At 39.1% G+C, this 115343-nt stretch carries 108 protein-coding genes and 3 tRNA genes (2 of these 111 cut by a window edge); 47 read left to right on the top strand and 64 right to left on the bottom strand.

The features are described 5' to 3' along the window. Positions 1-134 carry the 5' end (the start) of a M23 family metallopeptidase gene (locus ACFFIP_RS00780; RefSeq protein ID WP_382385650.1) on the bottom strand. 844 nt of this gene lie to the left of the window's left edge, so 134 of the gene's 978 nt are visible here — the first part of the coding sequence; the start codon lies at positions 132-134; its stop codon lies beyond the left edge, outside the window. Positions 135-252: 118 nt separating this feature from the next. Here ACFFIP_RS00780 and alaS point away from each other — a divergent pair, with 118 nt between their 5' ends. The 7 genes from alaS (at position 253) to ACFFIP_RS00745 (ending at position 10159) form a co-directional block, all read left to right on the top strand. Next, positions 253-2886, top strand: coding sequence for an alanine--tRNA ligase (gene alaS / locus ACFFIP_RS00775; RefSeq protein ID WP_382385649.1), 2634 nt, complete (start codon positions 253-255; stop codon positions 2884-2886). A 76-nt stretch (positions 2887-2962) separates the two neighbouring features. After that, positions 2963-4423, top strand: coding sequence for an Asp-tRNA(Asn)/Glu-tRNA(Gln) amidotransferase subunit GatB (gene gatB / locus ACFFIP_RS00770; RefSeq protein WP_382385648.1), 1461 nt, complete (start codon positions 2963-2965; stop codon positions 4421-4423). 1 nt (position 4424) lies between these two features. Continuing rightward, complete coding sequence (locus ACFFIP_RS00765) at positions 4425-5543, top strand: peroxiredoxin family protein (RefSeq protein ID WP_382385647.1); 1119 nt, start codon at positions 4425-4427, stop codon at positions 5541-5543. Between the two features lie 269 nt (positions 5544-5812). Next, complete coding sequence (locus ACFFIP_RS00760) at positions 5813-6283, top strand: nucleoid-structuring protein H-NS (protein WP_382385646.1); 471 nt, start codon at positions 5813-5815, stop codon at positions 6281-6283. Positions 6284-6304: 21 nt separating this feature from the next. Further along, positions 6305-6883, top strand: a complete 579-nt coding sequence (locus ACFFIP_RS00755; RefSeq protein WP_382385645.1) for a hypothetical protein — start codon at positions 6305-6307, stop codon at positions 6881-6883. Beyond that, positions 6880-7719, top strand: a complete 840-nt coding sequence (locus ACFFIP_RS00750; protein ID WP_382385644.1) for a hypothetical protein — start codon at positions 6880-6882, stop codon at positions 7717-7719. Before ACFFIP_RS00755 ends, ACFFIP_RS00750 begins: the two co-directional genes overlap by 4 nt. Next, positions 7706-10159, top strand: coding sequence for a leucine-rich repeat domain-containing protein (locus ACFFIP_RS00745; protein ID WP_382385643.1), 2454 nt, complete (start codon positions 7706-7708; stop codon positions 10157-10159). The genes ACFFIP_RS00750 and ACFFIP_RS00745 overlap by 14 nt, the downstream gene beginning before the upstream one ends. Before the next feature lie 51 nt (positions 10160-10210). On the opposite strand, the gene ACFFIP_RS00740 is transcribed toward ACFFIP_RS00745, so the two are convergent. The 5 genes from ACFFIP_RS00740 to ACFFIP_RS00720 all read right to left on the bottom strand — a co-directional run bounded on the left by ACFFIP_RS00740 (position 10211) and on the right by ACFFIP_RS00720 (position 13708). Then, positions 10211-11245, bottom strand: a complete 1035-nt coding sequence (locus ACFFIP_RS00740; protein ID WP_382385642.1) for a hypothetical protein — start codon at positions 11243-11245, stop codon at positions 10211-10213. Between the two features lie 13 nt (positions 11246-11258). Continuing rightward, a complete protein-coding gene (locus tag ACFFIP_RS00735) occupies positions 11259-11579 on the bottom strand; it encodes a DUF3817 domain-containing protein (RefSeq protein WP_382385641.1) in 321 nt (106 codons plus the stop codon). 2 nt (positions 11580-11581) lie between these two features. Further along, the gene (locus tag ACFFIP_RS00730) at positions 11582-12115 is read right to left on the bottom strand and encodes a hypothetical protein (protein ID WP_382385640.1); all 534 of its coding nucleotides are present in this window, start codon (positions 12113-12115) and stop codon (positions 11582-11584) included. A gap of 321 nt (positions 12116-12436) precedes the next feature. After that, the gene (locus ACFFIP_RS00725; RefSeq protein ID WP_382385639.1) at positions 12437-12970 is read right to left on the bottom strand and encodes an acyl-CoA thioesterase; all 534 of its coding nucleotides are present in this window, start codon (positions 12968-12970) and stop codon (positions 12437-12439) included. Between the two features lie 81 nt (positions 12971-13051). After that, on the bottom strand, positions 13052-13708 hold the full coding sequence (locus ACFFIP_RS00720) for a protein-L-isoaspartate(D-aspartate) O-methyltransferase (protein WP_382385638.1): 657 nt from the start codon (positions 13706-13708) through the stop codon (positions 13052-13054). Between the two features lie 115 nt (positions 13709-13823). On the opposite strand from ACFFIP_RS00720, the gene ACFFIP_RS00715 reads away from it, so the two are divergent. Next, positions 13824-14417 (top strand): riboflavin synthase, encoded by a 594-nt coding sequence (locus tag ACFFIP_RS00715; RefSeq protein WP_382385637.1) that lies wholly within the window; start codon positions 13824-13826, stop codon positions 14415-14417. 75 nt (positions 14418-14492) lie between these two features. Here the strand turns inward: ACFFIP_RS00715 and ACFFIP_RS00710 are convergent, their stop codons facing one another. From ACFFIP_RS00710 to trpF, 3 genes are read right to left on the bottom strand one after another with little or no spacing between them, the layout of a single operon-like run. After that, complete coding sequence (locus ACFFIP_RS00710; protein WP_382385636.1) at positions 14493-15056, bottom strand: phosphatase PAP2 family protein; 564 nt, start codon at positions 15054-15056, stop codon at positions 14493-14495. Between the two features lie 16 nt (positions 15057-15072). After that, entirely contained in the window at positions 15073-15972 is a 900-nt protein-coding gene (hemF, locus tag ACFFIP_RS00705) for an oxygen-dependent coproporphyrinogen oxidase (protein ID WP_382385635.1), read from the bottom strand. Positions 15973-16006: 34 nt separating this feature from the next. Further along, positions 16007-16633, bottom strand: coding sequence for a phosphoribosylanthranilate isomerase (gene trpF, locus ACFFIP_RS00700; protein WP_382385634.1), 627 nt, complete (start codon positions 16631-16633; stop codon positions 16007-16009). An 85-nt stretch (positions 16634-16718) separates the two neighbouring features. Here trpF and ACFFIP_RS00695 point away from each other — a divergent pair, with 85 nt between their 5' ends. From ACFFIP_RS00695 to ACFFIP_RS00655, 9 genes are all read left to right on the top strand, one after another. Further along, entirely contained in the window at positions 16719-17405 is a 687-nt protein-coding gene (locus ACFFIP_RS00695) for a hypothetical protein (protein ID WP_382385633.1), read from the top strand. After that, positions 17392-19044: a S8 family serine peptidase gene (locus tag ACFFIP_RS00690; protein ID WP_382385632.1), complete on the top strand. Its 1653-nt coding sequence runs from the start codon at positions 17392-17394 to the stop codon at positions 19042-19044. The genes ACFFIP_RS00695 and ACFFIP_RS00690 overlap by 14 nt, the downstream gene beginning before the upstream one ends. 52 nt (positions 19045-19096) lie before the next feature. Further along, positions 19097-19750, top strand: a complete 654-nt coding sequence (gene rpe, locus ACFFIP_RS00685) for a ribulose-phosphate 3-epimerase (RefSeq protein WP_382385631.1) — start codon at positions 19097-19099, stop codon at positions 19748-19750. A 157-nt stretch (positions 19751-19907) separates the two neighbouring features. Further along, on the top strand, positions 19908-20402 hold the full coding sequence (locus ACFFIP_RS00680) for a hypothetical protein (RefSeq protein WP_382385630.1): 495 nt from the start codon (positions 19908-19910) through the stop codon (positions 20400-20402). A 101-nt stretch (positions 20403-20503) separates the two neighbouring features. Further along, a complete protein-coding gene (locus tag ACFFIP_RS00675; protein WP_382385629.1) occupies positions 20504-21484 on the top strand; it encodes a hypothetical protein in 981 nt (326 codons plus the stop codon). Positions 21485-21575: 91 nt separating this feature from the next. Continuing rightward, positions 21576-24062, top strand: coding sequence for a DNA gyrase subunit A (gene gyrA, locus ACFFIP_RS00670; RefSeq protein WP_382385628.1), 2487 nt, complete (start codon positions 21576-21578; stop codon positions 24060-24062). A 43-nt stretch (positions 24063-24105) separates the two neighbouring features. Then, positions 24106-25317, top strand: coding sequence for a tetratricopeptide repeat protein (locus tag ACFFIP_RS00665; RefSeq protein ID WP_382385627.1), 1212 nt, complete (start codon positions 24106-24108; stop codon positions 25315-25317). 137 nt (positions 25318-25454) lie between these two features. Beyond that, the gene (locus ACFFIP_RS00660) at positions 25455-27917 is read left to right on the top strand and encodes a PIG-L family deacetylase (RefSeq protein WP_382385626.1); all 2463 of its coding nucleotides are present in this window, start codon (positions 25455-25457) and stop codon (positions 27915-27917) included. Positions 27918-28004: 87 nt separating this feature from the next. Next, positions 28005-29714: a sodium:solute symporter family protein gene (locus ACFFIP_RS00655; RefSeq protein ID WP_382385625.1), complete on the top strand. Its 1710-nt coding sequence runs from the start codon at positions 28005-28007 to the stop codon at positions 29712-29714. Between the two features lie 329 nt (positions 29715-30043). On the opposite strand, the gene ACFFIP_RS00650 is transcribed toward ACFFIP_RS00655, so the two are convergent. Next, on the bottom strand, positions 30044-31393 hold the full coding sequence (locus ACFFIP_RS00650) for a M28 family metallopeptidase (protein WP_382385624.1): 1350 nt from the start codon (positions 31391-31393) through the stop codon (positions 30044-30046). 68 nt (positions 31394-31461) lie between these two features. Between ACFFIP_RS00650 and ACFFIP_RS00645 the strand changes: the two genes are divergently transcribed. The 5 genes from ACFFIP_RS00645 to ACFFIP_RS00625 all read left to right on the top strand — a co-directional run bounded on the left by ACFFIP_RS00645 (position 31462) and on the right by ACFFIP_RS00625 (position 36369). Then, positions 31462-31980 carry a DinB family protein gene (locus tag ACFFIP_RS00645; protein ID WP_382385623.1) on the top strand — a complete coding sequence of 173 codons (519 nt, stop codon included), beginning with the start codon at positions 31462-31464 and terminating at the stop codon, positions 31978-31980. A gap of 102 nt (positions 31981-32082) precedes the next feature. Next, positions 32083-33759 (top strand): DUF6909 family protein, encoded by a 1677-nt coding sequence (locus tag ACFFIP_RS00640; protein WP_382385622.1) that lies wholly within the window; start codon positions 32083-32085, stop codon positions 33757-33759. Positions 33760-33950: 191 nt separating this feature from the next. Beyond that, on the top strand, positions 33951-34526 hold the full coding sequence (locus ACFFIP_RS00635) for a YceI family protein (protein WP_382385621.1): 576 nt from the start codon (positions 33951-33953) through the stop codon (positions 34524-34526). 12 nt (positions 34527-34538) lie between these two features. Then, a complete protein-coding gene (locus tag ACFFIP_RS00630; protein ID WP_382385620.1) occupies positions 34539-35834 on the top strand; it encodes a hypothetical protein in 1296 nt (431 codons plus the stop codon). A gap of 13 nt (positions 35835-35847) precedes the next feature. After that, complete coding sequence (locus ACFFIP_RS00625) at positions 35848-36369, top strand: hypothetical protein (RefSeq protein ID WP_382385619.1); 522 nt, start codon at positions 35848-35850, stop codon at positions 36367-36369. A 1-nt stretch (position 36370) separates the two neighbouring features. Here ACFFIP_RS00625 and argH read toward each other — a convergent pair whose 3' ends face one another. The 9 genes from argH to ACFFIP_RS00580 all read right to left on the bottom strand — a co-directional run bounded on the left by argH (position 36371) and on the right by ACFFIP_RS00580 (position 46441). Beyond that, positions 36371-37708, bottom strand: coding sequence for an argininosuccinate lyase (gene argH / locus ACFFIP_RS00620; RefSeq protein ID WP_382385618.1), 1338 nt, complete (start codon positions 37706-37708; stop codon positions 36371-36373). 10 nt (positions 37709-37718) lie between these two features. Beyond that, the gene (locus tag ACFFIP_RS00615; protein ID WP_382385617.1) at positions 37719-38801 is read right to left on the bottom strand and encodes a M20 family metallo-hydrolase; all 1083 of its coding nucleotides are present in this window, start codon (positions 38799-38801) and stop codon (positions 37719-37721) included. A 7-nt stretch (positions 38802-38808) separates the two neighbouring features. After that, complete coding sequence (argB, locus tag ACFFIP_RS00610) at positions 38809-39609, bottom strand: acetylglutamate kinase (RefSeq protein WP_382385616.1); 801 nt, start codon at positions 39607-39609, stop codon at positions 38809-38811. Between the two features lie 38 nt (positions 39610-39647). Next, positions 39648-40592 (bottom strand): Rossmann-fold NAD(P)-binding domain-containing protein, encoded by a 945-nt coding sequence (locus ACFFIP_RS00605; RefSeq protein ID WP_382385615.1) that lies wholly within the window; start codon positions 40590-40592, stop codon positions 39648-39650. 32 nt (positions 40593-40624) lie between these two features. Beyond that, positions 40625-41755 carry an aspartate aminotransferase family protein gene (locus ACFFIP_RS00600; protein ID WP_382385614.1) on the bottom strand — a complete coding sequence of 377 codons (1131 nt, stop codon included), beginning with the start codon at positions 41753-41755 and terminating at the stop codon, positions 40625-40627. A 10-nt stretch (positions 41756-41765) separates the two neighbouring features. Then, complete coding sequence (gene argC / locus ACFFIP_RS00595) at positions 41766-42734, bottom strand: N-acetyl-gamma-glutamyl-phosphate reductase (protein WP_382385613.1); 969 nt, start codon at positions 42732-42734, stop codon at positions 41766-41768. Continuing rightward, positions 42721-43917, bottom strand: a complete 1197-nt coding sequence (locus ACFFIP_RS00590; RefSeq protein WP_382385612.1) for an argininosuccinate synthase — start codon at positions 43915-43917, stop codon at positions 42721-42723. Before ACFFIP_RS00590 ends, argC begins: the two co-directional genes overlap by 14 nt. Before the next feature lie 37 nt (positions 43918-43954). After that, entirely contained in the window at positions 43955-44632 is a 678-nt protein-coding gene (locus ACFFIP_RS00585; RefSeq protein ID WP_382385611.1) for a GNAT family N-acetyltransferase, read from the bottom strand. A 543-nt stretch (positions 44633-45175) separates the two neighbouring features. Beyond that, on the bottom strand, positions 45176-46441 hold the full coding sequence (locus tag ACFFIP_RS00580; RefSeq protein ID WP_382385610.1) for an aminotransferase class V-fold PLP-dependent enzyme: 1266 nt from the start codon (positions 46439-46441) through the stop codon (positions 45176-45178). 112 nt (positions 46442-46553) lie between these two features. Between ACFFIP_RS00580 and ACFFIP_RS00575 the strand changes: the two genes are divergently transcribed. Together ACFFIP_RS00575 and ACFFIP_RS00570 are read left to right on the top strand one after the other, a co-directional pair. Then, on the top strand, positions 46554-47624 hold the full coding sequence (locus ACFFIP_RS00575) for a Fic family protein (RefSeq protein WP_382385609.1): 1071 nt from the start codon (positions 46554-46556) through the stop codon (positions 47622-47624). 302 nt (positions 47625-47926) lie between these two features. Beyond that, on the top strand, positions 47927-48637 hold the full coding sequence (locus tag ACFFIP_RS00570; protein ID WP_382385608.1) for a DsbA family oxidoreductase: 711 nt from the start codon (positions 47927-47929) through the stop codon (positions 48635-48637). 72 nt (positions 48638-48709) lie between these two features. On the opposite strand, the gene ACFFIP_RS00565 is transcribed toward ACFFIP_RS00570, so the two are convergent. After that, entirely contained in the window at positions 48710-49621 is a 912-nt protein-coding gene (locus tag ACFFIP_RS00565) for an SMP-30/gluconolactonase/LRE family protein (RefSeq protein ID WP_382385607.1), read from the bottom strand. A gap of 169 nt (positions 49622-49790) precedes the next feature. Here ACFFIP_RS00565 and ACFFIP_RS00560 point away from each other — a divergent pair, with 169 nt between their 5' ends. Beyond that, positions 49791-51347: an AbgT family transporter gene (locus ACFFIP_RS00560; RefSeq protein WP_382385606.1), complete on the top strand. Its 1557-nt coding sequence runs from the start codon at positions 49791-49793 to the stop codon at positions 51345-51347. On the opposite strand, the gene ACFFIP_RS00555 is transcribed toward ACFFIP_RS00560, so the two are convergent. Then, on the bottom strand, positions 51344-52240 hold the full coding sequence (locus ACFFIP_RS00555) for a TolB-like translocation protein (protein WP_382385605.1): 897 nt from the start codon (positions 52238-52240) through the stop codon (positions 51344-51346). The two genes, ACFFIP_RS00560 and ACFFIP_RS00555, sit on opposite strands and share 4 nt — an antisense overlap. A gap of 47 nt (positions 52241-52287) precedes the next feature. Between ACFFIP_RS00555 and ACFFIP_RS00550 the strand changes: the two genes are divergently transcribed. From ACFFIP_RS00550 to ACFFIP_RS00535, 4 genes are all read left to right on the top strand, one after another. Then, positions 52288-53373, top strand: a complete 1086-nt coding sequence (locus ACFFIP_RS00550) for an oxygenase MpaB family protein (RefSeq protein ID WP_382385604.1) — start codon at positions 52288-52290, stop codon at positions 53371-53373. A 109-nt stretch (positions 53374-53482) separates the two neighbouring features. Beyond that, on the top strand, positions 53483-53788 hold the full coding sequence (locus tag ACFFIP_RS00545) for a DUF2752 domain-containing protein (RefSeq protein ID WP_382385603.1): 306 nt from the start codon (positions 53483-53485) through the stop codon (positions 53786-53788). Next, positions 53781-54167: a TM2 domain-containing protein gene (locus tag ACFFIP_RS00540; protein WP_382385602.1), complete on the top strand. Its 387-nt coding sequence runs from the start codon at positions 53781-53783 to the stop codon at positions 54165-54167. The genes ACFFIP_RS00545 and ACFFIP_RS00540 overlap by 8 nt, the downstream gene beginning before the upstream one ends. Further along, positions 54151-55104, top strand: a complete 954-nt coding sequence (locus ACFFIP_RS00535; protein ID WP_382385601.1) for a DUF4097 family beta strand repeat-containing protein — start codon at positions 54151-54153, stop codon at positions 55102-55104. The genes ACFFIP_RS00540 and ACFFIP_RS00535 overlap by 17 nt, the downstream gene beginning before the upstream one ends. Before the next feature lie 82 nt (positions 55105-55186). On the opposite strand, the gene msrB is transcribed toward ACFFIP_RS00535, so the two are convergent. The 4 genes from msrB to ACFFIP_RS00515 form a co-directional block, all read right to left on the bottom strand. Beyond that, positions 55187-55603 (bottom strand): peptide-methionine (R)-S-oxide reductase MsrB, encoded by a 417-nt coding sequence (gene msrB / locus ACFFIP_RS00530; protein ID WP_382385600.1) that lies wholly within the window; start codon positions 55601-55603, stop codon positions 55187-55189. Positions 55604-55712: 109 nt separating this feature from the next. Continuing rightward, a complete protein-coding gene (locus ACFFIP_RS00525) occupies positions 55713-58109 on the bottom strand; it encodes a penicillin acylase family protein (protein ID WP_382385599.1) in 2397 nt (798 codons plus the stop codon). Between the two features lie 298 nt (positions 58110-58407). Further along, positions 58408-59586, bottom strand: coding sequence for an aspartate aminotransferase family protein (locus ACFFIP_RS00520; RefSeq protein ID WP_382385598.1), 1179 nt, complete (start codon positions 59584-59586; stop codon positions 58408-58410). 85 nt (positions 59587-59671) lie between these two features. After that, positions 59672-60568 (bottom strand): class I SAM-dependent methyltransferase, encoded by an 897-nt coding sequence (locus tag ACFFIP_RS00515; RefSeq protein ID WP_382385597.1) that lies wholly within the window; start codon positions 60566-60568, stop codon positions 59672-59674. An 88-nt stretch (positions 60569-60656) separates the two neighbouring features. On the opposite strand from ACFFIP_RS00515, the gene ACFFIP_RS00510 reads away from it, so the two are divergent. Beyond that, positions 60657-61334 carry a hypothetical protein gene (locus tag ACFFIP_RS00510; protein WP_382385596.1) on the top strand — a complete coding sequence of 226 codons (678 nt, stop codon included), beginning with the start codon at positions 60657-60659 and terminating at the stop codon, positions 61332-61334. A 2-nt stretch (positions 61335-61336) separates the two neighbouring features. Here the strand turns inward: ACFFIP_RS00510 and ACFFIP_RS00505 are convergent, their stop codons facing one another. Beyond that, positions 61337-62170, bottom strand: coding sequence for an SDR family NAD(P)-dependent oxidoreductase (locus ACFFIP_RS00505; RefSeq protein WP_382385595.1), 834 nt, complete (start codon positions 62168-62170; stop codon positions 61337-61339). Positions 62171-62416: 246 nt separating this feature from the next. Here ACFFIP_RS00505 and glsA point away from each other — a divergent pair, with 246 nt between their 5' ends. The 3 genes from glsA to ACFFIP_RS00490 are packed head-to-tail and all read left to right on the top strand — an operon-like array spanning position 62417 to position 64571. Beyond that, on the top strand, positions 62417-63232 hold the full coding sequence (gene glsA, locus ACFFIP_RS00500; RefSeq protein WP_382385594.1) for a lyso-glycine lipid O-acyltransferase GlsA: 816 nt from the start codon (positions 62417-62419) through the stop codon (positions 63230-63232). A gap of 11 nt (positions 63233-63243) precedes the next feature. Beyond that, positions 63244-64197, top strand: coding sequence for a glycine N(alpha)-acyltransferase GlsB (gene glsB, locus ACFFIP_RS00495; protein ID WP_382385593.1), 954 nt, complete (start codon positions 63244-63246; stop codon positions 64195-64197). After that, on the top strand, positions 64194-64571 hold the full coding sequence (locus ACFFIP_RS00490; protein ID WP_382385592.1) for a CoA-binding protein: 378 nt from the start codon (positions 64194-64196) through the stop codon (positions 64569-64571). The genes glsB and ACFFIP_RS00490 overlap by 4 nt, the downstream gene beginning before the upstream one ends. Here ACFFIP_RS00490 and ACFFIP_RS00485 read toward each other — a convergent pair. The 4 genes from ACFFIP_RS00485 to ACFFIP_RS00470 all read right to left on the bottom strand — a co-directional run bounded on the left by ACFFIP_RS00485 (position 64568) and on the right by ACFFIP_RS00470 (position 67430). Next, entirely contained in the window at positions 64568-65440 is an 873-nt protein-coding gene (locus ACFFIP_RS00485) for a Brp/Blh family beta-carotene 15,15'-dioxygenase (RefSeq protein ID WP_382385591.1), read from the bottom strand. The two genes, ACFFIP_RS00490 and ACFFIP_RS00485, sit on opposite strands and share 4 nt — an antisense overlap. Further along, a complete protein-coding gene (locus tag ACFFIP_RS00480) occupies positions 65427-66224 on the bottom strand; it encodes a lycopene cyclase family protein (protein ID WP_382385590.1) in 798 nt (265 codons plus the stop codon). The genes ACFFIP_RS00485 and ACFFIP_RS00480 overlap by 14 nt, the downstream gene beginning before the upstream one ends. A gap of 25 nt (positions 66225-66249) precedes the next feature. After that, positions 66250-66594: a hypothetical protein gene (locus ACFFIP_RS00475; protein ID WP_382385589.1), complete on the bottom strand. Its 345-nt coding sequence runs from the start codon at positions 66592-66594 to the stop codon at positions 66250-66252. An 83-nt stretch (positions 66595-66677) separates the two neighbouring features. Continuing rightward, positions 66678-67430 carry a bacteriorhodopsin gene (locus tag ACFFIP_RS00470; protein ID WP_382385588.1) on the bottom strand — a complete coding sequence of 251 codons (753 nt, stop codon included), beginning with the start codon at positions 67428-67430 and terminating at the stop codon, positions 66678-66680. A 378-nt stretch (positions 67431-67808) separates the two neighbouring features. On the opposite strand from ACFFIP_RS00470, the gene gyrB reads away from it, so the two are divergent. Together gyrB and ppk1 are read left to right on the top strand one after the other, a co-directional pair. Further along, positions 67809-69764 (top strand): DNA topoisomerase (ATP-hydrolyzing) subunit B, encoded by a 1956-nt coding sequence (gene gyrB / locus ACFFIP_RS00465; RefSeq protein WP_382385587.1) that lies wholly within the window; start codon positions 67809-67811, stop codon positions 69762-69764. Positions 69765-69883: 119 nt separating this feature from the next. Further along, on the top strand, positions 69884-72004 hold the full coding sequence (ppk1, locus tag ACFFIP_RS00460) for a polyphosphate kinase 1 (protein WP_382385586.1): 2121 nt from the start codon (positions 69884-69886) through the stop codon (positions 72002-72004). A 16-nt stretch (positions 72005-72020) separates the two neighbouring features. On the opposite strand, the gene ACFFIP_RS00455 is transcribed toward ppk1, so the two are convergent. The 4 genes from ACFFIP_RS00455 to ACFFIP_RS00440 all read right to left on the bottom strand — a co-directional run bounded on the left by ACFFIP_RS00455 (position 72021) and on the right by ACFFIP_RS00440 (position 74548). Continuing rightward, complete coding sequence (locus ACFFIP_RS00455) at positions 72021-72908, bottom strand: Ppx/GppA phosphatase family protein (RefSeq protein WP_382385585.1); 888 nt, start codon at positions 72906-72908, stop codon at positions 72021-72023. A 61-nt stretch (positions 72909-72969) separates the two neighbouring features. Then, positions 72970-73179, bottom strand: coding sequence for a hypothetical protein (locus ACFFIP_RS00450; protein ID WP_382385584.1), 210 nt, complete (start codon positions 73177-73179; stop codon positions 72970-72972). 45 nt (positions 73180-73224) lie between these two features. Next, a complete protein-coding gene (locus ACFFIP_RS00445; RefSeq protein ID WP_382385583.1) occupies positions 73225-74208 on the bottom strand; it encodes a TerC family protein in 984 nt (327 codons plus the stop codon). A gap of 58 nt (positions 74209-74266) precedes the next feature. Then, positions 74267-74548 (bottom strand): DUF202 domain-containing protein, encoded by a 282-nt coding sequence (locus ACFFIP_RS00440; RefSeq protein WP_382385582.1) that lies wholly within the window; start codon positions 74546-74548, stop codon positions 74267-74269. A 156-nt stretch (positions 74549-74704) separates the two neighbouring features. On the opposite strand from ACFFIP_RS00440, the gene ACFFIP_RS00435 reads away from it, so the two are divergent. Then, positions 74705-75187, top strand: a complete 483-nt coding sequence (locus ACFFIP_RS00435) for a deoxycytidylate deaminase (RefSeq protein WP_382385581.1) — start codon at positions 74705-74707, stop codon at positions 75185-75187. Here ACFFIP_RS00435 and murB read toward each other — a convergent pair. Next, complete coding sequence (murB, locus tag ACFFIP_RS00430; RefSeq protein ID WP_382385580.1) at positions 75184-76197, bottom strand: UDP-N-acetylmuramate dehydrogenase; 1014 nt, start codon at positions 76195-76197, stop codon at positions 75184-75186. The genes ACFFIP_RS00435 and murB overlap by 4 nt on opposite strands. An 88-nt stretch (positions 76198-76285) precedes the next feature. Here murB and ACFFIP_RS00425 point away from each other — a divergent pair, with 88 nt between their 5' ends. Then, positions 76286-77230 carry a succinylglutamate desuccinylase/aspartoacylase family protein gene (locus ACFFIP_RS00425; protein ID WP_382385579.1) on the top strand — a complete coding sequence of 315 codons (945 nt, stop codon included), beginning with the start codon at positions 76286-76288 and terminating at the stop codon, positions 77228-77230. 75 nt (positions 77231-77305) lie between these two features. Here the strand turns inward: ACFFIP_RS00425 and ACFFIP_RS00420 are convergent, their stop codons facing one another. From ACFFIP_RS00420 to ACFFIP_RS00355, 14 genes are all read right to left on the bottom strand, one after another. Further along, complete coding sequence (locus ACFFIP_RS00420) at positions 77306-77869, bottom strand: hypothetical protein (protein WP_382385578.1); 564 nt, start codon at positions 77867-77869, stop codon at positions 77306-77308. A 183-nt stretch (positions 77870-78052) separates the two neighbouring features. Further along, positions 78053-79786, bottom strand: a complete 1734-nt coding sequence (locus ACFFIP_RS00415) for a phospho-sugar mutase (protein WP_382385577.1) — start codon at positions 79784-79786, stop codon at positions 78053-78055. A gap of 158 nt (positions 79787-79944) precedes the next feature. Beyond that, a complete protein-coding gene (locus ACFFIP_RS00410) occupies positions 79945-81069 on the bottom strand; it encodes a DUF4221 family protein (protein WP_382385576.1) in 1125 nt (374 codons plus the stop codon). Between the two features lie 356 nt (positions 81070-81425). Beyond that, on the bottom strand, positions 81426-82520 hold the full coding sequence (hppD, locus tag ACFFIP_RS00405; RefSeq protein ID WP_382385575.1) for a 4-hydroxyphenylpyruvate dioxygenase: 1095 nt from the start codon (positions 82518-82520) through the stop codon (positions 81426-81428). A 97-nt stretch (positions 82521-82617) separates the two neighbouring features. Beyond that, entirely contained in the window at positions 82618-83625 is a 1008-nt protein-coding gene (locus ACFFIP_RS00400; protein WP_382385574.1) for a lysophospholipid acyltransferase family protein, read from the bottom strand. Between the two features lie 16 nt (positions 83626-83641). After that, positions 83642-84568, bottom strand: a complete 927-nt coding sequence (locus ACFFIP_RS00395; protein WP_382385573.1) for a bile acid:sodium symporter family protein — start codon at positions 84566-84568, stop codon at positions 83642-83644. Positions 84569-84624: 56 nt separating this feature from the next. Continuing rightward, complete coding sequence (locus tag ACFFIP_RS00390) at positions 84625-85431, bottom strand: queuosine precursor transporter (RefSeq protein WP_382385572.1); 807 nt, start codon at positions 85429-85431, stop codon at positions 84625-84627. Positions 85432-85456: 25 nt separating this feature from the next. Then, positions 85457-86374, bottom strand: coding sequence for a ribonuclease Z (locus ACFFIP_RS00385; protein ID WP_382385571.1), 918 nt, complete (start codon positions 86372-86374; stop codon positions 85457-85459). Between the two features lie 2 nt (positions 86375-86376). Next, positions 86377-86757 carry an STAS domain-containing protein gene (locus ACFFIP_RS00380; RefSeq protein ID WP_382385570.1) on the bottom strand — a complete coding sequence of 127 codons (381 nt, stop codon included), beginning with the start codon at positions 86755-86757 and terminating at the stop codon, positions 86377-86379. A 16-nt stretch (positions 86758-86773) separates the two neighbouring features. Continuing rightward, positions 86774-87709 carry a phosphoribosylaminoimidazolesuccinocarboxamide synthase gene (locus tag ACFFIP_RS00375; protein ID WP_382385569.1) on the bottom strand — a complete coding sequence of 312 codons (936 nt, stop codon included), beginning with the start codon at positions 87707-87709 and terminating at the stop codon, positions 86774-86776. Positions 87710-87788: 79 nt separating this feature from the next. Continuing rightward, entirely contained in the window at positions 87789-88883 is a 1095-nt protein-coding gene (locus ACFFIP_RS00370) for a toxin-antitoxin system YwqK family antitoxin (RefSeq protein WP_382385568.1), read from the bottom strand. A gap of 46 nt (positions 88884-88929) precedes the next feature. Continuing rightward, positions 88930-90108: an acetyl-CoA C-acyltransferase gene (locus tag ACFFIP_RS00365; RefSeq protein ID WP_382385567.1), complete on the bottom strand. Its 1179-nt coding sequence runs from the start codon at positions 90106-90108 to the stop codon at positions 88930-88932. A gap of 114 nt (positions 90109-90222) precedes the next feature. Continuing rightward, the gene (locus ACFFIP_RS00360; protein ID WP_382385566.1) at positions 90223-91059 is read right to left on the bottom strand and encodes a tetratricopeptide repeat protein; all 837 of its coding nucleotides are present in this window, start codon (positions 91057-91059) and stop codon (positions 90223-90225) included. Between the two features lie 19 nt (positions 91060-91078). Next, entirely contained in the window at positions 91079-92044 is a 966-nt protein-coding gene (locus ACFFIP_RS00355) for a vWA domain-containing protein (RefSeq protein WP_382385565.1), read from the bottom strand. 111 nt (positions 92045-92155) lie between these two features. On the opposite strand from ACFFIP_RS00355, the gene ACFFIP_RS00350 reads away from it, so the two are divergent. Genes ACFFIP_RS00350 through ACFFIP_RS00340 form a run of 3 tightly spaced genes read left to right on the top strand, consistent with a single transcriptional unit; the run spans position 92156 to position 96590 of the window. Further along, positions 92156-94546 carry a TonB-dependent receptor gene (locus ACFFIP_RS00350; RefSeq protein WP_382385564.1) on the top strand — a complete coding sequence of 797 codons (2391 nt, stop codon included), beginning with the start codon at positions 92156-92158 and terminating at the stop codon, positions 94544-94546. Between the two features lies 1 nt (position 94547). Then, positions 94548-95378: a DUF4249 family protein gene (locus ACFFIP_RS00345; protein WP_382385563.1), complete on the top strand. Its 831-nt coding sequence runs from the start codon at positions 94548-94550 to the stop codon at positions 95376-95378. Positions 95379-95429: 51 nt separating this feature from the next. Continuing rightward, the gene (locus ACFFIP_RS00340; RefSeq protein WP_382385562.1) at positions 95430-96590 is read left to right on the top strand and encodes a THUMP domain-containing class I SAM-dependent RNA methyltransferase; all 1161 of its coding nucleotides are present in this window, start codon (positions 95430-95432) and stop codon (positions 96588-96590) included. Positions 96591-96682: 92 nt separating this feature from the next. Here ACFFIP_RS00340 and ACFFIP_RS00335 read toward each other — a convergent pair whose 3' ends face one another. Further along, positions 96683-98785 (bottom strand): M28 family peptidase, encoded by a 2103-nt coding sequence (locus ACFFIP_RS00335; protein WP_382385561.1) that lies wholly within the window; start codon positions 98783-98785, stop codon positions 96683-96685. A gap of 223 nt (positions 98786-99008) precedes the next feature. Then, entirely contained in the window at positions 99009-99254 is a 246-nt protein-coding gene (locus ACFFIP_RS00330; protein ID WP_382385560.1) for a hypothetical protein, read from the bottom strand. A gap of 434 nt (positions 99255-99688) precedes the next feature. On the opposite strand from ACFFIP_RS00330, the gene ACFFIP_RS00325 reads away from it, so the two are divergent. Together ACFFIP_RS00325 and ACFFIP_RS00320 are read left to right on the top strand one after the other, a co-directional pair. Beyond that, on the top strand, positions 99689-100447 hold the full coding sequence (locus ACFFIP_RS00325) for an NUDIX hydrolase (RefSeq protein WP_382385559.1): 759 nt from the start codon (positions 99689-99691) through the stop codon (positions 100445-100447). 43 nt (positions 100448-100490) lie between these two features. Continuing rightward, positions 100491-101582, top strand: a complete 1092-nt coding sequence (locus tag ACFFIP_RS00320; RefSeq protein WP_382385558.1) for an AI-2E family transporter — start codon at positions 100491-100493, stop codon at positions 101580-101582. Between the two features lie 50 nt (positions 101583-101632). On the opposite strand, the gene ACFFIP_RS00315 is transcribed toward ACFFIP_RS00320, so the two are convergent. The 4 genes from ACFFIP_RS00315 to ACFFIP_RS00300 form a co-directional block, all read right to left on the bottom strand. Next, on the bottom strand, positions 101633-102325 hold the full coding sequence (locus tag ACFFIP_RS00315; protein WP_382385557.1) for a LytR/AlgR family response regulator transcription factor: 693 nt from the start codon (positions 102323-102325) through the stop codon (positions 101633-101635). Between the two features lie 151 nt (positions 102326-102476). Further along, the gene (locus tag ACFFIP_RS00310) at positions 102477-103883 is read right to left on the bottom strand and encodes a sensor histidine kinase (protein WP_382385556.1); all 1407 of its coding nucleotides are present in this window, start codon (positions 103881-103883) and stop codon (positions 102477-102479) included. 322 nt (positions 103884-104205) lie between these two features. Further along, positions 104206-104922, bottom strand: a complete 717-nt coding sequence (locus tag ACFFIP_RS00305; protein WP_382385555.1) for a DUF3307 domain-containing protein — start codon at positions 104920-104922, stop codon at positions 104206-104208. Beyond that, positions 104919-105563 carry a hypothetical protein gene (locus ACFFIP_RS00300; protein WP_382385554.1) on the bottom strand — a complete coding sequence of 215 codons (645 nt, stop codon included), beginning with the start codon at positions 105561-105563 and terminating at the stop codon, positions 104919-104921. The genes ACFFIP_RS00305 and ACFFIP_RS00300 overlap by 4 nt, the downstream gene beginning before the upstream one ends. A 290-nt stretch (positions 105564-105853) precedes the next feature. On the opposite strand from ACFFIP_RS00300, the gene ACFFIP_RS00295 reads away from it, so the two are divergent. Then, positions 105854-106894 (top strand): formylglycine-generating enzyme family protein, encoded by a 1041-nt coding sequence (locus ACFFIP_RS00295; protein ID WP_382385553.1) that lies wholly within the window; start codon positions 105854-105856, stop codon positions 106892-106894. A 167-nt stretch (positions 106895-107061) separates the two neighbouring features. Here ACFFIP_RS00295 and ACFFIP_RS00290 read toward each other — a convergent pair whose 3' ends face one another. From ACFFIP_RS00290 to ACFFIP_RS00275, 4 genes are all read right to left on the bottom strand, one after another. Then, complete coding sequence (locus tag ACFFIP_RS00290) at positions 107062-107373, bottom strand: sulfatase/phosphatase domain-containing protein (protein ID WP_382385666.1); 312 nt, start codon at positions 107371-107373, stop codon at positions 107062-107064. Positions 107374-107416: 43 nt separating this feature from the next. Beyond that, a tRNA-Leu gene (locus ACFFIP_RS00285) sits at positions 107417-107498 on the bottom strand. A 60-nt stretch (positions 107499-107558) separates the two neighbouring features. After that, positions 107559-107632, bottom strand: a tRNA-Pro gene (locus ACFFIP_RS00280). A 30-nt stretch (positions 107633-107662) separates the two neighbouring features. Continuing rightward, positions 107663-107751, bottom strand: a tRNA-Ser gene (locus ACFFIP_RS00275). Positions 107752-108209: 458 nt separating this feature from the next. Here ACFFIP_RS00275 and ACFFIP_RS00270 point away from each other — a divergent pair. The 3 genes from ACFFIP_RS00270 to ACFFIP_RS00260 all read left to right on the top strand — a co-directional run bounded on the left by ACFFIP_RS00270 (position 108210) and on the right by ACFFIP_RS00260 (position 110737). Next, on the top strand, positions 108210-108488 hold the full coding sequence (locus ACFFIP_RS00270) for a hypothetical protein (RefSeq protein ID WP_382385552.1): 279 nt from the start codon (positions 108210-108212) through the stop codon (positions 108486-108488). A gap of 279 nt (positions 108489-108767) precedes the next feature. Next, complete coding sequence (locus tag ACFFIP_RS00265; RefSeq protein WP_382385551.1) at positions 108768-110084, top strand: PAS domain S-box protein; 1317 nt, start codon at positions 108768-108770, stop codon at positions 110082-110084. Between the two features lie 245 nt (positions 110085-110329). Continuing rightward, on the top strand, positions 110330-110737 hold the full coding sequence (locus tag ACFFIP_RS00260) for a LytR/AlgR family response regulator transcription factor (RefSeq protein ID WP_382385550.1): 408 nt from the start codon (positions 110330-110332) through the stop codon (positions 110735-110737). 1 nt (position 110738) lies between these two features. Here ACFFIP_RS00260 and ACFFIP_RS00255 read toward each other — a convergent pair whose 3' ends face one another. Beyond that, a complete protein-coding gene (locus tag ACFFIP_RS00255) occupies positions 110739-111965 on the bottom strand; it encodes an S-adenosylmethionine:tRNA ribosyltransferase-isomerase (protein ID WP_382385549.1) in 1227 nt (408 codons plus the stop codon). 39 nt (positions 111966-112004) lie between these two features. On the opposite strand from ACFFIP_RS00255, the gene ACFFIP_RS00250 reads away from it, so the two are divergent. Continuing rightward, entirely contained in the window at positions 112005-113120 is a 1116-nt protein-coding gene (locus ACFFIP_RS00250; RefSeq protein ID WP_382385548.1) for an o-succinylbenzoate synthase, read from the top strand. A 69-nt stretch (positions 113121-113189) separates the two neighbouring features. Here ACFFIP_RS00250 and ACFFIP_RS00245 read toward each other — a convergent pair whose 3' ends face one another. The 4 genes from ACFFIP_RS00245 to ACFFIP_RS00230 all read right to left on the bottom strand — a co-directional run. Further along, positions 113190-113381, bottom strand: a complete 192-nt coding sequence (locus ACFFIP_RS00245) for a cold-shock protein (RefSeq protein WP_106565313.1) — start codon at positions 113379-113381, stop codon at positions 113190-113192. A gap of 379 nt (positions 113382-113760) precedes the next feature. Beyond that, positions 113761-114906 carry a lactonase family protein gene (locus ACFFIP_RS00240; RefSeq protein WP_382385547.1) on the bottom strand — a complete coding sequence of 382 codons (1146 nt, stop codon included), beginning with the start codon at positions 114904-114906 and terminating at the stop codon, positions 113761-113763. Then, positions 114903-115283 (bottom strand): monovalent cation/H(+) antiporter subunit G, encoded by a 381-nt coding sequence (gene mnhG / locus ACFFIP_RS00235; protein WP_382385546.1) that lies wholly within the window; start codon positions 115281-115283, stop codon positions 114903-114905. Before mnhG ends, ACFFIP_RS00240 begins: the two co-directional genes overlap by 4 nt. A 10-nt stretch (positions 115284-115293) precedes the next feature. Beyond that, a protein-coding gene (locus tag ACFFIP_RS00230; protein ID WP_382385545.1) for a cation:proton antiporter crosses the window boundary here: on the bottom strand, positions 115294-115343 show its final stretch. 229 nt of this gene lie beyond the right edge of the window; the window shows 50 of its 279 coding nt (coding positions 230-279); its start codon lies off the right edge, out of view; it ends in the stop codon at positions 115294-115296.

Raw genomic sequence — 115343 nt, 5'->3', positions numbered from 1 at the left:
ATGATGAAAACAACAGCTAAAATTGATGCAAGCGATAAAAAACCTAAGGCATTAAGCGCTATGTCCCACCTGCTTCTCGTGTATCTCTCGTATTTACAGGTTTTTGGGTCGTAGTAATATTTTATTCTACTCATTACGTTTTGAAGGGTAATTCTTCTAATTTTGTAGCCTTTGAGGGCAATGGGTGATTTACTTCAAGGCCCACAAATATAAATAAAAATCTATACAATCCGAACATTCTCAAAAGCTTACATGGAAGCCAAATTAATCAGAAGTACTTTTATTGAGTTTTTCAAGTCCAAACAGCACCAATTTGTTCCTTCATCACCTATAGTGGTTAAAAATGACCCTACATTGATGTTTACCAATGCCGGTATGAATCAATTCAAGGATTATTTTCTGGGAAACGATGTACCTAAAGCGACCAGAGTGGCCAATAGCCAGAAATGTCTCAGGGTTTCCGGAAAACATAATGATCTGGAGGAAGTGGGTGTCGACACCTATCACCATACCATGTTTGAAATGTTGGGGAACTGGTCTTTTGGGGATTATTTTAAGAAAGAGGCGATTGAATGGGCATGGGAACTTTTGACTGAAGTGTACAAACTTCCAAAAGACAGGCTGTATGTTTCTGTCTTTGGAGGCGATGCAGGTGATAATTTGGATAAGGATATGGAAGCTTTCCAAATTTGGAGCGGCATAGTACCTGAGGACAGGATTCTTTTTGGCAATAAGAAAGACAACTTTTGGGAAATGGGAGATACGGGACCTTGTGGACCCTGCTCTGAAATCCACATAGACCTTCGTACTGACGAAGAAAGAAAAGCGGTCAGTGGCTATGATTTGGTCAATAATGACCATCCTCAAGTGATAGAAATCTGGAACCTGGTATTCATGCAATTCAATAGGCTTTCGGATGGAAGTTTGAAGGAATTGCCGGCCAAGCACGTGGATACCGGCATGGGATTCGAAAGATTGGTAAGGGCAATACAGAACAAATCATCCAATTATGACACGGATGTTTTCATGCCATTTATCAGGGCCATTGAATCCAAATCAGGATTACAGTATGGCCAGGATGAGAAGATAGATATCGCCATGAGGGTTATTGTGGACCATATCCGTGCGATTTCATTTACGATAGCAGATGGTCAGCTGCCTTCCAATAATAAAGCTGGTTATGTGATCAGAAGGATTTTGAGAAGGGCGGTGAGATATGGTTATACTTTCCTTGGTTTCCAGAAACCGTTTTTATATGAATTGTTGCCTTTGCTGGCAGAAAACTTCGGAGATATTTTTCCGGAAGTTGCCGCTCAGCAGGACTTTATAGCCAAAGTAATCAAGGAGGAAGAGGCTTCTTTCCTGAGAACTCTGGACAATGGCCTGAAAAAACTGGATCAATTGAAGGATGAACTGAATAAGAACGGTGGAAAGATCATTGATGGGAAAATTGCCTTTGAACTTTACGATACTTATGGATTCCCATTGGATCTTACCTCTCTGATTGCCAGGGAAAATGGGTTGTCTGTGGATGAAAAGGGATTTGTTTCTGAAATGGAAATCCAAAAGAACAGGTCCCGAGCTGCTGCTGAACAGGAAACCGGTGATTGGGTAATGGTCAGTCAGGAAGAGGGCGTAGAGTTTGTCGGATATGATTACCTGCAAGCACAAAGCCAAATTGTCAAATACCGACAAATCAAAGACAAAAAAGGGGACAGGTTTCAGATCGTCTTGGACAGGACTCCGTTTTATGCAGAGAGTGGTGGTCAAGTAGGAGATCAGGGATGGCTAATTACAGGGGAGGAACGCATACAAGTTTTGGATACTAAAAAGGAAAACGATCTGATTGTCCATTTTGTAAACAAGCTTCCTACAAACCCATCGGCTGTTTTTGAAGCAGAAGTAAATGCTGAAAACAGAAAACTGAGCATGAACAATCACAGTGCGACGCACTTGCTTCATGCAGCATTGAAGGAAGTGCTGGGAGACCATGTGCAGCAAAAAGGTTCATTGGTCAATGAATCTTTGTTGAGGTTTGACTTTTCTCATTTTGCAAAAATGACAGATGAAGAAATTGCTCAAGTGGAAAAGATCGTCAACACCAAAATCCGTGAAAATATTCCACTTAGTGAACAAAGGAATGTACCGATAGAAGAGGCCAAGAAGCAAGGTGCAACGGCCTTGTTTGGTGAAAAATACGGGGACTTTGTGAGAGTTATCACATTTGATAAAGCTTTTTCCGTTGAACTTTGTGGAGGAACCCATGTGCCTGCTACCGGAGTAATTGGTTTGTTCAAGATAGTATCAGAAGGATCCATTTCAGCGGGTGTAAGGAGAATTGAAGCGATTACGGCACAGGCAGCTGAGGATTTTGTCAATCAGCAGATCAACCTGGTTAAGGAGATTCAGGAAATGCTCAAAAGCCCTAAGGATATAAAGAAATCCCTAGAGGCCTTGCTGCAGGAAAGAAATGAGCTGAGAAAAGAGATTGAATCACTTCATCTTCAGCAGGCAGGTGCTTTGAAGGAGGAATTGATCAAGAAAGCAGAAAGTTTTCATGGTGTCAATCTCATTCTTGCAGAGATAAAGTTGCCTTCTGCTGATGCTTTGAAGAAATTGGCATTTGAGTTAAAAAATGAAGTTGATGATGTTTTAGCAGTTTTGGCTGCGGAAATTGACGGAAAACCACAGATTGCCGTGGTCATCAATGAGGACTTGGTATCTTCAAAAGGTCTGAATGCAGGAAATGCAGTGAGGGAACTGGCAAAAGAGATTCAGGGAGGAGGAGGAGGCCAACCTTTCTTCGCCACAGCAGGAGGTAAAAATCTTGCAGGTCTTCCCAATGTCTTGGCCAAGGCAAAAGGCTTGTTTGCAGACCAATTATAGAATAAAGTGATCCAAATTTGGTTTTGCTTGATTTAGCATCCATTTTTGGAAAATTGTAAGAAATCAGCGATAAATTATGCTTTCAGCAGACATTAAAAATAAATATGAATTGGTAGTAGGCTTGGAGGTGCATGCGCAATTGCTCACCCAAAGCAAAATGTACACCTCAGACTCTACAGAATTTGGAAATCTCCCCAATACCCATATTTCAGTAATTACCTTAGGCCACCCAGGTACTTTGCCAAAGGTGAACAGAAAGGCTGTTGAATATGCCATTAAAATGGGGTTGGCTTGTAATTCTGAAATTACCAGGACCAATATTTTTGCGAGAAAAAATTATTTCTATCCTGATCTTCCAAAAGGATATCAGATCACCCAGGACAAAGGGCCCATTTGTGTAGGAGGAGAAGTGCCGGTAACCTTATCTGACGGTACTAAAAAATCCATCACCCTGACCCGTATCCACATGGAGGAAGATGCAGGTAAGTCTATGCACTTGGCAGGTGAGGTAGATACCTTAGTGGATTTCAACAGGGCAGGTGTTCCTTTGATTGAAATCGTGTCAGAGCCGGATATCCGCTCTTCTGAAGAAGCTTATGCTTATTTGGTAGAGATTAAAAAACTGGTCAGGTATTTGGATATCTGTGATGGGAATATGGAAGAAGGCTCTCTGAGATGTGATGCCAATATTTCTGTCCGCATCAGAGGTGCGAAAGAATATGGTAAGAAGGTTGAGGTGAAAAACATGAACTCTTTCCGTAATGTGGCAAGGGCGATTGAGCATGAGTTTGAGCGTCAGATTGAATTGGCAGAAGCAGGTATTGAGATTGTTTCTGAAACCAGAACCTTTGATGCTACCACTGGTACCACTGCCAGTATGAGGACAAAGGAGGATTTGAACGATTACAGGTATTTTCCAGAGCCTGATTTAAGTCCTGTTATTGTCTCTGAGGAATGGCTGGAAAGTGTGAAAGTTTCGATGCCATCTCTTCCAAGGGAGCTGCACCGTAAATTTGTCGATTCTTTCGGATTGCCTGAATATGATGCAGGGGTCTTGACAGATAGTAAGGAGATCGCATTGTATTTTGAAGAATTATGTGGGTTGACCACTAACTATAAGGCAGCATCCAACTGGATGATGGGGCCTGTAAAGTCTTATCTCAACGAATTGACTTTGCATATTTCTGATTTTCCTATTCAGCCAAAAAGATTAGCTGATCTGATTGCCTTAATTGATGAGGGAAAAGTGAGTTTCTCAGTAGCTTCCCAAAAAATTTACCCGGTCATGTTAGAGGACAGCAGCAGGTCTCCTTTGGAGATTGCGCAAAGTCTGAATCTGATTCAGGAAAGTGATGAAGAGAGCATCAGGCCTATAGTGGAAAGTGTGCTGGCTGAAAATGAGGCTAAAGTTGCGGAATACAGATCGGGCAAAAAAGGTTTAATGGGGATGTTTATGGGGCAGGTGATGAAGAAATCCCAGGGCAAAGCTGATCCAAAAGTGGCTACAAAAATATTGACAGAACTATTAGAAAACTGATATGATACAAGTAACAAAAAACTTATTGGTCCTCTTACTGTTCATTTCTCTTGTCTCTTGCAGTCAGGATGCGAAGAGGGAATTTGACGGTAAGGTTGAAATCTCAGGAAAGCTGAGCAATGCGCCTGAAGGTAAAATTGTTCTGGCCATGATCAACGATGAACAGGCGGAAACCATTTCTGAAATCAATGTAGGATCAGGTGGGACTTATGAATATAATCTAGTCTTAGATGGCCCTGGTTTTTATGTCCTGAATCTGATGGATAAGAAAGAAGTGAGGCTGGCACTTTACGATCAAGATGTAGAGGTTAACTATGATTTCTCCAATGAGCAGAGCCTTGAGGTTAATGGTTCCACAGATTCACAACATATGCAGGCTATTGAAGCTCTGATGGCGGAATACCAGGAAAGCATCAACGAACTGAATACGGCCTATTTTGAAGCTATGGGCAAAAAAGATCAGGAAGAAATCAGGAATATCCAATTCAAAGCCATGAACCTGGAGTCTGATCATTCGGATAAAGTAAAGGCTTTATTGGGTACGATGGATGGTAGTTTTGCAGCCTTGGCTGGTTTGCCTATGATCAATCCCAAAAAAGATTTCCAATTCCTGGACGAGTTGGTGAGTAAAATGAATGAAAAATACCCTGGCTTCAAGACAGTTCAGAATTTGATGGCCCAGTTGGATGACATGCGGGCACTTTCAGTTGGGCAGGTGGCACCGGAAATTTCCTTACCAAATCCAGATGGTGAAATGGTTAATCTTTCTGATTTGAGGGGTAAATACGTATTGATAGACTTTTGGGCGGCATGGTGCAGACCATGTAGAGAAGAGAACCCAAATGTGGTCAGGTTGTACAATCAATACAAAGATCAGGGTTTTGAAGTTTTTGGAGTTTCCTTGGATAGGACTAAGGAGGCTTGGGTTAAAGCGATTGCAGATGATCAATTGACCTGGACGCATGTTTCTGATTTGAAATATTTCAATTCCGAAGCTGCCGCCACTTATCAGATCAATGCGATTCCGGCCACTTACATGATTGATCCTGAGGGGAGAATAATTGCAAAAGATCTTCGTGGGCCGACCTTGGAAAATAAACTCAAGGAATTATTTAACTGAGAAGTTGCCGTTTATAGAAAAAGGTCATGCCCATTTCAGGCATGACCTTTTTTATGTTAAAAATATATTTTAATTTCCTTCGTGTTCTTATGTGCAAAATAATGCGATTTTCATATACATTTGCGCAGGAAATCACCACAGAGTCCAATCAAAAAGAATCCTGGCCGGAACAAAAATCGTAAAAGATTTAATCAATCCAGGTCTATGGAATGCTTTTTGCAGGATTCCGTCAAGGTTAGAAAAAACAAACAATAATTATTAAACCAAAAATGAAAAAAAGAACCATTCAATCACCTGTAAGCAGGTTGCTTACCCTTGCTTTGTTTGGCTTGTTGGCCATGGGAGCATGTAAGAGTAAAAAGAAAGTTGTTGCCGCACCAGAACCAGCACCGGTTGAACAACCAGCCCCAACTCCTCCACCAGCTGCCCCACAACCTTCTGCTGAAGAAGTGGCTGTAGGTAAATTGGAAAATTATTTCAACAGTATTGCCCAGTCAAGCAATGTTGATGCTGCCAACAGGACCATCAATGAGGCTTTGGGTATGTTTTCTAACCAGGAAACTCCAGTGTTGATCGTGATTCACGAAGAAAGTGGCATCAAAGATTATGATGAGCCTACCACGATCAACAAATATTTGAACTACCTAAAAGACACCAAAAAGAACCTGAACTTCATTTCTGATATCAGATTGGATGCTAATGGTAGGGTGTCTGAACTGGAACTCCGTCGTAAAAAGTAATCTGTAGAAATTAATAAAATTATGAAAAGATATATTCCATTATTCCTGTTGTTGTTTTTCGCTACAGCAACAGTTTCTGTAGCCCAGTCTGACAATATCAGTCCTGCAAGAAAGCAGGCTATTGACTCCCTTGCTTTGGAAAAAGTAAAGGACTTGAGTAAATATATCAGCATCATCGGAAGTAAAGAAACACAATTCTCAGAAGCTAACCGTGTAATGGACAGGGCTGAGGAATTGTTTGCTCCAGGTGCCGAAATGGGAGTTTCTTCCATCAACAGAAAAGAAGTAGCTTATTACAAAGTAAGAAGATACTTTGAAAGATTGATGGCACTTAACTATGACAGGGTAAACATCACTTGGTATGATATTCATTACATTTCCGATTTGGAAAGACAGCCTGATGGCCGTTATGTTGGTGTTGTTACCGTTTACCAAAGATTTGAAGGTACTTCTTTGGAATCGGGACTTAACTACAGGGATACTACCAAGAAGGATATTACAATCTACGTAGAGAAAAAACAAACTCAGATTGCAGGTAGAACCATCGAGTTCTGGGATGTGATGTTGGGTGATATCCGTGTGACTGAAACCTCCGCATGAGAAAAATAATATTATCAGTTTTATTATTGATTTTATCTTTAGAGTTGGCACCGGGGCAAGGTTTATACAGCCCCGGTTCCCCTAAAGATGATGGTAGATTTGCCGCCTCTACCAAACAAGTAAATCAATTTTTTAGGAGATTCAATGCAGAGGAAAGTGTTGAAGGCAATCAGCGCTATTATCCAGGAGATGCATTGTACAGAGATAGGGAATTGAGGGGGAAATTCATTAGCATACTTTTTGATAACGAGACATCAGGTATCTCGAATGATTTGAAAAGGACATTTATGGGTGAGGTTCTTTCTGAAAATATGCCTCAGTATATCAATTTTCATAGAGAAGGTTGGTTTGCGGAAGTGAGTGCCATCTTTCAATACAGAGGTAAAAGAGAGAACGTAACTTTGTTTTTGAAAATTCAGCCAGAAGGCTTGGGCTACGAATGGGTAATTGATAAAGTAGTATTCGATCCCTTTAAAGACATTTTCAAGAAACCGGAAGGTGATGCCAAAGGTTTCTTGCATCCATTGAGTCACGAGTTGGGTTTTATGAATCTAAGAAAAGCATTTCAGGACTCTGATACTCCGGAAGCTTTTACTCCAAAAGAATATCAGCCTGATTACCTGACTTTGTTTTTGTATGAAATGAAAAGAGGAAATATCAAGTTTGAAACGATCATGGATGTGAAGTTTCACTTCTTCCAGATCAATAACTGGTATTTTGAACTAAACCAATTTAACAGACCTGGTTTCAATACAGGCTGGTTGATCAGTAACCTTGTCCAGCTTAAACCAGGGGATAAGGAGACATTATTGAAGTATATCTATGATCAGAAATAAGAAACATCTTATTTTATCGCTGTTTTTTCTGGGACTATTTTCAAATCTGTATTCCCAGGATATTGCCGGTTATTCCAAGCAGGAGATAAAAGACCTCACTTCAAAAGTGGAGGATCAGATCCACTTTTTGGAGTATTTCTTCAATACTGTGGGTAGTCATGAGACACCAGCCAGGGATAAAGACGTTATTATCCGTGAAAGCTATCAGAAGATCTTCAGAGATGGAAAAGTACAGGTAGAGGATGATTTACTTTTGGATAGAAAAGTCATTACCAATAAAGATATAACTGCATATTTGAAGGATATTGAGTTTTTCTTCAGGGATGCTGCTTTTAAATTTAAGGTTAGGGAAATCAAACCATTTGTAAGAGACAATGGTGAGTTATCATTTTTGGTGTCAATGGACAGGACCCTTACAGCAGAAGGGTTGAATAAGGAAAAAATAACCAATACCAAACCTAGGTTTGTTGAAATCAATGTGGACAAAAGGTCCAATGAAATGAAGATTGCGAGTATTTATACGACCAAGCTGAGCAGGGATAAAGAGCTTCAGGAATGGTGGGGCAATCTTTCGTATACTTGGGAGAGTTATTTCAGGTCAAAAATAGGATTGTCTGAAAGTGATTCTGTCACTGTGGAAGATCTGTATAAAATCAGTTCTTTGGACAGCATCAATCTTGCAGGTAATCAGTTCGTGATTGATCTTGAGCCAATTGAAGCTTTAAGAGACCTGAAATATATTGATATCAGCAACACCAATATTCAGGAACTGAACCCAATCAGTAATGTGACATTTCTGACGTATTTGAATATTGCAAATACTCCTACACAGGATATTCAATTTATCAAGTACTCCGATAGATTGGCTCACTTGAACATTTCAGGGACGAAAATCACCGATATCAGTGAATTGGGTAATCTGAAACAGCTACATACTTTGGAGGCTATCAGTACTCCAATTAATAGTTTCGGTGTTTTGAATTCATTTGAATCCCTAAAGTCACTTAATTTAAGGTCAAGCGGGTTTAATAATGTAGAAAACATCAGCGAATTAGAGGGACTTACCCATTTGGACATCAGCGGTAACTATCTAATAAACTTCGAATTGCTGTCCAGCCTTATCAGTTTGGAAGAAATCAACCTTCAGGAAACCAATATTGTGGACCTTGCACCATTATTGGATTTGCCTATGCTAAAAGTTGTCAATATCAATCAGACAGAGGTTACTGATTTATCTGCATTGAATGATAAGTTTACCTTGCAGAGGGTGTATGCTGATAGAACTAGGATTTCTGAAGAAAACGCAGATGTTTTCTCAAGAAGAAATAGGAGGGTTTTGTTGATCCACCATGTGGAAAATCTTCAGACTTGGTGGGATGGATTACCTGCCGCATGGAAGGGAGTTCTGATCAATATGAATCCTGCACTGGCGAGACCAGTACCAGCCGTTGAGGATTTGTCCTACACAATAAACCTAGACTCCTTGAATTTAGCAGGAAGTGAAATTTCCACATTAGGACCTGTTTTGAAGTTCAGAAAAATCAATTGTTTGAATTTTGATGATACAGGCGTTCAGGATTTATCCCCTTTGGCGGATATCAAAACATTGACTTCCATATCGGGGGCAAATACCAAGGTCAGTTCCCTACAGCCTTTGTCCAATCTTACAGGTCTTAGACATGTAAATTTTCCGGATGCTCCTGTAAATGGAATAATCATGCTGAAAGACCTGCCTGAATTAGTATATCTGAACATCAATCAGGCAAGCTTCAATGAAGAGGAAGTTCCGGAATTATTGAAATCCAACCCTAAGCTTAATATAATTTACCGATCTGAGCTCTTGGATAATTGGTGGAATGCACTTGATGGTGTGTGGCAAAACATCTTTAAATCCCAGTTTGGAAATGGGAAAAATCCAGATATGGAAATGCTGCACCAATGGACAGCAAGTCCTGAAGTGAGCATTCAGGGTGCTTCTATTTCGAATCTTTCTCCACTGACAATTTTCAATAATCTCAGGAAATTATCGGTGTTTGATGTGCCTTTGACAGATGCTTCTGCAGTGGCGGAATTAAAGCTGCTTGAGGAACTTAAAATCTCACAGGCACCTATAACTGATCTTTCAATCTTATCAGGTTTAGATAAGCTCAAATTTCTTGATCTATCCAATACAGGTGTGGATGATCTTAGACCCCTTGGAAACCTAACAGGTTTGGAAGAATTGAATGTTTCAGGTTCAAATGTAAAAGTTTTAAGGGGACTTGAGGGACTTAATAATTTGAAGGAATTGGATATAGCCAGTACAAATGTTCGATCTTTGAAACCCGTGACGGGTCTTCCATACCTTAGAAGATTAACATGCTTCAATACCAGGTTGAATAAAAGAGCTGTAGACACTTTCAAAAGACTTAATCCTGAATGTGATGTCCGGTACTATTAAGGTATTCTAATCATTGAAATTCAAGATTGAATAAAAAGTAAAACCCTGAAATTATTCAGGGTTTTGCTTTTTTAAGACCTGCTCCAAACTTATTCTAAGAATTTGACCCATTTTTGAGCATTTCAAAAAATCAGGATTTTGATAGTGTTTGGCCAATTCTTTTTTCAAGGAGTCTATGTTTTCCGGTGTGGAAATGGTGTCTTCTTCAAGACTTTTGAGTAAGTCTTCAATTTCCGTAGGAGAGCTTTTGAGGCGCGTCGCAATCAAGGCACGTTCCTCTCTTTGGTACTGAAGCATAGATTCTGGGGTAATATGCTTGATGCCCAACTGTATCAAGGCATTATTTTGCTTAAAGTACTGTGGTAGGTAGATGGATTTTTTGCCCTCATAAGATTGCTGGTCGAAATCAATAGCCCTTATCCTATAGTGGATTTCTTCAAAATCAGGTGTAATATCCACTACAAAATTGGAGGAATGCATGTCACCCAATAGCCTGACAAAGCAGCGCTCATTAAATTTCACAAACTCTTTTGCCAACCTAATGGGGTTGAGTACATTGTCAGTGACATATTGCCGCATAAATTGTTCTCCAGGAATGCCGGCGATATGTTCTTCAATGAGGGTAGTTTGGTGAACCAGGTAATTGATCCGATTAGGGGAGAGTAGGTGCTCCAATTCTAGTCCATAAACCCTTGATGCATCTGCATTCTTGACATAGAAATAGTCGAAGTTGTCATTGATCTTATTAACTATCCTAACACGGAATGGTTGTGTATTTCCATAAACGCAAAGATCGATCCGGTCTACATATAAGTGTTCCATGACACTCATATCACCTTCTGCCTTCAGAAGGGAATAGATTTTTTTAACATTATAGTGGATCTCCTCTCTATCTGATTCTGAGAATAAAACTGTTTCCCATAAGGTGTCATTTCCCTTAAAGTCATATAAGGGGATGGAGGAGCTGTATCTCAGCAAATCCGCATAATGAATAGGGAAGTCCACTTCCCTTCCATATTTTCGCAGATACTCCCTTAGCCCATTGCTAATGGGATAAATGAGTTTTTTTTTGCTGATCAATGCCATATCAGTCTTTGGATTAGGCGGTGAGTTCCTTTTCTTTTTTCAACAAATACCTGTCAAATACAAAAGGACCAAAAGGAAGTATTGATGCAACGAGGGCAAAAAATGTTTTACTGAAATTCCACTTCGCTGCTCTAGCAGTAGGAAAAACCACATAAATATAAATCACAAATAATATCCCATGGGCCCAGCCCACATAAGTGACAGCCAAAGGCATATCCATGATGTACTTGAGCGGCATGGCAATAAAAAGAAGCAATAAGAAAGAGATACCTTCTATTATACTAATGAATTTAAAGCGTGTCAACCAGCTTTGTTTAGCCGTTTTGTCTGTCATAATTATTTCTTGGTAATGTTAAATAGGACTTGAAGTTCACTCCAAAGAGATTTTTTGAGATTGACTTGAGTACTTATCTGTGCCAAATCATCTGCAAAGAGGTATTCAATATCATCTTCCTGCAATACTTCATACAACTTTTTCCTCCTGGAAAGGATATCATGGTGGATGTTGCCGAATACGATTATTTTGTTTGGATTCATGGCCAAAATAGAGGACATAGGAACCTCTTCTATGACTAGGGAACTGGTCAGCGCAATGTCTTTCAATGAACAACCAACGGCACCCAAAATTTTAAATAATAACTCCTGATGTTCATGAGTTAGTTCATTTCCTTCGTAGGTGACCAAAACTCCTTTTTCAAAACCACCTTCATATGTTAACTCAAGTACTTCATCCGAGCCGATGCTTTCCTCTTCACCTGTTGGTTCTTCGGATTCAAGTTTGGTTTCGGCCGTTAATATCAACTGATTTTTTTCTTCTGGAATGATATACAGGCCCTCGTTCAAAAAAAGGTTCAAATGGTGAATACTCATCTTTTCCATGGGCCTAAATTGAAGAAAAAAAAGCCAAATCCCAAGTTAGATAATCCGATTTGCGTTGTTCAGTAAGATGTTTCTGAATATTTACTGCTTATATTCTTCAAAAGCCCAACATGGTTTTCTTAGCAAACGAAGTTTGGAATTTTCGGAAAGGTGAAACGAAGTTTAAATTGGAACTGTGAGAGAAATAAAAATGCTCTTAAAAAGTATTTGAGCATACTTTCCAAGAGCATTTTTTATTGATTCAATTTGCAGCTTAAGAAAATTTATTCGCCCAAATTGATATTATAAGGACAAATGACCAATAAAAAGTTTTTATTTGGATCCTTCGTTTTCAAGGTTGAAGATGGACTTTAATTCAACGGCATCTTTTGGATCCATCCTTTTGGCCAGTACTAGTCTAAGCTGCCTTCTTCTCAATGCCCCTTCGTACAATTCAATTTCTTCTGGAGTTTCGGGCTCAACTTCCGAAACTTCTATAGGTCTTCCATTTTGATCCACCGCTACAAAGGTGAAAAAGGCTCTGTGCGTCATGATCTTTTTGTTTGCAGGGATATCTTCTGCCCACACCTCAATAAATACCTCCATGGAAGAATTGAAGGCCCTTGTTACCTGAGCTTTCAAGGTGACCACATTACCCAAAGCTATAGGATGTTTGAAAGAAATACTGTCAGCAGAAGCGGTTACGACAATTCTATTGGAATGTTTCTGTGCGGCTATTGCTGCCACGATATCCATCCAATGCATCAACTTTCCACCCATTAAATTGTGTAAGGTGTTAGTGTCGTTGGGTAAAACCATTTCGGTCATTACCACCTCTGATTGTTTTGCTAACTTCTTTCTGGTCATAAAAACTTTATTTAACACAAAAATACAGAATTTTAATCTGATTTAATAATTTTTGATATTTTTAATCCGTATAAAATTTTGTTATTTCCATCCATCTTGGCCAAGGAGTGGTACAAAAGCGAAATTGTCAAACTCTTCCTGGACAATTTTAGTAGCTGTCTTTTTAGTGAGTCTGAGCATTTTCTGGGTTTTCCTGTCCCCAACAGGAATGACCAAAATCCCACCTATTTTTAGCTGTTTCAATAAAGGTTTGGGTACAATTGGTGCTCCGGCAGTGACCAATATTTTATCAAAAGGTGCCTGTGCCGGCATTCCCTGTGAACCATCGCCAAAATAGAAATTAAGCGGTATTCCGATTTTGGTCAGGAATTTTTTAGTCCTGTCGTAGAGCTTTTTTTGATACTCTATGGTATGGACTTCAGCTCCCAAAAGATGTAAAATTGCACCTTGATAGCCGGACCCTGTTCCGATTTCCAAAACCTTATCTCCCTGCTTGATCTGCAGCAACTCAGTTTGAAAAGCAACAGTATAAGGCTGTGAAATGGTCTGCCCCTCTCCAATAGGAAAAGCCTTGTCTTCATAAGCATGGGAATCCAAAGCCGTATCAAAGAAAAAATGTCTGGGAAGTGTGTTGATGGCAGAAAGAACTGCCTCATCTTTTATACCTTTTGATCTGATTAATTTTACCAATTCTCTTCGCTGACCTTTGTGACGGTAGCTGTCTTCTAATTTCAACATGCCCATGGAGAAACTTTTAATAAAGCTGCTAAGTTAAGGTAATAATTGGCTTATTTTGAGCTTAAATTTGCAGATGATGCTTATCAGCTGAATTATTGGATCATAAATCACGAAAATGTTTACAGGAATAATTGAGACGCTGGGAACCGTCGACAAGATTGCTAGAGAAGGGAGTAATGTTCACTTTGATATTAGTTCTCCTATTACGCACGAACTCAAGATCGATCAGTCTGTTTCCCATAATGGGGTCTGTTTGACGGTAGTGGCCATTGAGGGAGACAGCTACAGGGTGACAGCCATTGATGAGACCTTGAAAAAAACCAATCTCAAATCCTGGTCTATTGGGAAAAAGGTCAATTTAGAACGTTGCATGCCAGCAAATGGCCGTTTTGATGGCCATATCGTGCAGGGACATGTGGATCAGATCGGAAGGGTGGAAAGTATCAAGGAAGAAGATGGCTCTTGGATTTTTGATTTTTCCTTTGATCCATCAACCGGTAATGTGACAGTAGAGAAAGGTTCTATTACCATTAATGGCACAAGCCTTACCTGTTTTAATTCAAAAAACGGGAAGTTTACCGTAGCCATTATTCCTTACACGTTCGAACATACCAACTTTCATGAATTGAAGGTAGGGGATGAGGTCAACTTGGAGTTTGATATAGTGGGGAAATATATCCAAAGGATCATCAGAGGATATAGTATCTAACAGGTATTGTCCTCTTAATTCACCTACATAAAAAAGAGAAGGCTTGGATTTCCTGCTCTTTTTTATTGGCAAAAATCACTGTTTGGTAATTTTTTTGGAGATGGTGAAAAACAATTTGTAAGAGAGATAAGCTGCCAACACCCCAATCAGACCACCTACGATTACATCCCCTGGATAGTGCACACCAAGGTAAATTCTGGTGTAGGAAAAAAAGACAGCCCAAAGGAATAGCCATTTAATCTTTGGGTATTTGACAGCAAGACTTAAATTCATCAAAGTACCGATGGCAAAGCTATTGGCAGCATGGGAAGAAGCAAAACCATACATGCCGCCGCATTTGCCGTAATTATGGATCATACCATTGATCAATACATCATGGCAGGGTCTTAACCTTTCAAAAAAAGGTTTCATCAGGGCTGAGGTAAACTGGTCGGCCAGTAAAATAGATAGTCCCACTGCCAACAAGACCCACCAACCTTGTTTGCCATATGTTTTCCAGATCAGATAAATCAAAAATACATACAGCGGAATCCATGGATAAGTTTGGGTAAGCGTGTACATGATCGGGTCTAAAAAATCTGAATGGAAGCCATTCAGAAATATAAAAAGCGCTTCATCCCATTGTTGTATTGTTTCCATTAGCCTGATATGTTGTTTATAAACTCAACCAATCAATATCCTTTTTCAGGTAGTTGAGGGTCATTTCTTCCTTGGAGCCTTTTTCAGGTTGGTGCATGTATTCCCAGTTTGCCATAGGAGGCATGCTCATCAAGATGCTTTCTGTGCGGCCGTTGGTATCCAAACCGAATTTCGTGCCTGCATCCCAAACCAGGTTAAACTCCACATATCTACCTCTTCTTAAGGCCTGCCATTTTTTTTCGATTTCGCCAAATGCCAAAGTACTGTTTTTGGCCATGAAATGTCTGTATATTTTTGGGAACAGGTAGCCTACAGATTTGACGAATTCGAAAATATTGGTCATTTCGGAGGAATCATTGCTGGAAAGTCTATCAAAGAATATCCCACCAATTCCTCTTGTTTCTTGTCGATGCTTGATGAAAAAATAATCATCCGCCCATTTTTTAAATTTGGGGTAATATCCCTTGTCAAAATGGTCACAGGTTTCTTTAACCTGCTGATGGAAATATTTGGCATCTTCCAGATCAATGTAATGAGGTGTAAGGTCAATGCCACCGCCAAACCACTTCACGCCATTGCTCATCTCAAAGTAACGGATATTCATATGGATGATAGGAACCATCGGGCTTTCCGGGTGCAGAACGATGGAAACACCAGTAGCATAAAAATCAGCCTGTTCCAGTTGAAGTTTATTCAGGATTTTTTCAGGAGTCGGTCCTTCTACAGCAGAAAAGGCTACGCCGCCTTTTTCAATCACATTTCCATGCTGAAGGATACGGGTCCTGCCACCACCCCCTTCAGGCCTCTGCCACTTGTCTTCACGGAATTTACCTTTTCCATCTCCCAGTTCAAGTTCACTGCAGATGTGGTCTTGAATATCCATGAAGTCTTGGGTAATCTTATATTTATCTATCATTGATGCTCGGTGAAAAGCGTTTTAATGTCTTTGTTTAGTCTTCAATTTCCAATGTTTCCAGGATATCCGCCAATTCATCGAAATCTTTAAGGCCCGGTTTGATTTCATCTCCTCCGGCCATTTCAATGCCTTTTACCCCGGTTTTTTCGATAGTTTCCATCACATGAGCTGCATCAATCCCAAAACCCAGCAGTACCTGACACTGCTCCGCAAGCGTTTTGATTTGGACTTCAACATCCTTGTCCATTTGTAAGGAGTCTGTAACCAGCAAGAGCGTAACCTGGAAATCGTTATAAGATGCTGCTTTTTTGATCAAGTCTTCAATATCCTCAATTTTTTCAACCTGTTGCTTAAGGATAATGCCGTAGCTGGTATTCGCCAACATTTTGAGGTGTATTTCTTCCTGAATCTGTATATGGCTGATGCCTGGGTAATCTTGCAGAGTGGTCAAAATCCTTTCAGGGTGGGTGTGTTCAAATTCCGCCACGAATTCCAATCCTGAAAGCCAATCTGTGATTTCCTTGAATTTTTCAGGAGATATAAAATTCTTATTATTTTCTTCCAGACAGAATCCCATTAGGTTTACCTGCATTCCAGAGCAATATCGTGCATCAGAAAGGTTGTTTACAGAGGATATTTTTACAAAAGTTTTGAGCGCCATGATATCATTAGATTGATTTTCTTGGCGCTAAGGTAAAAGATTTCGATCTAAAAATGTATTTTTAACGCAATCTAAGGCAGAGTTTATGCGCTTATCTGTGGTATTGATCTTGTTTATTTTTGGCTTATTTGCCGGTTCCTGTAGGGAAATAGAAAACCCCAGGACTGACTTTGGGGAGGATTATCAGCCTTTGGAGGTTGGATTGTATTGGATTTATGAAGTCGAAGAAACCATTGTCTTTGGTGAAAATGACAGCCAAACAGAAACTTTCTTTTTAAGGGATATCATCGATTATAGTTACCGTAATGCGGAAAATCAGGAAGTATTTGTGATCAATCGTGCAAAATCAGCTGACAGGATCAATTGGGAAATTACAGGCTCCTATGCAATGCAGTATGTGAGGAGTACTTTGGTCCGTAATTATGAGAACCAATTGACGATCAATCTTGTTTTCCCTCCGGAATTAGGTAAATCCTGGGATGCCATGGTCTTGTCAGCAGCTAATCCTGATGAATTTCAAATTGCCTTTATGGGGAATGTCACAGTTGGAGAGCAAACCTTTCAACGTTCTCTGAGGGTGGTCCAGGAAGAGGATGATGATGAGATTACATTCAGGGACAATAGATACGAAGTATTTACAAAAGGCATAGGACTTGTAGAGCAATATTATGAAGTATTTACCTATTGCTCCAGAAATGACTGTTTGGGACAGATGATCCTTGACTCAGGCAGAAAGACACATTTAAAAATCATTATGCATGGCAAAATTTAAGCTGATCCTTTTCTTTACTTTTTTACTTACCGGGGCTTTTCAACTGCAGGCCCAAAACCGCTATGCAATTCACTACAAGTTCAAACCTCAGGATGGATTTTCACTTGCCCAACCAGCGCAATATCTGACGTCAAAATCTATTGAAAGGAGAGAAAGGCAAGCGATAGCCATCGATAGTCTGGACCTTCCTGTCAGTGAAAAGTACATTCAGGAAGTCAGAGGTTTTGTGGATGGTTTTCTTTATCACAGCAAATGGGAAAATGCTTCTTTGGTCATTGCAAAGGAAGAGAGTATAGCAGCAATTCAGAACTTACCTTTTGTGGAAAAAGTGGTTTTGGCTGCCCCAGGTTTTGTAGCGGATGGAACAGCTTTGAATAGGACCAAAGAAAAGGTAGGCTTGACGATAAATCTGAATCTGAAAGCTAAAACCAATAAAGCCAATGCAGCATACGAAATGCAAAATGCGATCCTGGGTATACAGGAAATGCATGAAGCCGGATTTAAGGGCAAGGGCGTGACTGTAGCAGTTTTTGATGCGGGATTTCCAGGTGTTGATCATATACCTGCTTTTGCTCATTTGTTTGATAATGGTCAGTTAATCGGAAGCAAGGATTTTGTGCATGTCTGGAATGATAATGTATTTACCAAAAACCAACATGGCACCAATGTACTTTCCCTCATGGCCACAGATGACCCTGATTTAATAGTAGCGGCAGCCCCTGAAGCAAATTATATCCTCTGCATCACTGAAGAGGTGGCCACGGAATACCGAATAGAGGAATACAATTGGATCAAAGCAGCTGAATATGCGGATAGTTTGGGTGTCGATATCATCAATAGTTCTTTGGGATATTGGGATTTTGATGACAGGAGTATGAATTACACGGTTGAGGATATGGATGGGGAAACTGCCCTGATCAGCCGTGGGGCCCATATTGCAGGAAATAAAGGTATATTGGTTGTGACCAGTGCAGGCAATTATGGCACAAGGGGTGAATTTTCCATTACTGCTCCCGCAGATGCCAAGGGAATCCTGGCAATCGGAGCCGTAAATTCCTCACTGCAAAGAGCAGGATTCAGTTCACAGGGACCGACGGTAGATGGTCGTATCAAGCCTGATGTATCCACATATGGCGAACAGGTTTGGCTATTGCGCCCAAATGGTAACCTGGGTACTTCCAATGGCACTTCGTTTTCTTCTCCACAAGTTGCGGCATTTGCTGCAGGTTTATGGCAGGCCAGACCGGAGTGGACAAAAGATCAGTTGATTGAGGGGATTTTAAAGAGTTCCTCTCAGGCCAATAATCCGGATAATCTTCTTGGGTATGGTATTCCTAATTTTGTAAAAGCCTATTTTGGGGAAATTTTGGGTATTGCAGAAGAAGAAAATGAAGATAATTGGAAAGTGTACCCTAATCCTGTTGAGGGGACAGATTTGTTCGTGAAATTCGGAAATCAGGAAGTGGGGGAGTTTTCCTTAATCGATGCAAATGGAAAGGTACTTCAAAAGTCAAATGTGAAAAGAACTTCTTTACAGGATCCTTTTGAGGTTGTGATTCCGGATTTGCCGAGCGGTGTTTATATAGTGGAAATGTATTCCGGAAATCAGGTAAAAAGGACAAAGTTGATGAAAAGGTAGGTGGCCATTGGTATTTTTATTTCTTTTGCAGCAAAATCCAACATAACCCCTCATGTCAGTATTTATAGCCCCCTCAGTACTAGCGGCAGATTTTGCCAATATCCAGAAAGAAGTAGAAATGTTGAATGCTTCGGCATGCGATTTTATCCATGTGGATATTATGGATGGTGTATTTGTGCCCAACATTTCTTTTGGTATTCCTGTCACGGAAGCCATCAAGAAACATGCAACCAAGCCTTTGGATGTGCATTTGATGATTGTCAATCCTGATCACTATCTTGAAGCATTCAGAAACGCAGGTGCAGAGATCATATCTGTTCATTATGAGGCATGTCCACATTTGCACAGGACTTTACAGGTTATCAAATCCCTAGGCTGTAAAGCAGGTGTAGCCATTAATCCCCACACCCCTGTTTCCTTATTGGAAGATGTTATTCAGGATATTGATTTGGTATGTGTGATGTCTGTCAATCCGGGATTTGGTGGACAGCGCTTTATTGAAAACACCTACAACAAGGTGAAGCAGCTGAAGGCCATGATTGAGGCAAATGGAGCTTCTACCTTGATTGAAATTGATGGTGGCATCAATCAGGCAAATGCTCCTAAATTAAGGGCCGCCGGTGCTGACGTATTGGTGGCGGGAAGTTTTGTGTTTTCGTCTCCTGATCCTATAGAGACCATCAAAAACCTTAAAAGTATCTCATAATCAGCATTGTGGATTAATTACCTTTGGTTGGGAAAATTTGCCATTTAACAAAAATTAAGGTTGATTTTTCAATGAATTTCTTGTGATTTTGGCAGATATGCCCCTTATTGTAAAATAGATATTTCAACCAAAAAATTAATTTAAACCAATTATTGCTATGAAAAGAGTATTCGTGTTGGCATTCCTGTTGTTGGGAATTTTCAGTGTTCAAAGCTTTGCACAGGAAGCAAGCGAAGAAGTTACCGAAGAGGAAATGGTAAAATATGCAGCGATGGAAGCCAAAGTTCAGGCTTATATCCAGGATAAGCAGACTACCATGGAAGAAATGATCAAAAACAATGAAGTTTTAGGTGGAGGCGCAAGGTACAATGAAATCAAAGGTGCTTGGGGTAATGATGAAAAGCTTGCTGAAATTGAAGCAACGGACGAAGAAAAAGCTGCTTTTGAAGAGATCCAGAATTATATTGACTCCATCGGTGATGAAGTGAAAGAATATATGACAGGATTGATCATGGACAAGGAAGTTTTGGGTGCCGCTACCTACAACAAAGTAAGAAAAGCCATGTCAGCAGATCCAGCTGTGAAAGAAAAAATCAACTCTTTGATTACTGAAATGAAAGAAAGTGGAGAAGAAGAGGGTGTAGCCCTTTAATTCATCCTTTGACCAATAAAACACAAAAAGGCCTCCTGATTTGGAAGCCTTTTTGTGTTTTATGATGTATAATTTATATTTTCGAATTCGTTATGTATGCTATGAGGAAATATTTTGTCGCAGTTTTGATCCTAGTCTTTAGTGGAAGCACCTTTGCTCAAGATGATATTTTTGGGATTGATACCAGGGCCAGGGATAAGGCCAGGAAGTCTGACAGTGATATTGGGAATTTTACCAGAAATATAATTTCCAATTTCAGTTTTGAATTTTCAGGAGGAGGGGCCTATCATACCCAGGTAATGGATTTCAATTCAGAGACTCCGGGACAATACCCCATAGCACAATATAGATTGGATAACCCGAGGGAATTGACCGCTGAGGATACTATCCGTTTTACAGGTGGGGATGTGGCATTTCCCATCAATCTAGGCGTGAGGTTGAATTTGTTCAATACATTGACCTTGGGTGCAGGGTACGGAAGGGAGTTTGGGTCTATGGGCAATATCAAAGGGGATGATTTTGAAGTTTTATGGCAGCGAAACCGTTATACTTTTGACAAGCTTTACGGTACAGTAGGCCTGGTTTTGTATGATGCCAGTAAGCGGGCGAAGTTTCTGAACTGGAGATACAGAAAATTTTCATCCAACAACCTGTATATGCAGGGGGAGAAAAATCAGCGTATCAGACAGGTTTACCCATGGCGATTTGTATTAGAAGGGGAATTCGGCAGCCTATTTTTAAGACAGAATGTTCATGAAAGGTTACTTACAGATGGCAAAACCTATTATGGAGCAGGTCTGAGGATAGAAAAGGAGTTTTCCGAATATTCCAGGTTATTCATTAAAACCGGTGTTGAACTGAGGGATTTTGTGTTTCAAGCAGAAAACCTCAGTGAAATCCAAAATTTAAAGCAAACCTTATACGTAGCGCAAGTTGGTTTTTCTATCAATTTACCTGGGACAAAAAGATGTAAAGTTCCAGGTTGTGGTGTGGTAATGAAGCACTTACATGACGGGGTGGAGTATAGGGGCAGTTCGATCTTCAATTTACAGAACAGAAAGGTGGGGCAGTGGTACAAATAGTCACCAAATTAAGGCCCTAAAGACCAAATAATCTGTTTTAAAAGCGTGATCTTTTTACTAACTTGCCCGCTTATTGAGTGTAAATAATAATATGGCGCAAGGAGAAAACGAGAACATTATACCAATTAACATTGAGGATGAAATGCGTGGTGCCTACATCGATTATTCGATGTCGGTAATTGTTTCCAGAGCTCTTCCAGATGTCCGCGACGGACTTAAGCCGGTGCATAGAAGAATTCTTTTCGGAATGCAGGAACTCGGCGTTTTACATAACAAACCTTTTAAGAAGTCAGCAAGAATTGTCGGTGAGGTATTGGGTAAATACCACCCACATGGTGATTCGGCAGTATATGAGACCATGGTGCGTATGGCGCAGCCTTGGTCCCTGAGATATCCATTGGTGGATGGTCAGGGTAACTTTGGGTCTGTGGATGGTGACAACGCCGCCGCGATGCGTTATACTGAAGCAAGGCTGAAAAGGATTGCGGAGGAATTGTTGATTGATATCAACAAAGAAACTGTTGACTTTCAGTTTAACTTTGATGACTCCTTAAAGGAACCGGTAGTGTTACCGGCCAAAATACCTGCGCTGTTGTTGAACGGTGCTTCTGGAATTGCGGTAGGTATGGCTACCAATATGGCTCCCCATAATTTGGGAGAAGTGGTGGACGGTATCATTGCTTATATCGATAATAGAGACATCACCATTTCAGAATTGATGGAACACATTATCGCTCCTGATTTTCCTACCGGTGGAATTATCTATGGTTACAATGGTGTAAAAGCTGCTTTTGAGACTGGAAGAGGCAGGATCATCATCAGGGGAAAGGCAGACATCGAAACCAAGGATAATGGGAAGGAATCCATTATCATCACCGAGATACCGTATTTGGTCAATAAGGCCAATATGATTGAGAAAACCGCTCAGTTGATCACTGAGAAGAAGATAGATGGTATTTCTGCGATCAGAGATGAATCTGACCGTCAGGGTATGAGGATTGTGTATGAATTGAAAAGAGATGCCATATCCAACGTGGTATTGAACAATCTCTATAAGCAAACGCAACTTCAGACCTCATTCTCTGTCAATAATGTGGCACTGGTAAAAGGCAGACCACAGACCCTTAACCTGAAAGATATGATTGTGCACTATGTCAGCCATAGGCACGAAGTAGTGGTCAGAAGAACGGAATATGAGCTGAGGGAAGCGGAGAAAAGAGCACATATATTAGAAGGATATCTAATTGCATTGGATCATTTGGATGAAGTGATCGCTTTGATCAGAAGTTCGAGAGACCCTGAAACAGCCAGAAATGGTTTGATGGAGAAATTCAGCCTTAGTGAAATTCAGGCAAGAGCCATCTTGGATATGCGACTGCAACGCCTTACCGGCATGGAGCGTGAGAAGATTCAGGAAGAATATAAAGAGATCATGGCATTAATTGAAGATCTGAAAGACATCTTGGGTAGTGAGGAAAGAAGGATGCAGATCATCAAGGATGAACTTACTGAGATGAAGGATCGCTACAATGATTCACGTCGTACAGTCATCGAGCATAATGCTGAGGACTTCAGCTATGAGGATATGATTCCTAACGAGGAAGTGATCATTACGGTATCCCATCAAGGTTACATCAAAAGGACATTACTTGCGGAGTATAGGACTCAGGGAAGGGGAGGAGTTGGTTCTAGAGGGGCCTCTACGAAGGATGATGACTGGACCGAGTACCTATTTACTGCTTCTACCCATAATTATCTCTTGATATTCACTGATCATGGAAAATTATTCTGGTTGAAAACTTATGCGATTCCTGAAGGATCCAAGGTTTCGAAAGGAAGACCTATTCAAAACCTGATCAATATTGAATCTGATGATAAAATCAGATCCATTATACAGGTTGGTGATCTTAATGATGAGGATTATATCAACAATAACTATTTGGTTATGGTAACCAAGCAGGGCATCATCAAAAAGACAGCCTTGGAGTCATATTCGAGACCTAGGACCAATGGTATTATCGCACTGAATATCAGGGAAGATGATCAGCTTCTTCGAGTGGATATGACCAATGGAGATTCCCATATCATCATTGCTGCAAAATCCGGTCGTGCTATTCATTTCCACGAGTCTACCGTAAGGCCAATGGGCAGGACTGCCACTGGAGTAAAAGCCATAACGTTAAGTGATGTTAACGACAGTGTAATTGGCATGGTATGTGCTTCTAGAGAAGATGCAAGTCTGCTGGTAGTTTCAGAGAATGGATACGGTAAAAGATCGCCATTGGATGAATACAGAATTACCAATAGAGGTGGCAAGGGTGTGAAGGCCATGAATGTGACTGAGAAAACCGGTAATCTGGTCGCCATCAAAGAAGTGGTGGATACAGATGACCTGATGATCATCAACAAATCAGGTATCACTATCCGAACTCCAGTTTCTGATCTGAGGGTTATGGGCCGAGCCACCCAAGGTGTGAGGTTGATCAAGTTGAGTGAAGGTGATGCCATATCGTCAGTTGAAAAAATCGAAAAGGACGATGAGGAGCAAACTGAAATTCAGGAGACTTCCGAAAATTAATAGAACTTAAACAGAACCAAACAATAAGCAAAATAGAAAACAAATGAAAAAGTTGTTCTTATCATTAGCATTGGTCGGTGTAGCGACTTTTGCTTTTGCCCAGAAAAAGGTGGTAAAATCAGCCGATAAAAATTTCAAGAAGGGTGACTTGGAGCTTGCTCTCGAAGAAATCAACGGCGCTTTACAAGATCCTGAAACCAAAGATGATCCAAATACTGCATTGCTAAAGGCTAAAATTCAGACAAAAATGTTTGAAGCTGATGAAGACTTTGCTGCAACTACAGTAAGTACAGGTCATGCCGCTTTAGAAAGTTTTCAGCAAACCATGAAAATGGCAGGTGGAGACAAGGATAGTAAAATCGGTAAAGAAGTGTATAAAGAAGATCTTCCGGGAATGCCTGATAACCTTAGACCATTCTCCTTGATGTCTTTGAAAAACGCAGCTTTCAACAAGGCTATTCAAACCTACGAAGAAGATGATTATGCGATGTCATACGAGTTCTTCAACTTGGTATCTGAAATAGATCCTATGGATACTACAGCACATTTCAACGCCGGGTACCTTGCTTACCAAGAGCTTGGAAAAGCAGCAGAGGCTAAAAAGCATTTCGACAAACTGATCACTATTGATGACTATGATAAGTTGAACACTTATTATTTCTTGGTGCAGATAGCGAGCTCTGAAGAGCAGGATCCTGAGCAAGCTTACAAATATGTAAGTATGGCCAGAAAAGAATATCCTGAAGACAAAACCTTGTCTGAGTTTGAAGTACAGTTATTGCTTCAAATGAATAAAATGGACGAAGCAATGGCATCAGTGAAAGAAGCATTGAAGGATGATCCTAGCAACTCTGGTTTGTTGTTGAGATATGGTTATTTGTTGGAGCAATCCGGTGATATGGAAGGTGCTTTGGCTCAGTACAAAAAGGCTGTAGAAGCTGATCCTAACTTCTTTGAAGGAAATTATTACACTGGTGCAATTTATCTTGATAGGGCTAGAGCTATTTTGGCTGAAGTAAACAACCTATCTGATGAAGAATGGGAAAAAAGAGCTCCAGAAATGGGTGCGCAAGCGGATGGACTTTACAGAGATGCTGTTCCATATTTTGCAAAAGCATCTGAACTGAAGCCTGATAATACAGAGATTTTGGAAATCTTATTCCAGATTCATACTAGATTGAAGAACACTGCAGAGGCAGAGAAATACAATCAAAAACTGATTGCTCTTTTAGGTCCTGATTGGATGGACAGATAAAAGCAGTTAAACAAACAAAAAAGCTATCCGTTATGGATAGCTTTTTTTGTTTGTTTACACGAAGCCAAACCCTTTAGTAAAAAAACTGTTTCTTTTATTTGTAGCTTCTATTAGTTTTTAAGCCAAATTGATCAATTATGAAAAACCCAAAATGGTTGCTTATCAGCTTATGCTGTTTATTTTCCATTAATTTATTTGCACAGGGTAATCCCTCTTCTATTATTTATCATGATTTGTTGAGGTTTCAGGAAACCAAAAGAATCCTTTATGTAGCAGCCCATCCTGATGATGAAAATACCCGGCTGATTGCCTACCTGGCCAATGCCGAACATGCGGAAGTAGCTTATCTATCCCTTACAAGAGGTGATGGAGGGCAGAACCTTATCGGAAAGGAATTGGGGATTGAGTTGGGTTTGATCCGTACACATGAGCTGCTAAGGGCAAGGGAGACCGATGGCGGAAGGCAGTTTTTCAGCCGTGCACTGGATTTTGGATTCAGCAAGAATCCTGATGAAACTTTTAACAACTGGGATAGAGAAAAATTACTCTCTGATGTGGTTTGGATTGTGAGAAATTACCAGCCGGACATCATCATCAACAGGTTTAATACCATACCAGGAACTACCCACGGCCATCATACCTCTTCAGCTATGCTGAGTGTGGAGGCTTTTACCAAAGCAGCAGATCCAAAAGTGTTTCCGGAGCAATTAACTGCAACCAAGCCTTGGCAGGCAAAAAGGATTTTTTGGAATGCCTATAACTGGGGAGGGCAGTATGAACCTCAGGAAAACAAACTTTACCACAGGTTTATGGTGGGTGAGTTTAATCCACTTTTGGGAACGACTTATTCCCAAATTGCTGCAGATAGCCGAACCATGCATAAATCACAGGGTTTTGGTTCCACCTCACAGATTGGACAGGGAAATGATTTTATTGAAATGGTCAAAGGAGAATCCTTTACCAATAATCCTTTTGAAGGAATAGGCAATAGATGGGAACTTCTTTCTAATGGGAAAGTGATCATTGCTTCTATTGAAAAGGCATTGAAGGAATTTAATTTTTTACAACCAGAAAAGAACATTCAAAATTTATTGGACATCAAAAAAGAATTGGATAGCCAAAATCTGGATGAAAAATGGTTGAAAGAAAAGAAAGCTCATATCGATAGGTTGATTATAGATGCATTAGGTATCAAAGGTGAGTTTGTCATCCGAAAAGAAATAGGTTATCCAGGAGAGAAAATCAATACTGAGTTGGTTTTCAACAACCCAAGTGAATTTCCAATATCCGTCAGATCTTTTGGTTCAGGTATTTTTACACAGCAAATCAATGCTGAGGCCAAAAACAATGTACCTGTTACACAGTCACTGGTAATTCAGATCCCAAAAGACTATCCGGTTTCTCAACCTTTCTGGCTACAAAATCCATTGGACAATAGTATTTTCGGTATCAATGATCCCAATAAAATAGGTCCTCCGATCAATGGAGCTACGATATCAGGGAATCTTCTTTTGAATTTGGATGGTCAGGAAATTCGAATGGATTTGCCTTTGAAATATAAGTACAACGATCAAGTTGATGGAGAGATCAATCAGCCATTTACGCTTGTACCGGAGGTGAATGTGAGTTTGGACAAGAAGAATTTATTCCTTATCCGTGGGGCAGATGACCTTCTAAAGGTTGAGGTTGCCTTTAGGGACCAAATGTTGGAAGGAGAAATACAGGTGTCAGGTCTTCAGTCTTCTCAATATGAAGTGATTGATACTTTCTATGATGAGCGTAGAAAAAGGATAGAATATTTCGTCAAGTTTTTGGATTCAGATCAAGAAAAGAAAGAGGTCTTGGTAACCTTCGTCACCAAAGACGGCAGGAGGTTTAGTCAGGATACCAAAAGGATCATTTATAAGCATATTCCAAATTTGACCTATTTTACCAATACAAGCTTAAATTTGGTCAAAATGGATATCAAGATTTCAGGTCAGAGTGTGGGGTATATTCCGGGTGCAGGAGATGATGTGCCCGAAGTACTGAGAAGTTTGGGCTATCAGATATCTATCTTGGATGATGCGGATATCAGAAAAAGCAGATTGAAGGATTTTGCCACCGTGATAGTAGGAATTAGAGCATTCAATGTTAATCAAAGTCTTGCCGACAATGTAGATGAATTAATGGAATATGTGAAAGAAGGAGGGAATGTGATCGTTCAGTACAATACGTCCTCACCTTTGTTGACCAGGGAATTGGGACCATATCCCTTTAGCATTTCCAGGGAAAGGGTCACTGTCGAGGGATCCCCTGTTGAAGCAGATTATTCACATTCTGTCTTCAGTCAACCAAATCAAGTAAGTCAGCATGATTTTGAAGGCTGGGTACAGGAAAGAGGGCTTTATTTTACCAGCAATTGGGATCAACAATATACCAGTCCATTGACGCTTCAGGATCCGGGAGAAGAGGCTAATCAAGGCTCTCTCTTGTTTACCCGATATGGAAAGGGGACTTATACCTATTCAGGAATTTCCTGGTTCAGACAATTGCCGGCAGGAGTACCTGGGGCCATCAAAATATTTGTCAATCTAATAGAACAAGGTGGTGAAAGATAATATCAAGTGGAATAATTGGTACATCGCACTGATGCTGGTTTTGGGCATTTTGGTTTTATTGTTTTATTGGCTTAAAACCAATTATTCATGAGTTCTATTGATTGGTTAGTACTATTTGGAACCCTAATGGCCATAGTAGGCTATGGGGTGTACAAGACATATGGCATCAAGGATATGGACAGCTATATCCGTGGCACGGGGAATATGAACTGGTGGACTATTGGTCTGTCGATTATGGCAACCCAAGCTTCAGCGATCACTTTCCTGAGTACGCCAGGTCAGGCTTATGAGGATGGGATGCGGTTTATCCAGTTCTATTTTGGTCTGCCCTTGGCAATGATTATCCTTTCGGTGACCTTTCTTCCTATTTTCTACAAGCTCAAAGTTTATACGGCTTATGAGTTTTTGGAAAACAGGTTTGATCTGAAAACGAGAACCTTGGCAGCATTTCTGTTTGTGATACAGAGAGGCTTGGCAGCGGGTATTACGATTTATGCGCCGGCGATCATTTTATCTACTTTGTTGGGTTGGAATCTGACCTTTACGAACGTATTTATTGGAGTATTGGTGATCATTTATACTGTTTCGGGAGGTACTAGAGCGGTTTCTATAACCCAAAAACAGCAAATGGCCATTATGATGGGGGGGATGATACTCGCAGGGATATTGGTTATTTATATGCTTCCGGTGAAGTTTACCGATGCCCTGCATGTGGCGGGTAAAATGGAAAAGCTCAATATTGTCAATTTTGAGCTGGATTTGGCTGATCGGTATAATTTCTGGTCCGGTATGACTGCAGCCGTATTTTTGTTTATGTCTTATTTTGGCACAGATCAATCTCAGGTTCAACGCTATCTTTCAGGTAGTTCTCTGACACAGAGCAGGATGGGGCTGATGATGAATGGATTGTTGAAGGTACCAATGCAGTTCATCATCCTATTCATAGGTGTGATGGTATTTGTGTTTTATCAATTCTTCCAACCTCCAGTAGTTTTCAATAAGGTTCAGACTGAGCAATTGGAGAATTCAGCATATAGAGAGGATTATTTTCTCCTTCAGGATGAATTTTCTCAGGCTTTTAAGGAAAAGAACAAGCAGATCCAAACCATGCTGGGTGCGGTAGAGCGAAATGATGAAACAGGAGTTCTTGAGGCAAAGGCCAAAATTCAGGAACAAATGGCCCATCAGGAAAAGGTGAGGACTGAAGTCAAAGAATTGATTGTTAAAAATAATCCTGATGCCGAAACCAGGGATACAGATTATGTTTTTATGCGTTTTGTGATGGATTACCTCCCTACGGGCGTCATAGGTCTCTTATTTGCGGTGATCTTCAGTGCCGCCATGTCTTCTACGGCTTCCGAATTAAATGCCTTAGGATCGACCACTACCATAGATGTTTACAGACGATCCATTGCCAAGCACGGAAGTCAGTACCATTATTTGGTTTCCTCCAAGCTGTTTACTGCAATTTGGGGCATTTTTGCCATCTTATTTGCGACTTATGCTACTTTGTTTGAAAACCTGATTCAGGCAGTGAATCTATTGGGGTCTCTTTTTTATGGGACGATATTGGGGATTTTTGTGGTTGGTTTTTATATGAAATGGGTGAGGGGGAATGCGGTGTTTATAGCCGCGTTTTTGGCTGAAGCCCTCATATTATTGATTCATTATAAAAACGGAGAAAGTCTATTCGGTATAGATATCAATATTGGTTTTTTGTGGTACAATGCAATTGGTTGTTTGGCAGTAATGCTATTTGCTGCTTTGATACAGTTAGTAAAGAGAGATTGGAAATAGGTAATACCTATGGGATTGTTGCTGGGATATGTAGTCCCAGCAGCACAATCTTTTGGTAGAAATTTAGGGATTCATGGATTTTACCACAATAGAAACATAGGAGAACACATAGTTTCTCCCTAGTGAAAAATTATAGACTATTAAGTATTCACTAATGGGTTTAAAGGAGCACATTGTGCCATCGGCACAACCTATCGGTAGATAAGGCCGGATATTGTGCATCGGTCCCATAGGGACCGCCTCTAAAATTTCGAGAAGCACCGGACGAAAAAGCCACGGATTCAAATCCGTGGCTTTGGGTTTTGAAGCAACTTTAGGTCAGAGTATTTTTATCTGGTAATCGGCTGAGGAAATACAGCCAGACTCTCATGACCTCCTTCTCCCACTGCCTGTACAGCAAAGAAGTAATTGTCTTTGGAGTAGGGGATGCTCAAGGTAGTGTCTTCGGTATAAAATTTCTTTTGCCACATAGAGGCATCAGTTTCTCTCATCAGAACATAGTAACCTTTTGCTTTTCCTTTTTCCGGTGCTTCCCATCTCAGGGTGGAGGTATTGCTCAACCTTCTCACATCAATGCCTACATTGGTAGGTTCTGAAGGCGCGTTTGCCAGGGAAGCCAAAGAGGCCAGGTTGATACCTGTAACCTTTCTCATATATTCAAAGTCAACAAATTCCGGAAGATCGCCATATTGAATGCCGTTCTCTACACGGACATTTTCATGTTGGTGATAGTAATTCTCGTTCATTTCACAGACTCTGATTGCCGTAAATCCCCTTTGGGCAAATGGCGTGTGGTCACCACCTCTTAAGAAGCGGTCATTCCTATACACCAGTTTAACTTCAAGTTGGTCCACATATCTTTCTCCCAGTTCTTTCATGTATCGGGCTAGTTGTCTGGATTTACTGTCGTTTTCACCGTTGGTATATCTTCTGATTGCTGCCATTCTTTCTGTTTCAGCTGATGGTACACCTTCTGAAAAAATCCTGACACGGGTATTGTCATTGATATTGGTTTCGGAGGAATTGCTGTTGCCGATCATGTCATTGTTGAGCATAGCCACCAAGTTCCAGTTTTCATTTAGGGCTTTTTCAGCTAAATAAGCGGCGCCTTTAAGTCCTTGCTCTTCTCCGGATACAATGACAAATATGATAGTGGCTTTAAATTGTTTTTTGGACATGATTCTGGCAAGTTCAATGACTGCTGCCACACCAGAACCATCATCATTGGCACCAGGAGCGTCTATTTCTGTATTCATGACATCAAGCGCTCTACTGTCAATATGAGCTGAAATGATAAAAACCCTATTATCATTTGGGTCGGTACCCTTTAGGGTAGCCATCACATTTCCGATTTTACTGTCAGAAGGAATTCTTCTTCCATCTGCTTCGACTGTAAAAAAGTCAATTTCTGAACTTAACCTTCCATTGGCATTTGCTTCGAAGGATTTGAAATGTGTCAATGCATAATTCTGTGAGGCCAGAATACCTTCATTTGGATCATCTTTGCTTAGGGTATGTCTGGTTCTGAAAGCTGCCAGTTCACGGACATACTTTTCCAAATTGGTAGCGGAAATCTCCTGTACCATTCCGGCAATTTCTGCATCTCTATGAACAATCTGGGTTTGGGCAATACTTAAATGGGTGATAAAATAGGTGATGAGCACTAAAATTCTTTTCATAATCAATAGGTATCATTTTGAATGGCTTAAATTTACAATGTGTTAAACCGAAAATAAACTCAAATTACATGAACGAATTATTAATACCGCAGGAAGGTGAATATAATCCTTATTATGAAACCTATATCAATTGGGTAAAAGGAAAAGACCTTCCCAAGATACTGCTTTCTCAAATTGAAGAAGTGAGAATTTTTTTTGAAAAAATGGGAGAGGAAAAAAGTAAGTTGGCTTATGCAGAAGGAAAATGGTCAGCCAAGGAAGTTTTAGGGCATATCACAGATACAGATAGGGTGATGGCTTACAGAGCACTCAGTATTGCGAGGGGAGAACAGGCATCTCTTCCTGGTTTTGATCAGGATGCTTATGTTCAGAAGGCTTTGTTTAATGAAGTTCCATTAGTCAGATTACTGGAAGAGTTTGAAATGACGAGATATGCTTTGGTTTCTATGCTGAGGAATATTCCTGAATCTACCTATGTTAATTTTGGTGTGGCCAACAATGTTCCGGTAACTGTACGCGCGTTATTCAATATTATTGCAGGGCATACTATTCATCACATGAATATTTTGAGTGAAAGATATGTCTGATTGTCAGTGATTTGGTTCTTGTTAATAAAAATTTAATCTCCAAATTGCCTGATTTTTGTTAATTTTGTAGAATTTATCTAATACAAAATAATTTTATTATCTATGAAAAGAACAAGAGCACAGGAATCCAGAGCAGCCATTGAGAAACTTTATATTACCATGAGGCACCTTTTTATGAGAGGTTCATACAAGCCCATGGGAGTTTCCGGTGAGTCTTTGGTGGATTCCCTTTTGGTGTTAAGTCCTGAGATTTACGGTTTATTGGCCCAGGACGAAAAAATTGAACTGGATGGCTTATTATATGTAATGGAAAGGCTTCCAAGAGGAATAGAGGAATGCCGATATATTCGATTGATCAGTAGGGAAGGATATGAGAATTCAACTTTCCAGGCAATAGTACCTGCTAAGAGGAAGCGTAACTGCTACAGGGTAGATGATGATCAGATGTATGTAGAAATGACAAGGGGTAGGTCAGATATTTATGATATTTTGACACATTTGACTTTTCTCTACATAGAGTCTGAAAAAATCAAATCCAACAGTACAGATGCCAAAGGCAGGATAGATCTTAATTGGGAGATGCTTGGGAAAATTATTGAAAAAGAAGAAAAGGGTGAGGAGTTTGACCAAGAAGTAGCTTGTTCGTATCTGAGTCATGTCATTGGTCGAACTTTTGACGAGACCCATGAAGCTGTTAAGAAGTTTGAATCTTCTCCGCATACCAATAGTTTGTTCAGGATAGTATATCACTTGGGTAAATTGGCTATGGGAGAGGTGTTTGAAGGGAAGGACAGGGAGATTTCTTTTTCATCGACATTGAGACAAAGAGTTGGTCATCACGTTTATGGGGAACTATGGGCAAATAAGATTAAAAGTGTACTTTTTGAAAAAGGGCTGATTGAAAGGCCGATTCATATTGTATCTGCCAATCTGCATAGTTTTTTGAATACTGTCTACGGTCATCAGGCTTTAGGGCTTAAATCTTTTGAGGAGGTTGAGCAAGTAGCAATGGAAATCAGTGTAGGAAGCAAAAACCACAAGGGTAAGGAGATCCTGAGCTACGCACAGAAAAATGGGTTTATTCAAGTAGATGATGAATCTGGAACCAATATTCATGTTCAGCTGATTGACACGCTTGCGATGAGTAAGGATACAATCTTGCATGGATGTCCACTTCCAGAGGATCCGAAAAAGCGTCCTGTCATCTTGATAATGGATTATGCTTTTGGTGAGCAGGCCTATGAGTGTTTTGATGAACTTTTGAAGCCATATGAGACAGAAGATGGGAAAAGTTATCCTTTGAATGTCTTATCTGCCTCCATTATGGGGAAAGCCGGTATCCTGACTGGGAAAAAAGGAGATATCATGATTCCGGATAGTCACGTATTTGAGGGTACAGCGGATAATTATCCTTTCAAGAATGAGCTGAGTAAAAAAGATTTTGAAGGCTATGGTCTTGGAGTATGTCAGGGGACCATGTTTACGGTGCTAGGTACCTCTCTTCAGAATAAAGACGTATTGAGTTATTTAATGGAATCTTCCTGGAAAGCTATAGGATTGGAAATGGAGGGCGCTCACTATCAAAAAGCCATTCAATCTGAAAGTATCATCCGTCAAAGCATCCGGAAAAATGTCAAAGTTCTATATGCCTACTATGCATCAGATAACCCATTAGAGACAGGAAGTACCCTCGCATCGGGTGCTTTAGGCATGGAAGGCGTAAAACCGACCTATTTGATTACTTACAAAATTTTGCAGAAGTTATTTTCAAAAGGTTGAAAAGTAATAATATTTTGTTTTAATACCGTTTAATAAAATCTTCATCTAAAATCAGGTGAAGATTTATTTTTTTATTTTCTTTTTAAGCATGTTTTTTAGTTGTGTCTTTAATCATGCTCAAATATGATTTTCATCATGTTATTTCGGTAAATAGTTATCCAAATTTGTTTCAACAAACAACCTCAACTAAAATGAAAAAAAGAATGATATGGATGTCGGCGATAATGATAATTGTCCTGATGTCATTGAATGTGTCACTTTTCGCTCAAACAAAATATAGCCTGGCTCCATCACCGGAGTTAAAAGTTGAAGGAGGTTCAACGCTTCATGATTGGCATATGACTTCCAATACTGCAAAGGGAGAAGGCATGTTTGAAATGGAGGGTAGCCAGTTCAAAGGGATTAAAAGCTTAACGGTAACCTTGGTAGCTGAAACATTGAAAAGCGGTACCAAAGGTTTGGACAACAATGCTTATAAGGCATTGCAGACTACAAAACACAAAGAGATCAAATTCACCTTAAAAGAAATCACAGGTTCAGGTAACAATTACCAAGCTAAAGGGGATTTCACCATCGCTGGGGTAACAAAACCGGCATCTTTCCCTGTAAAATTAGTACAAAATGGCAATAAGCTGACTTTTGATGGAAGTTTTGCCACCAAACTCACCTACTTCTCTGTAGACCCACCAACAGCTTTGATGGGTACAGTAAAAACAAAAGACGAAATTACAATTTCTTTCAAAACAACATTTCAACCTACAAATTAATTTTCCACGAGTATGAAAAAGTACATTATTGCCGCGATTGCAGTAATCGGATTCATTGTGTCCGGTTTAGCACAGGGTCTTCAGAGAGATATGCAATTCTGGAGATCATATGACCAAAGAGGTATCAACGTCTTCGAAACTGGTAAAGAAGATACAGTTGCATACGATGGTATGAAAGTAAGAATTGGTGGCCATTTCACCCAACAGTGGCAAAACTTGAGTCACTCAAATACAGCTACGCCAAATGTAAATGCAAACAACGTAAACCTTAACCAATTGATCGATATTGGCGCGGGTACTAACCTGGCAACAGCCAACTTGAATATTGACGTTGCTTTGGCTGATGGTCTTCGATTGAACTTGGTGACCTATCTGTCTTCAAGACACCATCCTGAAACATGGGTGAAAGGTGGTTTCATTCAAGTTGATAAATTGGGCTTCTTGAATCTTGGTAACACTGACTGGTTTGACAAATACCTGACTGTAAGAGTTGGTCACATGGAAATCAACTATGGTGATGCACACTTTAGAAGATCAGATAATGGTAACGCGATGTATAACCCATTTGTAGGTAACTACATCATGGATGCCTTTACAACTGAAGTTGGTGGTGAAATCTTCTTCCAGAATAATGGATGGTTAGCCATGGCTGCAGTAACAGGTGGTGAGATTCAAGGTGGTGTAACTAATCCAGCTAACAGAAAGCCAAACTTTATCGGTAAATTTGGTTATGACAACTATGTAGCTGAAGACCTGAGATTGAGATTGACCGGTTCTATCTACACTACTTCAAGTTCTGCTAGAAATACGCTTTGGGGTGGTGACCGTGCCGGCTCAAGATACTACTTGGTAATGGAAAACACTTTGGCTACTACAGCGGCACAATTTACCTCTGGTAGATTCAACCCTAACCAAACCAATAATATCACTGCGTGGGTGATCAACCCATTCATCAAATACAAAGGTTTGGAATTCTTTGGTAACTTTGAGCAATCCACTGGAGCTGCAAGAGGTGAAGCCGAAGACAGAACTTGGACCCAAATCGGAACTGACTTAGTTTACAGATTTGGTACCAATGAGAAGTTCTACGTAGCTGGTAGATACAATAAAGTTGACGGTACCTTGTTCGGTTCAGGACTTGATGTCAACATGGAAAGAATCCAAGTAGGCGGTGGCTGGTTTGTTACCAAAAATGTCTTGGCAAAATTGGAATATGTTAGCCAAAACTATAACAACTTCGCTGCCAATGATATCAGAAATGGTGGTAAATTTAACGGCCTAATGATTGAAGGCGTGATTGGCTTCTAAACTTAAAACTTAAATGCGTATCCTTTTAGCTCTTATACTGATCTTATTGAGTCCTTATAAAGAAGAAAGGGAAGTCATAGTAACCAGAAAAATGATCACCGTCAGTGGTCAGACTTCCATAGGAGGATTCAACTGTGATTATTCTAGAAATGGCTTGAAGGATACGCTTTACATTGATTACACCAAAAAAGTAAAAGATTTGATTTTTGAAATTCCCGTTCAGGATTTTTCCTGCGGGAATTTCTTATTGAATAAAGATTTCAGAAAAACCATTAAAGCCGACCGGTATCCAACAGCCAAAGTATGGGTTAAGGACCTCAAATCCAGCTATGGACACTATTCCTGTGATATGACTGTTGACATAGTAGGTAAAAGATTGTATTACAACGACCTGATTTTAAAAAGAATTCCTGAAGGGGTTGCCGCCAACTTGGTATTAAGCTTTGAAGAACTGGAATTGGAGGCCCCCAAGAAACTTGGAGGCCTGGTAAAAGTGGAGGAAGAGCTTCACTTAGAGTTTAAATTGGGATTTTAGATCAGCTTTCCAGTAATTTTTTGATTTGCTCATCAGTTTTGATAAAACTGAATTGTCCTAAAACCTTATTCATTTTATCATTTATGTTTTCATTACATAGATTTCCAATGCTTCCCTCGTGGGTGTGTGAAACATTGTTTTGATCTGGGGTGAAATTACCTGATTCGATGTCCATTCCGACTTTTTTATAGGCATCTCTGAATGGCATTCCTTCGATAACCAACTGATTGACAACTTCTACGCTGAATAAATGCTTATAGAAAGGGTCTTGTAATATGTTGCTTTTTACTTTGATTTCTTTCAGCATGTAGGTTGTCATTCTCAAGCAATCCAAAAGTGTCTCTATTCCGGGGAAGATGGCCTCTTTTAATAATTGTAGGTCTCGATGATATCCGGTAGTCGTATTGGTCAGCAGTATAGTTACAGTATTGGGGATGCCCTGAATTTGATTGGTTTTGGCTCTGATCAGTTCAAAAACGTCTGGATTTTTTTTGTGGGGCATGATGCTGCTTCCGGTAGTCAGGTCATCTGGAAATCCAATGAACCCAAAATGCTGGTTCATGAAAATACAGACATCTGCAGCCAACTTATTCAGAGTTCCTGCAATTCCTGAGAGCGCAAATGCAATTGTTTTTTCAGTTTTTCCCCTGCTATTCTGCGCATTGATGACGTTGTGGTGCAAATCTTCAAATCCAAGGAGTTGAGTTGTCAGGGTGCGGTTCAATGGAAAGGAAGAACCATAGCCTGCTGCCGAACCAAGAGGGTTTTTATTAGAAAGTTTATAGGCAGTGAGTAGCAATTCCATATCTTCAGCTAGTCCTTCTGCAAATGAGCCAAACCAAAGTCCAAAAGAGGAAGGCATGGCAAGTTGCGTATGCGTATATCCCGGCATTAGATCCGCCTGGTGTTTGTTGGAAAGCTGGATCAAAAGCTCAAATAATTCCATTGATGCCTCGGCCAATTCTTTTATGGCATCACGATAAAATAATTTCAAATCAACCAAAACCTGATCATTTCTTGACCTACCACTATGAAGCTTTTTGCCCACCTCTCCATATCGCTGAGTCAGTAAAAACTCTACTTGGGAATGTACATCTTCCACTCCCGGGTCAATGTTAAATTGCCCCTGTGCTATTTCATGGTAAATTTCTTTAAGGCCTTTTAGTAATGTTTTTAATTCATCAGCTGTTAAAAGGTCGATCTTTTCAAGCATTATGGCATGTGCCATGGATCCCAGTACATCGAAGGGAGCTAAAACGATATCAAATTCAGGATCTCTACCGATGGTAAAATTTTCCACTTCTTTTTTAGATCCTGTGTTTTTCTGCCAGAGTTTCATGATTCAAATTTTATTTGGAGGAAAAGCTTTCTGCATAGCTATTCAAAATGTTAATATATCCTTCTATTCCTTTATTGATTTCATCCACAAAAATATATTCATCTGCCGTATGGGATCTTGCAGAATCTCCGGGACCAATTTTCACAGAAGGGTAGGGGATTAATGCCTGATCTGAGAGTGTAGGGCTTCCATATTTTTTAAGTTGTAAATATTCAGCAACCTTATGAATAGGATGGTCATTGGGAGTTTTTGAAGAGTTTAATCTTAATGATCTAGGTTGTAAATCTGCTTTTAAGGCATGTTTTAGCTCTTGAAGAGCCTCTTCTAGGGTATAGCTGTCTGTAACCCGTACGTCAAGGGTATAAGTGCAAAGATCCGGTATGACATTGTGCTGATTTCCTGCTTGAATAACAGTAGCTGTTACTTTGGTTTTACCCAAATAAGGGGATACTTTTTTGAATTCAAAGTCCCTGATGGTTACAAGATCGTCTAAGGCTTTGTACAAAGCATTTTCTCCTTCTTCTCTGGCTGCATGACCTGCTTTTCCCCGTACAGTAGCATCAATGACCAAAAGACCTTTTTCCGCAATGGCCATTTGCATTAAAGTGGGTTCACCAATTATTGCCAATTCGATTTTAGGTAGATCAGATAGTACGCTTTCAATACCATTTTTTCCTGAGATTTCTTCTTCAGCAGTTGCTGCTAGGATAATGTTAAAGGGAAGTTCCTTGTCCTGAAAATAGCAAAAAGTGGCAATTAAACTGACCAGGCATCCGCCCGCATCATTGCTGCCCAAGCCATATAGTTTGCCGTTTTCAACGATCGGTTGAAAAGGATCTTTTGTGTAACCGGCATTCGGCTTTACGGTGTCATGATGGGAATTCAGCAGGACATAAGGCTTGGAGTTTTTTTCTTGGTTTGACCAAGATACAATGTTGTTTCCTTTTCTTAGAGTAGTAATACCTTTGGATTCCAGAAATGACTGGATGATGTCTGCCGTTTTATCCTCTTCCTTACTGAAAGATGGGGTTGCAATGAGCTGTTTAAGCAGATTTAACGCTTCTTCAAATAAATTTTGATCCTTAACTTCCATTTATTTGTCAATACAGGTCGTACCGGTGTCTTTGAATGGTTGTTCCTGAAAGTTTACCTTTAGCAGCCAAAAGGAGATTTTCCGCCTTTCCTATCCATACATGGTGTACGCCTTTATGTAGCGCGGCGAAAGCATTGTCTAATTTTGGAATCATGCCGGAGTGAATGACATTTTCTTTTTTCAATTCTGCGTAAATTTCTTCATTGATCAAAGGAACGATGGAGTGGTCATTTTTTTCATCTATCAGTACTCCAGGCTTGTTGAAACAATAATAGAGGTCTACTTTAAATTTTTTTGACAAGGATGTAGCCAATTCTGACGCAATGCTGTCAGCATTGGTGTTGAGCAACTGTCCGTTTTTATCATGGGTAATGGCTGAAACCACCGGGACAATTTGATTTTCCAACAAAGTCTGTATCAGATCGGTATTGACTTCTTGAATATCGCCCACAAATCCGTAATCAATTGTTTTGACAGGTCTTTTGACAGCGCGGATAAGGTTACCATCCGCTCCCGTCATTCCCAGTGCATTTTGCTTCAAAGCTTGCAGTTTGGCCACAATTTGTTTATTGATCAATCCTGCATATACCATGGTAACTATATCCAAAGTATCTTTATCAGTAATCCTTCTTCCATCAACCATTTGTGGCATCACTCCCAAGCTTTCTCCAAACTTCGAGGCCATAACCCCGCCTCCATGGACCAATATTTTTTTGCCGGGAAATCTTGAAAACAGGTATAAGAATTCTTCGAGTTTTTCAGGAAAATCGATGACATTGCCACCAATTTTAATGATACTTACATGCATAGTTGAGGTAGTTTAGTGGTTTGAGTAGTGTTGTTTGCTTAACCCAATATATGGCTGATGACAGATTGGGCTGCATAAATCCTGTTGTTGGCTTGCTCCTGAACTAGGCTTCTTTTGCCGTCCAGAATTTCATCAGATAGTTCCACATTCCTTCTTACCGGAAGGCAGTGCATTACTTTTGCGTTTTTGGCATGTTTAAAATGCTTCTCAGTTAGCATCCAAGAACTATCAGTGGTGACAATTTTCCCGTAGTCGTTAAATGCTGACCAGTTTTTCACATAGACAAAATCAGCATCTTCCAAGGCCTTTTTCTGGTCCAGTTCGATATGGGCACCTTTGGTAAACATAGGGTCCAATTCATACCCTACTGGGTGGGTAATGGTCAGATCATGTTCACATCCTAAAGTCCATTCAGCAAAGGAATTGGCGACAGCATGAGGAATAGCCTTGATATGAGGAGCCCAGGTGAGCACAACTTTTGGCTTTTTGATTTCTCTTGTGTGCTCATGGATGGTAACCATGTCGGCCAAACTTTGTAAAGGGTGTCTGATGGCACTTTCTAAGGAAATTACCGGTACACCTGAATATTTGATGAATTGATTGAAGGTAAAGTCTTCAATATCCTCCTGCTTGTTTGTCAGACTTGGGAATGCCCTGATGGCCAAGATGTCAAAATAAGAACCCAGAACTGCTGCGGCATCTTTGATATGCTCCACCGTGCCTTTGTTCATCACGGCACCTTCTTTCATTTCCAAAGCCCATCCTTCTTTGTCCATATTCATGACAATGGGTTCCATTCCTAAATTCAAAGCAGCAATTTGCGTGCTGGCTCTGGTTCTAAGGGAGGGGTTGAGAAAAATACAGCCGATTCTTTTGCCAATTCCCTTTTTGTGGTCTACAAGAGGGTTGGTTTTATAGGAAAGCGCTTTTTCTATCAACTGATCAGCTAATTTTTTAGATTCAAATTGGGTAAAATACTTCATGATATGATGAAATGGTTTGACCTCATCGAAGGTCAGTTCAAAATTTTCTTTAAACTATCCAAAAACGAAGATAGTTGATTCATTTCAATATTTAAAGGTGGAAGCAAACGAATGGTGTGTTTTCCAGCTGAACTTCCTGTGAAAATTCTGTATTTATTAACCAATTCAGAACGAACAGGTGCTGCCTCACTTTCAAGGTCTATGCCTATCATCAATCCTTTACCCCTGACTTCTTTAATACCTGGGATTTTGTTCAGTTCAGTGATGAGGAAATCTCCCATTTGTTGGGCATGTGCCATCAGGTTTTCTCTTTCGATGATTTCCAATACTCCCAGTCCGGCAGCACATGCTAGATGATTACCACCAAAAGTGGTGCCAAGCAAGCCGTGTGAAGCCTTGATATCCGGATGTATAAGTACGCCGCCAATAGGGAATCCATTGCCCATTCCTTTAGCTATGGTGATTAGATCCGGTTTTAGCCCATCCACCCATTGATGTGCAAAAAACTTTCCTGTTCTTCCATAACCTGATTGCACTTCATCCAGAATAAGTTTTGCATGATGTTTTTTACATAAGTCTGCTACTGCAAGCAGGAAGTCCGGATCTGGCACTTGAATTCCTCCGACGCCTTGGATTCCTTCAATAATGATTCCTGCTATATTTCCTTGTTGCATCTGCTTTTCTACCGCGTCAATATTTCCCCATGGCAGGATGTAGGCATCTTCCCGCCTATTGGATGGGGCTATAATTTTTGGATTATCTGTCAAGACAACGGCTCCTGCAGTTCTTCCGTGAAATGCACCGGTAAAGCTGATGAATCCTGGTTTTCCGGTACAAAAGGAAGCAAGCTTCAGTGCGTTTTCATTTGCTTCGGCACCGGAATTACAAAGGAATAGGCTGTAATCTTCATAGCCCGAAAGTTTGCCAAGTTTATCCGCAAGTTGCTTTTGTATCGGTATCTGGACAGAATTAGAGTAAAAAGTCATCTGATCTAATTGGTCTTTTAGCCTATTGTTGAAGTGTGGATGGCTATGACCTACAGAGATAACGGCATGGCCTCCATAAAGGTCAAGGTATTCATTGCCCTGATCATCCCATAAAGTTGCACCAAGTGCCTTTACTGGTGTAACATTGATCAGAGGATAAACATCAAATAATTTCATGATTATCGGGTTAAAATGCGATGCTTTTTAGATTTAGACCAGATTTTTCATCCAATCCGAAAGCCAGGTTGAAATTCTGAACAGCTTGTCCCGAGGCTCCTTTTAGAAGGTTGTCAATTGCGGCATAAATGACCAATTGATCTTTTTCCTTTTTCAGGTGGATGATGCATTTGTTGGTGTTGATTGCCTGCTTGAGGTCAATGTCCAAGTCCGATATATGAGTGAAAGGAGCATCTTGATAAAAGGATTGATATGCCTCCATAGCCTCTGTCAATTCACCTGTAAAAGGAAAGTAGGCCGTAATCCATATACCTCTGGTAAAGTTCCCTCTATACGGGACAAATAAGATTTCCTGATCAAAAGTATTTTTGATTTGACTGAAAGTCTGTTTGATTTCTTTGAGGTGCTGATGCGTAAACAGTTTATAGACCGACATATTATTGGATCTATAACTGAAATGGGTAGTGTCACTCAACGATTTTCCAGCCCCTGTACTTCCTGTGATGCCAGAGATGTGGATAGTATTATTTACCCATCCCCTTGCCACGGAAGGCGCCAAAGCCAATTGGATACCTGTAGCGAAACAGCCGGGATTGGCGATTTTTTTGGCAGTAAGCAGCTTTTGTTTATTGATCTCTGGAAGACCATACAAGAAACCATTGCTCTCATCTCTGAAATCTGTACTCAGGTCGATGATGATTGTTTGTTCCGGGAAAGGATTCTTTTCCAGAAATCCTTTCGTCTGACCATGCGGGAGCCCCAAGAAAATAGCTTCAATACCATCTGTGACCACTTCATCAGTAAAGACAAGCTCGGTTTCCCCGATAAGGTCTGGGTGTACATCTGTTACCTTTTTGCCTTTTTGGCTATTGCTGTGGATATACATCAATTCGCATGCAGGATGGTGTATCAAAAGTCGGAGTAGTTCTCCGCCTGTATAGCCTGCAGCGCCAATGATGGCTGTTTTAATTTTCTTCATGGTAGTTGACTTGATGGAATATGGCAGTTTGGTTGCCTAAAATTCTCGTAAAACCCTTAACATCTTCCGCAGTATAACCTTTGTTCATTTCTCCATAGCTTCCGAATTTGGAAGCCATCAGGTCATGTTTTGATTCGATACCCACTAATTGGAAGCGGTATGGGTGTAACATGACTTTTACTTTGCCGCTCACAAACTTCTGGGTGCTTTCGAGAAATGCTTCCAAATTTCTCATTACAGGGTCCAGATAGTGACCTTCATGCAAGTGGTTACCGTAGAACTCAGCTATTTGGTTTTTCCAGAAAGTCTGCCATTTGGTCAAAATATGTTTTTCAAGCAACTGATGGCTTTTTATGATGATCAATGGGGCTGCAGCTTCAAAGCCTACTCGTCCTTTAATTCCGATGATGGTGTCACCCACATGGACATCTCTTCCAATTCCGAATGGACCTGCCAATTCCTGGATTTTCAGGATTGCTTCTATAGGATTATCGTAATGGGTGCCGTTTACTGCTGTGATTTCCCCTTTTTCAAATTCGAGATTTAATTCTTCTGATTCGCTTTTGCTTACCTGAGTAGGCCATGCTGCTTCCGGAAGCGTCTGATTGGAGGTTAAGGTTTCTTTTCCCCCTACAGAGGTACCCCAGATGCCCTTGTTGATAGAATAAGCAGCCTTTTCGAAGTTCATGGAAACGCCATGCTTTTTGAGGTAGGCTATTTCTTCTTCCCTGCTCAATTTCAGGTCCCGAATAGGAGTAATGATCTCTATATCTGGTATGATGGTCTGGAAAATCATGTCAAAGCGTACCTGATCATTTCCAGCTCCTGTACTTCCGTGAGCTACGGATTTTGCCCCGATTTTTTTGACGTAATCTGCCAGTGTTTTGGCCTGTAAAATTCTTTCAGCACTTACAGAAAGGGGATAGGTTTGGTTTTTGAGCACATTGCCAAAGACCAAGAATTTGATTACTTCTTGATAATAGGTTTTGGTGACATCCAGAATTGTAAAAGAAGCTATTCCCAAGCCATTGGCCCGTGCTTCAATATCCTTTAATTCGCCTGTAGAAAAGCCGCCTGTGTTGATCAGCACGGCATGTACTTCGTACCCGAGGTCTTTGGAAAGGTGAAGTGCACAGAATGTTGTGTCCAATCCTCCACTGTACGCTAATACTACTTTTTTCATCTTTTATCGTTTTTGGAAAGCCTTGAAGCTTTCGGATTTAAAATATGCTTAAGGTTTTGTTCTTGGTTTTCTTAATGTTCAGCAGAATTGATTTCTTCAATCTTGTCCATCTTTCAAAAAGTTTGAGGTTCTTTTTGAAATCTTTTCTCAAAGCGACCTCTTCAGTCTTAGCTTTTTTGGATGGGTCATATAACATAGCCGTGCATAGACAGTTTTGCCTGTTCTTAGCTTTCAGGATTTCAACATTCACACAGCTGTTACATCCTTTCCAAAATTCTTCATCATCGGTAAGGTCCGAATAGGAAACTGGAATATAACCCAACTCTGAATTGATTTTCATCACGGCTGCCCCAGTGGTCAAACCAAATATTTTGGCCTCCGGATATTTTTGTTGGCTCAGTTTGAAAATTTCATTTTTGATTTTTCTTGCTAGACCATATTTTCTGAATTCCGGATTTACAATTAGTCCGGAATTGGCCACAAACTTTCCGTGCCCCCAGGCTTCAATATAGCAAAATCCTGCCCAAACGCCATCTGAGGTCAAAGCGATAACTGCTTTCCCTTCCTGCATCTTGGTTTTGATGTATTCTGGCGAGCGCTTTGCGATACCTGTACCTCTGGCTTTTGCAGATTGTTCCATTTCATTGGTAATGGTCTCTGCATAATGCAAATGCTTTTCAGTAGCTGGTTGAATAATGAAGGAGTAGTTTTCCATTTTGTCCTAAAGGAAATAAATGAATATTTGATTGCTCATAGAGCATCTAGGTTAATAAATGAAAGGGAAGAATATGCTATTGTAGGTCATCCACGTAGGACACCAAAGGATATTACAGGGACATTGCCCTGAAGCTGTTTCTAAACCTCCTCAAAGGAGCCAAAAATAACATAGACAAAGCCGAAGTGTACATGGGTGCACTTGAAATTGGCGTCGCTATATTGTTTAGTTTTTGCATTTGTTTTGAAAACGTACGCAAAGGTTAAAAGGTTTGAAATAAAATGCAAGGGTTAGTGCGAATAATTAATAATGCCTTTTGTTAAATTTTCATAATGACAATAACGAGGTGTTTTTATGGCAAATTCCGAAATGTAATTTGACTCTTAGGGATAAGATTTCCAGTATGGCAGTATCATTATTTGCCATATGCTCAATTTATTTTATTTAGTGGGCAATCAGAGTTATTTAAAAATTGTTTGGTTCCCTACAAAAGACTAGTTTAAATTCTATTCATACACCTTTGGATGATATGTTGGTTTAAGGTTATGCTTTTGTCATTTCCATTAGTGCTTTTACGAAAGTGTCCAATTCTTCCGGTGTGGTATAGATATTTGGGGTAATTCTGCAACCATTGACCCCTGCATACTCAATTCCCACAGTGTAAATCCTATGTTTTTCGAGAAGGGTTTTAGCCATGACACTGGGATCCATGCCTTTAATGCCGACATTGGCAATACCACAACTTCTAGCGGGATCTTTGGGAGTATTTAAAACAATTCCTGGCATATTTCTTACCTGATCAGACCAATATCTCTGTAGATATCTTAATCTCTCTTCTTTTCTTTTTGGTCCAATTTTATTGTAATAATCAATTGCATAATTAACTGCTAAATCTGTGGCTACAGGGTGTGTCCCTGTGTGGTTGAGATTTTTGATATTGGTATGGTCTAATTCATAGGGGGCCATGAGTGGCCAAATCTGATTGATTTTTTCTTTTTTGGTATAAAGCAGACCTGCTCCTAAAGGTACACTTAACCATTTGTGAAGCGAGCATGCGTAATAATCACATCCCAATTCATCAATTTTAAAATCAAAATGAGCTATACAGTGTGCGCCGTCCAACATCACTTCCACACCATGCTTATGTGCCATTTCGCATATTTTTTTAACAGGAAGAATTTGTCCTGTAATGTTGATCATATGACTGACCATGATCAATTTGGTTTTTGATGTTATGGCATTTTCATAGATTTTAACTATTTCTTCATCCGATTTTGGGTGATTTGGAATATCAACGATTTTATTGATTATACCATAACGCCTAGAAGCCAGTTCAAACATGTTTTTGATACTTCCATAGTCCTGATGTGCAAAAATAGCCTCATCTCCTTTTTGCCATGGATATCCTGATATGATGATGTCCAGGGATTCGGTTGCGTTTCTTGTGATGGCTATTTCATCGGGAGAACCTCCAAACATTTCAGCCAGCCGGGCAGCAGCTTTGTCTTTATTGTCCCATTGTACGGTTCTGAAATACCAAGAACCTTGGAAATTGATTTCCCTGATTGTTTCGATATAACTTTCCAGAATTTCCTTAGGAATAAAACAATAGTAGCCATTTTCCAAATTGATGTAATCAGGTTTTAATCGGTAACCATCCCTGATTTTTCTCCAAAAACCCTCATCACTTGCTAATTTTTCGGCTGGAATATGCGCATATGCATCAACAGTTTTGGCCAAAGCTTGGAAAGAAGCCGAACCTGCAAGTCCTGATAATGCCAGATTTTTAAGGAAAGTTCTTTTTTTCATAGTGCTGAGGAGATTACCCTTCAATTTGTGGAAAAAAAATTGAAAAAAAAATTCTTAAACCGAAATTTGTTGAATAAATTTGTCAACAAACAAATAGTCAACAAATTCGAGTATGAAAAATTTGGCCCAAATGATTGCAGAAAAAAGAAAGGAAAAAGGCTGGGTTGTTAGGCAACTTGCTTTTGAAAGTGGGATAGATCCGGCATTAGTGTCCAAGTTTGAAAAAGGAATCAGACTTCCTACTGAAGATAATCTTAAATCTTTGGCTTTGTCTTTAGGCTTGCCATTTGATCCTATCCGCAAAATATGGCTGGCCGAAAAGATTTATCAGATAGTGGAATACGAGACAGATGCAGCCGAAATTCTATCTTTAGCAGAATCCAGGGTTGAATACCTTTCAGGTCATCAATCCCTGATGATGCAGGAGTTAAGTTCGAGCATCAAAGAGAAGCTTAAGGCCATAGATGCATTGAGGTATGAATGGTCTTCCAAGAAACCCCTTAATAAAACCCAGCTCAAAAAAATGCAGGAGTTTTTTATGGTGTCCTATACTTATGAGAGTAATAGGATTGAAGGGAATACGCTTAGCCTTCAAGAGACTCACTTGGTCGTAAATGAAGGGATAACCATAGGAGGGAAATCAATGAGGGAGCATTTGGAGGCTATAAACCATGCTGAAGCTGTTTCTTATATTGAGCAGCTGGTATCTGACAAAATGGATTTCGGTCCAAGGGTTCTAATGGAGTTACATTATTTAATTCTGAAGGGGATAGATAAAGATAATGCCGGAAGATATAGAAAGGTGCCAGTTAGGATATCCGGAAGCGAGCATGTGCCACCTCAGCCGTTTATGTTAGAAAAGTTGATGGAGGAATATTTTCTGCATTATGATCAGCAGAAAAGCACACTTCACCCTGTAATTCTGGCAGCAGAAATGCATGAGCGATTGGTGAGTATCCATCCTTTTATTGATGGGAATGGCCGTACCAGCAGGCTAGTAATGAATTTGATTTTACTGAAACATGGGCTGACCATTGCCAATCTTAAAGGAGACCTTACATCCCGATTGGCCTATTACAAAGCTTTGGAGGCAGTACAGGTAGACAATAATCCAGATGTTTTCTATCATTTAGTAGCAGATGCCGTCCTCGACTCTTTGAAGAATCACTTGGAAATGGTGTAAGAATCATCCTGTGGCTGTACTCACTGGATGGTTTTTTATATTTGATTGAAGTCTAGACTTAATATAGAAGAACCTTTTGAAATCATCAATTTCACAGGATGAACACCAATAGAAAAAACAAAGCCAATAAAATTGCAACCCATTGGTAAATAAGTTTTTTTCTTGGAAAATGAAAATTGCAAATGGGGCAGAATTCAGCAGTTTTATCTACTTGCATAGCACAAGAAGGACATTCTTTTGTTCGTTTTTTTTGAACCATTCTGTGGTGATTTTGATTAATGTACCAAAGTAAACGGAATAAGATGAAAATAGAAATTTGGTCGGACATCATGTGTCCATTTTGTTACATCGGAAAAAGAAGGCTTGAAGCGGCATTGAAATCTTTTGAATTTTCGGATCAGGTAAAAATCGAATGGAAAAGTTTTCTATTAAATCCGGATATGGTAACTGATCCTAGTAAAAGTACCCTGGAATATCTCTCAGAAACAAAAGGTTGGAGTTTGGATCAAACCAAACTAATCACACAGCAGGTAGTCGATATGGCTAAAGCCGAAGATTTGCATTATCAAATGGATAAAACTGTTGTGGCCAATGCCAAAAATGCCCATAGGGTACTGCAGTTGGCTAAGTCTTTGGAAAAAGGAGGTGCGATGAAGGAAAGGTTGTTGAAAGCGTATTTTACTGAAGGAGCTAATATCGATGATATGGAAACACTTGTTTCCTTGGCTATGGAGGTTGGTCTGGAGAAAGAAAGGGTTAAATCTTGCTTGGATTCAAACGAATATGCTGACAAAGTAGAGCAAGATATTTATGAATCCAGGATGTTGGGAGTACGGGGTGTGCCATTTTTTGTATTCGATAGAAAATATGGAATCTCAGGTGCCCAACCATTGGAGGTTTTTGAAGAAAGTCTGCGAAAAGCTTGGGAAGAGCATGTGAAAAATAACCCTATTTTGGATATCACAACCAGTGATTCTGGGGCTTATTGCGATACCGAAGGCAATTGCAAATAAACTGTCATTAAAAAGAAAAAATCCCGCAGCATTATGATTTTTAAATGCTGCGGGATTTTTTTAATCTGTAGGTTAGTAAACACCTCTTACTTTCATATTTAAGGTGTATACTGCTCCCATTGCTGTGATAAACAGGGTTTTTCTTTCTGTACCACCAAAGACTACATTAGCAGTCCAATTTTCTTCTACGGGGATATGTGCTATCTTCTCACCTTTAGGGTTGAATACGGTAACTCCTTTTCCTGTAAGATAGACGTTGCCACGGTTATCTATAGTCATGCCATCAGAACCCATTTCGACGAATAATCTTCTGTTTTTGAGGTATCCATCTTCTTCAATGTCATAAACATAGGTTTTGTTGTCTCCAATATCTGCAACATAGAGCTTTTTGCCATCAGGTGTACCGATCAGTCCATTTGGCTTGACCAGGTTTTCATCTACTCTGAAAAACTGTAATTTGTTAGGGGCTAAGTAATACAGGTGTTCACCATCTTGCTGCATTTCAGGATCTCTTGACCAATAAGGTCTTTTGTACAGGGGATCTGTTATATAGATGCCGCCATTTGGAGCTATCCATAAGTCATTCGGGCCATTTAATAATTTTCCTTTAAAATTTTCAATAAGCACTTTTGCATTGCCCTTGTCATCAATGGACCAAAGTTGATTGTCCTCATCGGCACAGGTAATCAGATTGCCCATCCTATCAAAAAACATACCGTTTGATCGGCCCGCATTTTCTTTGAATATGCTTACTTCATTTCTTGTAGCTGACCATTTGATGATTTTATCATTGGGCTGGTCAGTAAAAAAAACATCTCCATTCCGATGGACAGCCGGCCCTTCAGTAAACGTAAATCCATCAGCGACTTTGACTAATTGGGCATTTTTGGCTACGATATTCTTTTTGTCTTCAATTTGTGCATGGATCTGACCATAAAGGGCTAATGAAGCAGTTAAGATCAGTGCAAATGTTTTATTGAACATGCTATAAATAGGTTTTTGGGTTTCTCAAAATATTCCACGGGTTTCTTTAAATAAAATTCAGCCTATATTACTTAGATAATTTACCTGGCCTTTTTCATTTAGTTTGTTCCGAAATGTTTGAAATTAAACTGGGCTTGTTATTTTTGGAAGAGCCTAAATATAACGGAATATGACCACAATTGAGAATAAGCCCAAAACCTTTTTGGATAGATTTCTGGATTTCATTGAAAGAGCTGGAAATAAACTACCGGATCCAGCCATGTTATTTTTGATTTTAATGTTAATTACCTGGGTGCTTTCTGCATTATTGGCCCCCATAGACTTCGGAGCTATTGATCCCAGGTCCGGTAATGACTTAAGGGTGCAAAATTTACTGACAGGATCACAGTTTGCAGCATTTTTAGCCAATATGACTAGTGTATTTATCAATTTTCCACCTTTGGGCGTGGTTTTATTGGCCATGTTAGGGGTGGGAGTTGCGGAACATTCAGGTTTCATCAATGCCGGTCTCAAATTTCTCTTAGGGGTAACGCCGAAAATGTTATTGACGCCAATTCTGGTGCTGGTGGCTATCGTCAGTCACACTGCAGCTGATGCAGGTTATGTATTGGTGATTCCCTTGGGTGGTGTCATCTTTTATGCGGCTGGTAGACATCCACTGGCAGGGATAGCCGCAGCCTTTGCGGGTGTGTCTGGAGGATTTAGCGCGAATTTCATCCCCTCCAGTATAGATCCTTTGATACAAAGTTTTACCCAGTCTGCAGCGCAGATCATCGATCCTGAAATTCTCCTAAACCCATTAAACAATATTTTCTTTACAGGGCTGTCGAGTGCTGTGGTGATAGCAGTGGTATGGTATCTGACAGACAGGGTGATTGAACCTAGGTTAAACAGGAATGTGAAAGTTGACGAAAACCTGGAGGATATTCCTAAAATGGAGAATTTGAGTAAAAAAGAAGGAAAAGCATTTTGGATTGCATTTTTCACGATGATTTTCAGCTTTATTTTGCTGGTTTTGTGGGCTATTCCTGCTGATTCAGCCTTAAGAGATCCAGAAGGTGAGATCACTTCTTTTGGAGCGCCTTTGATGAAGTCAATTGTGCCCTTGATCTTTATTCTGTTTTGGATTCCAGGCCTGGTTTATGGATTTGCAAGTGGTACATACAAGAGCATGAAAGATATGGTGGCTTCTATGAGTAAGGCAATGGGCAGTATGGCTTACTATATAGTCATGGCTTTCTTTTGTGCTTTGTTTATTGATGCTTTTGGGAAGTCGAACATTGGAGCCCTTACAGCATTAAAGGGAGCTGATTTTCTACAGGCTATGGACCTACCTGCTCAGATCACCATCGTGGGCATAGTTTTATTGACGGCCTTTGTAAATTTACTTGTGGGTTCTGCTTCAGCAAAATGGGCACTCATTAGTCCTATCTTTGTACCCATGTTGATGCAACTGGGTATTTCTCCTGACCTTACACAAGCAGCTTACAGGGTAGGGGATTCGGTATCAAATATCATTACACCTTTGCTTCCTTATTTTCCGTTAATTGTGGTTTTTTGTCAACGTTACGTGAAGTCTACAGGAATTGGTACTCTGGTTTCGATCATGTTACCTTATTCCCTGGCACTTTTGGTGATTTGGAGTTTGTTCTTACTGCTTTACTGGACCTTAGGTATTCCTCTTGGTTTACAATCAACTTACGAATATTTGATGCCAATTCGCTAATTTCGTTCCATAACGACAACAAGTTTGAGTAATTTTGGGGAGTAGGCCATCCTGCTGATCTTACCATAATTAGGTTGATTGATGGTGCCCATTTCTGCCCAAGAATTGTTTTTGAAATTGCGGCTATATAATTTATTGTCTTTCCCTGTGAGCATGACGTTTTTATCTATCCAAATAAAATCTTCCGCTCCAGGGTAAGTAAAGCCAAAATCATGGTAAGTTCTTTTTTCTAAATCAAATCCTTTGATGGCATAGGAATTTTCACCGTTGATCTCTTTCATCTCATTTTTATCGATATATGTGATGATACTGGACTTTGGTTTCTTTTTGATGGATCTACCTACGTTTTGGCTGATGGTGATGATTTCTGCTTTACTATATGGATAAACGAGTTTATTGGGAGAGCCTAAGACAAACATAGCCGCTTTATTATCATACCAATCATAGTAGCCTACAGGCTCAATATCGTCATAGAGGAGTTCTGGTTCTCCAAAGTTTGTAGGATACAACCATAGGCGTTGCTTTCCATCTTCTTCCACTGTCACAGCAGAAATATACATCCCACAATCAGTAATTGAAGGGGAGTATTCATTCAGATTGGAGGACTTTGTCAGGTTGGTAAATTTTTTTGATTCGAAATTATAAATGATAATATCATGATTACCGCTTTCATCTGCTGCTGAAAAAGCCATTTGCTTTTCATTGATGAAGTTGGGTTGGTTATCATAAGCCTTTCGATCGGTGATTTTAACTTCAGTTCCCGGAATCAGTTTTATTTTTTGGCCTGTTTTTTTTACATCTACTGCTATCAGGTCTGTGCTTACTTGGGCATTTGAGTTGATTCCAAGGAGGATAAGTAATGAAATGAGATAGAAACTTTTGAAGCGGATCATAATTGTGAAATTCTGAAACCAAATTACAAAATGAAGGTTAGAATGAGGTGAATAAACTTAAATTATATCAAGATTCTTATCTGAACGAGGCCAGAGAGCAAACAGACCCTCTTGCAGATGAAGCAGTGTTCTATCTCTATCAGCATCCAGATTGGATATTTCAAATCAATCAATTCGAAATTTTACCATCCGGGGAAGAAATCAAAAGTATGCCCTTGCCGCTGAGTTGTTTTTTCTCTGCTTTTGAAGAGTTGCCTGTTTGGCAAAATGATGAGAAAGTAAGACATGCTCAACAATTTTTCGGGCAAGAGGGAAATCGATATCTAACGCTTTTAGGTTTTTATGCGTTGCCTTATTGTTACGCTTTTGCCGATGGCGCTCAAGTGCTGGTCAGGTCAAAAAGAATCACTGATGATATTGGTATGCGTTTGACTGAAACGGCTTTGTTTTTATTGGATTGTTATAGACCTGGTACTTTTTTAGATGATTCAAAGTCACTTTTAAGTATAGCCAAAGTTAGGCTGATCCATGCTTTTAGTAGGTTTTTTATCAAAAAGTATGGGAAGGATTGGAATATGCAATGGGGGCAACCCGTCAATCAGGAAGATATGATCGGGACGAATTTGGCTTTTAGTCTTTTGGTGATGAGGGGAATGGAAAAACTTGGAAGGTTTCCGGGGAAAGAAACCCATGAAGCAGTACTACATTATTGGAAGCTTATAGGGTTTTATTTGGGAATCAATATTTCATTTTGGCCAGAAACAGCCAAAGAGGCATTTGAACTTGAGAAGATTATCAGGAGGCGTCACATGAGAAGTTCTGATGCAGGAAGGAAATTGGTCAACTCATTGATCAATTACTATAGGCAGGCTATTCCTGATGAAAATATTGCTGGAATAGTAGAAACCATGATGGCGTATTTTGTAGGGGAGAAGGCATCTGAAGCATTAGGAATATCCCAAAAAGTAAAACACCCAAAAGAATTGTATGCCTTTACCTTGGATTTGAGTTTTTTCAGGCAATATGGAATAGTTTCAAGTTATGTCAAAACCAGGAGGATTTTTATGGAACAGACCAAGGAGCAATTTGGGATGGAAATAAAACTTCAGCTCCCTTATCAAAAGCGTTCATAATCGTACATTTTTTGTCCGTTCTTAAAACTGTTTAGTTTTAATACCCTTCAAAAAACGTTAAAAAGGGCATTTTTTGCTTATGGCATTCTTTTCGTATTTTACTCTACAAATGAAAAGAATCACTGACATAATAACTGGTTTTCCTTTGGAATTGATCTTCTGGATCGGAGCCCTGATCGGTATCCTTTTGATAGATCCATATGGTCCCCAGCATTTCAGCCTTTGTCCTTTGGATAACCTAGGGATCCATTGGTGTCCGGGCTGTGGACTGGGTAGATCTATGAGCTTGTTGACCAAAGGGGATCTCAAAGCTTCCTGGTCAATGCACCCTTTGGCAATGTTCGCTTTTGCAGTGATTATTTACAGAATTATTCAACTAATTAGAAACATCAAAACAACAAAACACTATGGCTAATGTATTGAGACACCTTCCGGAATTGGAAGGAATGGAACTTGGGTATATTCAAGGTATCCTTAAAAATATGGATGACGAACAGGCAAGTCTTTTTGCCCAAGTTTACAGAGCGAGAAGAAAAGACAATCAGATGATATTGATTCTATGCCTGCTTGGTTTCTTTGGTTTTGCCGGGCTTCACAGGTTTATTCTTGGCCAGGTAGGTTTGGGCATCCTTTACATCCTGACAGTGGGACTTTGTTTTATCGGTACCATTGTGGACTTGGTGAATTATAAGAGTTTGGCATATGAATATAACATCAAAGTTGCTCATGAAACTTTGTCAATGATGTCTAATGGTGGAACCTATTACCCTTCTAGTAATGAAACTAACCAATAAGGCTTTTCAAGTTGTTTTACTCTTTGGATTAGGGTTATGCTTAGCGTCATGTTATGTCCCTGAGAAGACCTTTACCAAGGATTTTGAGGAAACATTTTCCGGTATCAAAGAGATTGAAGTGGAAGGAAAGTTTCTGGAAGTATCCTATGAAGGAAAGGAAGGTGCTCAGGAAGTATTTTTGAGCGCTTATTTGGAAGCACCTGAAAGTAGTGGCATGGATATCAGGTATAGAAAATCCGGATCAAAACTTAAAATTGAAGTAGTAGGAGAGACTTCCTTCTCAGGTTGGAATTTCGGAGACCAATTCAATGGTTTTATAAGTTTGGTTGGTCCTGAAGAAGTCAAATTGAACATGGTGGCCAATTCTGGATCTATAGATGTCATGAATGTGGTCCATCAAAAAATAGATTTGAAAGTAAATTCAGGCAGTATCAAAGCCATTGCTTTGGAGGTGGATGAAATGAACTTATCTGCCTCCTCTGGTTCTGTAAAAGGTGAAGGAATGACAGGGAGAATTCAATGCCAAGTAAATTCCGGGCAAATAACTTTCACGGATGTAGTAGGTGACATTGAGGCCAAAGGAAGCTCAGGGAGTATGAAATTTGAAGAAATTGAAGGGAATGTGAATGCCAAAATTAATTCAGGTTCTATTCGGTTCAATAATGTGAGCAGTCTTGGAGAGCTTTCGGTAAGTTCGGGAAGTATTAAGGCTGTAGATTCAGGAATAGGTCAATTTACTTCTTTGAACGCAAATTCGGGCAGTATCAATATTCAGACAAATTCAGACTTATCTCAGTTTAATTATGATTTAACTGCAAACAGTGGTTCAGTCAAAGTAGGGGAGAAATCTTCAGGTAAATCCGTGGAAATTGATAATCAAGCTCAGTATACCATCAAAGGAAAAGTTAGTAGTGGTAGTATCAAGATAAATAACTAAACCAACTATAAATTAAGACTCGGAAGTTTCGTAGTCAAAAATTTTAAAAGCCTGGGTTCTTGTTTTTAAACCCAGGCTTTTTTTAGGATTTATTAAAATCCATGGATACAGAATTGATGCAATATCGGATTCCTCCCCGATCTTTTGGACCATCAGGGAAGCGATGCCCCAAATGACTGCCACATTTTCCACATAGGATTTCTTCACGGATCATGAAATGGGAATAATCCATCTGTACATCAATCGCTTCTGGATTGACAGGTTCTGTAAAGGATGGCCATCCGCAACCGCTGTCATATTTGGCAGAGGAATGGAATATTTCATTTCCACATGCTTTACACTCGTAAATGCCTGACTCTTTGTTCAGATAATATGCGCCTGTAAAAGGCCTTTCAGTTCCTTTTTCTCTTAGGACATGATAGCTGACCTCGTCAAGTTCTTTTTTCCAATCTTCTTCAGATTTTTGAATGGGGTATATTTTATCGGATTTCTTTTTCATCACTATCTTATTAGGTTTTCATAAGCCGTAGTTTTTCGGCCTATCCCTAAGTTAACCAAAACCAACTTTAAGGTGTTTTGAACTTCTTCTATTGATTCATTATATATCCTTATGGGATTCGGAAACTCAATTTATTTTTTGATTGGTTTTTGATGAAACTTTCATTCATCAGCATAGGTCGGTATTTTCCATGAGCAAACATTTCAGCCTGATCACTGTAATAATCACTGAAAAGATTACCACTTTGTCCAGTTGGAAGTACTGATTCGGCTGCTTCAACATTCGCAAAATCAATGATGATTCTCATGGCTGGACCAGAATTGACGTTATAGATCCCGCTTGGATTTAGCGTAAATGGCAATTTGTTTACAGATTCCTCATTTGCAGTGACTTCGGGAGCTTTGACATTGAATATTTTGTCCAAAGGTTTTTTGGCCCCAAGAGGGTGTGGGTGAACCAACACTACTGCTTTTTTCCACTGCCAGTCAGCGCTGTTTGACCCAAATTGATCCTTTAATTCAGATAAAGATTTTTCCAGTGCTTTGCTGACAATTTCTCTTTTGCTCTCTTTTTCGGGAGTGTTGGTATTATCCCACCATGGAGAATTATCCGTTCGGATCAGATTAGGGACGCTTCTGATGTAAAGGAATGTTTTGATGAAGTTTTCAAAATCAGCTTCACCTAGTTCATCGGCCATCATACCATGCAAGGTATGGTAAAGCCATTTGTAATAGATGGTAGGAGCAAGGGCATCAAGGTCATGGTTGCCGTCCCATTTCTCCAAAGCGTTTTTTGCTGGTTCGAAGCCATTGAAATCATTGGCATCAATCACCGCAAGCATGCTTTTGGCATTGATGGGATGATTTTCATTTATCGCCTCTAATTGTAGTTGTTTAATGCTTTCCTGAGTCCAATCATTTCTTGAAATAACTGTTTTTGCTATTCTGTTCCAACGATCTCCAGGATAGTAATATCCAGGAAAAAACATACCATTACTTAGCGTATCAGGCTGGTTATTGGCTGAAGCTACAAAACCGGATGGGGGATTGATGCTCATTGGATTTTCTTCGAAAGGCAGCCATCCTAATGGTTCATTGTATGGGTTACTTCCATCGATGAAAATCTTGCTGTTGACCTGCTCAGGGCGGATTGGCAACTTAGCGGTGGCCCACCAAGCGATATTTCCTGATTTGTCACCATACATTACATTCAGTCCAGGAGCGTGGATCAGCCTGACTGCATTTTCAACCTCCTGAATATTTTCTGCTCTTGCCATTTTCCAGGTTGCTTCGAGTGCTTTTGTGGGCTCAAGCGTATAGACCCACCAAGAGGCGACAGGATTTTGGGTAAGCCTTCCAATTTCCGGAATGACGCCATTCATTATTGGGCCATGAATGGATTCGGAGATTTCGAATTCTACCGGGTCTTTTCCTTTTACAGGTATGCTTTCGATTCGTTTATTCAGAGGTTTGTATACATCGCCATATACTGTTTCGTCAGGATTATTAGGATTGAGGGTTTCCTCAAAAAAATCCTGATCGTCATTTTCAAACATAGTCAGGCCGATGCTATGATTTCTGGTGTGACCAACAAGACCAAATGGCAAGCCGGCAAGATGGTTTCCATAATAACTGAAACCAGGATATTCTATGTGTGCCTCAAACCAAACAGAAGGTTGGGCAAATCCAATATGTGTGTCATTCAAAAACAATACTTCACCGGAGGCTGTACGGCTTGGGGAAATCACCCAGGAGTTACTTCCTTCCAATAAAGGGACAGGGATCTTTTCTAGCAAATCATGAAGGTTTGGTGATAAGTCAATTTCACCATTGGAGGGATTTCTTGCCGGGTAATGATTAGGAATCACATGGTGTTCCGGCAAAGTATGGATGGAAAGGACTTTAAGGTAGTCAGGGTCGAGTTGTCTGGCCATTTTGGTGATTAAAGGATCCGTTTTCATGGCCATTGCAAAAGTAAAGGACATATACCCAACGATTCCATGAACATCATTGATGGTAAATTCCCTTGGCTTTGTTCCCAAAAGGGTATATTCAAGAGGGAGTTTTCCATTTTGGATGAAATGGTTTACACCTTTGATATAAGCTTCAGTAGCTGATTTCCAAGGAGAATCTCCTTCTTTATTCCATTCCTCTGTACTCCATGATGCATGCTTGGGTATGCCTAAGGTTCTGAAAAATTTATCAATATCCAGAACATCTTCCCCTAGCAGTTCTGCTAATGTTCCAGTACCGACCCTTCTCATCATCTCCATTTGGAAAAGCCTATCCTGGGCGTGTACATATCCCATAGTCATATAGGCATCCTCTGCGGTCTGTGCATAGATATGTGGTATACCAAAATTATCGAAATAGACTTCAGTTTCATTAGATAGGCCTTTCATGTCAATTTCACCATTATAAGTGGGGCCAAATTGGTACCTGATAATCACATAACCCGTAATCGATATGAAGAATAAGATTAAAAGAGCAAAGAGTAATTTTTTCATGCTTTATTCGGATTGGGAAAATTTTTAAGCGATTTAGTTAGCTGAAAATTACGAGTTAAATGATGAAATATTGAAGTTGGTCTGAAAAAAATATAAAGATCTCCAATTTTACCCTAATCCCACCAATTGTATGAATAGTGAGAAGTTTTGATACTTTAAAAACGTTTCTTTTCTGTATGGTACTTAAAAGCACACTTTTTTATACAATGAAAAAGTATCCTTCAAGAAGGAATTGTCTGAAGGATTATTTGAAATTAATTGAATCGGGATTTGTAATGGTGGAAAGCCCATAGAAGGTTTAACCTTCTATGGATTGTAGGATGATTTGGCAGGCAATTTCAATTTCTGCATGTGTGATGACCAAAGGTGGTGCAATCCGCATCGCATCATCACAAAACAGGAACCAATCAGTGATGATTCCCTTTTCAATAGCCCGGTCTATGATAGGTTTCAGTACTTCAAATGATTCAAATTCCACGGCCATCATCAGCCCTTTGTTTCTGATGGATTTTATTTTAGGGTGGACAAGCAGTTTTTTGAATAAATTGGCTTTGCTTTCCACCTGTCCGATTAAATCTCCTTCCAAAATCACGTCTATTGTGGCCAGAGATGCAGCCGAAGATACTGGATGACCGCCGAAGGTAGTGATATGGCCTAACAGTGGATTATTTTTGAAGGCGCCCATGAGTTCTTTGTTGGCAATAAATGCCCCGATAGGCATTCCTCCGCCCATGCCTTTGGCACAAACAAGGATGTCCGGTACAATGTCAAAGTGTTCAAAAGCCCAAAACCTACCTGTTCTTCCAAATCCAGCCTGAATTTCGTCCAAAATCAGGAGCGTACCGGTTTCGTTGCATCTCTTTCTTAAAGCCTGGAAATATTCTTTTTCTGCTACTCTTATTCCCGCTTCACCTTGAATAGTTTCCATGATGACCGCGGCAGTTCCTTCATTGATTTGGTCCAAGTGATCTAAGTTGCCATATTCTATATTGGTTATTCCTGGTAATAAGGGTCTATAAGCTCTCTTGAAAATCTCATTTCCACCAACAGAAAGGGATCCATGTGAAGAACCATGATAGGCATTCACACAAGAGATGATTTCCCTTCTATTGGTATACCGTTTTGCAAGTTTGAGGGCACCTTCCACAGCCTCGCTTCCCGAATTGACAAGGTAGACATTGTCCATATGGGCAGGCAAGGTATCGGTCAGGGCTTTGGCTAATTTAACTTGAGGGCTTTGCACATATTCACCATAAACCATCAGGTGAAGATATTTGTCTAATTGGCCTTGGATAGCCTGAATCACTTTAGGATGTCTGTGGCCTACATTGCTCACGCCTATTCCAGAGATCAGATCCATGTATTTTCTCCCTTCCGGCCCATACATATAGATTCCTTCTGCCTTTTCGATTTCAATCAAAAGAGGAAAATCAGTGGTTTGTGCTAAGTGTGAAAGAAAGAGTTGGCGGTTATTCATTGGGTAGACTGTTAGAAAATAGAAGCGAGATTTTGAAAGTGGTAATTACCAATTAACTAATTACCAATCACTAGTCAGGGAAGGGTCAGATTTTTCTGAAGCGAAAGAAGATTCCAAGGGGTAGTTTTTTATTGAACCGATCTACGAGATATAACTCTCCGTGCTCAGCATTGTTAACTTCCTTAAAGTTGGAATTGACCAGATTGGCTGCGATGATAGAGCTAAAGCTTAGCGAGTACATGTTGAGAATCAGGAAATGGTGATCGTGTTCCAGTAATTCTGCGCATAATTTGAGCATTTCATTGATCTGTTCTTCCAATATCCATTTTTCCCCATCGGGTCCTCTGCCATAGGCTGGAGGGTCCAGGATAATGCCATGGTATTTATTCCCTCTTCTGACCTCTCTTTTGATAAATTTCATGGCATCATCCACTATCCATCTGATACCATCCAAACCTGAAGATTCCATATTGTGTTTGGACCAGGTGACCACTTGTTTTACTGCATCTAAATGCGTTACATCAGCGCCACAAGCTTTTGCTGCTACGGATGCTGCTCCTGTATAAGCAAAGAGGTTAAGAACTTTTGGTTTTTTTACAGGCATCTTTTTTAACGTGTCTGAGATATAATCCCAATTGACCGCCTGTTCGGGGAAAAGTCCGATATGTTTAAATGAAGTCATGGCAAGATTCAACTTCATTTTCAATCCATCTGTGTTTTGGTAAGAGAGTTGCCAATTATGTGGAATCTTTTTTAGCTCTTTCCACTGTCCTTTTTCGGGATTGTTTTTCTCTTTGGTAAAATGGGCATGGGTCATGTTTTTCCATTCCTCCTCATTCAAACTCTTGTCCCAAATTGCCTGTGGTTCAGGTCTGCTCAATACAAACTGTCCAAACCTTTCCAATTTTTCAAATCCTCCAGTATCGATCAGCTCGTAATCTTTCCAATGAAGGGGTGTCAAAGACAAAATACTTTCTTTCATAATACAAAAGTAATGATATAATTGATCTGGGTTTTGGTTTTAATTCTCAGAATTGATGACGAAATTAAAGGTGAAAATTTAAATTACTATGCAAAAAGGGAAATTACTGCTGATGATGATGTTTATGTTGTCAGTGATTGGTTTTGTGAGGGCACAGTCTGTTACTTCTCTGAAGCAGCAGGAGGTTGATTATGGCAGGGCTTTTCGCTTCAATGTGAAAAGTGATGGTGTAAAAGGGACACCTTTTATGTATGATGAGCCCATAGCTGCCAATATTTCATTGAAAAGTGGAAAGGTATATGAAAATATTCCTTTCAATTTTTTACCAGAAAAGGATGAGATTTACATACAGACCGGAGGTCCTGAAAGTGATCCTTTGGTTTTGAAAAATTGGGAATGGTTACAGACATTGGAGCAACAGCCAAAAATGTTCCGCTTAGAGTACTTGGAAGGAAAAGAAAGGATAGTTGAAATTCTTTTCGAGAATGATCAAGAAAAATACGTTGCCCTGCACTTCAAATATCTGGTCAAACCCACCAATCTCAAGGATGGTTATACAGGGCCACAATATGACACTTACAGGCCGGATGTCAGGTTTTTTAAACTCAACGGTCTCTTATCTCAGGAGTTCAAGGGCAATACCAGCGGACTTAAAGAACTGGCTAAAGATCAGTACAATGCATTAAGACAATATGTGAAAGTAGAGAAACTTAAACCTGAGCGCAGTGAAGATATGAAGAAAGTACTGTTATTTTTATTTGATTAGTTTTAAAGCCATTTTGCCAATTTTTCCTCACTTAACGACCAAAGCTGATCCCTCATTTCTTTTGACCTTGCTGTTGAGGACGGAGTAAGAGGTTTTGAGTTTTTAAAATAATAGCCATTAAAGGAATTTGGCAATGTTGTTTGCGCCAGATAAAGTGTGGTTTTGGCTCCTTCTTCAGGAGTAATCATAAATGGTGTGGCCAATTTCCAAAAGAGTTTGAATATTCCTCCGCTTTCCTGTCCAAAATTGGTTTTGACTACACCAGGATGCAGTGCAAATGATTGTAAACCTTTTTCTCCATATTTTTCTTTCAGGGATTTTGTGAAGAGGATGTTGAATAACTTGACATTTGCATATGCATTAAATGAAGCGTAATTGGATTTTTCGTAGTTTAAGTCTTCAAAATTTACTTTTGCGGCCCTATGTGCTTCAGAGCTTAAATTGATGACTTTTGGGGATTTGGACTTCAGTAACAAGTCCATCAGATGATGCGTCAAAAGAAAATGTCCAAGATGGTTGGCCGACAATGAAAGTTCAAAACCATCTTTGGTTATGTGTTTCTTATTGAAAATTCCTCCGGCGTTATTGATTAAAATATCCAGAAAATCCGATTGGCTTTTAATTAATTCAGAGGCCTTTATGACTGAGTCCAAATCAGCAAGGTCTAGGGGAACGAAAATGACTTTCTCCTGATGTGCTTTTGGGAGTTCAGATATTAATTGAGTTGCTTTTTCTTTATTTCTTGCCAATAAAAAAAGCTGTTCAGCAGAAGAGGCTAATTTTTTGAACGTAATTTCTCCTATTCCAGAGGTCGGTCCTGTGATCGCAATTTTCATTTTATATCAATTTCAAGTGTAACTAAAAAAATGCCGGGAGAGTTTGATCCATTGGTGATAAATATAAAATTCTGCCTTTCTAATTTTTTCTTAATCATTTGATAAAATTTTGTAATTTTAAGGCTTATAAATTCTTAAAAATCACCTTAAACAGAAGCTGTTAGTTTAATTATGTTTGTTTAACTTTTGTAAATCAAAGGTTTACTGATAAACTATGGGCGTCTGTAAGTATTTTATTAAAGGCTATTGGAACCGAAGAAACCATTTATAGATATTGAGCAAGTGCTCAAAAATAAAAATGCCAGCCTGCATAAATGGCTGCCAGGTTTTGTGATCAGTTATATCAAGCGTATAGTGCATGAGTCTGAAATCAATAAAATCATGGCCAAAATCGGTCATTTGCAAGGCATTGATTTTGTCAATGGGTTGATTGAGGAGTTCGGAGTAGAGGTTTCTTTGACGGGTGAAGAGAATATTCCAAAGGATGAGTCTGTGATTTTTGCTTCCAATCATCCTTTAGGGGGTATGGATGGGATAGCGTTCATGTATGCCTTGGGGAAATATAGGACTGATATCAGGTTTTTGGTGAATGATATTTTGACCAATATCAAAAACTTTGAGCCAATGTTTGTGCCTGTTAACAAGCATGGTGCAAATAGTAGGGAAGTGAGTAAACTGATAGAAGAAACCTATGCAGGGAATCATGCTGTTTTGGTTTTTCCTGCCGGGTTGGTTTCAAGAAAGCAGGCTTCCGGAATATTGGATTTAGAGTGGAAAAAGAGTTTTGTGTCTAAAGCCAAAAAATACAAGAAAGATGTAGTTCCTGTTTATATTGAAGGAAGGAATTCCAATTTTTTCTACAATCTTGCCAATCTTAGAAAAAAGCTTGGCATAAAGTCGAATATTGAGATGTTTTATCTTGCGGACGAAATGTTTTCGCAAAGAGGTAAAAAAGTTGTTATACATATAGGAAAACCGATTTCTTACAAGTATTTTGATCAATCAAAAAGTGAAAACGAATGGGCCAAGGAAGTCAAGAAATTGGTTTACCAAATGGCTTAAATTATAAATATATGCAAGTAGTTATACCCCCTGTTGATCGTGCCCTTTTGAAGAGTGAACTGACTGCTGAAAAATTTTTACGTTACACGAATAACGGCAACAATCATATTTATTTGGTAGACTATCATGATTCCCCTAATACTGTGAGAGAAATAGGGAGGTTAAGAGAGTTGACATTTAGAGGAGCTGGTGGAGGTACTGGCTTGTCTTTGGATCTGGATGAGAAAGATACCAATGAAAATTGCTATAAACAGCTGATTACCTGGAACCCCGAAGATGAGGAGATTGTGGCAGGTTACAGGTTGATCAAATGTAAGCATGCAGGAATGGATGAACATGGTCAGATAAATCTGTCAACAGCCCATCTTTTTTCTTTTTCTGAAAGATTCCTGAATAATTATATTCCATTTACCATAGAGCTTGGGAGGTCATTTGTTCAGCCAATGTATCAGCCAAGTGTCAATAACAGGAAAGGTTTGTTTTCATTGGATAATCTTTGGGATGGTTTGGGCGCTGTAGTGATGCTGAATCCTGATATCAAGTATCTATTTGGTAAAGTGACCATGTATCCACATTATAACAAAGAAGCGAGGGATATTTTGCTTTACTTCATGCATTACTATTTTCCGGACAAGGATAATCTAGTAATGCCTCTTGAACATTTAAGGTTGGGGTATTTTACTGATGAAAAGGCTTTCATGGGTATGTTTGATGGTCTGGATTACAAGGAAGGGTATAAATTATTGAACAGCAAAATCAGATCGTATGGTGAGAACATTCCTCCCTTGATTAACACCTACATGAATCTTTCCCCTACGATGAAAACATTTGGTACTGCGCTGAATGATGAATTTGGGGCAGTTGAGGAGACAGGTATTTTGATTACCTTGGAAGATATCTATGAGAGCAAAAAACATAGGCATTTGGAAACCTTTGAGAGGGATAGGGTGTTTGGAAGCAGATGAATAAAGAAGTCAAGAAAACGGTCATACTTGGTGCAACTACCAATCCAATGAGATATGCCTATGTGGCTGCGGAAATGTTTTCAGAAAGGGGAATCCCTTTTGTTCCTGTAGGAATTAAAGAGGGTGAGGTCTTTGGTGAGAAAATCCTGAATATAAGGGAAAGGCCATCTGTGAATGATGTGCATACTGTCACGCTGTACCTTGGTCCTCAAAATCAGGTGGAATGGTATGATTATATCTTATCATTAAAGCCACAAAGAATTATTTTTAATCCAGGAACTGAAAATCCCGAACTATATGATTTGGCAAAGAAAAATGATATCCAGGTTTGTCAGGCATGTAATTTAGTGCTATTGAGTACTGGGCAGTTTTAACTTTTTTTAGATTCCAAAAAAAGATTCATGTACCAAATATGTGGTGCTGAAATCAAGGAAACAAGAATAAAAAACATGAGGATCAGTTCCTCCGCTTCACTGCTAGAGTAGAATAAAGCAAGAATAACTATCATTCCTCCTATGCTCACAGCAGTGAAAGGTATCATTCTCATGATAAAGCTTTTTAATTTATTCTTGAAAAAATAATTTTTCAGAGACAAATATTCTTCGTGCATGCTTGGGACGGCATGCCAAAATCCAAAATAGATGATGAAAGCTACCAAAAGGGGCAACTGGTATAGTAAAATGCCAACAACAATCATTTCTAAACTTAGGATTTTCCAATTTTTAAGATTATTTCTGTTTATTAAGACAATACTAATGAGGAGACTGCTAATGATAATCGGCAGTCCATAATGCTGTAAGGGCTCGATATTGATCAGATTATTTAGGATTGCTGCAGTATTGTTGAAGTCTCCCCAAAAGATGACACTCAAGTAGTAAACTCCCGTCAACAGGTAAATAATATTCTTTTGATAAGTTAATGTTGTCCAGATAAAATGGCTTTGGCCAAAATGATAGGCAGACATGGCAATAAAAGCAAGAAGGGCAGGAATGGGGAAGAAGATCCAAATGATTGAATACAAGATGATTATAACTATATATTTGAAGATAAACTTCACAAGACCCTTGTTGTTGATCATAGGGTTAAGCAGTAAATGATCCAAGGCCCCATGAGGTATACCAATGGTCAGTAAAATTGTACCAAAAAGAATCCACTCAAAATTCTGGTTTCCCTGAAAGAATAACAAGTAGACTAATGCAATCGCAATTCCCAAAATTTTACCGGATTTTTCAATGTTGTTCATAATGAATCAGAGATTTAATGAAAATGGGGAATTTTAAGCGAGAAAGGAGTTTTATTTCTTCTTTCAGGCTGGTTTCTTCATTTAAAAATCGTAAAACATCATCTCCTGAATTTTTTTCAAAAAGATTAAAAAAAACCTTTGGCAAAGCTTTAGGCCATTTTTTGGCGATATTCAGTATGATGTTATCATAAAAACCAAAGCGAAAGTTTCTTTGCCAAGAAGGATTGTCTTTCATGAGCTTACTTTCGAGATCATTAACAATCGTTTGGCAGTGCTTTTGGATAGTGTGAAAGGTATATCCTGTACTTGGTTTTCCGCAGCCAGCTATGCTTCCCAAATTAATAATATTCTTATTTTGCTGGCTGGCGAATTGAAAAGTAGTCATGGGGATGCTCCCTTGCTCTCTAAAAGTTATTTCATAAATATCCTGTCCAAGTTTTTCCTGAATGAAATGACTGATTTCACATTCCATTGAATCAAATTCAATTGGCTGAGTGGTAAATGCAGTGTATTCCACCAAGGCTTCATTTTCACTAAATGGAAGGATGTAGAAAAAGTCCGTTTTATCCTCCTCAGGATTTACGAAATCCATCATGACAGCTGTATCCGGCTCAAAACAAGAATTCTTGGTTTTGATTTTCCATCCTACAAAAACCTGCCTTAGAATATTGCTTTTTAGGTTTATCAAAGAGTTATCAGGGATGCTATTGAAGACTTTTTTGCCTGAATAGACATTTCCTAGTGATGTCCTTACAATCACGGAATTTTGTTCGATTTCTTCCATGGTGTTTACTGTGTCATGGATGAAATTAACATTTTTGAAAAGTATTAACGAACGCTTTTATTTCATTATAAAAATCAGAGGAGCTAACGTGGAAATATTTAAGTTTCCCAAGAGGTTTTTTGATCTTATTTTTCCCATTGGAAATGCTGATATTTTCCCAGAAGACTAATGGGCTGTTTTTTGGGTGGATTTCAAGTGGTTTTTCAGCCCAATAGCACCACGTCCGATCATTGATGGTTTTTTCAGAACTGTCGATGATGAGAATCTTTTGATCTTTCAGGCTACCTTTCAAAAGATAAAACAGCAAACTCATTCCTGCGCAGCCAAATCCTGTTACAATGAAATCATAGGTTACATGGGGGGCATTCATGGATTTTAAGTTTTGGTCTCAGTGCAATTTTGATATTACTTAAAAGATACCCACCCTGAAATGTTCAGGATGGGTTTTAATTTTTAGGCAGTTACGGCTTTTCTGTTTTTTGCTGTTTCAGCGATTGCTACAGAGTAAATTACAAGACCAAATCCTATTTTGTTGATAGCATCAGCCAAGTTATAGAACAAATCTATGCTACTCACTTCAAATGCACCTGATAATAAATTTCCTGGGAGCACCATGTATCCGATAGGATAAATTGACCAACCTAATGTGATAAAGATTTTCAAAAGGAACATTGCCTGTCCCAAAGCTGGACTTTTGGAAGTTTTGGCCAATTTTGCCACGTCGCCAAAGAACACTTCATATACGATGTACAAGTAGCCAAAGGTGGAGAAGATGCCCCACATTACATTACTTTCAATACCTGAAGTCTCTCCGATGTAACCAGTGATCAACATCACTAAAGATGCTAGAATTAATTTAAACAAAGTGCTTCCTTTGGCTCCGAAAGGTTTGGTCAACAAATAAAATTCCACACACATCAAAGGAACAGTTAAAGTCCAATCCACATATCTGAATGCAGTTGGGCTTTGACCTGTTTCCAGGTAGAAATCCCTCATGTAGTAATAATGGACGGCTGCAATCCCTGTAATCAAGCCTGATACCAAAAGTGAAGTTTTCCACTTTCCATCTACTGATCCTCTTTCTACGAAAAAGAATACAGCTGAAGCAAACATTGCCATGTAACCTATGAAAAAGGTGATGGCAACCGGGTCACTGTTGATGATCTTATCAAGACCAACTAAATCTGCGGATAAAATGGTGTTCATAGATAATTGTTTTTAAATGGTTAATAATTTTGAAATATTATTTTGGTGATCGATAGGTAGATAATCAATACAGAATAAAATTTGTTTAATGAAAAACTCATAATGTTAAACACTTGTATATAAACAGTTGCAAAACAGGGTTAAGAGGTGTTAAAAAGTCATTTTCATAAAAAAGGTGTGTGTGGTAAAAATCTAACTTTTTAAAATAATATTTTGAATTTACTTATAAGTGTAAAATATGGATTTTTAGAAAATTTTGACTGGGATTTCATTGTTCCAAAAGGTATGTGCTCTCGATTTTTTTGTGTATTATTACGGGTTGATTGTTGAAATAAAAAATCTCTTTTTTGGAAAGAAAAAAGGTGTTTTAAACAAGTTATGAGCGAAAATAAAGAAGGAAATCAGAAGGATTATTCAGCTGGGAATATCCAGATCTTAGAAGGTTTAGAAGCAGTTAGGAAAAGACCTGCGATGTATATTGGGGATGTAGGCATAAAAGGTTTACACCACCTGATCTGGGAAGTTGTAGATAATTCTATCGATGAGGCCTTAGCAGGTCATTGTGATACCATTCATGTTACTGTAAACGAAGATAATTCCATTACTGTTGAAGACAACGGAAGAGGTATTCCTACGGATATGCACCCGAAAGAGAAGAAGTCAGCTTTGGAAGTTGTCATGACTGTACTGCATGCTGGAGGTAAATTCGATAAAGATACGTACAAAGTATCAGGAGGTCTTCATGGGGTAGGTGTTTCTTGTGTGAATGCTCTTTCTACAGATTTGAAAGCTACTGTACACCGTGGAGGTAAAATATATGAGCAGGAATACAAGATAGGTGTTCCCCAGTATCCTGTGAGGGAGATCGGTACAACAGATAAGAGAGGGACGATTATCCATTTTAAGCCTGATCTCAGTATTTTTAATGTTGGGGAATATAAATATGAAACCATCGCCAATAGATTGAGGGAAATGGCGTTTCTAAATGCAGGCATCAGAATTACCTTGACAGACCTGAGAGAAGTTGAAGATGGGCAGCCAAGAAAGGATGAATTTTTCTCTGAAGGTGGATTGGTTGAATTTGTTCAATACTTGGATGAAACCAGGGAGAAAATTATCGATACCCCAATTTACATTGAAGCAGAGAAAAATGGAGTACCTGTACAGGTTGCCATGAATTATAACTCTTCTTACTCAGAGAATGTGGTATCCTATGTGAATACTATCAATACTTATGAGGGGGGGACACATGTGTCTGGTTTTAGAATGGCTCTAACGAGGACTTTAAAGTCCTATGCGGATAAGTCTGGGATGTTAGACAAATTGAAGATTGATATCTCTGGTGATGATTTTCGGGAGGGTTTGACCGCTGTGATTTCTGTCAAGGTGGCAGAACCTCAATTTGAAGGTCAGACTAAAACGAAACTTGGTAACTCTGATGTATCGGGAGCGGTCAATTCTGCGGTATCTGAGGTCCTTCAGACTTGGCTGGAAGAGCATCCGAAGGAGGCTAAAATTATAGTGGGTAAAGTAGTCTTGGCAGCTCAGGCCAGGCATGCAGCAAGAAAGGCCCGCGAAATGGTACAAAGGAAAAACGTTTTAGGGGGTGGTGGATTACCAGGTAAACTTGCTGACTGTGCCAACTCTGATCCTGTTGTGTCCGAATTATATTTGGTGGAAGGAGACTCTGCAGGAGGTTCTGCGAAACAAGGAAGAGATAGAGATTTCCAGGCAATTTTGCCTCTGAAGGGTAAGATCCTGAACGTGGAAAAAGCCCATGAGCACAAAATTTATGATAATGATGAAATCAAAAATATCCTCACTGCGCTTGGGGTAAGGATTGGGACTGTTAATGATGACAAAGAATTGGATCTTACCCATCTGAGATACCATAAAATTATCATCATGACGGATGCTGATATTGATGGTTCCCACATCAGGACATTGATTTTGACATTATTCTTTAGGTATATGAGGACCTTGATCGAAAAAGGCTATGTGTATATTGCCCAGCCTCCTTTGTACTTGTTGAAAAAAGGCAAAGATGAGCGTTATTGTTGGACAGAAGAAGAAAGGAAAATACTCACTCGGGAAATGGCCGGAGAGGGCAAGGAAGACTCAGTCAATATTCAGCGTTACAAAGGTCTTGGTGAAATGAATCCAGAGCAGCTATGGAGTACCACTATGGATCCAAATACCAGAACGCTCAAGCAGGTGACCATTGAATCAGCAGCAGAAGCAGATCATTTGTTCTCTATGTTGATGGGCGATGAAGTTGCTCCTAGAAGAGATTTCATTGAGCGAAACGCTAAGTATGCAAAAATTGATACTTAATAAGTTTTATTAGATGAAAAAAGGGGCTATTTGCCCCTTTTTTTATGAATAAATTATTAAACTTAAGTTTCGCAAATCAAGTAAGTAGTTTATTAGATTTGCATTAATACCATCGAAATATGAACATAGCCAATAAAGATAAATTCGACAGTATCATTGAAAGCAGTGACTTGGTCAGTAGGGACCTCAGTTGGCTGAAATTCAATGAACGTGTGCTTGATCAATCTAAAAAAGAATCAAGGTCAATTTTTGAAAAACTGAAGTTTTTAGCCATTACAGCATCAAATCTGGACGAGTTCTTTATGATCCGTGTAGGCTCCCTGTATAATTATCTGGATTATGATAAAGAACGTGTGGACTATTCAGGTCTGAGGGAAGAGCCATTTAAAATGAAATTAATGTTGGAGTGCCAGCAGTTTCACAAAAGGCAACAGGAACATTTTTTGAAAAATCTCCTACCAAACATGTCTGAAAGTGGTTTTATTTTGAGTAATGTAAAAAACCTAGCGCCTGAAGAGCAGGATTATATCAAATCTTATTTTCTAAAGGCAGTATATCCTATGCTGACGCCAATGGTATTTGATGGATACCGAACTTTTCCTATTCTGATGAATAAACTTTTGGTTTTTGGTGTGGTTACTTTGGCCCCCGGAGATAAAAAAGAAAACAGGAAGCTTTCATTTGTACAGATTCCGGCCAATATTCCAAGGTTTTTTGAGGTAGAGAGGGAGGATGTTGTGGTGTATATTCCTATTGAGGAAGTGATACGAGAGAATATAGTTTCCCTGTTTAGGAATGTGAACATTGAATCCATTAATCTATTTAGGATTACAAGAAACGGAGATTTTACCTTAGAGGAAAGTGAAGATATGGATGCGAATTTCCTTGAAGAGGTAAAGCGTAAGCTGAATGAAAGAAAAACCGGTAGGGTAGTAAGGATTGAAATAGAAGAGGGGTACAGCAAATGGATGGTTAACCTTTTGAAAGAAAGATGGAATATTCAGGATGATAGTATTTTTAAAGTGGAGAGGGCCAGTATGCTTGATTTCACAGGGTTGTGGCAAGTAGTCGGCAATAGAAGGTTTAAGGATAAAATTTCCCAAATGCCTGCTCCGGTTCCACCTATTTCTTATCCACAGGAAGGTACAGATGATATATTTCAAGTATTAAAAAACAGGGATATTCTTTTGCATCACCCTTACAACAATATTGATCCGATCCTGGATCTGATTGAAAAGGCTGCAGATGATCCGAATGTGATGGCGATCAAAATGACCATTTATAGGTTGGCAAAGGATTCGCGTATTACAAAAGCACTTTTAAGAGCAGCGGAAAACGGCAAGCACGTTTCTGTTCTTTTTGAAGTGAAGGCAAGATTTGATGAGGAAAATAATATTCGGGAAGCCAAAAAGCTTCAAAAAGCAGGTTGTTTTGTTATTTACGGCATCAGTAATCTGAAAACCCATACCAAGCTTCTGCTTATTGTCAGGAAGGATGATAATAGGGTTACCAGGTTTGTACACTTAGGGTCTGGGAATTATAATGAGGATACTGCCAGGCTGTACACAGATATAGGTCTTTTGACCACGAATGAAGTACTGGCCAATGATGTTTCTGAGTTCTTCAATGTAATTACCGGGCATTCGATGCCAAGCACTTATCAAAATCTGATTACTGCGCCAAGAGATATGCGTAATCAGTTGATTGCTTTTATAGAACAAGAGGCTGAAAATGCCAGGAATGGTTTTCCGTCAGGTATATTTATCAAGGTGAATTCTCTTGAGGATTCTGAGATCATCTATGCTTTATACAGAGCTTCCCAATCCGGTGTGCCTGTTAAATTGATTATTAGGGGAATCTGTTGTCTCAGGCCTGGACGAAAAGGATTGAGTGAAAATATAGAGGTTTTGTCAATAGTGGGTGATTTTTTGGAGCATTCGAGGATTTATCATTTTCATAATAATGGCCATACCAGAACTTATGCTGGTTCAGCAGATATGATGGTCAGGAGTTTTGACAAGAGGCTTGAATCACTTTTTAGAGTTGAAGATAATTTATTGGAAAAGCAGCTGATGAATATTTTGGCATTTAATCTAAAAGACAATGTGAACACTTATAGGATGTTGGAAGACGGAACTTATGAACCGAAATTCCCTAAAGAAGGTGAAGAGGAATTCAATGTACATAAAGAATTCTTTGATGTAAAAGTAGAAGATGTCTTGAAAGTACAATTAGTATAATAGCAAAAAACCCCATTCAAAGGGGCTTTTTGTTTTTGTTTTTTGCGTATAATACCTGCATTAGACCATCTTTAAGCCCAACATCTGGGACAATCATCTTTTGGGAGCCTGCTGCGGTCATAGCAGCAAGGTAGATTTTTGAGGCGGGTATAATAACATCAGCCCTATCAGGATTGAGATTAAGTTTATTGATTCTGTCTTCGTAAGAGAATGATTCCAGGTAAGATTGGATTTCTTTTATTTTCTCCATGTCCAGGTATCTCTTGTTCTTTCTTGGGTTACTTAGTTCGAAAATTTTATTGATATTGCCCCCTGTACCGATACTAATGATTTTTGTTTTTTCACCAATTTTTTCGGCAATAAACTTGTTCATGCTTTTCCATACAGACAAGGGAATATTGTCATCCAAAGCTCTAACAGAACCAATCTTAAATGATTTCGAAGCAATTTTTTGTCTTTTGGAGTAAATATTGAGTTCTGTACTTCCTCCGCCTACATCGATGTGCAAATACGATTTTTCATCAATATAGGTTCCCAAAGCCATATTGATCAATTCTGCTTCCTGATTTCCATCAATAATATTGATTTTTAGACCAATGTCTTCTTTGACTTCTTCAACTATTTCACGTCCATTACTGGATTCCCGCATAGCAGAAGTGGCGCAGACCATGTAATCATCAACTTCATAAAGGTCAATCAGGAGTTTGAAAGCTTTCATCAGTTTGATGAATTTCCTTCTGTTTTTATCAGATATTTTTTGGGAATGAAAGACATCCATCCCCAATCGTAAAGGGAAACGGAGGTATTCCAGTTTTTTGAATGTGAAATTTCCATCATAATGTGTTACGTTTGTTATCTGTAACCTGATGGCATTGGAACCAATGTCTACGGCTGCTAATCTCAATTTTCTATGGATTGGTAATAAGCGAAATTAACCATAAAGAGTTTATAAGCGACCTTCATTTTTATTTTTTTCTGCCTGCAATCAACAAGGCTAAGCCCCCGGCGATGGCAATACCTCCTGCATAATTTGGCCAGTTTAAATTGTGGTTTTCTTTTTTATTAACCTCTATAGGTCCAAGGTCTACCACATTTTTTTCTGTTTGAAAACTGACTCCTGGGATGAAAAACATCGCAATTCCTGCAATAATTAAAATAATACCTAAGGTTTTCATGGCTTTTTGATTTAAGGTAATACAATAATTTGACCAAAGTAAACCTTAGTATGCTTTTTTTTCTGATCGGTATTTTTTCAATGACATGATAATACTTATGGTTAAGATTAAAAAAACAACCAAAAGAGATAAAGGAGAAGGTACATGGTATGTGGCGGCGAGGATCATTTTTAATCCTATGAATCCCAGGATAAATGATAGGCCATGTTGTAAATAATGGAACATCTCGAAACTGTTTGCCAAAAGAAAATATAGGGCTCTAAGTCCAAGAATGGCAAAGATATTGGAAGTGTATAGAATAATTGGGTCCTGAGAAATGGCAAATATTGCCGGAATGGAATCCACTGCAAATATCAGATCTGTAAATTCAATCACTGCTACTACCACCAAGAGTTGTGTGGCGAATCTTTTTCCATCTTTCAGAATGAAAAACTTACCTCCATGATAGGATGGATCCACCCTGAATAGTCGATGGATTAACTTGATGCCCAAAGATTTTGAGAAATCTTTTTCTTCATTATCATCCTCGCTTTTCCAAGATTTGTAACCCGCTACCAAAAGGAAAATTCCAAAAAGTGTGAGGATTATATTAATATGAAAGGTCCTTCCCATCCAGGAAAATTCTGGAAGAAAGGTTTTGTTGATCAGCGCTACACCAGAGAAAATAAATATTGCGCGAAGGAATATGGCGCCTAAAATTCCATAAAACAATACTTTGTGCTGATACTTGTCAGGAACTTTGAAAAAGCGAAAAACCAGGATAAACACGAACAAATTGTCCACACTCAATGCTTTTTCTATTAGAAAAGCAGAATAATATTGAGAGGCTTTTTCCGGTCCAAAATCGAAATATATGTATCCTCCAAACACTAAACCCAATCCAATCCAGACAATAGACCAATTCAGGGCTTCTCTCGTAGAAACTTTATGTGCTTCTTTATTGAACACATAAAGGTCAATGGCCAATAATCCGAAAATCATGATGGCGAAGGATATTAAAACATAGCCTTCTTCTTGGAAGTAGTTCAACGTGTACAGGACTATTGCGGTATGGGAAGATTTAATTCGGTGTTCTTTTTATCAAAAACTACATGCTCTGGTAATAATGTTTTCTGAGTTTTCTTTTTACTTTGAAATAATTAAAAAAACCTAACAAAAGCATACCTAAGCTTAATCCAAATGCCAAATATCCCAAATCACTGATATGGTCCAATGCCCTTACTTCCATAAGTGCGGTCCCACTGACCAAAAAGTATAGAGAAGTTCTGATGTAGGAAAGCAAAGTACGGTCATTTGCCAAATAGGTTCTTTGACGGGCCAGGTAATCTCTTACAATTAGTTCGTTTTCCGTTAAATTTTCCTTTTCCATGAATGTCAATTTTTTCAGGCTACAAAGGTCTGATTAAATCATGTAAAAAACTGTAATATTGATTACAAATAATTGAAATTTTGACGGAATGCTGCTATAAATTTTACAGTTTACTTACTTTTGGTGCTAGCAACTCAATACTTGACTTGACTCTGTATGGATAGACCGCATTTTGATGATATTTTTATGGAATTGGCTGTAAACTTGGCCAAAAGATCACATTGTATCAAAAAACATGTTGGGGCTGTTCTGACCAAAGAAACAAGAATAATCTCAATAGGATATAATGGCCCTCCCTCTGGCACCCATAATTGTGATGAGGAGTTTCCTGAAACAGGGTGTGCAAGAGACAGTAAAGGAAGCTGTACCTTGGCTATCCATGCTGAGCAGAATGCAATTCTTTATGCAGTAAAAAACAATGCATCTGTAGAAGGATCTACGCTATATGTGACTTTGGCGCCTTGCCTGGCATGTGCAAGGATTATTTATTCTATGGGGATTACCAAGGTGGTGTATATGTACTCCTATGCCGAATATAAGGGTTTACCTTTCGATGAGGGCGTTAGCTTCCTCGAAAAATTTGGAGTAAAAGTGGTCAAGTATCCAAAGGAAATCGCTTTTGAAGATCCTTTGATCTAAAGGAAATTGACTTCCGGATGGAGTAAAATTCCAAATTTTTGATGCACTGATTTTTGGATTTCCCTACTCAGTTCTTTGATAGCCTTACCGTCACCTCCTCCGTAATTGACCAATACCAAGGGTTGTTTGCCATGCACGCCGATCTTTCCAAAAGTTTTACCTTTCCAGCCAGCCTGTTCAATTAGCCAAGCAGCAGGAACTTTTATTCCCTCTTCTGTTGGATATCCAGGAGCGTTGGGATAACTATCTTTAATTTTCATGTAATGATTTTTTGAAATGGTTGGGTTTTTAAAAAAACTACCGGCATTTCCAATTTCTTTAGGATCAGGAAGTTTGCTCTGTCTGATTTGAATTACGGCATCACTGATCAATTTGATACTTGGAGAAGCCACACCCATTTGTTCCAAGGTTTCCTGAATAGCTCCATACTCTGTATGAAAAACAGGTTTTTTGGAAAGTTTGAAGACTACCTGAGTAATGATGTAATGGTCTTTGAGTTTGTTTTTAAACACACTTTCCCTATAGCCAAATGCGCAATCTTCCCAATTGAATACTTCTGTTTCCTTTGTTTTCCGGTTGAGTGCTTTGAGCTGATGGAAAACATCTTTTATTTCTACACCATAAGCGCCAATATTTTGCATGGGTGAAGCACCTACCGTTCCGGGAATGAGGGATAGGTTTTCTACTCCAGCCCAATTTTTATGGATGCAATGAAGGACAAATTCATGCCAGTTTTCTCCGGCGCCTACTTCTACGAAAACATTTTCCTCATCTTCAAAAATAAGCTTTATCCCTTTGATTTCGATTTTTAGAACCAATGCCTGTAAGTCCTGAGTTAGTAGAATATTACTACCACCTCCTAAAATTATTACTTGTAGGAATTTGGTTTCAGCAAAATCCAGGGCATTTTGGATATCTTTCTCTGAAGTTACCTGAACAAAATATCTTGCAATTTTGTCTATCCCAAAAGTATTGTATGGAAGAAGAGAAATGTTTTCTTGTATATTCATGACGGGAAACGTTCCTGCGAATTAAACAAGAAATTAAGCAAATTGAAAGGTGAAATGCGTTTTCAGAAGATCTTCTTTTTAAATTGATATGAAAGAAATTGTTATTAACGGAGTTAGGATTAGACCTGGACAATCATTGAATATTGAAATCGCTATTGCGAGGCTGCCCACCCATACCCTGATTGATCTGCCTGTGTTTATCAGAAGGGCAAAAGAAGATGGACCTGTGGTCCTGTTGTCAGGTGGAGTTCATGGAGATGAAATCAATGGTATTGTTGCCGTAAGGCGAATGCTGGAAGAAGAGGTCATCAATCCCATAAAGGGGACCATTATTTTTATCCCCTTGGTCAATGTATATGGTTTTTTGAGTAATTCAAGGACATTTCCGGATGGTCGGGATCTCAACAGAAGTTTCCCGGGAAGTAAAAAAGGTTCACTGGCATCCCAAATTGCTTTTATCCTTACCAATGATATTATTCCGCAAATAGATTATGGCATAGATATTCATACAGGAGGAAGAATGCTTTCCAATTATCCTCAAATAAGAGTGGACTATAAAGACAAAAAGGGAATGGAATTGGCAAAGGCATTTGGGACACATTTTATTCTTAACTCTCCTCATATTGACAAATCATTCAGAAAAGAAGCCTACAAAAGGAGGAAGCATATTTTGGTATATGAAGGTGGAGAATCCATGCGATTGGATGATTATGCAGTTGAAGAAGCCATTTTGGGTACCAAACGGATGCTGATCCATTTGGGCATGATTGAAGGTCAATTAGAAGCAAGGCACACCATCATGGTCAAAGAGAGTTCGTGGGTCAGGGCTAAGGTTTCAGGGATTTTTACAGCTTCGGTCAAACTGGGGGATGAGGTCAAAAAAGGGCAGGTATTGGCCAAGATTTCGGATCCATACGGGCAACTTAAAATACCCATCAAAGCCACCAATAATGGTTTTGTCGTAGGGCTCAACAATAATCCTGTTGTCAATTCCGGTGATGCTTTGGTCCATGTGGGTAAGGTAGGGGATTAAACATCAAAGGCTATCCAGTGCGGATAGCCTTTGATGATTAAGATTATTGGAGTTTTTACCCTCATTTCTATGGGATTACCTTAAGGAAACAAAGTTTGGTAAAAAGAATTCCCCGTCTGTAATTGTAAATGCCTGTCTGGCCGAAAGTTCACTTGTTTCATCTTCAGCATCAAAAACGACTGCCTCGAATCTTCCGTAACTTCCTTCTGTGGTGATGTCAGTAAAGATTAGCGAACCATTATCCCTGGCGCCAGGATTTTCACTTTGTAATCTACCTCCCAAGAAGATTTTTCCATTCTCATCCAAATAAAGGAAGGTTAATGCTGGAGACAAAACACCGCTTACAAATACCGGTTCCTGCATAATGTAGGTGACACCTTGTGTTACATCTTCTACTGTTCGTAATTGTATTGTTAAGGAATTTTTATTTGGATCATTACCTGTGACCATGGTAAAAGTGGTAGTATTAAGCCCGCCTGTTTCAATAAAGACAATGTTGGCATCTCTGTTTGCCCTGAATTCCTTTTGTACGCCATTGATTTTGAACCTGTAATAATAATCAGGTCTTTCATCTTTATCACATCCTGTCAATACCGCGAGAAGCAGAATGATGGGGATAATTTTACTGAATACTTTCATTGTTGGGATTTTTGATTGCTTTAATAAGACGCAGAGAAGAGGTAGTCTTGTTTCACCTCATGAAGCAAAAATAAAGGAAATATTAAATTTTTGTACTCAATAGGAATAATAAAACATAAGAGGCACAAAAGTTCGGTTTCAAATCGATTCTTTTGTGCCTACATACATTTCTGAAGTTTAATTTTATTGGAAATATTTCTTCAAGCCTTCCAATCTCTTGTCAAGAGAGGCCGCTACCGCATCATAGGCCTCCCTGTTTGGAAGTGCTTCATGAACTGAGAAATAATATTTGATCTTTGGTTCAGTTCCTGACGGCCTTGCTGATATTTTGCTGCCATCCTCGAGGTAAAACTGAATTACATTGGATTTATCCATTTTAAGTTCAGTCTCTGTCTGATTTACAAGATCATAGATTTTACTTTCCTTCACATCCACTACTTTGACCACCTTGATGCCATTCATTTCAGTAGGTCTGTTGGTTCTAAATCCAGCCATCAATGCCTGAATTTGTTCAGCGCCATCCTTGCCTTTTTTGGTCACAGAGATCAAGGATTCCTTATAGAATCCAAACTGCATGTAAATTTCAGCCAAGACATCCCTTACCGTCATACCTTTGGTCTTGTAATAGGCAACAATTTCGGAAACCATGGCGCAGGCTGATACGCCATCTTTGTCCCTCACGAAATCTCCAACTAAATAGCCATAACTCTCTTCTCCACCTCCGATATATTGTTTTTTACCTTCCAAGTTGCGGATTACTTCTGCGATGTTTTTGAATCCGGTCAAAACAGAATAACAGGTTACCCCGAATCCTTTGCAGATTTCATCTATCAATTCAGTGGTGACAATAGTGTTGACCATGAATTCATGTCCAGTAAGCCTGCCATGTTCTCTCCATTTATTCAAAAGATAATACGTCAACAAAGAACCGGTTTGGTTTCCGTTCAAAAGTTCATAATCGCCCTTACCATCAGGTACACATGCTGCATACCTGTCGCCATCAGGGTCACAGGCCAATATCAATTCTGCGCCAGTTTTTTTACCTAATTCCAAAGCCATGGTCAGAGCCTCAGCTTCTTCAGGGTTAGGGTAGATAACGGTCGGGAAATTACCATCAGGCTCAGCCTGTTCTTTGACCACATGGATATTTTTAAATCCAAAAGCTTTCAGCGCAGCAGGTACCATTTTACCTGAGGCTCCATGAATAGGAGAGAAGACAATAGGCATGTTCTTTTCCAGCATGATTTCATTTGGGGACAAGCTCAGTTTTTTGACTTCATTCAGATAAATTTGATCAAAATCTGATTCAATGTATTCGATTAAGCTGTCATTTTTATCCCAGTTCACATTATCGAAGGAAGTGATTTTTTGAACCTCATCGATGATGTTTTTATCATGGGGAGCCACTACCTGTCCACCATCATCCCAATAGGCCTTGTAGCCATTATATTCTTTAGGATTATGGGAAGCTGTGACCATTACGCCACTTTTACAACCAAAATATCTGATCGCAAAAGACAACATGGGTGTGGGTCGTAACTCCCTGAAATATTTTACTTTGATGCCATTTGCGGTAAAAATATTCGCAGTTGTGTCAGCAAAAAGGGTGTTGTTGATGCGGCAATCGTGGGTAATGGCCACCTTGATATCTTCACCTGGAAAGCACTTTAATAAGTAATTGGCAAGTCCTTGAGTAGCCATCGCTACCGTATAGACATTCATCCTATTGGAACCAACGCCCATGATACCTCTTAGGCCACCGGTACCAAACTCCAGATCCCTATAAAAGGAATCGATTAATTCAGTCTTATCAGGTGCATCAAGCAAAGCCTGTATTTTTTGTTTGCTTTTTTTGTCAATGTTACCGTTCAGCCAGCTTTGTGCTTTGGCTATGATCATAGGGTCAATTGTAGTCATATGGGAAAAATTAAATAATGAATCTCCAATTTAGAAAAATCGGCAAATAATGCCATAAATTATAGACTTGAATAATAGAAAAAAGTCAATTATTTATCAAAATATGCTTGTTTCAAAAGTAGCTCTCTGCTTATTGATGATTTTTGAAAAGGTAAAGTTTATAGCCCCTGATTGATTTTTATTCTGACAAATCCCAACTCGTCATCCAAGTTTTCATGGATCCAGATAGCGCCATCTTTGGCAAAGTATGTTCCAGGGACTTTTCGGTAGTCAGGTATCATTTTTTCACCCAGCATGTTGAGTTCTTGGTCGAAAACGGTTAAGTAAACATTTGCCAAATCTTCGTTTTCCTCATCGGGTAATTTGTAAAAGGATAATCTATAAAAATGCTGTGTGCTTTCATCCCAGAGCCATCTTCCAAATTCAATTTGTTGATTGAGCAATTTCATTTCTTCTCTGAACTCTTCAGGAGTGGAGACCATGGATTTATGTCCTGTAGTCTTGGCATTTGCAGTTAATTCACTTTTGAATGTTTGATGGGTAAATTCCCCATTATCAGGATTCAGAATATAGACGTCGTTGAAAAAATTCGAAGAGATCAAAATTTTGTCTCCTGATTTCACCTGATTAAAACTACCTGTATATATTATTTTTGGATTTTCAACCTCGATTTTGAATTTTTCAAGTTCTTTAATGGGATCAAATTTAATGAGGCTCAATGCCTTTTGATTCAAATGAAGTCTTACCAGGTAGGGATAAATATCCTGAAAGCTCATGATTCCTGTCAATACGGTAGAATCATTAAGAAAAATGAAATCGCTTCGGAAGCCAAAGTCCTTAATTTCCTCAGGCTGTTGGTACATCGTCGGACTTAAGGCCAGTTCTTTTACAAATTCACCTTGAGTGGTGTAAATCCCGCTTTTTTCAAAGCCCATGATCAAAATCTCGTCATTACCGAATGAAAGAAGTTTTTGAGGGAAACGGCTCACTGCATCGGGGCCATCAGTGGCAAATTTTCTTTGTTCGACTAATTTTTCGTTTGCAAGGTCAAGTATTTCAAGTGAGTTTGTTTTTCGATCAAAACTGTACAAGAGGTTTCTATCTGGGCTCAAATCATAAATATACATGTTTACAGCTGCCATCAAAATCTCACCTTTAGAATCAATCAGCACAGTATCCTGGTCAACCAATAACTGGAACCCGTTGTTTTTAACTTCCAAGTTTGATGATTTTCCGCAAGCACATGCTATTACTGTCAATAATATGAGATAATGTTTTTTCATATAAAAGTGAGTTTTTGTAAAAATAAAAAAATAGTTTTAATTCAAGTATAAAAACCCTATTTTTTTAGGTGAATAATTTTTTTGCACTTGTTTTTTGAAATCAGCAGAATAAGGGAAATTTTATAAAAAAAATGATTATCCGGCACGAAACCAGTAGCCAAATTTCCTTTGAAGGTTGTCTACCCACAAGTAGGTGGTAGATACCTAAGACCGAAGATTGATAATAATGGATATTTAACTTATTTTCAGTTATTTAATTATTCTACCAACAAAATTGCGGATAATCAAAATAAAGAAAAAGGCTTTTGATCCATGCGAACATAGACCAAAAGCCAGTTTAAATTTTGAGTGTTTTCTTAGAGATTTCCTCTTAATTCCTGTTCTCTCTCTATAGCTTCAAAAAGTGCCTTGAAATTGCCTTTTCCAAAGGAGCGAGCTCCTTTTCTTTGAATAATTTCATAGAATAAGGTAGGTCGGTCTTGGACAGGTTTGGTGAAAATTTGCAACAGGTACCCTTCTTCATCTCGGTCAACCAAAATATTGAGGTCTTTGAGAGGCTGAAGGTCTTCATCTATTTTTCCTACTCTTTCGAATAGGTCATCATAATAGACGGCTGGTACTTCCAGGAATTCCACTCCTCTTTTTCTCAACTCGGAAACTGTATGGATGATATCATCCGTAGCAATGGCCATGTGCTGTACGCCTGGTCCGTTGTAAAAGTCCAAGTATTCCTCAATCTGGGATTTTTTCTTCCCTTCTGCAGGCTCATTGATCGGGAATTTAATAAATCCGTTGCCATTAGAGACTACTTTGGACATTAAGGCTGAATATTCTGTAGAGATATCCTTGTCATCAAAAGTGATCAAAAGGTTGAATCCCATCACTTTCTCATAGAAATCCACCCATTTGTTCATTTCACCCCAGCCTACATTACCCACGCAGTGATCAATATATTTTAAGCCAATAGGAGTGGATTTATATTCACTTTTTCTTTCCTTGAATCCAGGTAAGAATACGCCTTTATAATTTTTTCTTTCGACGAAAGTGTGGATGGTCTCACCGTAAGTCCTGATAGAAGCTACCTTCACTTCTCCAAATTCATCTGTTAATGTTTTCGGCTCTTCATAAGAAACTGCTCCTCTTGAAGTGGTCTCTTTCCATGATTTTTCAGCATCATCTACCCATAAAGCCAAAACTTTGACCCCATCACCATGTTTTTTGATATGGTCAGCAATAGGATGGTTTTCCTGTAGAGGTGTGGTCAATACCAGTCTGATTTTGTCTTGTTTTAATACATAGGAGGCCCTATCTCTTACGCCTGTCTCAGGGCCGGAATAGGCTATCAATTCATAACCAAATGCATATTGATAGTAAAGCGCTGATTGCTTAGCATTGCCAACATACATTTCTACATAATCTGTCCCATTAATGGGAAGAAAATCCTGTTCCATGATTTATATTTTTTGGGTTTATAATTCTTACTTCCAAAGATAGAAAATTTGGAAAAGCTTTCTAGCCGGTATTGGATCTAATGCACCAATTAATTACTTAAGAGGGACCATTTGTATTGCTGATCAAGTAGATGACGCCCAAAAATGACCAAGGAAGCAGCCATTCTGACCAGCCTAAAACAAGTAGCACTGAAAAAAGGATCAGGTACCAAACCGGAACAAAAACCAATCCAATTACAAATTTAAAGGTTGCAGTAAAAGTGGGGTCCTTGATTTTGGATTTGATGCTGAGCCATGTCCAGTAAACAGGGAAATGCAGGACTTTCATTACCTTATTGGTGAAATAGGGGCTTGATATCGTTTCTCCTTCGGCTAATGCAGGTTTACTGTTAAAGAATCTCTCTACTTCAATCGGGTTTGTCAGATCTATTTTATGCTTTACCATCGTCTTTACCCATTGTTCATAATTATCTTCCGGAAGCGTGGTGACCAGGGGTTGCATTCTCTTGTGAGTTTCAGTCATTATGGCTTCATGCTTTGGGTAAAAATCTCTGGCTGGAAAAGCCTCTCCGATATATATGCCAACTTTGCTTCCTGATTTTTTGTGATTACTGAAATTGATCCCGATTGGTAAAATGACCAAATCCAGTTCAGGGTCAGCTTCTAATGCTTGGAAAGCAATTCTGGAAAACCCCTTTTTCAGAGGCCTTAAACTCCTATGAAGACTGTGGTTTCCCTCACCAAAAATCAGGATTGACCCCTTTTCCAAAAGAATATTGACACTTTTATCAAAAGTTTCTTTGTTTTTGCCCATGTTGTCAATCCCATCTCTCACCCGGTATATTGGGATCATTCTGATGAAATCCAGCATTTTGGCTACGATAGGGTTTTTAAAAACTGATGCTCGGGTTAGGAAATGGGGTTTTAATGGGGTATGGGTAGCGATCAAGATGGGGTCTATCAAGGCATTTTGGTGATTGGCGACGATGATGACAGCTTTCCCTTTTGGGATGTTTTCTTGTCCAAATACTTTGATTTTTCTAAAGTAAAGGTTTAGAGCCAATTTGACGATTAAACGCAGTGCTGAATTAAAAGCATTTTTCATATTAACAACCCTTCCTTTATTTGTTGACTACTTTAAGAGCACCATTGCTGCTCTGATTCTTCCAGATAAAGGCCAGGCTCATTCCTGAAATAATGTGCCAGATGCCCCACCAGGCAGCGATAATGGCCATGCCTCCAAGTCCGTCAAAATAAATAAAAATCAGAACCAATGCCAACCCGGAATTTTGTATTCCTGTTTCAATAGTGAGGGTTTTGGTGTCTTCCATAGGGAGTCTGAACACTTTGGCCAAAGATATTCCCGAAAATAATGCAACAAAATTATGGGCCAGCACCCAGAAGAAAATCAGGTTGATGAATTTGAGGAACTGGTCATAATTGCCAATAAATGCGATAACTACAAAACCCGCGAAAATAAGGATGCTTACCGGTTTAAGGATCTTACTGGCAGATTTAGACCAATTTGGGTATTTGGAACCGATATACATACCCAAGACCAGAGGAATGCCTAAAATCAAGGCGACAGTTTGGAAAACTTCAAAATAGGACAAAGAAATTTCTTTCAGTAAATCAGCTGTTGGTCCATAAAAACCGGCCCAGAGTGCAAAATTGAATGGAGTAAGGACTATTGAAAATGCGGTAGAGAATGCTGTTAGCGAAACTGACAAGGCTGTATTACCTTTTGCCAAGTGAGTTATGAAATTTGAAACATTACCTCCTGGACAGGCCGCAACCAAAAACATTCCCAAAGCCACAGAAGGAGGAGGTTGCAGGATATGCACAAGTATTAAGGTGAGTAAGGGAAGAAAGAAAAATTGAGATACAATACCAATGGCAAAGGATTTTGGATTCTTGGCGATATACTTGAAGTCTTTTACCTGTAAGTCAAGTGCTACACCAAACATGATGACAGCTAAAGATATGTTTAAGAGAAAAAGGGAGTCCTGATTGAAATTTAAAGTGCTGTTGTCTAAGTCTTCAAGCATGAAATCAAGGGAATGTTTCCTTGAAAGGTAATTAGTCAAATTGAGAATCCAAAATTCTATAAAAATGAAGTATCCTCAGATGCTTCTTTGGTCATTTTTTCAGCAATTTCTTTCCCTAAATAACGATCAATAAGGTAGTGACCTACATATAGTAATGGAGTAAGTAAAATGGCTACTCCAAATTTGTAGATGTAATTGATGATGCCCACTGATACCACTTGAGCCCAGGACCAGTTACCAAACATATAAAAGGCAATGCCCAAAACCACAAAAGAATCAAAAAACTGGGAAACCAGAGTAGAACCTGTCGCTCTTAACCATATCATTTTTGGTCCGGTTATTTTTCTTAGCTTTTGAAACACAAAAACATCTATCAACTGCCCAAGTAGGAACGCAGTAAGGGAACCTAATATGATTCCAAGGCCCTGTCTAAAGATGACATTAAAAGCATAATCAATGTCAAAAGGCCTGCCTTCTGAATCCGGACTGTTCACTTCCAGCCAAAATGGGGCAGGGGGAAGGTTAGTAACTGATGCAATGATGATAAAGATATACGCTATGAAAAAGGCTGTGACAAAACTGATTTTTCTGACACCCTTTTTACCATAATATTCATTGATAATGTCAGTGGTGATAAAAACAATCGGCCAAATAACAGCTCCGGCTGTCAAGTTGAAATCGAGGACATATTCCCCAAAAAAAGTCCACCCAGCAGGCTCCCAACCCAAAGTTCTTTCTCCAGAGAATATTTTGACACCGATGATTTCGGCCAGGATTGCATTGGTAAGGAAAATACCACTAAGGATAATAAATAGATTGGTTTTCTTAGACTGGTATTCTTTTTCCGAGGTGATTTTTTCCATGGATATGACGTTTAGGGAAAAAGCTTCAATCAATAAGGTAGGTGACGCCTTCTTCACTAAGATAAGTCTCAGGGAATTCAGCTTGCGCTTCTTTCAGAAGAGGAAGTAAGTCCAAGTATCGCGTCGAATAATGTCCGATCAGCAGTTTTTTTACATTGGCCTTACATGCGATTATCCCTGCCTGTGCGGCTGTACTGTGAAAGGTTTCTTTAGCTCTGTTTTCCTCATCGTTCCCAAAAGTGGCTTCATGGTAAAGTAAGCTTGATCCCTGAACATGCGGTATTAATTCCAGATCAAATACTGTATCGGAACAATAAGCATAGCTTCTTAAAGGTTTTGGGGGATAGGTGTATTCTTCAACACTGTACAGGGTATTCCCTTCCTCATCACAGTAGTCATTTCCTTCTCTCAGAGAAGTAATGGCTTCTAAAGGCAATTTTTTTCCCAAGATTTTTTCTTTGATGAGGTTCCTTAGACCATCTTTTTCCTGTACAAGGAAACCTGTACAAGGCAGTCTATGTTTCAAAGGAAAAGAAAAAACCTTAAAATTTTTTTCTTCCAGGATCAGACTTGGAGACTCGGAGTCTGTGGGAATGAACCTTAAAGGAAATCCTAATCTGGTATTGGAATGTTTGAGTTGAACTGTGATGATTTCATCAAGTCCATTAGGACCAAAGATGGTAAGCAGTTTGGTTCTTTTGTGTAGATGAAAACTTGAAATCAATCCCATGAGGCCGAAGTAATGGTCTCCATGCAGGTGGGAAATAAAAATGAAATCTATTTTGCTGAATTTAAGTTTAAATTTCCGTAACTGGATCTGGGTTCCTTCTCCACAATCTATCAGGAGAAATGTATTCCCAATATTGACCAGCTGGGAGGTTTGGTTCCTCCCGTGCGCTGGTATTGCGGAGTTAGACCCCAATATTGTTACTTGAAATTCCAAAATTAATCTTCTTCTTCCTCGCCTTCTTTTCCTTCAATTTCATGAATAAAAACAGCTTCAGCGGCTTCTTCAATAGTGTCTACGATATGAAAGACCTTATCCAACATGGATATTTTAATCAGTTTCATGACATGGTCCTGAGGAGCTGCGACCACAAAGATTCCGCCGTTTCTGCTGAATTCCCTATTGCCTACCAAAAGCGCACTCAAACCACTGGAATCTGCGTATTTTACCTGACTCATGTCGATTACCAGGTTGTTATAACCCTCTGCGTTTACAGTCAATAATTCGGATTTCAATTTAGGAGACAGAGCTGAGTCAAGCTTTTCCTCTAATGGCGTGAATATGACGTATTGTTCTTTTTTATCTACTGAATATTTCATAACTGTTGTATATACTTTATAAGTTTGCTAAGATAGCTTTTTCAATACTGTTTTCTAAGTCCTTAGTAAGACCTTTTTGAAAACTGTCTCCGGTGATTTTTTCGTAAAGTTCAATATATCTTGCTGAGATCTCTTCAATGAATTCATCTGGCATTTCCGGAACAGCCTGTCCTTCTTTTCCCTGAAATCCATTTGCAATTAACCATTGCCTTACAAATTCTTTTGATAACTGTCTTTGTGGCTGCCCCGCTTTCTGAAGGGCATCGTAACTGTCTGCATAGAAATACCTTGAAGAGTCAGGCGTGTGGATTTCATCAATAAGTAAAATATCGTCTCCGAACTTCCCGAACTCATATTTTGTATCGACAAGGATCAAGCCTTTATCCTTTGCCATTTGGCTGCCTCTTTTATAGAGCGCATGCGTATATTTTTCAAGGATTGCGTAATCTTCGGGGCTTACTATTCCTTTGGCCAAGATATCTTCCTTGGATATATCCTCATCATGGCCTTCAGAGGCTTTTGTCGTAGGGGTGATGATTGGTGAAGGCAGTCTGTCGTTTTCTCTCAATCCTTCTGGTAAAGGAACACCACAGATCATTCTTTTCCCTCCTTTGTATTCCCTTGCGGCATGGCCTGCAAGGTAGCCTCTGATGACCATTTCCACTTTGAATGGCTCACATTTCTTGCCTATCGTGACCTGTGGATGCGGTACCGAAGTAACCCAGTTTGGGACAATGTCTGAAGTAGCTTGAAGAAATTTAGCTGCAATTTGATTCAAGACTTGTCCCTTATGCGGTATGGCTTTGGGGAGCACAACATCAAATGCTGAAATGCGGTCTGATGCCACGACGGCTAATTTGTCCTCAAAGATGTACACATCTCTGACTTTTCCTTTGTAGAAACCGATCTGTCCAGGAAACTGAAAGTTTGTTTCTTTTATTGCAGCGCTCATAGTTTTTAATCAATTGAACAAAAATAGAAAAAGACCTTTGTTTTGGGACTTTGTTTTTACTAAAACTTCTTAAAATCTTTTACTGATGGTCTGTGGTCAAGATCAATCTGCCATTTTTAAACTCCCTTTCGGTAAGGAGTCTGCCATCTTGGTTATAAATTTTCTGAACTCCATGAGGAAGCCCATTGCTGTATGGTATTGTCTCTTTGATTTGACCTGACTCGAAGAATTTGCTTGCCAGCCCTTCCTCTCTACCATTTCTGAAATTGATCTCAGTTTCTTTTTTACCGTTTTTGTAAAATGAAATGATTTTACTGATCCGGCCAAAATTATCATACGATACAATTTCCTGCTTTTCTCCACTATCATAATAAGAAATAGTTTCCCCTATAGGGTTTCCTTTTTTGTAATTGGCCAGTTCTGCCAGTTGGCCGTTTTCATGATAACTTTTAAATGGACCGATTGGGTTACCGTTATTATATTTTCCCGTCCTTGAAATTTGACCATTCGGATAATAAGAGATGGACTCGCCGTGTAGGTATCCGTTTTTGTAGTTGAATTTTGATTTTAATTTCCCATCAGGATGATAACTTATTTGTTCTCCATGGATCACTCCCATTTTGTAGGAAGTACTGGAAATCAATTGTTCATTTTCATCATAAATTTCTTTCACACCATTCAACAATCCTTCGCTAAAAATGGCTTTCTCCATTAATTTCCCATCAATGTCGTATTCAAAGGACAAGCCGTTTGGTTTATTTGCCTTGAAAGCAGTTTTCTTGTTGACCTCACCTGACTCATAATAAGTGATGACGTCCCCTTCAATTTGATCTTGGACATAATGTAACTCTTGCGAAACATTTCCATTGGCAAAATAGCTGACAGAAATGCCCTGTTTTAAATTATTGACATATTGGATTGTTCGAAGGGTGTCTTTTGTATTAGGAAAAAAATCCACGAATAGCCCTTCTTTATTACCATTCTCCAATTGTCCGATAACAGCAAGACTACCGTCCTCATAATAGAGGCGGTAGTCTCCCTGTGCTGTTCCGTTGATTTGTTGGTAAACTTCCTTAAGCTGTGTTTTTTCCTGATCATAATAAGTTCTTACCCATTCTTGTGCCACTGAGGCATGTGACAATAGGTAAAAGATGAACAATAAACTATTACGCATAAAGAAAGAGAACCAGTTCCTAATCAAAGGGAATAATAATAATTCATTAAATTTTTTCGATCACAATTGCCGATGCACCTCCGCCACCGTTACAGATACCGGCTACACCGATTTTACCGTTCTTTTGATGAAGAACAGAGTTGAGTGTTGCAATTATCCTTGCCCCTGATGCGCCTAGTGGGTGACCAAGAGACACTGCACCACCGTAAACATTGAGTTTGTCGTTGTCTAAGTTCAGTTGTCTCTGATTTGCAATTGCCACCGCCGCAAAAGCTTCATTGATTTCATAAAAATCAACGTCATTTTCTGTTAAACCTGCATTTTTGATGGCTTTTGGAATGGCTAAAGCTGGAGCAGTTGTGAACCAGATCGGGTCTTGTGCAGCATCTGCAAAACCTCTGATTTTGGCTATTGGTTTAAGGCCTAATTCCTGCACTTTCTCTTTGCTTGCTAAAATCAATGCGGAAGCACCATCATTCATCGTAGAAGCATTGGCCGCAGTCACAGTACCTTCTTTATCAAAAACCGGTCTAAGGGAAGGGATTTTGTCAAACATGACATTTTTGAATTCCTCATCCTCATCGATGATGATGGTTTCACCTTTTCTTCCTGTGATTTCTACCGGAACCACTTCATCTTTGAAAGCTCCCGATTTCCATGCTTCAGCTGAGCGGGTATAGGATTGGATTGCATAAGTATCCTGATCTTCCCTGCTGATATTCATTTCTTTGGCTGTGTTGTCAGCACAGTTACCCATTGGGAATTTATAATAAACTTCGAAAAGACCATCTTTTGCCAATCCATCAACCAATTCAGCATTTCCGTATTTGTATCCGAATCTTGCTTTTGGTACATAATAAGGCACATTGGACATGCTTTCCATACCTCCTGCAACGACCAGGTCATTCTGACCGGTCATGATAGATTGGGCAGCAAACATAACCGCTTTCATACCTGAAGAACATACTTTGTTGACAGTAGTGCAGGGTACATTATAACCAATGCCAGCACCAATTGACGCCTGTCTGGCAGGAGCCTGTCCAAGATTAGCGGAAAGTACATTCCCCATGATCACTTCCTGAACCTCAGAAGGGTCAACGCCTGCTTTTTTTAAAGCGCCTTTGATAGCAATGCTGCCCAATTCGGTAGCAGAAAGACCTGATAATTTGCCTCCAAAACTTCCGAGCGGGGTTCTTACCGCAGATACGATATATACTTCTTTCATTTGGGTTTATATTTTAGATGTGAAATAATTCAAAGTTAATGTAGAGGATTAGACAATATTCAAGAACACTATTAGGTAAGCCTTGGTTTTAAACCAGAGAAGTTCTTGGCTAGATTACCAATCAGGTAAACCTTTATCTGGTCTCTTGGATGGTTTTTTAGTGTTTTGCTGAATATACCTCAACTCAGCAGCATTCATGGCTTCCAAAATTTGCGATGCCTGTTCTGGAGTAAGGTTCATTTCCTGAAGCTTTTCCTTCAGCTTCTCCATCGCTTTTTCTCTATCACTCAGGTCAGATTCAAGGTCGGAAGCTTCCTCTGACTCTTTTTCCTGTTGGGATTTCTCTCCCGTTTTATCTTCTTTTTTCTGAGATTCGGAAGCTTCATCTTCTTCGGTTTCCTCATCTCCCTCACCATCCTTTTTCTCCTGACTGTCTTTTTGTTGATCCTGATCCTGCTGCTCTTGTTGTTCGTCCTGTTGCTCTTCGTTTTCTCCTTGGTCCTGCTGCTCTTGTTCAGGGTTTTCTTCCAGCCATCTGCTTAACAGTTCATAATTGTATCTTGCCTGTTCATTTGTGGGATCTTTGATCAGAGAGTATTTGAAGGCAGCCAATGCTTCTTCATATTTATTCTGTTGCGCTAGGATTATTCCGTTTTGGTTAGATGCGAAAGAAGCCACAAAAGGATCGGAAGCGCTTAAAAGACTTTGATAAGTTCTCTGAGCTTCTTCCACTTGTTCATTATAATGGTAGCTTAATGCCAGATTGAAATTTGATGCAGGACTATTGATGCCAAAATCAGAAGATAATAAGAGGTGATTATTGACTGATTCGGCATAATCTGCCTCCGCATAACTTCTTGCAGCAGCCTTGATGGCGGTATTTTTCCTTCCGATTTCTGTCCAGGAAGAAGGTATCAATAGAAGGACAAATAGAAGAATTCTCAACATCATGTTTACTGTATAGACGGGATTACAATTTAATTGTTTTAAATGGAAGTATCATATCCAAAACTGCCAAACAGAGACCAACCAATAAGAAATAGAAGTATTTGTTGGCCGAAGCCTCAATCATACGGGAACCGGTAACTGTACCTTCTACACGCTCTATTGCCAGCATCAAATCCGGAATTTCCTGAACTTCATCTGACAACTCGAAATACTGGCCGGAAGTCTGTACTGCGATTGATTTCAAATTAGCAGATTCCAATCTACTGATTGCAGGTTGTTTGGTATTTGGATCTATAATCAACCCATTTCCTCTTGGGATTGTACTCCCTTGCGTAGTACCAACTCCCAGACTGAAAACGGTTATTCCTGCATCACTGAGTTTGGTTGTAATGTCTCTGAAACTATCGCCAAAATCTTCACCATCTGAAATCAGAATGATTGATTTTGACTTAACCTCATTATTTTCTTCTACCTCAAATTTATTCAATGCCAAAGTTAGTGGCGCGCTGAGATCAGTTCCCTGATTGGGGACCAAGCCAGTATTAAGCCCGTCTAGGTGTAATTGAAGTACATTTTGGTCAAAAGTCAGCGGGCATTGTATGAAGGCTTCTGAACTGAATATGATCAGTCCTATTCGGTCTCCAGCAAATCGTTTTACCAGGTTTTTCAGCTCAAACTTTATTCTTTGAAGCCTGTTAGGACCGATATCAGTAGCATTCATGGATTGAGAAAGGTCGATGGCTATGAATATGTCTTTACCCTCTTCTTTGATTTCCTTCATTGAGGTGCCAATGGAAGGACCTGACAGTGCTATCAAGAATAAAACAAAATAACTTGCCCTGAGCAGGAGTTTGATCAGTAACCTGTGTTTACTGACTTCCAGCTTTTTGTTTATTAAATAAAACCTGTATAAGTACACAAGATAAAGCAGTCCAAAAACAACTGCCAACCAAATTGTAAGCTCAATATCCGGAAATGCCCATATCATGGCCTGAAATTATAAAATATTGATGAAAAGAAAAGGATTAAGAAAATATTGATCTAATTTTCAACAGCCAAAGGCACTTATTCGTTACTCTATCAAAAGATTGCATAAACCATGAGATTTTTACCTGCTTTGCTAGGTTTTGTTTGTTTTCTATTCAGCTTTTCCGTGTACTCCCAATCCGATTCGATAATCCAAGGAACAGTCCTTGAGATAGGCAATGAGGATCCATTACCTGGGGCAAACGTATATTGGGAATCAGAGCCACAAAAAGGAGTGGTCACTGATATCAATGGTTTTTTTTCGATTAAGTCAATTGAATTGCCTGCCAAACTTGTTGTTTCCTTTATCGGATTTGAAGAGTCCATTCGGACCATTACTGTCAAGGATTTAGAAAAGCCATTGAGGTTTTTTCTGAAACCTGAGGAATTGTCTTTGGAGGAAGTAATCGTAAGGGATAGGATGCCGGACCAAAACGTCAAAGGTTTGGAAATGGGTAAATCTGTTGTCCCTATTGAAACGATCAAAAATATTCCCGCATTGTTTGGTGAGGTGGATTTATTAAGAAGTCTTCAGCTTTTGCCAGGTGTGCAAACAGCAGGAGAGGGAACTACCGGCTTATTTGTGAGAGGGGGTTCTGCGGATCAGAATTTGGTGCAAATTGATGGTGCGCCTATTTACAATCCCTCACATTTCTTTGGCTTCTTTTCAGTCTTTAACCCGGACGCACTTCAGGGAGTTGAATTTTATAAAGGGAACATCCCTGCAAATTTTGGCGGAAGGATTTCCTCTGTCATAGATGTGTCTTTGAAAGAGGGAAATTATCAAAAAATTAAGGGAGAAGGGGGAATTGGTACTATCAGTTCAAGGTTGAGCCTGGATGGACCTTTGTTTTCTGAAAAGAGTTCCTTTGCTATCTCAGCAAGAAGGACCTATGCGGATATGTTTCTTCGGCTTTCCCCTAATGAAGATATCAATAATAATGATCTGTATTTTTATGATTTGAGTGGGAAATTCACTTTCAGAATTGGTGAAAAAGATAAAATAAGTATTTCCAATTATTTTGGTTCAGATTTTCTTGGCCTTTCAGCGCAATTTGGGCTTGGATGGCAAAACTGGGTCAATTCAATTGTCTGGACCAGAAATATCAATGAGCAGGCATTTTTTGATCTGAACACTTATCATAGCCAATATAAATATGAAGTTGGGTTTTCAGACGAAGACAGTGGGTTCAAATGGGATAATGTGATTTCAGAATCAGGAATCAAGGCCCAATGGAATTTCCAACCCAATGAGCAATCTATCCTGCAATGGGGAGTACATTCACAATTGTATCATTTTGCTCCTGTCAATTTACAGCCTAGCGAGAATTCAGTGATTGATCCGATTGGTACCAATCCAAGGAATGGGCTTCAAAACAACTTTTTTATATCCGTTTCCTCCAACATCGGTGATAGGTTGAGGGTTGAAGGTGGTTTGAGATGGTCCATTTACAATCAAGTGGGTAAAGGGGTGAAGTATTTGTATGAGGGAGGAAACCCTTCCCCTGATGCTTCAATCTTGGACAGTATTGCATATGGCAGATTGGAGAATATGAAGTTTTACCAAGGTTTGGAGCCTCGGGCTTCATTTCGCTATTTGGTCAGCGATGATTTATCTATTAAAGGTTCGTACAACAGAAATTTCCAATTCGTTCAGGTAGCAACCAATAGTTCAGCAGGACTTCCTTTAGACAGGTGGATTCCTGCAGGCTTATATATACCTCCTATACGGGGAGATCAATATTCCATGGGATTATTCAAGAACTTGGCTAACGATAGATGGGAGTTGTCTTTAGAAGGGTATTACAAGGATTTTCAGAATATTATTGATCTCAGACCAGGTGCCAGTGTTTTGTTTACGGATAATGTGGAAACAGAAATATTGGCAGGAAAAGGATATGCTTATGGTATTGAGTTTTTGATCAGAAAAAATATTGGAAAAACCACCGGATGGTTGAGTTATTCCTATTCCAGGACTTGGAGAAAGATTGAAGGGATAAGTGAGAACAAATGGTACAATCCGAGGTTTGACAGACCTCATGATATTACTTTGGTTCTTAGCCATGAATTTTCCAAAAGATGGTCGGCCAATATGACTTTTGTGTACACCACAGGTCAGGCTGTCACTTTCCCAATTGGTTCTTATGAGGTGGACAATCAACGAGTGGCACTATATGGAAATGAAAGAAATAAGGACCGTTTCCCGGATTATCACAGAATGGATGCATCCGTTACCTGGAAAAACATCAATAAAGGAAGGAAGTGGAGAGGAAGTTGGAATTTCAGCGTTTACAATTTATATGGCAGAAAAAACCCCTTTTCTTACCAGTTTACGGATATCTTAAATGATCAGATCAATTTTGATACGAGTTCAGGGGAAGAAATATTCAGTAGAAGGCCTGGTGTTGTGATGACCTATTTGTTTACATTCCTGCCTGCGATTACCTATAATTTTGAGTTTTGATATGAGAAAGATAGTGTTGTTGATATTGGTTATAGTCCTTTATTCTTGTCAGGAAGAGGTATTCCTGGAGCTGAGAACAATAGACGCCAGACCTGTGATTGAAGGGGTTTGGACTAATTTGGGCAATGTCAATTATGTTAAGGTGACGCGTTCCCGTGATTTTTATGACGAAGATGCAAATGAAGTTATTATGGACGCCCAGGTTATGGTGACCAATTTGAGGAATGGACAGGTTGTACCTTTCAGGTTTTCCCATCAGGTCGACAGGTATCTGCCAATCAATAACATAGGTGGCATTATTGGAGATTCTTATCGCCTTTCAGTGAAGATTGGTGATGATGAATATCAGTCAGAGGGTATTTTGTTAGAACCTCCACGGTTGGATAGTATTACATACGAATTTAAGGATGAGCGCTTGTTTAGAGAAGAAGGATACTACTTGACCATGTATGGGGATATTCCTTTTACTGAAAATAATTTCTACAGGATCCGGGTCGTAAGGAATGACACCTTGCTGAATAGGAGGAATGATTACTTGTTATTTGATGATACTTTTGGCACTTCCATCTTAAATAGAGGGTTTGAATTGAATGGGTTTACTTTTCAGGAGAATGATAAAGTCAGATTGGAGCTTTTCCGACTCAATAGGGATGCTTTTGATTATTTGAATCAATTGGTCAGTTTGCTTTTCAATGACGGGGGCTTGTTCAGTCCGCCGCCTCAAAATCCAGAATCAAATATTAGATTGGTCAAAGGTGAGCTTGAACCTTTGGGATATTTTATGGTCAGCCCCATGCTGCATGAGACCATTGTGATTACTACAGATGAATGATTATTCTGATCAAAATCATAGGAGCTGTCTACAATTGATTACTTTTGCTCCATGATTGATTTTGACCTTAAAGGAAAAGTGGCAATAACCTGCAAAGACAGGTTTGCACCTTATTTGGAGCAGGAGTTATTGGAGTTGGGATTCAAGCCCAAAGAAGTTTTCCGTACCCATATAGAGTTATATGCTTCATTAAACGACTGCATTTATTTGAATCTTCATTTGCGTACAGCAAGTCATGTGCTTTATGAAATAAAATCTTTTTACCTGCACAAAGCAGATGATATATACAGAAGGGTCAAAGCATTGCCTTGGGAGGAATATATTGATGTGGATACTTACTTTTCAGTGGTTTCCCATGTCGATAATGAATCTGTGAACAATCCTTTATTTGTCAATGTCAAAATCAAAGATGCTATTGTAGATAGGTTTCGGGAGAAATTTGGAAGGAGACCTGACACAGGATCAAGTTTCGATGGGGCTGTATTTCAAATGTTCTGGAAAGAGACTCAGGCATCAATATATATCAATACCTCTGGTGAGACTTTGGCCAAACATGGCTACAGAAAAATCCCGGGCCACGCACCGATGTTAGAGGCTTTGGCGTCTGCTACCATTTTGGCGAGTGATTGGGATAGACACAGCCCATTTATTAATCCCATGTGCGGCTCAGGTACTTTGGCTATTGAAGCAGCCATGATTGCGACTGGTAGATATCCGGGATTGAACAGGGACCATTATGCTTTTATGTATATCTTAGGTTATGAAGAGGAGGTATATCAGAAAATCAGGGCGAAGATGGAAGCCAAAATCATGGAAAAACCAAATCTTAGGATTATTGCTTCTGATTTGAGTGAGCAGGCTATCCTGTTTGCCAAAGAAAATGCAGGAGTTGCAGGAGTGGAAGAAGTGATTGATTTTGAAGTATGTGACTTCGAAGAAACTTCTGTACCTGAGGGAGGGGAAGGAGTGGTATTTTTCAATCCTGAGTATGGAGAAAGATTGGGAGAGGAGGAAGAATTGGCTGCTACATACAAGCGGATGGGGGATTTCATGAAGCAAAAATGTGCTGGCTACAATGGCTTTATTTTCACGGGAAATATGGCTTTAGCAAAAAGAGTTGGCCTGAGAACATCCAGGAGAATTGAGTTTTACAATGGCACTATTGATTGCAGGCTTTTGAAATATGAGCTTTTCAGAGGGAAAAAGGATTAATTGATTTCCGCTATATGGTGATATTTATCTAACGATTTTGAAAGTGAAGAAATGAAAAGGGGCAGTCCACAAGATCTGCCCCTTTTCTTTGATTACATCTTGCCTGCGATGGCATCCATTTTTCTTTTTAGGTCCAGAATGGCAGCACTATATCTGTCATCCCACTCACTCAACCTGTCTTTAGATTTGATTTCAATTTCATATTGAATCCCCGGCAACACCCAGGAAGCATATCCGCTGAAGGGGTCATTGGAGGCATAAAGAGATCTGTACCAATTACCGAAATACATGCCTTTTGGATCGATAAAACTCTTTTCTAGCGCCAAGAGGTCTTTGTTGATCGTAGCAGCTTTTTTGCTGTCCAAATCGCCATTTTTCAAGGCCTCGTTTAGTTTGTTTTCTAAAGCTTCAGCACTTTGTCTCAGGGAAGTGATTACTTCTTTTGATTTTGCAAAACCATCAAAAGCAGCATGAAAGCCTTTCACACCTTTTTCAGCATTGGCAAAGTGGAGGTCAAGATCTATGGCATATCTGGTCAGGTGATAAGGGATAAGATCTGCATTGGCCAGTCTAAGAGCGATGATGCCAATTACTTGTTCTACTGTACCACCCATTTTAAAGCTTGGGTCTGCAAACTTCTCGTAGAAATACATGTCATCATAATTGGTGTGGTAAAGTGAGGGACCACCTGAGCCTCCATTAATCGAAGGAACGCCAACATGCATGTAGAAAGCTATATGATCAGAGCCTCCTCCTAAGTTTCCAATTACAGGTTCTTCTCTTTGTCCTGCCCAAACTTCATAAACTGTCTTGGCTGAATCCGGGTATGCCACCTCCTTAGCTGACTCCATGATGATTTTTTTCATGGTAGGAGAAGCGGATGCTCCAAAGTTTCTACCGCCTACAGCAGCATCCAAGTTGATATATGCGACAGCTTTGGCATTCAGTTCATCTCGTAATTGTTCTACCCACTCAGTTGACCCGATTACGCCATGTTCTTCCGCATCCCAATGTGCGATCATTATGGATCTGGATGGTCTGATTCCTTGCTCGGCCAATTTTCCAAGCGTCTCCGTCATGCTGAGTAACATGGCTGTGCCAGAGTTAGGATCTGTTGAACCGAAGGCCCAAGCATCATAATGACAACCCAGGATTACCCACTCATCAGGATTAGTAGCTCCTTTTAAAGTTCCTATAACATTGTTGGCTCTGACAAATCCTCTTTCCTGTTCTACTTTTAACCTTACCAATAGTTCAGGACCTCCTTCTAATCTGTAAGTGAAAGGAAGACCGCCCTGCCATCCAGCAGGAACTGGCTTGCCCTGCATTCTGCTCAGGATTTCCTGTGCAGAACCATAGGAAATAGGTGTGACAGGAATAGTATGAAGTCCTTTTACTTCTTCAGGCTTTAACCTGTTGATTTTGGTCTTGCTGTCCAAAGGAAGTGCAGGTTCAAATGGAGTCAAGGGATCACCTGTCCAGTCAACAGTAAGGAGTGAACCTCTTTGAATGGAGTTGTCATTGAACAGAAAGCCTTCTGGATATACCAATCCTCTTGGATAGCCCGAATCAGCTGGGTCAGTGAAGATGATGACACCTGCAGCACCGTATTGTTCTGCAAATTTTGCTTTATAGCCTCTGAAGTTGCCGCCATATCGGGCCAATACAATTTTACCTTTGAGGTCTATGCCGAGTTCTTTAAGCTTTTCAAAATCTGCTTTGGTTCCATAATTCGCATACACTACTTCAGCAGTGACATCTCCACTTCCTGAATAAGCATTCCAACCTTTTTGAAGGTCGGGATGGGTAGAGAAAGGATTTTCTTTGACAATATATTCCTGTTGATTGAGAGGTTTCCTTATAGGGTAGACCAGTTCAATTAAGGACTCTCCTTGTCCTTTGGTCATATACAAGTCATACGGATAAACTTTTACATCCCATCCAGCTTGCTTCATGCTTTCGACCATGTAATCCTTCACTTTTTCATTCGCTAAAGTCCCAGCTGGGTGCGGGTCAGAAGTGATGGCAGTTAGGTGTGTCTTAAATCTACTGAAATCAACGGTTTCTTTAAATTTCTTTTCAATTTGACGTTGTTTCTCATCTGTGTCCTTGGTGAAACCATCCAAGGTTTGCGCCTCTAGATGTAGGCTTAGTAATACCCCAAAAGTTAATGGAAGTAAATATCTTTTCTTCATAGACTTTGTTTTTTGGATTTGTCCATATACAAATATATCCAAAGCCTTTTTTACAGGGGCCTAATATTTTTGAGTGGTAGATATTTGTTTTGACCTGCTCAAAAAAAATCCCCCAGCATAGAAGGATGGGGAAATTTCTATTTTGATTAATTTAACAAGGTTTTTATTAGAACTTGATCACACTGCTATCTTGAGGTTTTTTCCGGTCTTCATCACTGATTTGTCATTGAAGGTAAAAGAACCCTGTGGAAATGATATTTCCGCCAGAGCCTTTGAAAAGGATGAAGTCTTTAAATTCCGCCAATTGTCTATGGGTCAGGGAAACAAAAGGGAATCCTTGGTTGACGACACCTGCACACCACGGCAATCTAAAGCTGATGGCTACATATCTGCCATTATTTGGGTAAATATAGAATAGCCCATTTTCCTTTTGAGTATTGTCCAAATGCAAGGGTAATTCATCGGACATTTCCTTGATCTATTTATTGGTGTTTTTGTCTCCAAATAAATTCAAATTTGCTTCTTTCAGATCACTTTCTCTAACTTTTTTATCCGAAATCACTCTTGGGAAAAACATCATCCAAACACTCTTTTTAGTGCCAGCCTGTGGTTAGAGCCTGCTCCGTGTAACATCATGACAAAAGGATAGGCTTTATTTCCATTAAATTTTTTGGAAAAATAGATAGCATAAGGCTGTTATGTGTCATCTGCATTGGAGTGAAAGGTGTGGACTTATGGTCCCTAAGGTATTTTTGAGCTGATAGTGATGTGGAAATCAACAGTGGGAAAGAAAATAAAAGGCAGGTAAAATAGTTTTTCATGAGGTCTAGGTTTAATTTAGTGCACAAGTGTAATAACATTTCTAAATACAAATAAAGTAACTTTTTATGTATCAAATACATAATGAAATATTCGCCCGATATGCAAAAAGATGAATCTGCTGAATTAAACCTAATTCCCCAATTAACATTGGATTGTGCCATATTTGGTTTTCATGATAATTCACTTAAGATATTGTTATTGAAATGGAAAGGTACTGAATATTGGAGTCTTCCCGGAGGTGTGATACATCAAGTTGAATCCTTGGATAGTGCCGCAAGTAGGGTGTTGAAAGAGCGCACAGGGTTGGATGAAATCTTTCTTAGGCAATTTCATACTTTTGGAAAGGTGGCGCGTTATGATGGAAATGAAATCAAAAAGAAGCTGGGACATTTGATAGACCCTTCTTTATGGTATGAAAGAGCGATATCGGTAGGATACTATGCCTTGGTGGATTTTGAAGCGGTTTTTCCCAATCCGGACACCTTGTCTGAAGAATGCAGATGGTGGGATTTGGCAGAGGTTCCTGAATTGCTTTTTGATCATCTTGATATTTTAGATAAGGCATTACATGCACTTCGCCTTGAGCTCAGTTTTCAGCCCATTGGGTTAAATCTTTTGCCGGAAAAATTCACAATGCCCGAGATGATGAGGTTGTATGAAAGTATCCTTGGTAAAAAAATCGATCCTCGGAATTTCCAGAAAAAAATCCTGAAATCAGGCATTGCCATCAGGCTGGACGAGGTCAAAAAAGGGGTAGCCCATAAGTCGCCTTTTTTATACAAATTTGATCCAGAAAGGTATGAAGAGGTGTTGAAAGAAGGTGGCTTGTTTTTTATTTAAGTCCAAGATTGTATCTTAACTGCTTCTAGATATTCATGTAATAATGACCAACTTCGAAACATCGAAAACACAAAACACCTTTTATTCATTGGCCATCTTTGTATTGATCATATGGATTATGAAAGTTGGGGCTACTATCCTAGTACCTTTGGTTTGGGGTGCTTTTTTTGCTTTCGCCTTGTTTCCAATTTCAAATTGGCTGGAAGAAAGGAGACTTCCGAGGGGGTTGGCTATAGCAATTACCTTAATATTGGTTTCCTCCCTTGCCATTACTGTTTTTTATGTGCTCACAGATCAGGTTATTGGATTGATTACCGATATTCCTGAAATTAAGGATTCGTTTGAAACTAAACTGAGTGGCTATATAGACCAAATTGAGGAGTTTTTGGGTCTAGGGGCCAGTATGGAATCCTCTTCAGGTTTGTTGAGTCAGGCTAATCTGGAAGCAGCATTGCTTGAGACAGGTAAATCCCTAGTTCTTTTAGGTGTGATTCCTTTGTTTATTTTTCTGATGCTTTATTATAGAGATTTTTTTGTGGAATTTTTGAAGAAACTTTCCAAGACGGGAGAGCCTCCAGTCTTGAGTTTCATCAAAGAATCCGGATCAGTGATACAGTCCTATCTTTTGGGGATGTTGATGGTGACCATTATTGTAAGTGTGATTTCAGGAATTGTTTTTTATTTTTTAGGCATCAAATATTTCTTACTATTTGCTGTATTCATTGCTGTGATGAACCTGATTCCTTATGTGGGAGTACTACTAAGCTCCTTTTTGTTGGTTTTTTATGTATTGCTCACTACGGAAAGTCTTTTTTATCCATTGACCACACTTTTCATGTTGTGGTTGATTCAGTTGGTTGAAAATAACCTCATCACCCCAGTAGTAGTTGGGGCAAGAGTCAGGGTAAATGCCTTTGCAGTTATTATGGCTATATTGTTGGGAGGCTTTATTTGGGGTGTTTCTGGAATGATTTTATTTATTCCTATGGCAGGTCTTCTAAAGATTACTTTTGAAAGAATTCCTTCTTTAGCTCCATATGGGTATTTGTTAGGGGATAATTATCCTGTAATTGAAAAGCATGAGAATTTCTACAAAAAAATGATCAGGAAAATCAAAACAAAAAGGGGTGTTTAAATCCACTTAATTGATTATTGGCAGGATAAAGGATTTACGTATTTTCCCTATTACCGGTAATCTGATTTGATTTTACCAATTAGTTCTTCAAAATAACTTCCACTTACTGGTATTTTCGTATTACCAATGTGCAGTTGGTGTTTTTCTATTTTGTCAATTTTCTTTGCATTGACCAGAAAGGAACGATGTGTTTTCAGGAAGTGTGATGGAAGTATTTTCTCAGTTTCAGCCAAAGTCATTCTGCTGAGTATTTTTTTGTTAGGGGTCTGAAAGTTCACATAGTTACCGTTTGCTTCGCAGTACAATAATTCATCAAAATTGATTTTCACCTGTTCGAAACCTGTTTTGATAAAAATAAAATCAGAAGCGTTTTTTTGACCATGTTTCAATTCAAACCATTCCTGGGCTTTTTGACAGGCTTTTAAGAATCTGCTGAGATTGAATGGTTTCAATAAATAGTCGATGGCATCCAGTTCAAAACTTTTGACAGCATGCTCAGAATATGCAGTGGTAAAAATGATCATGGTTTCATTTGGAATCAAAGTGGCAAATTCCATCCCGGAGATATCCGGCATTTTGATATCTAGGAAAATCAGGTCCACAGGATTTGATTTAATATACTCCATTGCTTTAATCGCATTGGTAAAAGTTTCTTTTAATTCTAAAAATGGGACTTTGGAAGCGTGTGCCTTCACAACTTCCAAAGCCATGGGTTCATCATCTATAGCTATTGCCGTAAGCATTAGGGCAAGTATTTTAAATATTAGAAATCAGATTTTAAGGCCAACCAAGACCTTTTAAGATTTTTAAATTGATAGATTGTAGAAATTTTAAATCTTTCCATTTCTCTATTTTTGATCCTTGTATCTTATGCCTTGTGTCTAAGGTCTATTTTCAAAGTTTCACACTCAAATGTACAAAATACTCCAATTCATTTTCCCTCACCACTAATTCATGTTTACTGGGATAGAGTAGGTTCAGTCTTTGTTTTACATTTTCAAGTCCAATGCCTGATGATTTTTTTTCAGGATCCTCATCATTGCTGCGGTGGATGCTGTTGTTCACATCCAGATGAACAGACCCATCTAAGCACCTCAAGCTGATTTTCACCCATGATTTTTTCTGGAGGCTAATCCCATGTTTGAAGGCATTTTCTACAAAAGGGATCAGCAACATCGGGGCAATCTCACCTGTGCATCCTTCTTCAGTTCGGTTAAATATGATTTCGATATTTTCCTGGTCTTTAATCCTGAGGTTTTGGAGATCCACATAATTGACCAGGTATTCTTTTTCTCTGATCACAGGAATTTTATCCTGATTGTTTTCATGAAGCATAAACCGCATCATATCCCCCAATTTTTGAATCCCTTCGGAAGTTCTTTCAGCATTTTCCTGCAAAGCAGTGCCGTAAAGTGTATTCAAGGCATTGAAAAGAAAGTGAGGGTTGATCTGGGAGCGTAGAAATGCGAGGTTTGCGGATCCCTGATCTACTTTTAGGGTAAGGGTATTCAGTTGGCTCAGGTAATTCTCGTATTTTTTGAAAAAGAAATTGGAGAAAGGAATGATGATGGCCATCATGAAGACAATCAAAATCAATCCTACAATTAAGGCTTCGCCGGCATTTTCTGCAATGGCTATTCCGATAAATATTCCCGCCATGATCACTACCAAGAAGACATAATAGGCTGTCGATTCTCCTTTTCTGCCTTGTTTCTTCAAACTGTAAATCAAAAAGAAGTTGTAAATCACTACACCGATTATCGAAGGCAGAATGATCACAAAGAGGACAGCAACGGCCTCTCCGGCTATTCTCTGGAATTGTAAGAGAAAAATGACCACAAAGAGATAAATCAGCAGAAAGCGCAGGAAATTATAGAGTCTGAAATCTTTTTCCTCTTTTGACAGTAAGATTTGATTGAGGATGTAAATGATGGCGCCATAGCCGGCATAAATGGCCAAGGTGTTGAAATAAAATGGCATCAAAAAATCTGAGGTGAAGTCAGCCGAAACTGAAAATGCCCCAATTAAAATGAAGGACCCCATGAAAATCAGAAGGGTATAGATGATCAATTTGGCTTTTCTTCTGTCTTTTTGGTAGTTAGGAAGTACCTTCATATGAAACATAAAGAAGGAGGCCATAAAAATCAAAGGGATGAATATTTTGGCAAAATAGATGGTACCCTGTTGGCTGTTCAGGTTGAAAACAGGAGTGGAGATTACATTCGAAAGAATGATGCTGACAAAGAGAAAGGTAATTACCCACCATTCGATTTGTCTAAAAGGTAAAATATGGTCTTTCATAGATTGTTGAATATAGAATCTGTTTGTGAAATTTGGATGTCTTTTGAAAAATTGCTTTGAAATGCTTCTTGATCAGGTTGGCTACTCGTATGAAAACTGATGACAAGATTGTATATCAGGCCACAGATAATCAGAAAGTAGTATGCCATCTTTTGTCTGTTCATAGGTTCAAATCATTTTCAGGAACAAGGATAGTCCAGCTTTTAGAACCCATCAAAAAAATGTGACGAAGTAGGAGGGAAATGGGACGAAATGATCAATTGATCTCTTATTCCAATTTACCTGAATTTTGATGTTGGGGATTATGGACTGATTGATCCGCTTAGGTCTTTTCAATGAGCAGCAGAACTAGCAGTCCCGTGCCAATGGCAATTCCGAAACTGAGCAGAGTGCCTATTAGGATGTATTCGGTAAGTTTTCGGTCTTTGGATTCTTTTAAATCGCCAAACCGGAAGACTGATTTTGCAGCAATTAAAAAACCGATTGCTTCCCATTTACCGACCAAAATGAAAGAGAATACCAAAATACGCTCCAGGATACCTATATATTTTCCGGCATTATTGAGGGATTCATCTTCGTTTTGAGACAGGGTTTTGGACCAATTCGCCATCAAAACCTGAATGAGTATACCTGTCACAACTGTTAAAAAAAGGATTGCAGTGATGTAAATCCAGATATTCGAGTTTCTCGTCCAAACCTTGAGTGGAAGCTCAGGATCAAACCAGAAGAACCAAAAAACAAGAATGCTGAAAATGTGTGTGATCTGATCTGCAAAAAACCAGCTTGTTTTTGTTTTATCGTTTTGTAGGTAAAGCTTAATCAAATCAATCACTCCATGCGTAAGCATCAGTAAAAGGGCCAATAACCAGTATTTGAAATCCCATAGTAGAACCCATACAAGCAATCCGTGGATCAGGATATGAAGATAGAGCCAAGGAGATAAGGCTTTTTTCTCCTCTTTTTGAATAACCCATGACTTGGGTTGGAGCAAAAAATCCCCAATTAAGTGTGCCAAAAACAGCTTTATCAAAAAGATCATTTCAGTTTACTTTTGATTTTCTTGTTAAACATCTTTTCAACCTCCAGTAATTCATCTGTATGGGCCCTGTTCCAACGCAGACTTACCCCGCTTTGCTTGATGCCTAGAATTTCACCTATCTCGGTCTGCGTAAATCCTGGGTTTTTGAGGGCGATTTCTATGATCTCAGCTGATGAGATAGACCATTTATCCATAAACGTATCTGCCAGTTTGAGGTAAAGGTTCAATTCCTCATCCAGTTCAGGCCATGGGCTTTTTACCCCAATGCTTCTACCTTGCTTCTTCAGCTGATCAAATTGTTCTCCTGCATGGATGAATGCAGGGCCATTGCTTTCTGATACTCGTTTTCCAGTATAGGTTTTTTCACCTATTCCGATAGCCATCCTGACATCTAGGGTGCTTATTTTTTTACTTTCCTGAACAGGTTGAATTTTTTTTATGAGTGCTTTTATTTCCAGTGCTTTTTTAAGTGCTTCTTCCGGATTGGCCACTTCTATCTGAAAAAAATCTCCCCATACCAGTTCCCATTTTTCAGGTGTTTTCCCCCAAGAACCTAATAGTTTTTTTAATGGGATTAACCATTTTTCCTGATCCAAAAGCTTTCTGGAAGCCGTAATGTCACCTTTTATCACTGAAATCATATTCTTTCTTGTTATTCAGATGGAAGATATCTGTTATTGTTTAAAAAAGCAATAATATGAAATATTGCTTAATTTTGCAATTTTTTTATATATTGCTTAATTAAGCAATAAAATTGAGTATTGGTAAATAAGACAATTATTGGATTTATTTGATTTAGGTGATTTTCAAGAAATTGAAAGAATATTCAGCTGTGATTTCATGATTAGACCCATTAATTTGTCTTAATAGCCCTATTACTTTTAAGTTGATTGCCTATCTTCGAAGATTATGAAAAAAAAACTAATTATAAATGACACGTCATTCCATCATCGCCTTAAGCCTGATCTTATTATGTTTCTCTTGCGGGAAAAAGGAAAAAGATGCAACAAATGAAGGATTAAGGACTGTTTCAGATATAGCTGTCCCTGGAATGGTCCTGATACAAGGTGGGGATTTTTCAATGGGGACAAATGACCTCAATTCCTACCCGAGCGAAAGGCCGGCTGTGCAGAGAAAAGTGGAAAGTTTTTGGATGGATGAGACGGAGGTGACCAATAAGCAGTTTGCTGCTTTCGTCGAAGCAACGGGCTATGTGACAGTTGCGGAACGCAAACCTGATTGGGATGAGATGAAATTGACTTTGCCTCCAGGGACGCCAAAGCCCGATGAGTCTTTGATGGTAGCAGGATCTTTGGTTTTTGTGGCCCCAGAAGGAGCGGTAAGTTTAAACGATATCAGTCAGTGGTGGCAATGGGTTCCCGGTGCCAGCTGGAAGCATCCGGAAGGCCCAGATTCTGATCTAAAAGGGAGAGAAACTCACCCAGTAGTCCATATTGCACTGGAAGATGCAGAGGCTTACGCCAAATGGGCCGGGAAAAGATTGCCCACAGAGGCAGAATGGGAATATGCTGCCAAAGCCGGGAAAAATACACGCTTTCCATGGGGGGATGAGCTTATTCTAGGAGGCCAGTTTAAGGCCAACACTTTTCAGGGAAGTTTTCCTCACCAAAATGAAGCTATCGATGGATTCATGGGTACTTCTCCTGTCCGTTCATTTGTGCCAAACGATTTTGGTCTTTATGATATGATCGGGAATGTCTGGGAATTGACTGCAGATTGGTTTGATGCCGCGGCATTTCTGAGAGAAAAAGCCATGGCTCCACCTTTGGATACCGCTATGTCCAAATGCTTCAATCCAGAAAACCCATACGCCATAGAAAAAGTCATCAAAGGAGGGTCCTTCCTTTGCGCAGATGATTATTGCATCAATTACCGCCCAAGTGCCAGACGGGGGCAAGATGTCTATTCCGGCACTTCCAATGTGGGATTCAGGTGTGTGAAGGATCTTTAATTATACCAAGAACAAAGTACCATGTACCAAGTATAGGGAATCTAAATATCCCAATCCCGAATAGGGGACAAGTTATCCAATATCGATTAATATCTATTTCAAGTTATTTCATCCTTACTTCCATCATATTTCAATATCAAGAATATCCAATATCCCAATATCTAATATCAATCAATATCCCTTCTGCCCGGCTTCCTAGCATTCGTAGTTTCTAACCAGTTCATTAATTTTGATTGGAGATAATTGGCTTTTTCTACTTCTTTCTTGGCAAGGTCGTGGCGCTCTCCTAAGTCATTTGTAAGATCATAAAGCTCTATGCGTTGATCTTCATAGAAATAGATCAATTTCCAGCCATCTTCCTGAATTGCGGAGCCCGGATTTCCTCCTTGATTGCCATAATGGGGGTAATGCCAGTAAAGGGCATCTCTTGAAATTGATCTGGATTCATTTAGAAAAAAATGACATTTAACTGAAAGTATTACTAGTTAAAACAAAAAGAGGTCTATCGGACCTCTTTTTTTGTGCGCACGAGAAGATTCGAACTTCCACACCCGAGGGCGCTGCCGCCTGAAGACAGTGCGTCTACCAATTTCGCCACGTGCGCTTTTAATAAACAAAAATACCCGAAAGTATCGGGTATTTTTTGAATTGAGAAATTTTGAAGTCGGGGTGGCAGGATTCGAACCTACGACCTCCACATCCCAAATGTGGCGCGATACCGGGCTACGCTACACCCCGAACAAAAAAGGATTCCTTGGAATCCTTTCGCAGAGAGTGGGGGATTCGAACCCCCGGTACGGAATTACCCGTACGACAGTTTAGCAAACTGCTGGTTTAAGCCACTCACCCAACTCTCTATTACCTTAATATTTGTATATTGTTAGGAACAATTTACAAATCTCGATTGGCTTATAATCGAGATGCAAATATAAATGAATATTGGACAATTTAACAAAATGTGAAGTCCATTTAATCGTTCAAAAAGCCTGTTTTTTTTTAAGTATTTACTAAAGACTTGTCTGTCAAGGAGAAAAATGATCACCAAAAATCAGAAAATTTTTTACAGAAATAAATAAGATGAGTTCTTAAAATTGGCCTAATTAATATTGGAATCTACTTTTTGTGAAATAAAAAATGCTGGATTAGAAATAATTATCATTAATTAAATATTAAATTTAATATTTCATGGTAAAAATACCCTGTACAGGGTATTTTCTAATCAGCCTATTCAGGGTATCTTTACGATATATAAAAATAAAGTTGAAATAGATTATATCAATTATAAGAAATACTGAATGATTAAACTTTTACCAAAATGATTATTACAACCATACACGGAACATATTCTATTATCAGCAATGAGAAAGATCAAGATAAATTGATTATCAGGTCTAAAGAAAAATCCAGTCTTACCCGTATTTTTGATGAAAAAAGGATAGTCCAATGTGAAATAGAAGGTTTTTCCTTTTGTGTTTCATTATGTAAGCAGGAATTTGCCCACATATTGATTATGCTGGTCAAAGAAATTAACTATTCCGATCTTGATCAATATTTGTCAGAAGCAGCTGTTTATGTGAACAGAATCATGGCTTAAAAACTAGCATTCAAAATTACTTAAATTGAGTTAACCTACCATTTGTACTTTTTTTTCAAACATATGTTTAGTTTGCCATATTCATGAAATTCAATTAATAAACTGTAAACCGTAAAAAAATCTATTCGAAATTTTGATACACTTTTCCTGTCAACACTGGAATTATATTTTAAAAAAAAAATTTATTCAAAAGTATATTTTTTTAAGTATTATCATAATTTTACAGATTCATTGAGTCACCAGTTATTACGCTCATTGCCTTTCTCTACAGTCTATTACATGTTGAAAGTTAAAGAAATAGAAGCCATAGTTCCGGCATTCTTCAAAAATTCAGATTTGATCTATGTCTGTGTTTTGGACATTGAAGGACAGGTATATTATGCCAGCAAAAAGTTCGAACAGCTTTTTGATACCAGTTTCACAGAAATTTTTGAAAAGAATTTTTCAGAAACCTTGAAGAAAGGTTTCCAAGCAGATATTCACGATTTATTGATGAGTGTCATTGAAAAGCCCAACCATAACACTCAGGTGGAATTTTTGCATGGCAATAGTCTGATCAAGTGGGAATTTTCAGTTTTGAAAAATGAGGAGGGGGATTTTTCTGGAATTTTGGGTTTGGGCCATCCTAAATCCAATCATTATCAGATAGGGCATAATGAGTCTTCATTTCCAAAAAGTGTCAATCCGATCACGGACATTTATATGCAATTGGATCATTCTTGGGAAATAGTTTCTGCCAATGATGAGGCAGAGAACTATTTCAACCAAAAAGAAGAAAATCTCTTAGGAAAAAGTATTTGGCAAATTTACCCTGATCAAAATATATACAAGTATGCTTTGGAGTTTAAGAAAGCAAAAGAATCTAAGACTTTAAGGGTATTTGAAGACTTTAGTACTGTTAATGGACGCTGGTACAAAGTTTATGTTATTCCAAGGCCCGCGGGATTGGATATTGTGCTCAAAGATATTTCAGAAGTACAAAAACTTTCCCAAGAGTATAAACAGGTGAATTTTACTTTGCAGACGATTATTGAAAATGCTGAAGAGAATATATTTTTTGTTGGAAAGGATCTAAGGATTTTAGGCTTCAATTCAAAAGCCGAAAAACTAGTGAAATGCCATTTTTCCAAAAGCATGAAAATCGGAGATAAATTTTTGTCTTATCTGATGGAAGGAATGGATGAAGAGTTTCTGAAACATGTTGAAAAGATATTTGAAGGTCATCGAATTGACTTTGAAAAAGATGTTTTACAGCAGAAATACGGGGAAAAAATCTGGTTTTCTCATAAATTTTTCCCTTTAGTAAGTTCTGATCAGAAAATCATTGGCTTTGTATACGCATGCAAGGATATTCATGAGGAGAAAATAAATTCCCACAAGCTTCATCATCAAAACAGGCTCATGAGGGAGATTTTACATACCCAATCCACCACGCTCCGTTCACCTCTATCTTCGATTTTAGGCTTATTGGAACTAATTGACAAGAATCAGTTGGATAAAGAGAATAAGAAATACTTTTCTTATTTGAAGCCATTGGCCCAGGAACTGGATCAGACCATCAGAAACAATTCTAAACAAGTGTCAGATTTAGATTAAGTATATTGATTGGTCAGGTTATTTGACTAAGTTGAATTGGGTAAAACATTAATAATACGTATTAATGATATCAATTTTTTCATGTTGATTTTTCTCACGACAACTTTGAATTTGGTAAAGTTCATGATTTATACATCTGAAAAATATTCTAGAACCTTTTTTTTAAAGTTTGAAATGGTTATTCGGCCTAAAAAATAAACAATTCCTTTCCTTATCTGTTCTTTAGTCAAAACTTAGTTTAGGGTATGAAAGAATTGATTAAAGGGTTCAAATCAACTTCAAACGGCAATGGGTCTAAAGAACCAAAAAATAAGCTTTTGGTCAAAGATGCAATTTTTGTCAGAAATAAAGGCAATTTAGTTAAAGTTAAATTTACGGATATTATGTGGCTGAAAGGTGATGGCAATTACACCACCTTGGTCACAAGAAGTGAAGTGTATTCCTTGCGTAACATTTTGAAGGAGTTTGAATCAGTCTTGCCTTCCAATGATTTTATCAGAATCCATAAAAGCTACATTGCCAGGGTTGATGAAATCAATACCATTAATGCCAGAGAGCTTGTCGTTGGCAAAGACAGCATTCCAGTGGGGAGGACTTATTTCCAGAATTTACTTAATGGTATTCATAAATTGGGATCTGGAAATGGAGAGTAATTTATCCTCTCCACAACAAATTGCTATCTCCATAACTTAAAAACCTATATCCATTTTTAAGCGCTTCATCATAAATTTTTCTCCAATCACCATGAGTGAAAGCAGCAACCAAAAGTATAAGAGTGGAAGATGGTTGATGGAAATTGGTGATCAAACCGTCGCAGACTTTGAAATCATACCCTGGCATGATAAATATTTCTGTAGATCCAGTAATCTCTTTGTGTTGATTCTGCTGCATATAATCAAGTACAGCCCTAAAACTGTCATTTCTTGAAGGGAGCTCATTTTTTTGATGATGATAAGGGTATAACTTAGAAATCATAAAATGACTGTCCTGATCCAAGATCAATTTTACCCCAAACCAATATAAGCTTTCCAGTGACCTCATAGAGGTAGTACCTACTGCAATGATTTTTTCCTGATGGTTTGCCAGTCTTTCTACAGTTTCCAGCTCTATTACCATCTGCTCACTGTGCATGGCATGCTCGGTGACTTTTTCATTTTTGATTGGCTGGAAAGTCCCTGCACTTACGTGTAATGTCAAAAACTCTTGTTTTATGCCTTTTTCGTGGAGCTTGTCCAATACTAGTGGAGTGAAGTGTAAACCAGCGGTGGGGGCCGCCACAGCACCTTCTTTTTTGGAGTAGACAGTTTGGTATCTAGGTTTATCTTCTTCAGTCGCTTTCCTGTTAAGATACGGAGGAAGCGGGACCTCTCCTGAAGCTTCTACAATTGAAACAAAAGGGATATTGTTACCAGTCCAGTTGAACTGGACAGCCTTAGTTTCCCGATCTACCAATTTGGCACTGATGATACATTGTTGTCCTTGGATGTCAACTTCTCCTTGTAAAATTTCTCCTTCTTTCCATTTTTTGAGATTACCGATCATCGTTTCCCAAGTCACGGACTCAGTATTGATCATGATCTCATTGATGACCGAATGGGGAGCAATTGGTTTAAGTAAAAAAATTTCGATTTTGGCGCCGGTTTCTCTTTGAAAAATCATCCTGGCAGGTATCACCTTGGTGTTGTTGAATACCATCATGCTCCCTGAGGGTATGAAATCAGGAAGTTCAAAAAAACGGTGATGAGAGATTTTCCCATTCCTGTAGTGAAGAAGCTTTGATTCATCCCTTTTTTCCAATGGGAATTTTGCTATTCTGTCTTCAGGAAGGGTATATTCGTAGTCAGATAATCTGATTTCTTCTATTTCAGTTTCTTTGAACATCTTTAAGGTGTTTTCTAACAGGGGGCAAATATATACCGAATGACAGCAATATTAAAAGGGATTACATTCAAGTACTTTCCACATCATTTGAAATTTAGGTTTGAGGCGGGCACTTCCAGGGGCGTGCTGACAGAAAAGACAACTTATTTTGTCTTGGCCCTTGAGCAGAATAATTCTGAGATCAAAGGTTGGGGGGAAGCTGCACCATTGCCCAGCTTGAGTATTGATGATGTTCCTGATTTCGAAGAACAATTGGCCAAATTTTGCACCAAGTTATCAGGTCAAGATCTTCCTGTGCATGAAAATGAATTACTCGATTGGGTTTCAGCCATGATTCCTGCAAAGTTTCCCAGTATCCGATTTGCTTTTGAAACAGCTCTGCTTGACCTTAAGTATGGTGGTGTTAAAAAGATATTTGATAATGCCTTTTATGATAAAGGTAGCCCCATTCCCATTAACGGTTTGATCTGGATGGGAGATAAAGATTTTATGCTCGAACAAATTGATAAAAAGCTTTCAGAAGGCTATGACTGTATCAAAATGAAAATTGGTGCCATTGATTTTGATCAGGAGTGTGCTTTATTGGGATATATCAGGTCGAGATATACAGCAAAAGAAATTGTCTTAAGAGTAGATGCCAATGGTGCTTTTAATTCAGATTCCGCCGCCGAAAAATTGAACATACTTTCCTCTTTTGATCTTCACAGTATTGAACAGCCCATCAAGCAGGGTCAGGTTAAGGAAATGGCCAACTTGTGTGAATCTACACCATTGCCGATTGCCCTGGATGAAGAATTAATAGGTGTCGATGGAATTGAAGCAAAAAGAGAGCTATTGATAGCCATTAAACCTCAATTTATCATCCTTAAGCCAACGCTTCTTGGTGGAATACGGTCAAGTAGGGAATGGATTGAACTGGCAGAGTCTATGGGAATAAGCTGGTGGATGACTTCTGCACTTGAAGCAAATATTGGCCTGAATGCTATTTCACAATTTACATCCACTTATTCCGTGACCATGCCACAAGGACTTGGAACAGGTCAGTTGTATTACAATAATATTGATTCACCTTTATCGATTCGAAATGGTCAGATTTATTATGAAAAAACTAACCCATGGGGAGAAATTCCTGGTTTCGAGGTGAAAGAAAAATAAATTCCAAGCACAAAAAAAGCCCCGAAATTTTCGGGGCTTTAATACTAGATGTCAATGTGTATATATAGATTAAACTACTTTTACATTCACTGCATTTAGGCCTTTTCTTCCTTCTTTAAGGTCGAATGTAACTTCGTCATCTTCTCTGATTTCGTCGATCAAACCTGTTACGTGAACGAAATACTCTTTTGAAGACTCGTTGTCAATGATAAAACCGAATCCTTTGGACTCATTAAAAAATTTAACTTTTCCTGTGTTCATGATAAATTGTAATTGAATTAATAATATCCAAAGGTAAGGATAGTTTTTACATAAATAACTAATGTCTTGAAATATTTTTAAAGTATTTTCTACAGAAGACCAAAATTTATTTTACAAAACCGAATTGTCTATAAGAAAATATAGGAATAAAGTGGATATCAAAAGGAGGAAAATGTCCTTAATTCCAATTTTGATATGATAGTTATGGAGTTTTGATTTTGATCAAAAAATAGGTTAAATGAATTATTAGTCAAGAAATAACCAATACTCCAAATAGATTTTTCTTCCTGATTAGAGAATCAATTCAGTTTATTTTTTCTTCACAAACCACTCTCTTAAGATAAAATTGCGGTAAAGGCAGGAAATTTCTTTTTTGAATTTAATCTAACCCAAAGAAATACACAGGTTTGTGGTATTTTGTCTCCAGGTCAATTTTGGACAGCTTTCCTGAGCGTTGGTTCCGTTCGAAAACTGTGATGGTATGAGAAGCCTGATGGGCTACCAAAAGGTAATTTCCATCTTTGGTGATGATAAAATTCCTGGGCATTTCTCCACCTGTTTTGACCCTTTCCACAAATTTAAGTTTTCCTTCATTTTCAATTTCAAAAACTGTGATATCATTAGCATCGCCACGGTTGGATGCATATACAAACTTGCCATCCGGTGAAATGCGTACCTCTGCAGCACCTACTTCTCCTATGAAATCATCATCCGTAAGGGAGACTGTCTGAGTTCTCGCCATTTCACCATTATTGAAAGTATAAACGCCAAGTTCGGCTGACAGCTCGTGTACCAAATAGACGGGGGATCCGCTAGGGTGGACTACAAGGTGTCTAGGTCCAGCCCCAGCTTCCACTTCGTGATAAGGAGTATCGGCATTGTTGAAAGGAACAGCAAAGGTAGGATTGAAGTCATAAACATGGATTTTGTCAGTTCCCAGATCACCTACCAAAAGATATTTTCCACTTGGGTGGAACACAACACTATGAACATGAGCACTTTCCTGTCTGGAAGGGTTAATGCTTTGACCTTCATGTTGATAAGTTTGTACGTGGTTTAATTTTCCGTCCTCAATTTTATAGGCAGAAAAATTTCCACCACTGTAATTCCCGACTATGAGAAATTCTTCTTTTGGGTCAAGGCTAAGGTAACATGGATGAGCACCGAAGGTATCCTCTGTGTCCAATAATTGCATGGTATTGGTTTGCCTGTCCAATGAAAAGGATTTGACTTTGCCGCCTTTTTCACCATCAGTTTCTTCCACAGCAAAGGCCAAAGTCTGGGCCTTGTTGGTGATGACAAAGGAAGGATTGATAATTCCGGCAGCAATTGTTGAAGCCTGTAATAGATTGTTTTCCGGATCAAAGGTCAAAAATCCAATTCCTTGACTCTCGTTATCAGTATAAGCTCCAATGAGAAAGGTGTATTTTTCTTCCATCATTTCTTCTTGAGGGGATTCATCACATGCCTGGATCATGAGGAATAAGACAGGAAGCAGGGTTGAGAGAATTAGTTTTTTATTCATGCTATTCCATCGGATTTGTCATTACTTTCAGGACTATTTTGATCTTCACTATATAACTCATGTGTCACGGGGTCATATTTCCCGGACAGATCGTCTATTTTTGTTCCTTTCCAGACAGGTGTTTTTGTAAAATAGGCAGATCTCATCAACATGTGCCCTCCAATCGGAGCAGTAAGGAAGATAAATAAAATAATGGCAATAACCCTGGTAGTCACAGAATAATCTTCAAAATAAATGGCCGCTGAAGCCAATATCAGGCCTAAACCTAATGTGGCGGCTTTAGTGGTGACATTGATCCGGAGATAGACATCTGGTTTTCTCAGCATGGCTATCGCTGTTGAAAGCACAAACAACCCACCTATTGTTGATAAAATCATGATCAAAATCTCATTCATCGTTTTTTTCTCTTTGTTCCATAAAATAAGCAAATGCCACCG

It is taken from the genome of Fontibacter flavus (assembly GCF_042432905.1).
In the GTDB taxonomy this organism is placed as follows: domain Bacteria; phylum Bacteroidota; class Bacteroidia; order Cytophagales; family Cyclobacteriaceae; genus Fontibacter; species Fontibacter flavus.
Note: the sequence above shows the minus strand (reverse complement) of the source record. Positions and strands in the feature narration are given on the sequence as shown.

Bases quoted from the DNA above. Each gene is read 5' to 3' on its own strand.
- alaS (WP_382385649.1), top strand. From the start codon at position 253: ATGGAAGCCAAATTAATCAGAAGTACTTTTATTGAGTTTTTCAAGTCC.
- gatB (WP_382385648.1), top strand. From the start codon at position 2,963: ATGCTTTCAGCAGACATTAAAAATAAATATGAATTGGTAGTAGGCTTG.
- ACFFIP_RS00765 (WP_382385647.1), top strand. From the start codon at position 4,425: ATGATACAAGTAACAAAAAACTTATTGGTCCTCTTACTGTTCATTTCT.
- ACFFIP_RS00760 (WP_382385646.1), top strand. From the start codon at position 5,813: ATGAAAAAAAGAACCATTCAATCACCTGTAAGCAGGTTGCTTACCCTT.
- ACFFIP_RS00755 (WP_382385645.1), top strand. From the start codon at position 6,305: ATGAAAAGATATATTCCATTATTCCTGTTGTTGTTTTTCGCTACAGCA.
- ACFFIP_RS00750 (WP_382385644.1), top strand. From the start codon at position 6,880: ATGAGAAAAATAATATTATCAGTTTTATTATTGATTTTATCTTTAGAG.
- ACFFIP_RS00745 (WP_382385643.1), top strand. From the start codon at position 7,706: ATGATCAGAAATAAGAAACATCTTATTTTATCGCTGTTTTTTCTGGGA.
- ACFFIP_RS00740 (WP_382385642.1), bottom strand. From the start codon at position 11,245: ATGGCATTGATCAGCAAAAAAAAACTCATTTATCCCATTAGCAATGGG.
- ACFFIP_RS00735 (WP_382385641.1), bottom strand. From the start codon at position 11,579: ATGACAGACAAAACGGCTAAACAAAGCTGGTTGACACGCTTTAAATTC.
- ACFFIP_RS00730 (WP_382385640.1), bottom strand. From the start codon at position 12,115: ATGAGTATTCACCATTTGAACCTTTTTTTGAACGAGGGCCTGTATATC.
- ACFFIP_RS00725 (WP_382385639.1), bottom strand. From the start codon at position 12,970: ATGACCAGAAAGAAGTTAGCAAAACAATCAGAGGTGGTAATGACCGAA.
- ACFFIP_RS00720 (WP_382385638.1), bottom strand. From the start codon at position 13,708: ATGTTGAAATTAGAAGACAGCTACCGTCACAAAGGTCAGCGAAGAGAA.
- ACFFIP_RS00715 (WP_382385637.1), top strand. From the start codon at position 13,824: ATGTTTACAGGAATAATTGAGACGCTGGGAACCGTCGACAAGATTGCT.
- ACFFIP_RS00710 (WP_382385636.1), bottom strand. From the start codon at position 15,056: ATGGAAACAATACAACAATGGGATGAAGCGCTTTTTATATTTCTGAAT.
- hemF (WP_382385635.1), bottom strand. From the start codon at position 15,972: ATGATAGATAAATATAAGATTACCCAAGACTTCATGGATATTCAAGAC.
- trpF (WP_382385634.1), bottom strand. From the start codon at position 16,633: ATGGCGCTCAAAACTTTTGTAAAAATATCCTCTGTAAACAACCTTTCT.
- ACFFIP_RS00695 (WP_382385633.1), top strand. From the start codon at position 16,719: ATGCGCTTATCTGTGGTATTGATCTTGTTTATTTTTGGCTTATTTGCC.
- ACFFIP_RS00690 (WP_382385632.1), top strand. From the start codon at position 17,392: ATGGCAAAATTTAAGCTGATCCTTTTCTTTACTTTTTTACTTACCGGG.
- rpe (WP_382385631.1), top strand. From the start codon at position 19,097: ATGTCAGTATTTATAGCCCCCTCAGTACTAGCGGCAGATTTTGCCAAT.
- ACFFIP_RS00680 (WP_382385630.1), top strand. From the start codon at position 19,908: ATGAAAAGAGTATTCGTGTTGGCATTCCTGTTGTTGGGAATTTTCAGT.
- ACFFIP_RS00675 (WP_382385629.1), top strand. From the start codon at position 20,504: ATGAGGAAATATTTTGTCGCAGTTTTGATCCTAGTCTTTAGTGGAAGC.
- gyrA (WP_382385628.1), top strand. From the start codon at position 21,576: ATGGCGCAAGGAGAAAACGAGAACATTATACCAATTAACATTGAGGAT.
- ACFFIP_RS00665 (WP_382385627.1), top strand. From the start codon at position 24,106: ATGAAAAAGTTGTTCTTATCATTAGCATTGGTCGGTGTAGCGACTTTT.
- ACFFIP_RS00660 (WP_382385626.1), top strand. From the start codon at position 25,455: ATGAAAAACCCAAAATGGTTGCTTATCAGCTTATGCTGTTTATTTTCC.
- ACFFIP_RS00655 (WP_382385625.1), top strand. From the start codon at position 28,005: ATGAGTTCTATTGATTGGTTAGTACTATTTGGAACCCTAATGGCCATA.
- ACFFIP_RS00650 (WP_382385624.1), bottom strand. From the start codon at position 31,393: ATGAAAAGAATTTTAGTGCTCATCACCTATTTTATCACCCATTTAAGT.
- ACFFIP_RS00645 (WP_382385623.1), top strand. From the start codon at position 31,462: ATGAACGAATTATTAATACCGCAGGAAGGTGAATATAATCCTTATTAT.
- ACFFIP_RS00640 (WP_382385622.1), top strand. From the start codon at position 32,083: ATGAAAAGAACAAGAGCACAGGAATCCAGAGCAGCCATTGAGAAACTT.
- ACFFIP_RS00635 (WP_382385621.1), top strand. From the start codon at position 33,951: ATGAAAAAAAGAATGATATGGATGTCGGCGATAATGATAATTGTCCTG.
- ACFFIP_RS00630 (WP_382385620.1), top strand. From the start codon at position 34,539: ATGAAAAAGTACATTATTGCCGCGATTGCAGTAATCGGATTCATTGTG.
- ACFFIP_RS00625 (WP_382385619.1), top strand. From the start codon at position 35,848: ATGCGTATCCTTTTAGCTCTTATACTGATCTTATTGAGTCCTTATAAA.
- argH (WP_382385618.1), bottom strand. From the start codon at position 37,708: ATGAAACTCTGGCAGAAAAACACAGGATCTAAAAAAGAAGTGGAAAAT.
- ACFFIP_RS00615 (WP_382385617.1), bottom strand. From the start codon at position 38,801: ATGGAAGTTAAGGATCAAAATTTATTTGAAGAAGCGTTAAATCTGCTT.
- argB (WP_382385616.1), bottom strand. From the start codon at position 39,609: ATGCATGTAAGTATCATTAAAATTGGTGGCAATGTCATCGATTTTCCT.
- ACFFIP_RS00605 (WP_382385615.1), bottom strand. From the start codon at position 40,592: ATGAAGTATTTTACCCAATTTGAATCTAAAAAATTAGCTGATCAGTTG.
- ACFFIP_RS00600 (WP_382385614.1), bottom strand. From the start codon at position 41,755: ATGAAATTATTTGATGTTTATCCTCTGATCAATGTTACACCAGTAAAG.
- argC (WP_382385613.1), bottom strand. From the start codon at position 42,734: ATGAAGAAAATTAAAACAGCCATCATTGGCGCTGCAGGCTATACAGGC.
- ACFFIP_RS00590 (WP_382385612.1), bottom strand. From the start codon at position 43,917: ATGAAAAAAGTAGTATTAGCGTACAGTGGAGGATTGGACACAACATTC.
- ACFFIP_RS00585 (WP_382385611.1), bottom strand. From the start codon at position 44,632: ATGGAAAACTACTCCTTCATTATTCAACCAGCTACTGAAAAGCATTTG.
- ACFFIP_RS00580 (WP_382385610.1), bottom strand. From the start codon at position 46,441: ATGAAAAAAAGAACTTTCCTTAAAAATCTGGCATTATCAGGACTTGCA.
- ACFFIP_RS00575 (WP_382385609.1), top strand. From the start codon at position 46,554: ATGAAAAATTTGGCCCAAATGATTGCAGAAAAAAGAAAGGAAAAAGGC.
- ACFFIP_RS00570 (WP_382385608.1), top strand. From the start codon at position 47,927: ATGAAAATAGAAATTTGGTCGGACATCATGTGTCCATTTTGTTACATC.
- ACFFIP_RS00565 (WP_382385607.1), bottom strand. From the start codon at position 49,621: ATGTTCAATAAAACATTTGCACTGATCTTAACTGCTTCATTAGCCCTT.
- ACFFIP_RS00560 (WP_382385606.1), top strand. From the start codon at position 49,791: ATGACCACAATTGAGAATAAGCCCAAAACCTTTTTGGATAGATTTCTG.
- ACFFIP_RS00555 (WP_382385605.1), bottom strand. From the start codon at position 52,240: ATGATCCGCTTCAAAAGTTTCTATCTCATTTCATTACTTATCCTCCTT.
- ACFFIP_RS00545 (WP_382385603.1), top strand. From the start codon at position 53,483: ATGAAAAGAATCACTGACATAATAACTGGTTTTCCTTTGGAATTGATC.
- ACFFIP_RS00540 (WP_382385602.1), top strand. From the start codon at position 53,781: ATGGCTAATGTATTGAGACACCTTCCGGAATTGGAAGGAATGGAACTT.
- ACFFIP_RS00535 (WP_382385601.1), top strand. From the start codon at position 54,151: ATGAAACTAACCAATAAGGCTTTTCAAGTTGTTTTACTCTTTGGATTA.
- msrB (WP_382385600.1), bottom strand. From the start codon at position 55,603: ATGAAAAAGAAATCCGATAAAATATACCCCATTCAAAAATCTGAAGAA.
- ACFFIP_RS00525 (WP_382385599.1), bottom strand. From the start codon at position 58,109: ATGAAAAAATTACTCTTTGCTCTTTTAATCTTATTCTTCATATCGATT.
- ACFFIP_RS00520 (WP_382385598.1), bottom strand. From the start codon at position 59,586: ATGAATAACCGCCAACTCTTTCTTTCACACTTAGCACAAACCACTGAT.
- ACFFIP_RS00515 (WP_382385597.1), bottom strand. From the start codon at position 60,568: ATGAAAGAAAGTATTTTGTCTTTGACACCCCTTCATTGGAAAGATTAC.
- ACFFIP_RS00510 (WP_382385596.1), top strand. From the start codon at position 60,657: ATGCAAAAAGGGAAATTACTGCTGATGATGATGTTTATGTTGTCAGTG.
- ACFFIP_RS00505 (WP_382385595.1), bottom strand. From the start codon at position 62,170: ATGAAAATTGCGATCACAGGACCGACCTCTGGAATAGGAGAAATTACG.
- glsB (WP_382385593.1), top strand. From the start codon at position 63,244: ATGCAAGTAGTTATACCCCCTGTTGATCGTGCCCTTTTGAAGAGTGAA.
- ACFFIP_RS00490 (WP_382385592.1), top strand. From the start codon at position 64,194: ATGAATAAAGAAGTCAAGAAAACGGTCATACTTGGTGCAACTACCAAT.
- ACFFIP_RS00485 (WP_382385591.1), bottom strand. From the start codon at position 65,440: ATGAACAACATTGAAAAATCCGGTAAAATTTTGGGAATTGCGATTGCA.
- ACFFIP_RS00480 (WP_382385590.1), bottom strand. From the start codon at position 66,224: ATGGAAGAAATCGAACAAAATTCCGTGATTGTAAGGACATCACTAGGA.
- ACFFIP_RS00475 (WP_382385589.1), bottom strand. From the start codon at position 66,594: ATGAATGCCCCCCATGTAACCTATGATTTCATTGTAACAGGATTTGGC.
- ACFFIP_RS00470 (WP_382385588.1), bottom strand. From the start codon at position 67,430: ATGAACACCATTTTATCCGCAGATTTAGTTGGTCTTGATAAGATCATC.
- gyrB (WP_382385587.1), top strand. From the start codon at position 67,809: ATGAGCGAAAATAAAGAAGGAAATCAGAAGGATTATTCAGCTGGGAAT.
- ppk1 (WP_382385586.1), top strand. From the start codon at position 69,884: ATGAACATAGCCAATAAAGATAAATTCGACAGTATCATTGAAAGCAGT.
- ACFFIP_RS00450 (WP_382385584.1), bottom strand. From the start codon at position 73,179: ATGAAAACCTTAGGTATTATTTTAATTATTGCAGGAATTGCGATGTTT.
- ACFFIP_RS00440 (WP_382385582.1), bottom strand. From the start codon at position 74,548: ATGGAAAAGGAAAATTTAACGGAAAACGAACTAATTGTAAGAGATTAC.
- ACFFIP_RS00435 (WP_382385581.1), top strand. From the start codon at position 74,705: ATGGATAGACCGCATTTTGATGATATTTTTATGGAATTGGCTGTAAAC.
- murB (WP_382385580.1), bottom strand. From the start codon at position 76,197: ATGAATATACAAGAAAACATTTCTCTTCTTCCATACAATACTTTTGGG.
- ACFFIP_RS00425 (WP_382385579.1), top strand. From the start codon at position 76,286: ATGAAAGAAATTGTTATTAACGGAGTTAGGATTAGACCTGGACAATCA.
- ACFFIP_RS00420 (WP_382385578.1), bottom strand. From the start codon at position 77,869: ATGAAAGTATTCAGTAAAATTATCCCCATCATTCTGCTTCTCGCGGTA.
- ACFFIP_RS00415 (WP_382385577.1), bottom strand. From the start codon at position 79,786: ATGACTACAATTGACCCTATGATCATAGCCAAAGCACAAAGCTGGCTG.
- ACFFIP_RS00410 (WP_382385576.1), bottom strand. From the start codon at position 81,069: ATGAAAAAACATTATCTCATATTATTGACAGTAATAGCATGTGCTTGC.
- hppD (WP_382385575.1), bottom strand. From the start codon at position 82,520: ATGGAACAGGATTTTCTTCCCATTAATGGGACAGATTATGTAGAAATG.
- ACFFIP_RS00400 (WP_382385574.1), bottom strand. From the start codon at position 83,625: ATGAAAAATGCTTTTAATTCAGCACTGCGTTTAATCGTCAAATTGGCT.
- ACFFIP_RS00395 (WP_382385573.1), bottom strand. From the start codon at position 84,568: ATGCTTGAAGACTTAGACAACAGCACTTTAAATTTCAATCAGGACTCC.
- ACFFIP_RS00390 (WP_382385572.1), bottom strand. From the start codon at position 85,431: ATGGAAAAAATCACCTCGGAAAAAGAATACCAGTCTAAGAAAACCAAT.
- ACFFIP_RS00380 (WP_382385570.1), bottom strand. From the start codon at position 86,757: ATGAAATATTCAGTAGATAAAAAAGAACAATACGTCATATTCACGCCA.
- ACFFIP_RS00375 (WP_382385569.1), bottom strand. From the start codon at position 87,709: ATGAGCGCTGCAATAAAAGAAACAAACTTTCAGTTTCCTGGACAGATC.
- ACFFIP_RS00370 (WP_382385568.1), bottom strand. From the start codon at position 88,883: ATGCGTAATAGTTTATTGTTCATCTTTTACCTATTGTCACATGCCTCA.
- ACFFIP_RS00365 (WP_382385567.1), bottom strand. From the start codon at position 90,108: ATGAAAGAAGTATATATCGTATCTGCGGTAAGAACCCCGCTCGGAAGT.
- ACFFIP_RS00360 (WP_382385566.1), bottom strand. From the start codon at position 91,059: ATGATGTTGAGAATTCTTCTATTTGTCCTTCTATTGATACCTTCTTCC.
- ACFFIP_RS00355 (WP_382385565.1), bottom strand. From the start codon at position 92,044: ATGATATGGGCATTTCCGGATATTGAGCTTACAATTTGGTTGGCAGTT.
- ACFFIP_RS00350 (WP_382385564.1), top strand. From the start codon at position 92,156: ATGAGATTTTTACCTGCTTTGCTAGGTTTTGTTTGTTTTCTATTCAGC.
- ACFFIP_RS00345 (WP_382385563.1), top strand. From the start codon at position 94,548: ATGAGAAAGATAGTGTTGTTGATATTGGTTATAGTCCTTTATTCTTGT.
- ACFFIP_RS00340 (WP_382385562.1), top strand. From the start codon at position 95,430: ATGATTGATTTTGACCTTAAAGGAAAAGTGGCAATAACCTGCAAAGAC.
- ACFFIP_RS00335 (WP_382385561.1), bottom strand. From the start codon at position 98,785: ATGAAGAAAAGATATTTACTTCCATTAACTTTTGGGGTATTACTAAGC.
- ACFFIP_RS00330 (WP_382385560.1), bottom strand. From the start codon at position 99,254: ATGTCCGATGAATTACCCTTGCATTTGGACAATACTCAAAAGGAAAAT.
- ACFFIP_RS00325 (WP_382385559.1), top strand. From the start codon at position 99,689: ATGAAATATTCGCCCGATATGCAAAAAGATGAATCTGCTGAATTAAAC.
- ACFFIP_RS00320 (WP_382385558.1), top strand. From the start codon at position 100,491: ATGACCAACTTCGAAACATCGAAAACACAAAACACCTTTTATTCATTG.
- ACFFIP_RS00315 (WP_382385557.1), bottom strand. From the start codon at position 102,325: ATGCTTACGGCAATAGCTATAGATGATGAACCCATGGCTTTGGAAGTT.
- ACFFIP_RS00310 (WP_382385556.1), bottom strand. From the start codon at position 103,883: ATGAAAGACCATATTTTACCTTTTAGACAAATCGAATGGTGGGTAATT.
- ACFFIP_RS00305 (WP_382385555.1), bottom strand. From the start codon at position 104,922: ATGATCTTTTTGATAAAGCTGTTTTTGGCACACTTAATTGGGGATTTT.
- ACFFIP_RS00300 (WP_382385554.1), bottom strand. From the start codon at position 105,563: ATGATTTCAGTGATAAAAGGTGACATTACGGCTTCCAGAAAGCTTTTG.
- ACFFIP_RS00295 (WP_382385553.1), top strand. From the start codon at position 105,854: ATGACACGTCATTCCATCATCGCCTTAAGCCTGATCTTATTATGTTTC.
- ACFFIP_RS00270 (WP_382385552.1), top strand. From the start codon at position 108,210: ATGATTATTACAACCATACACGGAACATATTCTATTATCAGCAATGAG.
- ACFFIP_RS00265 (WP_382385551.1), top strand. From the start codon at position 108,768: ATGTTGAAAGTTAAAGAAATAGAAGCCATAGTTCCGGCATTCTTCAAA.
- ACFFIP_RS00260 (WP_382385550.1), top strand. From the start codon at position 110,330: ATGAAAGAATTGATTAAAGGGTTCAAATCAACTTCAAACGGCAATGGG.
- ACFFIP_RS00255 (WP_382385549.1), bottom strand. From the start codon at position 111,965: ATGTTCAAAGAAACTGAAATAGAAGAAATCAGATTATCTGACTACGAA.
- ACFFIP_RS00250 (WP_382385548.1), top strand. From the start codon at position 112,005: ATGACAGCAATATTAAAAGGGATTACATTCAAGTACTTTCCACATCAT.
- ACFFIP_RS00245 (WP_106565313.1), bottom strand. From the start codon at position 113,381: ATGAACACAGGAAAAGTTAAATTTTTTAATGAGTCCAAAGGATTCGGT.
- ACFFIP_RS00240 (WP_382385547.1), bottom strand. From the start codon at position 114,906: ATGAATAAAAAACTAATTCTCTCAACCCTGCTTCCTGTCTTATTCCTC.
- mnhG (WP_382385546.1), bottom strand. From the start codon at position 115,283: ATGATTTTATCAACAATAGGTGGGTTGTTTGTGCTTTCAACAGCGATA.